98 protein-coding genes and 2 pseudogenes (1 of these 100 only partly in view) are annotated in these 115343 nt (G+C 72.8%); 59 read left to right on the top strand and 41 right to left on the bottom strand.

Annotated elements, in window-relative coordinates:
• The 3 genes from alc to BR98_RS06655 all read left to right on the top strand — a co-directional run.
• A protein-coding gene (gene alc / locus BR98_RS06665) for an allantoicase (RefSeq protein WP_083976050.1) crosses the window boundary here: on the top strand, positions 1-542 show its 3' end. The gene continues 724 nt to the left of window position 1, outside the view; the window shows 542 of its 1266 coding nt (coding positions 725-1266); its start codon lies off the left edge, out of view; the stop codon is at positions 540-542.
• Between the two features lie 93 nt (positions 543-635).
• Positions 636-2096 (top strand): catalase, encoded by a 1461-nt coding sequence (locus BR98_RS06660; protein WP_035841078.1) that lies wholly within the window; start codon positions 636-638, stop codon positions 2094-2096.
• A 233-nt stretch (positions 2097-2329) separates the two neighbouring features.
• Entirely contained in the window at positions 2330-3109 is a 780-nt protein-coding gene (locus tag BR98_RS06655; RefSeq protein WP_051969375.1) for an IclR family transcriptional regulator, read from the top strand.
• Between the two features lie 75 nt (positions 3110-3184).
• Here the strand turns inward: BR98_RS06655 and BR98_RS06650 are convergent, their stop codons facing one another.
• Both BR98_RS06650 and BR98_RS06645 read right to left on the bottom strand, forming a co-directional pair.
• Complete coding sequence (locus tag BR98_RS06650; protein ID WP_035843282.1) at positions 3185-4249, bottom strand: LuxR C-terminal-related transcriptional regulator; 1065 nt, start codon at positions 4247-4249, stop codon at positions 3185-3187.
• 10 nt (positions 4250-4259) lie between these two features.
• Positions 4260-4700: an ester cyclase gene (locus BR98_RS06645; RefSeq protein WP_035841076.1), complete on the bottom strand. Its 441-nt coding sequence runs from the start codon at positions 4698-4700 to the stop codon at positions 4260-4262.
• A 362-nt stretch (positions 4701-5062) separates the two neighbouring features.
• Here BR98_RS06645 and BR98_RS06640 point away from each other — a divergent pair, with 362 nt between their 5' ends.
• Complete coding sequence (locus tag BR98_RS06640; RefSeq protein WP_035841073.1) at positions 5063-5809, top strand: GNAT family N-acetyltransferase; 747 nt, start codon at positions 5063-5065, stop codon at positions 5807-5809.
• Between the two features lie 125 nt (positions 5810-5934).
• Here BR98_RS06640 and BR98_RS06635 read toward each other — a convergent pair whose 3' ends face one another.
• Complete coding sequence (locus BR98_RS06635) at positions 5935-6369, bottom strand: CBS domain-containing protein (protein ID WP_035841068.1); 435 nt, start codon at positions 6367-6369, stop codon at positions 5935-5937.
• A gap of 197 nt (positions 6370-6566) precedes the next feature.
• Here BR98_RS06635 and BR98_RS06630 point away from each other — a divergent pair, with 197 nt between their 5' ends.
• From BR98_RS06630 to BR98_RS06615, 4 genes are read left to right on the top strand one after another with little or no spacing between them, the layout of a single operon-like run.
• Positions 6567-7454 carry a metal-dependent hydrolase gene (locus BR98_RS06630; RefSeq protein WP_035841065.1) on the top strand — a complete coding sequence of 296 codons (888 nt, stop codon included), beginning with the start codon at positions 6567-6569 and terminating at the stop codon, positions 7452-7454.
• A gap of 19 nt (positions 7455-7473) precedes the next feature.
• Positions 7474-8661 carry a PDR/VanB family oxidoreductase gene (locus BR98_RS06625; RefSeq protein ID WP_083976048.1) on the top strand — a complete coding sequence of 396 codons (1188 nt, stop codon included), beginning with the start codon at positions 7474-7476 and terminating at the stop codon, positions 8659-8661.
• A gap of 4 nt (positions 8662-8665) precedes the next feature.
• Entirely contained in the window at positions 8666-9502 is an 837-nt protein-coding gene (locus BR98_RS06620) for a M24 family metallopeptidase (RefSeq protein ID WP_035841064.1), read from the top strand.
• On the top strand, positions 9499-11241 hold the full coding sequence (locus BR98_RS06615) for an SDR family oxidoreductase (protein ID WP_051969374.1): 1743 nt from the start codon (positions 9499-9501) through the stop codon (positions 11239-11241). The genes BR98_RS06620 and BR98_RS06615 overlap by 4 nt, the downstream gene beginning before the upstream one ends.
• Here BR98_RS06615 and BR98_RS06610 read toward each other — a convergent pair.
• From BR98_RS06610 to BR98_RS06570, 9 genes are all read right to left on the bottom strand, one after another.
• Positions 11197-12429, bottom strand: a complete 1233-nt coding sequence (locus BR98_RS06610) for a globin domain-containing protein (protein ID WP_063774713.1) — start codon at positions 12427-12429, stop codon at positions 11197-11199. The genes BR98_RS06615 and BR98_RS06610 overlap by 45 nt on opposite strands.
• A gap of 23 nt (positions 12430-12452) precedes the next feature.
• On the bottom strand, positions 12453-13073 hold the full coding sequence (locus tag BR98_RS06605) for a pyridoxamine 5'-phosphate oxidase family protein (RefSeq protein ID WP_035841062.1): 621 nt from the start codon (positions 13071-13073) through the stop codon (positions 12453-12455).
• Between the two features lie 455 nt (positions 13074-13528).
• Positions 13529-14512, bottom strand: coding sequence for a hypothetical protein (locus BR98_RS39025; protein ID WP_035841061.1), 984 nt, complete (start codon positions 14510-14512; stop codon positions 13529-13531).
• Positions 14509-15150, bottom strand: coding sequence for an RNA polymerase sigma factor (locus tag BR98_RS06595; protein ID WP_035843266.1), 642 nt, complete (start codon positions 15148-15150; stop codon positions 14509-14511). The genes BR98_RS39025 and BR98_RS06595 overlap by 4 nt, the downstream gene beginning before the upstream one ends.
• 215 nt (positions 15151-15365) lie before the next feature.
• Complete coding sequence (locus BR98_RS06590; RefSeq protein ID WP_035841059.1) at positions 15366-16565, bottom strand: XdhC family protein; 1200 nt, start codon at positions 16563-16565, stop codon at positions 15366-15368.
• An 88-nt stretch (positions 16566-16653) separates the two neighbouring features.
• Positions 16654-18153, bottom strand: a complete 1500-nt coding sequence (locus tag BR98_RS06585; RefSeq protein WP_035841058.1) for an NCS2 family permease — start codon at positions 18151-18153, stop codon at positions 16654-16656.
• A gap of 264 nt (positions 18154-18417) precedes the next feature.
• Positions 18418-20778 carry a xanthine dehydrogenase subunit D gene (gene pucD / locus BR98_RS06580; RefSeq protein ID WP_051969373.1) on the bottom strand — a complete coding sequence of 787 codons (2361 nt, stop codon included), beginning with the start codon at positions 20776-20778 and terminating at the stop codon, positions 18418-18420.
• Complete coding sequence (locus BR98_RS06575; RefSeq protein ID WP_035841056.1) at positions 20775-21266, bottom strand: (2Fe-2S)-binding protein; 492 nt, start codon at positions 21264-21266, stop codon at positions 20775-20777. Before BR98_RS06575 ends, pucD begins: the two co-directional genes overlap by 4 nt.
• A complete protein-coding gene (locus BR98_RS06570) occupies positions 21263-22153 on the bottom strand; it encodes an FAD binding domain-containing protein (RefSeq protein ID WP_035841053.1) in 891 nt (296 codons plus the stop codon). Before BR98_RS06570 ends, BR98_RS06575 begins: the two co-directional genes overlap by 4 nt.
• 460 nt (positions 22154-22613) lie before the next feature.
• Here BR98_RS06570 and BR98_RS06565 point away from each other — a divergent pair, with 460 nt between their 5' ends.
• On the top strand, positions 22614-24206 hold the full coding sequence (locus BR98_RS06565; RefSeq protein ID WP_035841051.1) for a PucR family transcriptional regulator: 1593 nt from the start codon (positions 22614-22616) through the stop codon (positions 24204-24206).
• On the opposite strand, the gene BR98_RS06560 is transcribed toward BR98_RS06565, so the two are convergent.
• Both BR98_RS06560 and BR98_RS06555 read right to left on the bottom strand, forming a co-directional pair.
• On the bottom strand, positions 24182-26428 hold the full coding sequence (locus tag BR98_RS06560; RefSeq protein WP_035841048.1) for an MMPL family transporter: 2247 nt from the start codon (positions 26426-26428) through the stop codon (positions 24182-24184). The genes BR98_RS06565 and BR98_RS06560 overlap by 25 nt on opposite strands.
• Before the next feature lie 106 nt (positions 26429-26534).
• Positions 26535-27680 carry an alpha/beta hydrolase gene (locus BR98_RS06555; protein ID WP_035841046.1) on the bottom strand — a complete coding sequence of 382 codons (1146 nt, stop codon included), beginning with the start codon at positions 27678-27680 and terminating at the stop codon, positions 26535-26537.
• A gap of 295 nt (positions 27681-27975) precedes the next feature.
• On the opposite strand from BR98_RS06555, the gene BR98_RS06550 reads away from it, so the two are divergent.
• Positions 27976-29055: an ROK family glucokinase gene (locus tag BR98_RS06550; RefSeq protein ID WP_051969616.1), complete on the top strand. Its 1080-nt coding sequence runs from the start codon at positions 27976-27978 to the stop codon at positions 29053-29055.
• On the opposite strand, the gene BR98_RS06545 is transcribed toward BR98_RS06550, so the two are convergent.
• Positions 29056-29697 carry a phosphoribosyltransferase family protein gene (locus BR98_RS06545; RefSeq protein ID WP_035841041.1) on the bottom strand — a complete coding sequence of 214 codons (642 nt, stop codon included), beginning with the start codon at positions 29695-29697 and terminating at the stop codon, positions 29056-29058.
• Between the two features lie 115 nt (positions 29698-29812).
• Between BR98_RS06545 and ctaD the strand changes: the two genes are divergently transcribed.
• Positions 29813-31480 carry an aa3-type cytochrome oxidase subunit I gene (gene ctaD / locus BR98_RS06540; RefSeq protein ID WP_035841039.1) on the top strand — a complete coding sequence of 556 codons (1668 nt, stop codon included), beginning with the start codon at positions 29813-29815 and terminating at the stop codon, positions 31478-31480.
• Positions 31477-31878: an aa3-type cytochrome oxidase subunit IV gene (gene ctaF, locus BR98_RS06535; RefSeq protein ID WP_035841036.1), complete on the top strand. Its 402-nt coding sequence runs from the start codon at positions 31477-31479 to the stop codon at positions 31876-31878. The genes ctaD and ctaF overlap by 4 nt, the downstream gene beginning before the upstream one ends.
• Here the strand turns inward: ctaF and BR98_RS06530 are convergent.
• Positions 31858-32487 (bottom strand): VOC family protein, encoded by a 630-nt coding sequence (locus BR98_RS06530; protein ID WP_035841033.1) that lies wholly within the window; start codon positions 32485-32487, stop codon positions 31858-31860. The genes ctaF and BR98_RS06530 overlap by 21 nt on opposite strands.
• 68 nt (positions 32488-32555) lie before the next feature.
• Positions 32556-34190, bottom strand: a complete 1635-nt coding sequence (gene qcrB, locus BR98_RS06525) for a cytochrome bc1 complex cytochrome b subunit (RefSeq protein WP_083976042.1) — start codon at positions 34188-34190, stop codon at positions 32556-32558.
• Between the two features lie 154 nt (positions 34191-34344).
• Here qcrB and ggt point away from each other — a divergent pair, with 154 nt between their 5' ends.
• Entirely contained in the window at positions 34345-36138 is a 1794-nt protein-coding gene (gene ggt / locus BR98_RS06520) for a gamma-glutamyltransferase (protein ID WP_035841032.1), read from the top strand.
• A gap of 108 nt (positions 36139-36246) precedes the next feature.
• Positions 36247-37044, top strand: a complete 798-nt coding sequence (locus BR98_RS06515; protein WP_035843255.1) for an exodeoxyribonuclease III — start codon at positions 36247-36249, stop codon at positions 37042-37044.
• A 3-nt stretch (positions 37045-37047) separates the two neighbouring features.
• Here BR98_RS06515 and BR98_RS06510 read toward each other — a convergent pair whose 3' ends face one another.
• Positions 37048-37722: a lysoplasmalogenase gene (locus tag BR98_RS06510; protein ID WP_051969372.1), complete on the bottom strand. Its 675-nt coding sequence runs from the start codon at positions 37720-37722 to the stop codon at positions 37048-37050.
• Positions 37723-38007: 285 nt separating this feature from the next.
• Here BR98_RS06510 and BR98_RS06505 point away from each other — a divergent pair, with 285 nt between their 5' ends.
• Entirely contained in the window at positions 38008-39528 is a 1521-nt protein-coding gene (locus tag BR98_RS06505; RefSeq protein ID WP_051969371.1) for a DUF2398 family protein, read from the top strand.
• Between the two features lie 21 nt (positions 39529-39549).
• Here BR98_RS06505 and BR98_RS06500 read toward each other — a convergent pair whose 3' ends face one another.
• The 6 genes from BR98_RS06500 to BR98_RS06475 form a co-directional block, all read right to left on the bottom strand.
• Entirely contained in the window at positions 39550-39768 is a 219-nt protein-coding gene (locus BR98_RS06500; RefSeq protein ID WP_157537442.1) for a hypothetical protein, read from the bottom strand.
• A 144-nt stretch (positions 39769-39912) separates the two neighbouring features.
• Entirely contained in the window at positions 39913-40977 is a 1065-nt protein-coding gene (locus BR98_RS06495; RefSeq protein WP_051969370.1) for a hypothetical protein, read from the bottom strand.
• A gap of 97 nt (positions 40978-41074) precedes the next feature.
• On the bottom strand, positions 41075-41977 hold the full coding sequence (locus BR98_RS06490; RefSeq protein ID WP_051969369.1) for an acyl-CoA thioesterase: 903 nt from the start codon (positions 41975-41977) through the stop codon (positions 41075-41077).
• A 52-nt stretch (positions 41978-42029) separates the two neighbouring features.
• On the bottom strand, positions 42030-43241 hold the full coding sequence (locus BR98_RS06485; protein WP_051969368.1) for an MBL fold metallo-hydrolase: 1212 nt from the start codon (positions 43239-43241) through the stop codon (positions 42030-42032).
• Positions 43242-43440: 199 nt separating this feature from the next.
• Positions 43441-43893 (bottom strand): MaoC family dehydratase, encoded by a 453-nt coding sequence (locus BR98_RS06480; protein WP_035841028.1) that lies wholly within the window; start codon positions 43891-43893, stop codon positions 43441-43443.
• A 49-nt stretch (positions 43894-43942) separates the two neighbouring features.
• Complete coding sequence (locus tag BR98_RS06475) at positions 43943-44440, bottom strand: pyridoxamine 5'-phosphate oxidase family protein (protein ID WP_063774712.1); 498 nt, start codon at positions 44438-44440, stop codon at positions 43943-43945.
• Positions 44441-44547: 107 nt separating this feature from the next.
• On the opposite strand from BR98_RS06475, the gene BR98_RS06470 reads away from it, so the two are divergent.
• The 15 genes from BR98_RS06470 (at position 44548) to BR98_RS06400 (ending at position 59239) form a co-directional block, all read left to right on the top strand.
• Positions 44548-45396, top strand: coding sequence for a hypothetical protein (locus tag BR98_RS06470; RefSeq protein WP_035841026.1), 849 nt, complete (start codon positions 44548-44550; stop codon positions 45394-45396).
• A 359-nt stretch (positions 45397-45755) separates the two neighbouring features.
• Positions 45756-46154, top strand: coding sequence for a hypothetical protein (locus BR98_RS36070; protein ID WP_051969367.1), 399 nt, complete (start codon positions 45756-45758; stop codon positions 46152-46154).
• A gap of 5 nt (positions 46155-46159) precedes the next feature.
• Positions 46160-47167, top strand: coding sequence for a hypothetical protein (locus BR98_RS06460; RefSeq protein WP_157537439.1), 1008 nt, complete (start codon positions 46160-46162; stop codon positions 47165-47167).
• A gap of 46 nt (positions 47168-47213) precedes the next feature.
• Positions 47214-47966, top strand: coding sequence for an SAF domain-containing protein (locus tag BR98_RS06455; RefSeq protein ID WP_051969366.1), 753 nt, complete (start codon positions 47214-47216; stop codon positions 47964-47966).
• A complete protein-coding gene (locus BR98_RS40115; protein ID WP_063774711.1) occupies positions 47966-49336 on the top strand; it encodes a hypothetical protein in 1371 nt (456 codons plus the stop codon). Before BR98_RS06455 ends, BR98_RS40115 begins: the two co-directional genes overlap by 1 nt.
• Before the next feature lie 4 nt (positions 49337-49340).
• Positions 49341-51176 (top strand): CpaF/VirB11 family protein, encoded by a 1836-nt coding sequence (locus BR98_RS06445; RefSeq protein WP_232247257.1) that lies wholly within the window; start codon positions 49341-49343, stop codon positions 51174-51176.
• A gap of 43 nt (positions 51177-51219) precedes the next feature.
• Entirely contained in the window at positions 51220-52158 is a 939-nt protein-coding gene (locus BR98_RS06440; protein WP_035841020.1) for a type II secretion system F family protein, read from the top strand.
• On the top strand, positions 52155-53045 hold the full coding sequence (locus BR98_RS06435; RefSeq protein WP_035841018.1) for a type II secretion system F family protein: 891 nt from the start codon (positions 52155-52157) through the stop codon (positions 53043-53045). The genes BR98_RS06440 and BR98_RS06435 overlap by 4 nt, the downstream gene beginning before the upstream one ends.
• 65 nt (positions 53046-53110) lie before the next feature.
• On the top strand, positions 53111-53392 hold the full coding sequence (locus tag BR98_RS40110; RefSeq protein WP_035841016.1) for a hypothetical protein: 282 nt from the start codon (positions 53111-53113) through the stop codon (positions 53390-53392).
• Positions 53393-53394: 2 nt separating this feature from the next.
• Positions 53395-53784: a TadE/TadG family type IV pilus assembly protein gene (locus BR98_RS40105; protein ID WP_051969365.1), complete on the top strand. Its 390-nt coding sequence runs from the start codon at positions 53395-53397 to the stop codon at positions 53782-53784.
• Positions 53781-54251 (top strand): TadE/TadG family type IV pilus assembly protein, encoded by a 471-nt coding sequence (locus BR98_RS36065; RefSeq protein ID WP_083976036.1) that lies wholly within the window; start codon positions 53781-53783, stop codon positions 54249-54251. The genes BR98_RS40105 and BR98_RS36065 overlap by 4 nt, the downstream gene beginning before the upstream one ends.
• A 26-nt stretch (positions 54252-54277) precedes the next feature.
• Positions 54278-54742, top strand: coding sequence for a hypothetical protein (locus BR98_RS06415; RefSeq protein ID WP_035841014.1), 465 nt, complete (start codon positions 54278-54280; stop codon positions 54740-54742).
• Complete coding sequence (locus BR98_RS06410; protein WP_051969363.1) at positions 54742-57894, top strand: LysM peptidoglycan-binding domain-containing protein; 3153 nt, start codon at positions 54742-54744, stop codon at positions 57892-57894. Before BR98_RS06415 ends, BR98_RS06410 begins: the two co-directional genes overlap by 1 nt.
• Complete coding sequence (locus tag BR98_RS06405) at positions 57891-58694, top strand: AfsR/SARP family transcriptional regulator (RefSeq protein WP_157537437.1); 804 nt, start codon at positions 57891-57893, stop codon at positions 58692-58694. Before BR98_RS06410 ends, BR98_RS06405 begins: the two co-directional genes overlap by 4 nt.
• Positions 58694-59239, top strand: a complete 546-nt coding sequence (locus BR98_RS06400; protein WP_051969614.1) for a GNAT family N-acetyltransferase — start codon at positions 58694-58696, stop codon at positions 59237-59239. Before BR98_RS06405 ends, BR98_RS06400 begins: the two co-directional genes overlap by 1 nt.
• Here the strand turns inward: BR98_RS06400 and BR98_RS06395 are convergent.
• Positions 59196-59993, bottom strand: coding sequence for an AfsR/SARP family transcriptional regulator (locus BR98_RS06395; RefSeq protein WP_051969362.1), 798 nt, complete (start codon positions 59991-59993; stop codon positions 59196-59198). The genes BR98_RS06400 and BR98_RS06395 overlap by 44 nt on opposite strands.
• Positions 59994-60078: 85 nt before the next feature.
• Positions 60079-61026 carry an AEC family transporter gene (locus BR98_RS06390; protein WP_035841009.1) on the bottom strand — a complete coding sequence of 316 codons (948 nt, stop codon included), beginning with the start codon at positions 61024-61026 and terminating at the stop codon, positions 60079-60081.
• Positions 61027-61220: 194 nt separating this feature from the next.
• Between BR98_RS06390 and BR98_RS06385 the strand changes: the two genes are divergently transcribed.
• Positions 61221-62768, top strand: a complete 1548-nt coding sequence (locus BR98_RS06385) for a hypothetical protein (protein ID WP_157537434.1) — start codon at positions 61221-61223, stop codon at positions 62766-62768.
• 69 nt (positions 62769-62837) lie between these two features.
• Here the strand turns inward: BR98_RS06385 and BR98_RS06380 are convergent, their stop codons facing one another.
• Together BR98_RS06380 and BR98_RS42485 are read right to left on the bottom strand one after the other, a co-directional pair.
• Positions 62838-64220, bottom strand: coding sequence for a S53 family peptidase (locus BR98_RS06380; protein ID WP_035841005.1), 1383 nt, complete (start codon positions 64218-64220; stop codon positions 62838-62840).
• A 159-nt stretch (positions 64221-64379) separates the two neighbouring features.
• Positions 64380-64772: a patatin-like phospholipase family protein gene (locus BR98_RS42485; protein ID WP_083976034.1), complete on the bottom strand. Its 393-nt coding sequence runs from the start codon at positions 64770-64772 to the stop codon at positions 64380-64382.
• 210 nt (positions 64773-64982) lie between these two features.
• Here BR98_RS42485 and BR98_RS06370 point away from each other — a divergent pair, with 210 nt between their 5' ends.
• Genes BR98_RS06370 through BR98_RS06360 form a run of 3 tightly spaced genes read left to right on the top strand, consistent with a single transcriptional unit; the run spans position 64983 to position 66968 of the window.
• Positions 64983-65300, top strand: coding sequence for a type VII secretion target (locus BR98_RS06370; RefSeq protein ID WP_035841002.1), 318 nt, complete (start codon positions 64983-64985; stop codon positions 65298-65300).
• Positions 65301-65305: 5 nt separating this feature from the next.
• On the top strand, positions 65306-66580 hold the full coding sequence (locus BR98_RS06365; protein WP_035841001.1) for an amidase domain-containing protein: 1275 nt from the start codon (positions 65306-65308) through the stop codon (positions 66578-66580).
• Positions 66581-66584: 4 nt separating this feature from the next.
• Positions 66585-66968: a hypothetical protein gene (locus BR98_RS06360; protein WP_035841000.1), complete on the top strand. Its 384-nt coding sequence runs from the start codon at positions 66585-66587 to the stop codon at positions 66966-66968.
• A 35-nt stretch (positions 66969-67003) separates the two neighbouring features.
• On the opposite strand, the gene fabG is transcribed toward BR98_RS06360, so the two are convergent.
• Genes fabG through BR98_RS06345 form a run of 3 tightly spaced genes read right to left on the bottom strand, consistent with a single transcriptional unit; the run spans position 67004 to position 70182 of the window.
• Positions 67004-67762 carry a 3-oxoacyl-ACP reductase FabG gene (fabG, locus tag BR98_RS06355; RefSeq protein WP_035840997.1) on the bottom strand — a complete coding sequence of 253 codons (759 nt, stop codon included), beginning with the start codon at positions 67760-67762 and terminating at the stop codon, positions 67004-67006.
• Between the two features lie 22 nt (positions 67763-67784).
• Complete coding sequence (locus BR98_RS06350) at positions 67785-68972, bottom strand: thiolase family protein (RefSeq protein WP_035840994.1); 1188 nt, start codon at positions 68970-68972, stop codon at positions 67785-67787.
• A gap of 16 nt (positions 68973-68988) precedes the next feature.
• Complete coding sequence (locus BR98_RS06345) at positions 68989-70182, bottom strand: acyl-CoA dehydrogenase family protein (protein WP_035840991.1); 1194 nt, start codon at positions 70180-70182, stop codon at positions 68989-68991.
• Positions 70183-70330: 148 nt separating this feature from the next.
• On the opposite strand from BR98_RS06345, the gene BR98_RS06340 reads away from it, so the two are divergent.
• On the top strand, positions 70331-71038 hold the full coding sequence (locus tag BR98_RS06340; RefSeq protein ID WP_083976032.1) for a TetR/AcrR family transcriptional regulator: 708 nt from the start codon (positions 70331-70333) through the stop codon (positions 71036-71038).
• On the opposite strand, the gene BR98_RS06335 is transcribed toward BR98_RS06340, so the two are convergent.
• Together BR98_RS06335 and BR98_RS06330 are read right to left on the bottom strand one after the other, a co-directional pair.
• A complete protein-coding gene (locus BR98_RS06335) occupies positions 70981-72201 on the bottom strand; it encodes a nitric oxide synthase oxygenase (protein WP_083976030.1) in 1221 nt (406 codons plus the stop codon). The genes BR98_RS06340 and BR98_RS06335 overlap by 58 nt on opposite strands.
• Before the next feature lie 182 nt (positions 72202-72383).
• Positions 72384-73889 (bottom strand): APC family permease, encoded by a 1506-nt coding sequence (locus BR98_RS06330; protein WP_051969360.1) that lies wholly within the window; start codon positions 73887-73889, stop codon positions 72384-72386.
• Between the two features lie 144 nt (positions 73890-74033).
• Here BR98_RS06330 and BR98_RS06325 point away from each other — a divergent pair, with 144 nt between their 5' ends.
• Positions 74034-74741, top strand: coding sequence for a TetR/AcrR family transcriptional regulator C-terminal domain-containing protein (locus BR98_RS06325; RefSeq protein WP_035843179.1), 708 nt, complete (start codon positions 74034-74036; stop codon positions 74739-74741).
• Positions 74742-74835: 94 nt separating this feature from the next.
• Here BR98_RS06325 and BR98_RS06320 read toward each other — a convergent pair whose 3' ends face one another.
• The 3 genes from BR98_RS06320 to BR98_RS06310 all read right to left on the bottom strand — a co-directional run bounded on the left by BR98_RS06320 (position 74836) and on the right by BR98_RS06310 (position 77953).
• Positions 74836-75642: a TIGR03084 family metal-binding protein gene (locus BR98_RS06320; protein ID WP_035840986.1), complete on the bottom strand. Its 807-nt coding sequence runs from the start codon at positions 75640-75642 to the stop codon at positions 74836-74838.
• A complete protein-coding gene (locus BR98_RS06315) occupies positions 75642-77174 on the bottom strand; it encodes an AMP-binding protein (protein ID WP_035840984.1) in 1533 nt (510 codons plus the stop codon). Before BR98_RS06315 ends, BR98_RS06320 begins: the two co-directional genes overlap by 1 nt.
• A gap of 92 nt (positions 77175-77266) precedes the next feature.
• The gene (locus BR98_RS06310) at positions 77267-77953 is read right to left on the bottom strand and encodes a hypothetical protein (RefSeq protein WP_035840982.1); all 687 of its coding nucleotides are present in this window, start codon (positions 77951-77953) and stop codon (positions 77267-77269) included.
• Between the two features lie 217 nt (positions 77954-78170).
• On the opposite strand from BR98_RS06310, the gene BR98_RS06305 reads away from it, so the two are divergent.
• From BR98_RS06305 to BR98_RS06280, 5 genes are all read left to right on the top strand, one after another.
• On the top strand, positions 78171-79649 hold the full coding sequence (locus BR98_RS06305; protein WP_035840981.1) for a DUF4331 domain-containing protein: 1479 nt from the start codon (positions 78171-78173) through the stop codon (positions 79647-79649).
• Positions 79646-81049 (top strand): tetratricopeptide repeat protein, encoded by a 1404-nt coding sequence (locus BR98_RS06300; protein WP_232247256.1) that lies wholly within the window; start codon positions 79646-79648, stop codon positions 81047-81049. Before BR98_RS06305 ends, BR98_RS06300 begins: the two co-directional genes overlap by 4 nt.
• A 109-nt stretch (positions 81050-81158) precedes the next feature.
• A complete protein-coding gene (locus BR98_RS06290; protein WP_083976024.1) occupies positions 81159-81992 on the top strand; it encodes an SDR family oxidoreductase in 834 nt (277 codons plus the stop codon).
• A 34-nt stretch (positions 81993-82026) separates the two neighbouring features.
• Positions 82027-83148, top strand: a complete 1122-nt coding sequence (locus BR98_RS06285; RefSeq protein WP_083976370.1) for an S-adenosylmethionine:tRNA ribosyltransferase-isomerase — start codon at positions 82027-82029, stop codon at positions 83146-83148.
• 457 nt (positions 83149-83605) lie between these two features.
• Positions 83606-84850: a ricin-type beta-trefoil lectin domain protein gene (locus tag BR98_RS06280; RefSeq protein WP_083976020.1), complete on the top strand. Its 1245-nt coding sequence runs from the start codon at positions 83606-83608 to the stop codon at positions 84848-84850.
• Between the two features lie 4 nt (positions 84851-84854).
• Here the strand turns inward: BR98_RS06280 and BR98_RS06275 are convergent, their stop codons facing one another.
• On the bottom strand, positions 84855-86054 hold the full coding sequence (locus BR98_RS06275; protein WP_035840975.1) for a serine hydrolase domain-containing protein: 1200 nt from the start codon (positions 86052-86054) through the stop codon (positions 84855-84857).
• A gap of 107 nt (positions 86055-86161) precedes the next feature.
• Here BR98_RS06275 and BR98_RS06270 point away from each other — a divergent pair, with 107 nt between their 5' ends.
• Together BR98_RS06270 and argG are read left to right on the top strand one after the other, a co-directional pair.
• Complete coding sequence (locus tag BR98_RS06270) at positions 86162-87346, top strand: methyltransferase (protein WP_035840972.1); 1185 nt, start codon at positions 86162-86164, stop codon at positions 87344-87346.
• 94 nt (positions 87347-87440) lie between these two features.
• Positions 87441-88892, top strand: a complete 1452-nt coding sequence (gene argG / locus BR98_RS06265; protein WP_035840970.1) for an argininosuccinate synthase — start codon at positions 87441-87443, stop codon at positions 88890-88892.
• Positions 88893-88954: 62 nt separating this feature from the next.
• Here argG and BR98_RS06260 read toward each other — a convergent pair whose 3' ends face one another.
• Both BR98_RS06260 and BR98_RS06255 read right to left on the bottom strand, forming a co-directional pair.
• Complete coding sequence (locus BR98_RS06260) at positions 88955-90100, bottom strand: ARPP-2 domain-containing protein (protein ID WP_035840967.1); 1146 nt, start codon at positions 90098-90100, stop codon at positions 88955-88957.
• Entirely contained in the window at positions 90097-91539 is a 1443-nt protein-coding gene (locus BR98_RS06255) for a hypothetical protein (protein WP_035840964.1), read from the bottom strand. Before BR98_RS06255 ends, BR98_RS06260 begins: the two co-directional genes overlap by 4 nt.
• A 350-nt stretch (positions 91540-91889) precedes the next feature.
• On the opposite strand from BR98_RS06255, the gene rox reads away from it, so the two are divergent.
• From rox to BR98_RS06170, 16 genes and pseudogenes are all read left to right on the top strand, one after another.
• A complete protein-coding gene (gene rox / locus BR98_RS06250; RefSeq protein WP_035840960.1) occupies positions 91890-93359 on the top strand; it encodes a rifampin monooxygenase in 1470 nt (489 codons plus the stop codon).
• Positions 93360-93615: 256 nt separating this feature from the next.
• On the top strand, positions 93616-94782 hold the full coding sequence (locus BR98_RS06245) for an alanine--tRNA ligase-related protein (RefSeq protein ID WP_035840958.1): 1167 nt from the start codon (positions 93616-93618) through the stop codon (positions 94780-94782).
• 90 nt (positions 94783-94872) lie between these two features.
• Complete coding sequence (argC, locus tag BR98_RS06240) at positions 94873-95910, top strand: N-acetyl-gamma-glutamyl-phosphate reductase (protein WP_035840956.1); 1038 nt, start codon at positions 94873-94875, stop codon at positions 95908-95910.
• Positions 95911-95927: 17 nt separating this feature from the next.
• Positions 95928-97079 carry a bifunctional glutamate N-acetyltransferase/amino-acid acetyltransferase ArgJ gene (argJ, locus tag BR98_RS06235; RefSeq protein ID WP_035843168.1) on the top strand — a complete coding sequence of 384 codons (1152 nt, stop codon included), beginning with the start codon at positions 95928-95930 and terminating at the stop codon, positions 97077-97079.
• Positions 97080-97098: 19 nt separating this feature from the next.
• A complete protein-coding gene (argB, locus tag BR98_RS06230; protein WP_035840953.1) occupies positions 97099-98031 on the top strand; it encodes an acetylglutamate kinase in 933 nt (310 codons plus the stop codon).
• Positions 98028-99263, top strand: coding sequence for an acetylornithine transaminase (locus BR98_RS06225; protein ID WP_051969359.1), 1236 nt, complete (start codon positions 98028-98030; stop codon positions 99261-99263). Before argB ends, BR98_RS06225 begins: the two co-directional genes overlap by 4 nt.
• Positions 99264-99281: 18 nt before the next feature.
• Positions 99282-99833, top strand: a complete 552-nt coding sequence (locus BR98_RS06220; RefSeq protein ID WP_035840950.1) for an arginine repressor — start codon at positions 99282-99284, stop codon at positions 99831-99833.
• A 173-nt stretch (positions 99834-100006) separates the two neighbouring features.
• On the top strand, positions 100007-100204 hold the full coding sequence (locus BR98_RS06215; protein WP_407639420.1) for a ferredoxin: 198 nt from the start codon (positions 100007-100009) through the stop codon (positions 100202-100204).
• Positions 100201-101379, top strand: a complete 1179-nt coding sequence (locus tag BR98_RS06210) for a cytochrome P450 (RefSeq protein WP_035840946.1) — start codon at positions 100201-100203, stop codon at positions 101377-101379. The genes BR98_RS06215 and BR98_RS06210 overlap by 4 nt, the downstream gene beginning before the upstream one ends.
• A gap of 100 nt (positions 101380-101479) precedes the next feature.
• A complete protein-coding gene (argH, locus tag BR98_RS06205; protein WP_035840945.1) occupies positions 101480-102910 on the top strand; it encodes an argininosuccinate lyase in 1431 nt (476 codons plus the stop codon).
• 204 nt (positions 102911-103114) lie between these two features.
• Positions 103115-103615, top strand: coding sequence for a GNAT family N-acetyltransferase (locus BR98_RS06200; RefSeq protein WP_035840943.1), 501 nt, complete (start codon positions 103115-103117; stop codon positions 103613-103615).
• Positions 103616-103852: 237 nt separating this feature from the next.
• Positions 103853-104476 (top strand): GNAT family N-acetyltransferase, encoded by a 624-nt coding sequence (locus BR98_RS06195; protein WP_035840940.1) that lies wholly within the window; start codon positions 103853-103855, stop codon positions 104474-104476.
• Positions 104477-104645: 169 nt separating this feature from the next.
• Positions 104646-105866: a precorrin-6y C5,15-methyltransferase (decarboxylating) subunit CbiE gene (gene cbiE, locus BR98_RS06190; RefSeq protein ID WP_035840938.1), complete on the top strand. Its 1221-nt coding sequence runs from the start codon at positions 104646-104648 to the stop codon at positions 105864-105866.
• 793 nt (positions 105867-106659) lie between these two features.
• Positions 106660-109868: pseudogene (gene cobT / locus BR98_RS37510) on the top strand (nicotinate-nucleotide--dimethylbenzimidazole phosphoribosyltransferase).
• Between the two features lie 98 nt (positions 109869-109966).
• Positions 109967-111220 carry a uroporphyrinogen-III C-methyltransferase gene (cobA, locus tag BR98_RS06175; RefSeq protein ID WP_051969358.1) on the top strand — a complete coding sequence of 418 codons (1254 nt, stop codon included), beginning with the start codon at positions 109967-109969 and terminating at the stop codon, positions 111218-111220.
• A gap of 9 nt (positions 111221-111229) precedes the next feature.
• Positions 111230-112036: a TrmH family RNA methyltransferase gene (locus BR98_RS06170; protein WP_035840933.1), complete on the top strand. Its 807-nt coding sequence runs from the start codon at positions 111230-111232 to the stop codon at positions 112034-112036.
• Positions 112037-112042: 6 nt separating this feature from the next.
• Here the strand turns inward: BR98_RS06170 and BR98_RS06165 are convergent, their stop codons facing one another.
• Together BR98_RS06165 and BR98_RS06160 are read right to left on the bottom strand one after the other, a co-directional pair.
• Entirely contained in the window at positions 112043-113005 is a 963-nt protein-coding gene (locus tag BR98_RS06165; protein WP_035840930.1) for a hypothetical protein, read from the bottom strand.
• A 682-nt stretch (positions 113006-113687) separates the two neighbouring features.
• A pseudogene (locus tag BR98_RS06160) lies at positions 113688-114992 on the bottom strand (serine/threonine-protein kinase); the annotation flags it as partial.
• Positions 114993-115343: the final 351 nt, after the last annotated feature.

Below are 115343 nucleotides of genomic sequence, written 5' to 3'. Positions count from 1 at the left end.
ACGACTGGGTACAGATCGCCCTGGCCGGGGGCGGGGAGGTCCTTGCCGTCGAGGTGGACACGAGCCACTTCGTCGCCAACGCTCCCGGCTGGGCCGACCTGGTGGGGTACGACGCGTCCAACGGGTCCGACCCCGCCGCCGATGCTGACGGCTGGTTCGAGATCCTGCCGCGCACCCGGCTGCAGCCGGACACCCGGCACCGGCTCCGGCTCGACGTGGGCCGCCCGGTGACCCACGTGCGGATCAACGTCTACCCGGACGGCGGGCTGGCCCGGCTGCGACTGGTCGGCAAGCTCACCGAGAGCGGCCGCGCTGCGCTGGCGCTGCGCTGGTTCAACGCGCTGCCGCCAGCCGAGGCCGGCCAGGCGCTCAGCGAGGCCGGGCTGACCGGTGCCGAGGCGATCACCCTGGCGGCGGCCCGTCCGCTGGCCACCCCCGCCGAGGTCACCGCGGCCACGGCGGCCCTGCAGCCGGCCGACGGTCCCGACGGCACCGAGACCTCGCGTCGTACCGCCGCGCTCTGGCGTCTGCTGGGCGTCTGACCTTCCCTTTGCCCTTTGCAAAGTTTGCATGCCTGCGGTTCCGGCTTTGCAATCTTTGCAAACCCGCACACTCGTACCTGAAGGACCCCTCCCATGTCCAAGATCCTGACCACTGAGTCCGGCGCCCCGATCGCCGACAACCAGAACTCGGCCTCGGCCGGCGAGTACGGCCCGCTGCTCATCCAGGACCAGCAGCTGCTGGAGAAGCTGGCCCGCTTCAACCGCGAGCGCATCCCGGAGCGCGTGGTGCACGCCCGCGGCTCCGGCGCCTACGGCTACTTCGAGGTGACCGACGAGGTCTCCCGGTACACCCGCGCCGACTTCCTCTCCGAGATCGGCAAGCGCACCGAGGTCTTCCTGCGCTTCTCCACCGTGGCCGGCAACCTGGGCTCGAGCGACGCGGTGCGCGACCCGCGCGGCTTCGCGCTGAAGTTCTACACCGCCGAGGGCAACTACGACCTGGTCGGCAACAACACCCCGGTCTTCTTCATCAAGGACCCGCTGAAGTTCCCCGACTTCATCCACTCGCAGAAGCGCGACCCGTACACCGGCATCCAGGAAGCCGACAACGTCTGGGACTTCTGGGCGCACTCGCCCGCATCGACGCACCAGATCACCTGGCTCTTCGGTGACCGCGGCATCCCGGCCTCCTACCGCCACATGAACGGCTACGGCTCGCACACCTACCAGTGGGTCAACGAGTCCGGCGAGGCCTTCTGGGTCAAGTACCACTTCAAGACCAACCAGGGCGTCCGCTCGCTGGACGGCTCGCAGGCCGCCGAGGTGGTGGGCGGCGACGCCGACAGCCACCAGCGCGACCTGCACCAGGCGATCGAGCGCGGCGTCTTCCCGTCCTGGACCCTCTACGTCCAGCTGATGCCGGTGGCCGAGGCGGCCGACTACCGCTTCAACCCGTTCGACCTCACCAAGGTGTGGCCGCACGCCGACTACCCGCTGGTCAAGGTCGGCCGCCTGGTGCTCAACAAGAACCCGGAGAACGTCTTCGGCGAGGTCGAGCAGTCAGCCTTCTCGCCGAACAACTTCGTGCCCGGCATCGGCCCGTCGCCCGACAAGATGCTCCAGGGCCGGCTGTTCGCCTACGCGGACGCCCAGCGCTACCGCCTCGGTGTGAACCACACCCAGCTGCCGGTGAACGCCCCGCGCGCCACCGAGGCCGACAACTACGGCCGTGACGGCTACAACGCGCTCAACAAGGCCGGCCGCGGCAAGAACTACGAGCCCAACTCGTACGACGGCCCCGCCCAGACCGACCGCGCGCTGGCCGCCCCCGTCGCCCTGAACGGCCACACCGGCACCTACACCACGCCGGCCCACACCAAGGACGACGACTTCTTCCAGGCCGGCGAGCTCTACCGCCTGATGTCGGACGGCGAGAAGGCGCGCCTGATCGACAACATCGCCGGCTTCCTGGCCCAGGTGACCCGCGACGACATCGTCGAGAAGAACCTGGCCCACTTCCACGCCGCCGACGAGGAGTACGGCAGCCGGCTTTCCGCCGCCGTGGCCAAGCTCCGCTCCGCCGACGAGAACTGAGCTCTCCTGACGCTCTGAGTGCTTTCTGACCCACCCTCAGATGAGCTCCTCCCCCCGGGCAGTGGGGGAGGAGCTCATCGTCATTCCCGGCGGTCCACGCTCGACTGGCATATGCCACTCGGCCAATACCCGTCAGCGGCGCGAATATCCGCCAACCTACGCGTCGCAGGACCCCTCGGCGGATACTCTGAACGGTGGTGGCGAGTTTCCGAGCGCAGCGGAAGGAGAGGCCCATGCCGGCACACGGTCGGGGTCGTCAGGTCACGCTGGACCAGGGGGAATCGGGCCCGCACGTCTCGCTGCGCCGTGCGCTGCGCCTGCTGGAGGCAGCCGATCGCCACCCGTACGGCGTGACCCTCGCGGACCTGGTCCGCGACACCTCGCTACCCGAGCCGGTGGTGCGTGAGCTGGTCGGACTGCTCTGCACCGAGGGGTACCTGCAGTTCGCCGACGGAGGCTGGATCCTCGGCGGCACCTTCGCGATGCTCGGCCAGTCCAACCGCGAGCAGCTGATCCGGATCCGGCTCGAGCACAAACTCGCCGAACTCCGCGACGAACTCGGCGCCGCCGTCTACTTCAGCCGCTACTACGACGGCGAACTGCGGGTCGAGGCGGTGGCCGCCGGCGAGCACGCGCCGGCCGTCTACGAATGGGTCGACTTCAAGGCCACCGCGCACGCCAGTGCCATCGGCAAATGCCTGCTCAGCCAGCTCGACCACGACGGTCGCCTCGACCACCTCTCCCGCCACCCGATCGCGCGCCTCACCTCCCGCACCATCACCGACGCCGAGCAGCTGATGCACCGCCTCGAACGCCAGCCCGCCACCGTCCCGGTCCTCGACCTCCAGGAGTACGCCCTCGGCACGGTCTGCGCCGCCGTCCCGGTGACCGCCGGCTCCACGGTCGGCTGCCTGGCCATGTCGCTCCCGGCCGACAACGCCCACCGCCTGCGCGCGGCAGCCGAGTTGCTGGCGGAGCGGGCAGCGCCGCTGATGCTGGCGATGGCGGTCTAGAGCCCGTCCGGCGATCGACTGCGGCGCCCGGCTCGGCGGTTGGACCGGCGCGCGGCCGGCGCCGGCGAGCCGCCTTCAGGACCCGGCCAGGTCTGCGAGCACCGCGGCGACGAGTTCGCGCCGGCTGCGGACGCCGAACTTGTCGAAGACGGCGGTCAGGTGCTCCTGCACGGTATTGGCGGAGATGTGGAGCTCCTCGACCAGCTCACGGGTCGAGCGTCCCCGGATGACCAGGGCCGCGACCCGGGTCTGCGCCTGCGTGAGCCCGTGCGCGCTGAGCAGCACGGCACCGAGCTCCGCCGGTCGGGCCGGTTCCACCACCACCCCGATCTGCGAGTCCAGCCGGGTGGTGTGCAGCGCGATCCACTGCCCGGAGCGGCCGCGGATCCGGACGGTCGACGGCACCGGGCCGGCCGCCACCGCGTGAACGGCGACCGGGAGCGGGTCGGCACCTCGCTGGTCGGCAGTTCCTTGGTCCGTGTCGGGGAACCGGTCCGTGTCGGGGAAGTCGGCGAGCCACTGCTCGGCTTCGGGGCTCATCGAGACGAGTCGCAGGTCGGCGTCGAGCAGGATCAGCCCCACGCCGCCAGGGCGGGGGCCGGCGCCCGCAGGCGGTGCGGCGGTTACCGCTCGGCGCAGTCCGGCCGCCAGATGCGGGGCGATCCGCCGTACCAGAGCGAGCTCCTCGGCGGTGAAGCCGGCGGACGAGTCCTCCCGGTGCAGGCACAGCACGCCCCAGCAGTGGTGGCCGGTGACCAGCGCGGCGCGCAGCTCGTCGCCGAGGCCGAGCGGGGCCATGATCTCCCGGTAGCGGGCACTGGCCGACCGCTCTCCCCGGGCGGCCCGGTCCAGCGAGGCGACCGGATCCGCTGCCCGGGCGAGTGCGGAGAACTTGTTGACGTCCGTCCGCCCGAACTCGTTGTCGAGGAACAGCGCGGTCGCCGGGCCCAGGGGGTCCTCGGCGGCGGCCGAGGTGAACAGCAGGGTCACCGGGTCGACGGTGGCGAAGAACGCCGCGTCGGCCGGTACCACCCGCCGCAGCCGGCCCAGCGCCTCGGTGCGCAGCGCGGCAGGATCCAGTGCGCCCCGGCACCGCTGCTCGATGTCGGCGAGCCGGCGTTCCACTGCCGCACCTGCCACGGACACGACGCTACTCCTGCTCCGGGGCGAGCCCGAGCTGGCGCAGGAAGCCCAGCTCGTCGAGCCGGCCCCAGCGTTCGACGATGCGGCCGTCCCGGACCCGGAAGATGTTGATCCCGCGCAGTGTGACGGTGCGCCCGGTGGGCGGCACCCCCAGCAGCTCGCCGCGCTGGGTACCGGTGGCGCTGAAGTGTTCCGCGACCAGGTCCTTCTCCGCGATCAGGAGATCGGGCATGGCGTGCCAGTCGGGGAAGGCGCCGCGGAACAGGGCGCCGGCCTGGCGCATCCCCTCGCGGGTGGTGTCGGCGCCGAACGGCGGATCGTGGTTGAGGAAGTCCTCGGCCAGGTAGTCGTCGACCGCCGTGAGGTCGCCCTTGGTGAACAGCGCGTCGATGAAGGCGCGCACGATCTCTCGGTTCTCTTCGATGCGGTTCTGCTCAATGGTGTCCATGGCCCCAGTCTTCGGCGCCACCCAGCCTCCTGGTACCCCAGAAAACTGGGGTCTTGCGCATTCCGGAGGCCCCGTCGTCCCTGCCCGGCACCCACGAACAATCCCGTTGCGCGCCTGCTGCCGGCCGTGGCAGGATCGGCGGCGCTATGCACCACGCATGCGCAGATGGCAAAGGAACGAAGTCCATGGTCTCGGCGTCCTTCAGCGGCCGCCGTCGGCACTGATCGGTCTGTTCTCACCGCAGAAGCGGATCCGAGCAGCGCCACGCTCTTCTCTCACGGCGGCCCCACGATGCGGTGCCTGACGCACCGTCGCCATCTCCGTTTACGGAGCAAGTCAGCTACGTGAGGCCAACATCACCCATGGACATCCAGGTCCAGAGCTTTGCCGTCGCCAACCTCCGCCGTCGTCCCCTGGTCACCGAGACCGGGCCCTTCGTCGCGGGATTCGACCCCAGCACCACCAGCCCCTACATCAACTACGCCACCCCGCTGCCCGGCGCCGAGCCGACCGGCCAGGACGTCGCAGCCCTGATCGAGGCGTTCCGCGAGCGAGGCCTCAAGCCCCGGCTCGAGTTCGCGCCGGAGGTGGCGCCCGCCGTGGCGCCCGCACTGCTCGCTGCGGGCTTCACCACCGAGGCGGTGCACGAGTACCTGGTGTGCACCCCGCAGACGCTGACGACGCCTCAGTTCACCGGTGTGGAAACTCCGTGCTCCGAGCGGGACTACAGCTCGATCGACGCCGCCCTGGCCGAGGCCTTCGCCGGCGAGTTCACCTCCTCCCCGGAAGGTGCGGCCCGGCTGCGCCGCACCCAGGAGAGCGGCGGAGCGGTCCGCTTCGTCCGGGCCCCCGACGGCAGTTGCGCGGGTGGGGCGCTGTGCTCGGCTCCCGCCGAGGGCACCTCCGAGCTGGCCGGCGTGGGCACCCGCCCGGCCTTCCGCGGCCGGGGCATCGCCGCCGCGGTCACCGCCGCACTGACGGGGACCATGTTCGCCCTGGGGGCCCGGTCGGTCTGGCTGGAGTACTCGGGCGAGGGTTCGCGCCGCGTCTACGAACGCGTGGGCTTCCGACCCCAGGGCACTCGCCTGTACATGTCGCTCGAAGGGTAACGAGAACCAGGCGCAGGCAGGCGGGCCGGGATCCCGGTGAAGGGGTCCCGGCCCGCTCGCAGGTCCGCGTTCGGACCGTGGCGCGTCAGCGTGTCAGCGTGTCAGCGCATCGGCGCGTCAGTGCGTCAGTGCTTCACGAACATGCTGTCCATGAAGTGCATGATCTGCTGGTCCGTCACGCCCTTGGCCATCTTGTGGCCCATGGCGAGGTCCTTCTCGGTGATCATGCCGACCAGCTTCTCGTTGTCGATCACCGGCATCCGGCGGATCTGGTGCTGTTCCATCTTCTTGAGCACCGCGTCCATGTCGTCGTCGGCGCGCACGCAGTGCAGGTGACCGGCCAGGTCCATGGCGGTCATCGTGGCCGGGTCCTTGCCCTCGGCGATACATCGCGTGATGATGTCGCGCTCGGTGATGATGCCCTTGAGCTTCTTGTCGGGGCCGCAGATCGGGAGGGCGCCGACGCCCTTGTCCCGCATCATCTTCGCGGCCTCCATCAGGCTCTGGCCGCCTTCCACGCACTGGGCGCCGCTGTGCATGATGTCACGTGCTGTGATCACTGCTCTCTCCTTTCGGTGCCGGAGAGTACCGGCTTGTTCACGTTAGGTGCGGCGTGCGGTGCTCGCGACTGGAGTGCCATCGGATGGAGGACTATTAGACTCGCTGTCGATAAGAACGGTCCAAACCCTTGTGGCCAGGGGTACTCGCCAGTAGTTTGAAGTGCTGCCGCCACCCCCGCAGGTCAGGAGGGTTCCCCATGCCCAGAACCGCCCCCGAGGTGCACGCCGACCTCGTGCTGGAGCCCCGCGACGTGAAGTTCGACTGGAGTCGGCTGCCGTTGCACTGGATTCCGGACGAGCCGTTCGCCACCCACACCATCAACGTCCTGCACCTGCTGCTGCCCGAGGGCGAGCGCTGGTTCGTCGAGCTGTTCAAGCAGGCGCTGCCGCTGATCCGGGACGAGCAGCTGCGCGAGGAGGTGCTCGGCTTCATCGGCCAGGAGTCGATCCACGCCGAGGCGCACCAGGAGGTGCTCGACCACCTGCTCGCCCAGGGGCTCGACCCGCGCCCGTACGTGCGTCAGATCGCCTGGCTGTTCCAGCGGGTGCTGGGCGACAAGCCCGGCCTGAGCCCGCGTCGGCGGCGGGAGAACATCATCGAGCGGGTCGCCTTCGTCGCGGCCATCGAGCACTTCACCGCCTTCCTGGGAAACTGGGCGCTCAACTCGCCCGCACTGGACCGGGCCGGGGCCGACCCGACGATGCTGGACCTGCTGCGCTGGCACGGCGCCGAGGAGGTCGAGCACCGCAGCGTCGCCTTCGACCTGCTGGTCCACCTGGACCCGGGGTACTTCCGCCGGGTGCGCGGCATGATGGTGTCCGGCCCGCTGCTGGTGCACCTGTGGGTGCGCGGGGTGCGCTTCCTGCTGGCGGCCGACCCCAGTCTGGACGGGCGGATCCAGCCGAGTTGGAAGCAGGCCTGGCAGGTCGCCCAGCGCGGCATGCTGCCCGACCCGGTCCAGTCGGTCCGCTCGGGCCTGCGCTACCTCAAGCGCGGCTACCACCCGACCCAGGAGGGGTCCAGCGCCCAGGCCCTCGGCTACCTGGCCGGCTCGCCCGCCGCCCGCGCCGCCGGCGCCCACTGAACCGCCGGAGACGCACCCGATGACACCCCCGAACCCCCGGATCGACAAGCGCGGCCAGGCCACCGAACCAGCGCCCACCGCCGCCTTCGGCCGCACCAGCCGGCACGACCTGGAGAGCCCGCCGCCGGACCTCTACGGTCGCGGCCACCAGGACCGCTTCATGCGGTTCATGACCCGCTTCAGCGATCTCTACACCCCCGTCATGGGCGGCCCGCTGCTGCGCCGCAACCCCCGCAGGCCGGAACCGCGCGGCCGCACCCCGCTGGCCCTGGTGGTCGCCGCGCACCGGCAGGTCGCCGAGGACGTGGTGGAGCTGCAGCTGGCCGACCCGGCCGGGGACCGGCTGCCCGCCTGGCAGCCCGGCGCCCACCTGCGGCTGCTGCTGCCCTCGGGCCGGGAGCGCCACTACTCGCTCTGCGGCGACCCGGCCGACCGCCACCGCTACCGGATCGCGGTGCGCCGGATCGAGGGCGGGGGCGGCGGCTCGGTGGAGATCCACGACGACCTGCACGTCGGCACCCGGCTGACGGTCCGCCGGCCGCGCAACGGCTTCGCCTTCTGCGGCGAGCCGAGCGTCCTGCTGCTGGCCGGCGGCATCGGCGTCACTCCGCTGCTGCCGATCGCCCGAGAGGCCCAACGCCGGGGACTGGACTGGCACTTGGTGTACGCCGGGCGCACCGCCGCCGCGATGCCCTTCACCAGGGAGCTGACGGCGCTGGCAGCCATGGGAGTCCCCCCGGCCGGAGGCCGGGGGAGGGTCACCCTGCTGACCGGACGGATCCCCACCGGCGCGGAGCTGCTGGCCCGGGCCACCCCCGGCACCGCCGTCTACTGCTGCGGCCCGACCCCCATGCTGGCCGCCGTCCAGGGCGCGTTCGACGCCTCGCCCGCCACCGCGCTGCACTTCGAGCGGTTCGGCGCCGCCCCGATCCTGGACGGCCGCCCGTTCTCGATCCGGCTCGGTGCCGACGGCGAGACCCTGCCGGTCCCGGCCGACCGCTCCGCCCTCGACGTGCTGCGCGAGGCCAGGCCCGACCTGCCGTACTCCTGCCACCAGGGATTCTGCGGCACCTGCAAGGTCCAGCTGCTGGCCGGCACCCCCGAGCACCGCGACCGCCGCCTCACCGCCGAGGAACGCGCGGACGGCGCCCTGCTGCCCTGCGTCTCCCGGGCGGCCGAGGGCGAAACCCTGGTCCTGGAGGTCTGAACAGATGCCCGGCTTCGACTACTCCACCCAGGACCTCGGCCGCTTCCGCGAGGTCCAACAGCTCGCCTACCACTGCGCCGAACAGGTCGCGGCCTGGATCGAACCGGGGGTGACCGAGCGACAGGCCACCGCCAAGCTGCGGCACTGCCTGGTGGCCGAGGGCGTCGACGACTTCTTCCACGTGCCGTTCGCCTGGTTCGGCGACCGCACCGCCTTCCGGCACTTCCACACCCCGCTGCAGTTCTTCGCGGGCAAGCGGGTGCTCGAGGAGGGCATGCCGTACGTGCTGGACTGCGCGCCGGTGGTGGACGGCTACACGGCCGACATCGGCTACGGCGGCAAGGTCGGCGAGAACGCCGTCTGGGACCGGCTGGCGCTGGACCTCAAGGTCTACCGGGAGCTGATCCTGCGCGAGGTCAAGGCCCGCAAGCCGCTGAACGAGGTCTACGCCGCCGTGGACGCGCAGATCGCCGCGCACGGCTACGACAACCGCCACCAGGTCTACCCGGGCCGGGTGATCGGCCATCAGGTGACCCGCAACACCAGCCGGGCCCCGGCCGGCGTCAACCTATTCGGCTTCGGACTGCGCACCCTGCAGACCCTGGGCCGAGAGCTGATCAGCGAGCGCCTGCACGGCCGCTCCCCGCTCTGGGCCGACGGCCGCTCCTCCCGGCACGCGCCGACCCCCGGCCTGTGGGCGGTCGAACCGCACATCGGCCTGCGCGAAACGGGTATCAAGTTCGAGGAACTGCTGGTGGTCACCGAGGACGATGCCTACTGGCTGGACGACGACCTGCCGCACGTGCGGCGCTGGACCACGCTTGCGGAGGCCGCCCGATGAGCACCACCGAACCACGCGACACCGCCGTGCCCCGGCGCCGCTTCGTGCACTCGGCCGGCGTCGAACTCGCCGTCTTCGAGCAGGGTGACCCCACCGCGCCGACCGTGCTGCTGGTGCACGGCTACCCCGACACCCACCGGGTCTGGGACGACGTGGCCGCCGAGCTCGCCGCCGACCACCACGTGGTCCGCTACGACGTGCGCGGGGCCGGCGAGTCCGGCGCGCCGGACAGCCGCGACGGGTACCGGCTCGAACTGCTGGCCAACGACCTGTTCGCGGTGGCCGACGCCGTCAGCCCCGACCGGCCGGTGCACGTGGTCGCACACGACTGGGGTTCGCTGCAGTCCTGGGAGGCGGTCACCGAACCCGGCGCCGAGCGCCGACTCGCCTCGTACACCACGATGTCCGGGCCCTGCCTGGACCACCTGGGCTACTGGATCCGCCACCGGCTGCGCCGCCCCCACCCCCGCCACCTGCGCCAACTCCTGGTCCAGGGCGCGCACTCCTGGTACATCACCGTCTTCCACCTGCCCGTCCTGGCGCCGGCGACCTGGAAGTTCGGCCTGGCCAGGGCCTGGCCGCGGGTGCTGCGCGACCTGGAGGCGGTCCGGCCGCGACCCGACCACCCGCAGTCGACATTGCGTCAGGACGCGGTGCGCGGGATCGAGTTGTACCGCGCCAACATGCGTCCGACGCTGCGCAACCCGCGCGAGCGGCCGACCCTGGTCCCGGTGCAGCTGATCACGCTGCGGCGCGACCACTACGTCAACCCGTTCCTCTCCGAGGGCCTGGAGCGCTGGGTGCCGGACCTGACCCGGCGCGAGCTCAACGCGACCCACTGGTCGGCGCTGCTGGAGCAGGGGCCGGCGGTGGCCGCGATGGTCCGCGAGTTCACCGCCCGGATCGAGGGCGGCGCGGAACCGAAACGGGCCACCGGCCCGTTGGTGGTGATCACCGGAGCCGGCAGCGGGATCGGCCGGGCCACCGCGCTGGCCTTCGCCGAGCAGCGGGCCACCGTGGTGGTCTGCGACCTCGACCTGCCGGCCGCCGAGCGGACCGCCGAACTGGTCACCCTGCTCGGCGGCGCGGGCCACGCCTACCAGGTGGACGTCAGTGACGGACCGGGCATGGACGCCTTCGCGCAGACCGTCGCGGCCGCCCACGGGGTGCCGGACGTGCTGGTCAACAACGCCGGGATCGGCCACTCGGGGACCTTCCTGCAGACCACCGAGAAGGAGTGGCAGCGGGTCCTGGACGTCAACCTCTGGGGCGTGATCCACGGTTGCCGCGCCTTCGGCTCGCTGATGGCCGAGCGCGGGCAGGGCGGGCACATCGTCAACCTGGCCTCGGCGGCCGCCTACCTGCCGTCCAAGGTGCTGGCCGCCTACGCCACCAGCAAGGCCGCGGTGCTGATGCTCTCCGACTGCCTGCGGGCCGAACTCGCCTCCAGCGGCATCGGGGTGAGCGCGATCTGCCCGGGCATCGTGAACACCAACATCACCCGCACCTCCACCTTCTCCGGTCTGGACGCCGCCGAACAGGCCGCCAAGCAGGCCCGGGTCTCCAAGATGTACGCCCGCCGCGGCTTCCCGCCGGAGAAGGTCGCCGCCGAGATCGTCAAGGCGGTGCGGACCGGAAAGCCGGTGGTCCCGGTCACCGTGGAGGCCAAGGCGGCCCGCCTGCTCGGCCGCCTGTCACCGGGGCTGCTGCGGCTCGCCGCCCGCTTCAACCCGGGGTGAGCCGGTCGGCGGTGTGCCGGCCGGAGTCCCGGAGGAGTCCAACAGGCCCGAGGTGATGTCCAGTTCCGCCGGCGTGGTGTTCAGGTCGTAGTGCAGCCGCTCGGCGGGGACGCCCTCGCGGTGGAAGCGCTCGACCATGCTGACCACCATGTCGTCGGGGCCGGCCACGAAGACCTCGTGCTCGTTCCAGTGGCCCTGGGCGGGCACCACCTCGGGCAGCCGCCCCTGGACGCCCTGGAAGCCGATCTCCTCGGAGACCACCGGGACCAGCAGCAGGCGCGGGAAGACGCTGGAGAGCTGGTGCAGGCTCTGCAGGTCGTAGAAGTCGCTCTCCCGCCGGACACCCACGAACAGGTGCAGGGTGAGCGGGCGGTGGCGCGCGATCATCTCCTCCACCAGCGCCTTGATCGGGGCCAGTCCGGTGCCGCCGGCCACGCAGACCACCCGGCGGGCCGGACGCTCGGGCAGCGTCATGCTGCCGCGTCCGGGGCCGAGCCGGACCACGTCGCCGACCTGGGTGTGGTGGACCAGGGTGTTGCTCACCCAGCCGGCCGGCACGGCGCGCACGTGCAGGGTCAACAGGCCGTCGCGGCGCGGCGCGTTGGCGATCGAGTAGGGGCGCCAGACCCGCGGCCAGCGGGCGGTCTCCACGGTGGTGTACTGGCCGGCCCGGTAGGGGAAGGGCGCGTCGGGGCGCAGGGTCAGCACGGCCAGGTCGGGGCGGCGCTGCTCGTGGCCGACCACCTCGGCCAGCCAGCTGGGCGGGGTCAGGTCGGCCTCGGCGTCGGCGGCCCCGCTCATCGCGGCGGCGATCTGGCCGTAGGCCTCGGTCCAGGCCCGCTCGACGGCGGGGGTCCAGGCCTCGCCCGCGAACCGGCTGAGGGTGGCGAGCAGCGCGGCGCCGACCGCGTCGTAGTGCTCGGCGCGCACCCCGTACTTGCGGTGGTCGCGGCCCAACTGCTGGAGGAAGGTGGTCAGTTCCTCCGGCCGGTCGAGCATCCGGACAGCGCCGGCCAGGGCCCGGAAGAGCCGGTCGCGCTGCATGTCCATCGCGGGCGGGAAGAGCTCGCGGACCTGTGGGTTGTTCAGGAAGAGCGTCGCGTAGAAGTGGCCGGTGAGCTTGTCCCCGTGCTGCTGGACGAGGGCGAAGCTGGACCGGATCAGGGTCAGGTTGTCAGTCTCAGTCATGGATGCCGTCAGGTGATGGTCCGTCAGCGGACTTCGCCACTGGTCTCTTTGGCGCCGAAGTAGTCGCCGCCCTTGCGTCCTGCGTCGTCGGTGCCCCAGGCCCTGGTGCGGGGCGCCGGGATGAAGCGTGGGATGTGCTTGGCGCAGTGGATGTAGGCCTCGTCGATGTCGACCAGTACCCAGTGCTCGGCCCGCCGCCCGGGGGCGGTCTCCACCGGCAGGCCCGGTACCCGGCCGCGCAGCGTGGCGTCGTCCAGCACGCGGGCCCGGCCGTTGATGTGCAGGCCGATCACCTCGCGGACGAAGTCGACGAGCAGCAGGCCGACATGGCCGTTCTCGGTGATGTTGCCCAGGCTCGCCAGTACGCCGTTGCCGCGGTACTCCGGGTAGGCCAGGGTGCGTTCGTCGATCACGTGCAGGAAGCCGGGCGGGCCGGCCCGGAAGCTGGCGTCGCACTCGCCCCGGGTGTCGCTGGTGGCCACGAAGACCGTCTCCTGGCGGGCGACGAACTCCCGCATCCTCGGGTTGAGGTGGTCCAGCACCTGTTCCCGGTAGAAGCGTTCGGCCCGCTCGGTGCTGCCGTGGGCCTGCTGCAGGAAGTGCTCGCCGGTGGAGCCAGGACGGTGGAGCAGGTGCTTGGCCATCGGGCCTCCGAATGCTCAGGGACGTCGTGGGCGGCGACTGCGGTGGCGGATAGCCCCACTGCAGCTCCATGTCAAGGGCATGACAAGATCTCCCCCGAGCTTGCACAACTGCAGTCGAACACAATGCTGTTGGGTCGGACGGTGTTCGACCACCCACCGCACCCTACACGTAGCGCGACAGGCGGTCACCTGAAGGTGGGAGGTCGGCAGGCGGGCTGCGTCAGAACGTCCCCCAGCCGGCAGCGCGGGATTCGGCAGCCAGGGCCCGGCCCGGCCGACCCCAACCGGGCCGGGCCCAGACTGTGCCGCGCCGTGGTGGACCCGGGGGAGTCCACCACGGCGGCGGGACCGGCAACCGGACTCATGCACAGTCAGGGCTACCGGAACTCCGGTCGACGGCGTGCCCGGGGAAGCCGCCATCGGCCGGAAGATCAGGGGTGCGGATCAGCGGTCGGCTACGTTCGGTGGCCGTCCGCAGGGGAGCTCTGCACCGTGGACGGGTGCGAACGCCCGTCGTTCCCACCGCCCGAGGGTGTGGGAACCGGATCCGCCTTGGTCTTGCTCGGGTCGGCGGAGGGCGTGGGGTCGGGCTTGCCGTGGCTCGGGTTGGGGTCCGGCTTGCCCTGGCCGCCGCCGTCGGTGGCCTTGGCGGAGGCGCTCGGCGTCGCCTCGTCGGACTGCTTCTTCAGGTCCGCGCAGTACGCCCGGACCCGGTCCGAGCCGCCCGCCGCGCGCGTCAGCGGCTCGAACCGGGGATCGGTGGAGCCCTGCTGCCAGAGCTTGCAGAGCGGGAGCAGCGCGTCGGCACCGGCCGAGGGGGACCCGGGGGTGCCGTCGGCCGAGGTCCCGGGCGCCGAACTCCCGGGCGCCGGGCGCACGGCGGCGGGGCTGGTGCTGTGCGGGGTCGGCTGGCCGCCGGACGGTGCGCCGCCCCCGCCGGTGGTCGAGCCCGCGCTCATGAGTGCGGAGGCCGCGGCGTTCTCGGACGGCGTGTGCTGCGGGGAGCCGCCGAGCACCTCGGGCAGGTGCCCGGTGCCGGCCGCCACCGCGACCCCGCCCAGCGCGGTCACCGCGAAGGCGGCCACCACGGCACGGGCGCCGACGAACCGGGTGCCCGCGCGCTTGCGCGGCGCGCGAGAGCGCTGCGGTGGGCAGCTGGCCATCGGGCGGCTCCGGGTCGTCGGGGAAGGAGAGGTCGGGGCGGTGTTCAACTGGGCGGTGTTCAACTGCTGGTCGGGCGTCAGGTTGAGCCGGGCAGCCTCCCGGAACGCGGTCATGGCCGCCTCCTCCCCAGCCAGCTCGGCCTCGGTCGCAGGTGCGGCCGCGGCGGCGAGCAGGTCGGCGAGGGCCCCCTGACCGCCCTGCGCATCGACGGCGTGGCCGCTGAGCAGGTGCTCGGCGGCGGCGCGGTCGATCCGACGGGATCGGTTGGTGCTCATCTCATGTCCTTCAGCGTCGAGGCCCCCGGTTGTGTCACACCTTCGGGAGAGTTTTTCTTCGCACGGGTCGATCCCGGGCGCTGCGCGGGCACCGTGGCGGGGGCGTCCAGCAGCTTGGCCAGTCTTCGCAGGCCGCGGTGGGCGGCCATCCGCACGGTGCCGGCCCGCTTGCCGAGCACCTGGGCGGCGCTCTCCGCGTCCAGTTGCAGCACCACCCGCAGCAGCACCGCCTCGGCCTGGTCCTTGGGCAGGCCGGCGATCAGCGCCAGGGCCTGCTGGGTGCCGACGGCGGCCAGCACCGCGCCCTCGGTGTCGTCCCCGGCCGGCAGGTCGGTGAGGTACTCGACCGGCAGGTCGGCGGTCGGCCGGCGCCGTCTGGCCCGCAGGTGGTCCAGCGCCCGGTGCCGCGCGATGGTCGCGGCCCAGCCGCGGAAGCCGTCCCCGTCGCCGTGGAAGGAGTGCAGGTCGCGGGTGATCTGCAGCCAGGTCTCGGAGGCGATGTCCTCGGCGTCCGAGGCGTCGCCGCCCACCAATACCCGCAGATAGCGCAGCAGCAGGGGCTGCACCGTGCGGAACACCTGTCTGAAGGCCTCTTCGTCGCCCTCCTGGGCGGCCCGTACGGCCCGGTCCAGGTCCACGGAGGACGGCGGTGGTGCGGGCGAGGAGGGCGGGCCGGCATCATCGGCGAACCCGAACTGATCTGCGTTTTGCACTGGCACATCATCCGCTATCGGGGCGGCCGGGGTGACCACCGGGGGAAAACGAAGATCCCGCCCGAGCGAGCGGCTCGGGCGGGATCACCGGTACGGGCAGGCAGAACTCGGGTGGGACCACCGCTGCGGGCAGGCAGAACTCAGGCGGACCGGAGCCGGACCTCGGTGCTGGCGGTGGCCCGCGCCAGGTCGTGGTGGATCGGCCCGGAGCCGGCCGACAGCGGCAGGCAGCCGCCGCCGCGCCGGCTGGCGACGATCTCCGCGGCCACCGCGACCGCCGTCTCCTCGGGGGTGCGGGCGCCGAGGTCAAGGCCGATCGGCGAGCGCAGCCGGGCGATCTCCGCCTCGGTCAGGCCGACCTCGCGCAGCTTGGCGTTGCGGTCCAGGTGGGTGCGGCGCGAGCCCATCGCGCCGACGAAGCCGACCGGCAGCCGCAGCGCCCGCTCCAGCAGCGGGATGTCGAACTTGGCGTCGTGGGTCAGCACGCAGAGCACGGTGCGGCCGTCGATGGCCGCATGTCCGTCAAGCGCGGTGAGCTGGGAGTCCAGGTAGCGGTGCGGCCAGTCGACCACCACCTCGTCGGCCTCCGGGAAGCGCTTGGTGGTGGCGAAGACCGGGCGGGCGTCGCAGACCGTGACCCGGTAGCCGAGGAACTTGCCGATCCGCACCACGGCGGCGGCGAAGTCGATGGCACCGAAGACGATCATGCGCGGCTTGGGGACGTAGGACTCGACGAAGAAGGTGACTGTCTCCGCCGCCGTCGGGTCGCAGGGCCGCCCGTCCAGGGCGAGCGTCACCTTGCCGGTCCTGCCGGCGTCCAGCATCGCCCGGGCCTCGGCGACGGCCGAACGCTCGAGCGCGCCGGTGGTGGTCGGGCCACCGGGGGAGAGGCTGCCGTGGTGGGTGTCGGCGGTCACCGCGACGGTGGCGCCGAGCAGTCCGGCCGGTCCCTCGATCACCCGGGCCAGCGCCACCGGAGTGCCCGAGGCGATGTAGGTGATGCCCGCGTCGAGGCCGTCATCGGCGCCGGGGACCACCGGCTGGACGAAGACATCCAGGATCCCGCCGCAGGTCAGGCCGACCGCGAAGGCGTCCTCGTCGCTGTAGCCGAAGCGCTCCAGCACCGCCTGACCGGACTCGATCGCCTGCTGGCACAGCTCGTAGACCGCGCCCTCGACACAGCCACCGGAGACGCTGCCGACGGCCTCGCCGTCCGCGTCCACGGCCAGCGCGGCGCCGGGGTCGCGCGGGGCGCTGCCCGAGACGCCCACCACGGTGGCCACCGCGAAGGAGCGCCCGGAGGCGTGCCAGGCCTGCAACTGCTCGGCGATGTCCTGCATGTCCGCTCCTATCAAGTGCGAGGGTACGGGGCTGGGCCGGTAGAGACGAATGCCCCGGTGTGCGGCGCACACCGGGGCGGGGGTGGTGCTAGTGGACGCCGAGCCATTCCTTCACGGGTGTGAGCGCGAAGTAGACCAGGAAGACGGCGCTCAGGATCCACATCAGCGGACCCGGCTCGCGCCACTTGCCCTTGCCGGCCTTGATCACCACGTAGGAGATGACACCGGCCGCGACACCGGCGGTGATGCTGTAGGTGAACGGCATCAGCACGCAGGTCAGGAAGGCCGGGATGGCGACCTCGCGGTCCGCCCAGTCGATGTGCCGGGCCTGGCTCATCATCATCGAACCGATGACCACCAGCGCGGCCGAGGCGACCTCGACCGGCACGATGCCGGCGAGCGGGGAGAAGAAGAGCATCAGGGCGAACAGACCGCCGGTGATGGTCGAGGCGAAGCCGGTCCGGGCGCCGTCACCGACACCGGTGGCCGACTCGACGAAGACCGTCTGGCCCGAGGCGCCGACCAGGCCGCCGATCGCGCCGCCGGCACCGTCGATGAAGAGCGCCTTGGACAGACCGGGCATCCGGCCCTGCTTGTCGGCCAGACCCGCCTCGGTGCCGACGCCGATGATGGTGGCCATCGCGTCGAAGAAGCCCGCCAGCACCAGGGTGAAGACCGCGACCGTGGCGCTGATCGCGCCCAGGCCCTTGCCGCCGAAGGCGCCGAACAGGTCGACGTGGCCGACCAGGCCGAAGTCGGGGGCGGAGACCGGGCTGCCCGGCCAGGTGGGCGCGGAGCTGCCCCAGCCCTTGGCGGGGATGTGGGCGACCGCGTTGACGATCACGGCGAAGACGGTGCCGGAGGCGATACCGATCAGGATCGCGCCGCGCACGTTGCGGGCCAGCAGGACGAAGATCGTCAGCAGCGTGACCGCGAAGCAGACGACCGGCCAGCCGGTCAGCTCACCGTAGGGGCCGAGCGAGACGAGGGTGGGACCACCGCTCATCACGAAGCCGGCCTTGTGCAGGCCGATCAGGGCGACGAAGAGACCGATGCCGATGGTGATCGCATGCTTGATCGGCAGTGGTATGCCGTTCATGATCTTCTCGCGCAGTCCAGAGACCACCAGCAGCACGATCAGCAGACCGTAGATCACGCAGAGGCCGAAGGCCTGTGCCCAGGTGGTGTGCGGTACCACCAGTGCGGAGACCGCACCGGAGACCGAGAGGCCGGCGGCGACCGCCAGCGGGACGTTGCCGACCACACCCATCAGGATGGTCACCACGGCCGCGGCGAGGGCCGTCGCGGTGGTCAGCTGGGCGTGGCTCAGCTTCGCGCCGGTGACATCGGCCCCGCTCAGGATGAGCGGATTGAGCAGGACGATGTAGGCCATCGCCATGAAGGTGGTCAGACCACCGCGGATCTCGTTGCCGAAGGTCGAGCCTCTGGCGGAGATCTTGAAGTACGCATCGAGGGCGTTCTTCGGGGTGGGTGCCGCGGTCGGCGTGGGGGTGCCGGCCTGGGCGGGGCCCCTCTCATCTGGTGAAAGGGCTTCAGTGGTGCCGGTCTCCGTCGGGATCCGGGTCATGTCCACTCCCAAGGTTCAAAGGGGATTGGGGTGGGCGAGTCGACCTGGCATCCGCCAAGGGGCGGTACAGGGGGACTTGTTCGACTCACGAAGTGCACTCTGTGGTGCGTGCGGTGCGTGGGGTGGTGCGCACCGCTGCAGAGCCCCGGCGTGGGAGAGGCAGCGGGATAGTGCACTGAGGGTGGTACTGAGGGTGGTGCGCCCCGGGGCGACGGGGGAAGACGTTGTGTGACCGCCGCCCCGGGGAGGTTTTCGAAGTGTTCGTCAGAGCGTTCCGGTGAGGTGCTCGGGACGGACCGGGATGCGGTTGAGCGCGATCCCGGTGGCCTGCCGGATGGCGGCCACGATCGAGGGGGTGGCGGAGACCGTGGGTGCCTCGCCGACGCCGCGCAGCCCGTACGGGGCGTTCGGGTCGGGCAGTTCCAGGACGTCCACCGGGATCGGCGGGGTGTCCAGGATGGTCGGGATGAGGTAGTCGGTGAAGGACGCGTTGCGCACCTTGCCGTCCTTGACGATGATCTCCTCCATCACCGCCAGGCCCAGCGCCTGGGTGCAGCCACCCTGGATCTGGCCGACCACCGAGAGCGGGTTGAGCGCCTTGCCGACGTCCTGGGCGGCCGTCAGCTCGACCACCTTGACCAGGCCCAGCTCGACGTCCACGTCGACCACCGCGCGGTTGGCGCAGAAGGTGTACTGGACGTGGCCGAAGCCCTGCCCGGTCTCCTTGTCGAAGGGGACGGTCGGGCGGTGGTGGTGCTCGCGGGTCAGGTCGATCGCCTCGTCACCGAGCAGGTCGACCATCGAGACCAGCACGCCGGCCGACTCGGAGACCACCTTGCCACCGACCAGGTCGATGTCGTTCTGGGTCCAGCCGTAGCGCTGGCGGCCCTTGGTGATCAGCGCCTGCTTCACGGCCTCGGCCGCGAGCTTCACCGCGCCACCGGTCATGTAGGTCTGCCGGGAGGCGGAGGTGGAGCCGGCCGAGCCGACCTCGGTGTTGGCCGGGTGAATGGTGACCTGCTCGACGCCCAGCTCGGTGCGGGCGATCTGGGCGTGCACCGTGATGCCGCCCTGGCCGACCTCGGCCATCGCGGTGTGCACCATGGCCACCGGCTCGCCGCCGATGACCTCCAGGCGCACCCGGGCGGTCGAGTAGTCGTCGAAGCCCTCGGAGAAGCCGACGTTCTTGATGCCGACCGAGTAGCCGATGCCGCGCACGATGCCCTCGCCGTGCGAGGTGTTGGACAGCGCGCCGGGCAGCGTGCGGACGTCCAGGTTGTCCAGGTCCAGCGGCGGCGGCAGCGGCATGTCCTTGACCCGCTGCAGCAGCTCGGCGACCGGGGCCGGCGAGTCGATGACCTGGCCGGTGGGCATCGAGTCGCCCTCGGCCATGGCGTTCAGCTGGCGCAGCTCCACCGGGTCCATGCCCAGCTCGGCGGCGAGCTTGTCCATCTGGGTCTCGTAGCCGAAGCAGGCCTGCACCGCGCCGAAGCCGCGCATCGCGCCGCAGGACGGGTTGTTGCTGTACAGCGCGATCGCGTGCATCCGGGCGTTCGGGATGACGTACGGGCCGTGGCCCAGCGAGGCGGCGTTGCCGACCACCGCGGGGGAGGCGGAGGCGTAGGCGCCGCCGTCCAGCACGATCCGGGCGTCGGCGTAGACCAGCTTGCCGTCGCGGGTGGCGCCGTGCTCGTAGTACATCTTGGCCGGGTGGCGGTGCACGTGGCCGAAGAAGGACTCGTCGCGGGCGTAGACGATCTTGACCGGCTTGCCGGTGCGCTGCGCCAGCAGGCAGGCGTGGATCTGCATCGACAGGTCCTCGCGGCCACCGAAGGCGCCACCGACACCGGCCAGGGTGAGGCGGACCTTCTCCTCCGGCAGGCCGAGCACCGGGGCGATCTGCTGGCGGTCCACGTGCAGCCACTGGGTGGCCACGTAGAGGTCGATGCCGCCGTCCTCGGCGGGCACCGCCATGCCGGACTCCGGGCCCAGGAAGGCCTGGTCCTGCATGCCGACCTCGTAGGTGCCCTTGACGATCACGTCCGCGAGCGCGCGGATCTCGTCGGTGACACCGCCGCCGTGCACCAGCCGCTGCTCGTGGCAGATGTTGCCGTATCCGTGCGACTTGTACTCGTGCGGCTCGTGGACGTAGCCGTAGGTCTCCGGGTCCAGGCACTGCTCCTCGGTGACGATCGGGGTGAGCACCTCGTACTCGACCTTGATCTTCTTCACCGCGCGGCGGGCCGTCTCCGGGTGGTCGGCGGCCACGATGGCGATCGCCTCGCCGTGGTAGCGGACCTTGTCCTTGGCCAGCGCCGGCTGGTCCTGGATCTCCAGGCCGTAGAACTTCGAGCCCGGGATGTCGTCGTGGGTGAGCACGGCGTAGACGCCCGGGGTCTTGACGGCCTCGGAGATGTCCACGCTGAGGATGTTGGCCCGCGGGTGCGGCGAACGCAGCGCCATGCCCCAGAGCATGTCCTCGTGCCACAGGTCCGAGGAGTACGCGAACTCGCCCTTGACCTTCAGCGTGCCGTCCGGACGCAGCGGGGAGCCGCCGATGCCGTCCTTGGACGCCTGGTTGATGTCCTGAAGGTTCTTCTGACCCTGGATCGTGCGAGCGCTCATTCGGAGTGACCCACCTTCTGGCACTTGCGGGCGGACGCCAGCCGCACCGCGTCCATGATCTTCTCGTAGCCGGTGCAGCGGCACAGGTTGCCGCTCAGCGCCTCACGGATGTCGGTGTCGCTGGGCTGCGCGTCCTGCTCCAGCAGCGCGTCGGTCTGCACCAGCAGGCCCGGGGTGCAGAAACCGCACTGCACGGCGCCGGCGTCGATGAACGCCTGCTGGACCAGACCGAGCTCGCCGCTCTCGTCGTCGGCCAGACCCTCGACGGTGCGGACCTCGCGGTCCTGCACCTGGCCGGCCGCGACCAGACAGGAACAGACCGGCACGCCGTCCAGGTAGACGGTGCAGGAGCCGCACTCGCCCTGCTCGCAGGCGTTCTTGGAGCCCGGCAGGCCCACCCGCTCGCGCAGCACATAGAGCAGGCTCTCGCCCTCCCAGACGTCGTCCGCCTCGACCGGCTTGCCGTTGGCGGTGAAAGTGACCCTCATGCCGCGCTCCTGATCTGCTTGCTGTAGTCGTTCCAGGTCCAGGTCAGCGTGCGCCGGGCCATCACCGCGAGCGTGTGGCGGCGGTAGTCGGCGGTGCCTCGGACGTCGTCGATCGGGGAGGCGGCGGCCTTCACCAGCTCGCCGAACTTCTGGATCACCTCGGTGCCCAGCAGGTCACCGGACTCCCACAGACCGCGCTCGGCGAGCACGCCCTGCAGGTACTCCTCGGCCTCCACCGCACGGCGAGGGGTGGGCGCGGCCGAGCCGATGCCGGTGCCGACCGTGCCGTTCTTGGGGTGCAGCGCGAAGCCGAAGGCGGCCACCGCGATCACCATCGCGTTGCGGGTGCCGATCTTCGAGAACTGCTGCGGGCCGTCCGCCACCGGGATGTGCACCCGGCGGATCAGCTCGTCGTTCTCCATGGAGTTGCGCTTCACGCCGACGTAGAAGTCGTCGATGGCGATCAGCCGGGTCCCACGAGCCTGCGAGGCGACCTCGACGAAGACGTCGCGGCCGGCGGCCAGCAGCGCCGGGTGGGCGTCACCGGCGGGGGAGGCTCCGCCCAGGTTGCCGCCGACGCCGCCGCGGTTGCGGATCTGCGGCGAGCCGACGGTGTGGGCCGCCAGGGCCAGGCCCGGGAGCGGGCCGGACAGCTCGTTGATGATCCGGCTGTAGGGCACCGAGGCGCCGAGCTGGACCACATCGCTGTCGACCGACCACTCGGTCAGCTCGGTGATGCGGTTCAGGTCGAGAATCGCGGAAGGCCGGTGCACGTCGAAGTTCATCTCGACCATCACGTCCGTGCCGCCAGCGATCGGCAGCGCGGTCGGGTACTCAGCCTTCGCCGCGAGCGCCTCGTCCCAGGTAGCGGGCCGCAGGAACTCCATGCGGGTGTCTCCTCAAGTCGTCGCCGATCGAACCTTTGGGCACTGTGCCCGGAATCCGCGGGGCGTCGCCCGTTTGGCGGGCGGGGCGCGGAATTCCCAAACCTCCGGTGTTCGGACTTGCCGCCGAGGCGTTGCCGGGGCGTTGGGTCCTGGTCACCGGGGTGTGTCCGGCGGCGTGTGGCCAGTGAACCGCCGTTCGACACCTCGGAGGCAGTCACCGATGGCATGAAGCCCGTACGCCGGTGTCACCCGGCATCCTGTACGTTCCTCTAAGGGAGATGAATGCCCTGCTGAGCGGTTCCTCAGCCGCCCCTTACGACCGTAATCCGGCCGTGACGGTGAAGCGATGACCCCGTGACCCGGCCCACTGCTGATACGTAACACCGAACGCCCCGAGATCGGGCACACTGTCCCCCCGAATCTTCCTGGTCACCCCCCGTTCAGACGAAGGAGTCAGCGGATGCGCGTCCGTGACCTGCTCGCCCCCGGAGCCCCGAGACTCCGGCTGCTCGCCGCTGAGGACGAGCTCGACCGCCAGGTCAGCGGTGTCATGACCACGGACCTGCACGACCCGGGCCGCTACCTGCACGGTGGCGAGCTGGTGCTCACCGGCATGCTCTGGCGCACCTCGCCGGAGGACTCCGAGCGCTTCGTGCGAACCCTGGCGGCCGGCGGGGCGGTCGCCCTGGCGGCCGGCGAGGCGGAGGTCGGGCCGGTGCCCGAGGACCTGATCGAGGCCTGCCGCCGGCACCGGATGCCGCTGCTCGCGGTGCCCGACGACATCGCCTTCTCCACCCTGACCGAGTTCATCGGCCGGCAGGTCTCGGCCGACCGGGCCGCCGACCTCGCGGCGCTGGTCGACCGGCACCGGTTGCTGGTCTCGGCCGCCGGCGGTGGCGGCCTGGACGCGGTGCTCGACCTGCTCGGCGGTGACCTGGACCTGGACTGCTGGGTGCTCACCCCGACCGGCCGGGTGGTCGCCGGTCCCACCGAGCACCTGACCGCCGAGGACCGCGACCAGCTGGTCCGCGCCCACCTGGCCGCCCAGCGCCAGCGCCGCCGCCCGCCGCACCGGGCCCGCCTGGTCTCCGGCTCCTACTCGCTGCTGCCCGCCGCCGCCCAGCCGGAGGAGGAGACGCCGCTGGCCGACTGGGTGCTCGCGGTGGCCGGGGACGTCACCGAGTGGACGACGAAGCGTCAGCAGCTGGCCGAGAACCTGGCCAGGCTGGTCGCCGCCGAGCGGATCCGCCGCGACGAGGGGCGCCGGCTGCGCCGCCGGCTGGCCGACGAGGTGCTGACGCTGCTTCAGCGCGACGCCGACCCGGCCGAGATCAGCCGCACCCTCTACGCCTCCTCGGCGATGACCGCCCAGTACGAGGGCGCGGTGCCCACGCCGCAGGAGCCGGAGGGCTCCTGGCTGGTGCTCAGCGCCGAGGGCACCGGCCTGCCGGACGGGGTGGTGCGGGCGGTGCTGGAGGAGGCGCTGACCGACACCTCGGAGCGCGCGCTGATCGCGGGCTCGGGCACCGGGGCCGTGGTGGTGCTGCCCGCGCCGGCGACGGCCGTGCCGGCGGACGCGCTGCGCGAGCTGCTCGCCCCGCTGGAGGCCGGGCTCGGCTCGGAGGGCCGGATCACCGTCGGAGTGTCTGCGCCCGCACTGGAGGCCGGCGGCCTGCGCGGCGCGCTGGAGGAGGCGCGGCACGCGCGGCGGATCGCGGCGGCCCGGGTCGGCCGGGTCTGCGTGGCCGGTCCCGAGGAGCTGGCCTCGCACGTGCTGCTGCTCGCGGCGGTGCCGGACGAGGTGCGCCGGGCCTTCCGCAGCCGGCTGCTGGACAAGGTGATCGCCTACGACATCGAGCACCAGGCGGACCTGGTCCGCACCCTGGAGGCGTTCCTGCGCTCGGACGGCTCCTGGACGCGGTGTGCGGCTCAGCTGCACGTGCACGTGAACACGCTGCGGTACCGGATCGGCCGGATCGAGGAGCTGACCGGGCGTGACCTGTCCCGGCTGGAGGACCGGGTGGACTTCTACCTGGCGCTGGAACTGGCCTGAGCGGGCTCCGCCTCGGGGGAGCCCTCGGCGTTGATGTGCGGCAGGATCCGGTCCAGCCAGCGCGGCGTCCACCAGGCGCGGGCGCCCAGCAGGGTGAGCACCGCCGGCACCAGCAGCAGCCGCACCACCGTGGCGTCGATCAGCACGCTCACCGCCAGGCCCAGCCCCAGCATCTTGACCACGATGTTGTCGCTGACGATGAAGGCGGCGAAGACGCTGACCATGATCAGCGCGGCGCAGGTGATCACCCGGGCGGTGATCTCCAGGGCGTGCGCGACGGCGGCCTTGCTGTCCCCGGTGAGCTCCCAGAACTCGTGCACCCGGGAGAGCAGGAAGACCTCATAGTCCATGCTCAGGCCGAAGACGATGGCGAACATCATCATCGGCACGTAACTCTCGATCGGCACCTTGCCGTTGACGCCCAGGGCCGGGCCGAGCCAGCCCCACTGGAAGGCGGCCACCACCACACCGTAGGAGGCGGCGATCGACAGCAGGTTGAGCACGGCCGCCTTCACCGCGACCAGCAGGCCGCGGAAGACCACCAGGATGATCAGGAAGGCCAGCCCGACCACCACCGCGATGATCAGCGGCAGGCGGCGGGCGACGATGTCCAGGAAGTCGACCTGGGCCGCGGTGACGCCGGTGACGTAGCCGCTCGCCGCGGTGCCGGCCACCGCGCCCGGCAGCACGTGGTCCTTGAGGTTGTTGACCAGGTCGGTGGTGGCCTTGTCCTGCGGCGAGTTGGTGGAGAAGACCGTGCTGATCAGCACGTCGCCGTCCGAGGTGGTCTGCACCGGCGTGAAGCTGGACAGGTGCGGGACGCCGGTGAGCGCCTTGGTCAGATTGCCGGACAGCGCGGCGCGGTCCCCGGACGGCACCGCGCTCTGGTCCACCACCACGGTCAGCGGCCCGTTGGAGCCGGGGCCGAAGGCGGCCGACATCAGGTCGAAGGCGCGCCGGTCGGTGAAGCTGGTCGGGTCCGCGCCGTCGCCGATGTGGCCGAGCTGGATCGAGAAGAGCGGGATGGCCAGGATCGCGATCACCGCCAGCCCGCCGCTCACGAACCACCACGGTCGGCGCTCCACCCGCTGGGCGTAGCGGTGCCAGCCGCCGGTGGCCTCCCCGGTGGCGTTCTGCGGCGTCTCGGCGACCGGGGTGCGCAGGTGGTACCGGTCGATCCGGCGGCCGACCAGCCCGAGCATGGCGGGCACCAGGGTGAGCGCGCCGAGCACCGCGGTGACCACGGTGACGGCGGCGGCCACGCCGAGCTTGCTGATGAAGCTGATCCCGGAGACCGACAGGCCGGTGAGCGCGATGATCACCGTGCAGCCGGAGACCAGCACCGCCCGACCGCTGGTGGTGGCCGCCTGGCCGGCGCTGAGCACCGGGTCCACCCCGTCCATCACGTTCTGCCGGTGCCGGGTGAGCAGGAACAGCGCGTAGTCGATCCCGACGCCGAGGCCGATCATGGTGGCCAGGGTCGGCGAGACGCTGGCGAAGGTGAAGGCGGCCGCCAACAGGCCCAGGCAGCTGACTCCGGCGATCACGCTGATCAGCGCGGTGACCAGCGGCATGCCGGCGGCGATCACGCTGCCGAAGCCGATCAGCAGCACCACGATCGCCACCGCGAAGCCGATCGCCTCGCTGCTGCGGTCGTCCGCCACCGGCCGGGCCAGCTCGCCCAGCGCGCCGCCGTACTCGACCTGTACGCCGGCGCCGCGCAGGTCGGCGGTGGCGCCGTCCACCTGGTGCAGGTAACCGGTGCCCAGCGAGGTGGGGTTGGAGTCGAAGCGGACGGTGATGTAGGCGGTCCGGCCGTCGGTGGAGAGCGGTCCGGTGGTCGGGCCGGGCGGCGGCTGGGCGCCGGGCGGCACCGGGTTCTGCACCGAGATCACGTGCGGCAGCCCCTGGAGGTTGCTGACCGTCTGGCCGATCTGGGTCTCGTAGGCGGTGAGCGGCTGCCCGGCGTGCAGTACCACCTGGGAGCTGGTGCCGCCGGCGGCCGGGTCGTGCGCCTTCAGCACGTTCAGACCGCGGCCGGACTGGGTGTCCGGGAGCGAGAAGTCGTCGGAGTAGGAGCCGCCGACCTGCTGGTTGGCCACCAGCACCCCGACCAGCGCGAGCAGCCAGAGGACGATCACCGCCAGCCAGTGCCGGGCACACCATTCACCGGTACGTCGCAGCAGGCCGGGCCGGGCGGGTTCGCCTCGTCGCTTGGTCATGTCCGATCGTAGGGGCGGCCGCGGCCGGTTCCCGGCGGAGCATCGCCCGGGCGGCGGGCGAGGCCACCCGGGTGGAGCAGAAACGAAACCGGTGCTGGGCCGTCGTTCAGTGCTGGGCCGGAATGATGCCGCTCAGCCACTTGAAGACGTCCGGCACCATCGGCCGCCACAGCGACGGGGTGTGCGGCCCGGTGGTCAGCACCACGCTGACCGTGGTCGGCGACTTCGCGGCGGCGGCCAGCGCCTGGCCGTCCTCGTAGCCGTCGCCCTTGTCGCCGCTCTGGTACAGCGCGACCTTCGGCGGGGTCTGCGCGTGCTGCAGGATGTACAGCGGGTTGGCGGTCTCCTTCAGCTTCGGGTCCTTGGCGGTGAGCGCCAGGCCCTCGGCGCCCGGGTTGCTGTAGCCGGAGAGGCTGACCGCCGCGCGGTAGCGGTCGGGGTGCAGCAGCGCCATCCGGTCGGCGCAGTGTGCACCCGCCGAGTACCCCGCCACGGCCCAGCGGTCGGCGGAGGGGTCGGCCCGGAAGTTGTCCAGGATCATCTGCGGCACGTCACGCGAGAGCCAGGTGTCCGCGTTCACCTTGCCGGGCACGTCCGCGCAGCCGGTGTCGACGGTGGTGCTGATCAGCTGGGTCCGCGGCGAGACCAGGATGAACGGGGTGACCTGGCCGCTCTGCATCAGCGGCTTGAGCTGCTCGGAGACCTTCAGCGAACCGAACCAGGTCTTCGAGGAGCCGGGGAAGCCCGGGAACAGCTCGACCACCGGGAACTTCTTGTCCTTGTACGCCGGGTCGTTGTACTGCGGGGGCAGCCAGACGTTGACCTCGCCGTCCACCCCGGACAGCTGGCCCTTGACGTCGGTGGTCTGCACGTCGTTCGGTACGGCCGGGTCGTCCACGGCCTTGAACTGCTGCAGCACCTTGTTGCCCGGCTTGGCGTCGTTGCCCGGCTTCGGGCTCTGACCGGTCTGGCCGGTGTCGCCGCCGCTGGTCGGCGGGGCCGGCACGGCGCGCACGTGGCTGTCGTCACCGAGCAGGTCGCCCCAGCTGCCGTAGATCAGGTTCGCGTTGTTGACCAGCACGAACACCATGGTCACGGCCGTCGCCTGGCAGAACAGCAGCATCACCAGCCGGGCCAGCGACTGCACCGGCTTCGGCCCCTTCACCCGACCCCAGAGCAGCAGGGCCACCGCGATGGAGACCGGCACCAGGATGATCGTAAGGATCAGGAACGGCTGACCTGTCAGTTGCATCTATATCTCGTATCCGGTTGCTGACCGCCCGGACCCCGCTTGCCCGGTGCGCTATCCATGTAAGGGGGACGACATGAACGCATGGTCGGTTGCCCCCGAGCCTGGGGGAAACCTGAGAGGAAGATCACGTGTGCATGAGAATCCCCGGTGTGACCGCCCCTAGTCTGTCACCTGAGCGGGTGCACCTGATGCAGCACCCCGGCCAACACTCAGGATCCCGCCAGCCAATTCCCACCGGCTTCGGCGTATCGTCGCGGTCGTGACACAGTCCAGCGGCCGCAGTGGCCAACCTGTTCTGCCCGCCCTGCTCAGCCGCGGCTCGCGCGGGGTCGACCGGTACGGTGCCGACAAGCGCCGTCGCTCGCTGCCCGCCGGGGTGCTTCGGCTGCCCACCATCGGAATCGACATCGGCGGCACCAAGGTGGTCGCCGGGGTGGTGAACGGCGAGGGGAAGATCGTCGAGCAGCTGCGCACCGAGACCCCGCACAAGAGCAAGAGCCCCAAGGTGGTCGAGGACGTCATCGTGGAGCTGGTGCTGGAGCTGGCGGACCGTCATGACGTGCACGCGGTGGGCATCGGCGCCGCCGGCTGGGTGGACTCGGACCGCTCCCGGGTGCTCTTCGCCCCGCACCTGAACTGGCGCGACGAACCGCTGCGGGACGCGCTCAGCGCCCGGCTGAAGTTCCCCGTGGTGGTGGAGAACGACGCCAACGCGGCGGCCTGGGCCGAGTGGCGGTTCGGCGCCGGTCGCGGCGAGGACCTGCTGGCGATGATCACCCTGGGCACCGGGATCGGCGGCGCGGTGGTCCGGCACGGCTACGTGGACCGCGGGCGGTACGGGCTGGCCGGGGAGTTCGGCCACATGCAGGTGGTCCCGGGCGGGCACCGCTGCCCCTGCGGCAACCGGGGCTGCTGGGAGCAGTACTCCTCCGGCAACGCGCTGGTCCGCGAGGCCCGCGAGCTGGCCGCGGCCGAGTCGCCGGTGGCCCAGCCGCTGCTGGCCAGGGCCGGCGGCGAGGTCGCCGCGATCACCGGGCCGCTGGTCACCGAGGCCGCCCAGGAGGGCGACCCGATGGCGGTGGAGCTGCTGCACGACATCGGCACCTGGCTGGGGGTGGGCCTGGCCAATCTGGCCGCCGCCCTGGACCCCGGGCGGTTCGTGGTCGGCGGCGGTGTCTCGGCGGCGGGCGAGCTGCTGCTGGCTCCGGCCAAGGAGGCGTTCCGCCGCACCCTGACCGGCCGCGGCTTCCGCCCGGAGGCGCAGATCGTGCCGGCCGCGCTCGGCAACGAGGCCGGCCTGATCGGCGCCGCCGACCTGGCCCGGGCGGTGGCCCGGCGCTTCCGCACGGTCAAGCGCAGCCGCGCCGAGCGCTGATCAGCTCCCCGGGACCGCCGGCAGCTGATCGGCCCTCAGCAGGCCGTGGATCGGGCCGAGCGCGGGCCGCCGGCCGCCCGTCAGCTGGTCGACGATCACCGCGCAGCCGGCCCATCCCGCGCCGCACTCGCGGACCAGCTCGCGCACGGCGGCCGCCTGGCTGCCGGTCTCGATCCAGTCGTCCACCAGCAGCACCCGGTCCCGCTCGCAGAGCGCGGACCGCTGCAGGCGCAGGGTGTGGCGGGGCCTTAGGTAGTCCGAGCGACTGGGCTGCGACGTAGCGAAGGGTGGGGGCTGCCGAGGGACGAGGCGGCACCCGCCCGCAGCGGAGGAGCTGCCCACAAAGCGACAATCAACGGGCTCCGCGTCCCGGCTGAGCTTCGGCCCCGGGAGCAGCCCCGCGGCCTTGCGGACCGCGACGAAGCCCACGCCGAGTTCGATGGCGGCCGCCGCGCCGAGCAGGAAGCCGCGCGACTCCACCCCGGCCACCGCCGTGACGCCGGCCGAGCGGAACGGCTCGACCAGGGCCCGCACCGTCGCGGCCAGGGCCGGTCCGTCGCGGAAGACGGACCAGACATCGGCGTGTCCGCCGTCCCAGCGAAAGTGTTCGAGAACCGCCTTCCGTGCGTTGATCACGTTCATGCAGCGAGTGTCGCGGCTGGCCTGACGGTCCATCAACCGGTTTACGTGGTTGCATGAGCACCGTCCGTGCGCGTGTCACGACGGGCGGTGCTGGTCGGTTCGGCGAGGAGGTCGGATGACGCAGGTCGCGCAGGCGGCGGCGCCGAGCGGGGCACGACTGCGCCGGGGCGCCCGGGTGCTGGGGTGGCTGACCACCACCGACCACAAGGTGATCGGCAACCTCTACCTGGCCACCTCCTTCGGCTTCTTCCTGTTCGCCGGGATCCTGGCCCTGCTGATGCGCGCCGAGCTGGCCCGCCCGGGCCTGCAGCTGTTCAGCAACGAGCAGTACAACCAGCTCTTCACCATCCACGGCACGGTGATGATGCTGCTCTTCGCCACCCCCACCTTCGCCGGCTTCGCCAACGCCGTGATGCCCCTGCAGATCGGCTCCCCGGACGTCGCGTTCCCGAGGCTGAACGCCTTCACCTACTGGGTGTTCCTGTTCGGCGGCCTGATGGTGGTCTCCGGCTTCTTCACCAGCGGCGGCGCCGCCTCCTTCGGCTGGTTCGCCTACGCGCCGCTGAACGGGCCGGTGCGCAGCCCGGGCACCGGCGGCGACCTGTGGACCATGGGCCTGGTGGTGGCCGGTATGAGCACCATCCTGGGCGCGGTCAACTTCATCACCACGGTGGTCTGCCTGCGCGCACCCGGCATGACGCTCTTCCGGATGCCGATCTTCACCTGGAACGTGCTCTTCACCTCGATCCTGGCGCTGCTCGCCTTCCCGGTGCTGACCGCCGCGCTGCTCGCGCTCGAGGCCGACCGCCGGTTCGGCACGCACGTGTTCGACCCGGCCAACGGCGGCGCGCTGCTCTGGCAGCACCTGTTCTGGTTCTTCGGGCACCCCGAGGTCTACATCGTGGCGCTGCCGTTCTTCGGCATCATCAGCGAGATCATCCCGGTCTTCAGCCGCAAGCCGATCTTCGGCTACTACGGGCTGATCGCCGCCACCATCGCGATCACCGCGCTGTCCGCGGTGGTCTGGGCGCACCACATGTTCGTCACCGGGCAGGTGCTGCTGCCGTTCTTCTCGCTGACCTCGCTGCTGATCGCGGTGCCCACCGGGGTGAAGTTCTTCAACTGGATCGGCACCATGCTCGGCGGCTCGCTCTCCTTCGAGAGCCCGATGCTCTTCGCGATCGGCTTCCTGGTCACCTTTCTCCTCGGCGGCCTGACCGGAGTACTGCTGGCGGCCCCGCCGATCGACTTCCAGGTCTCGGACAGCTTCTTCGTCGTCGCCCACCTGCACTACGTGCTGTTCGGCACGGTGGTCTTCGCCACCTTCGCCGGCTTCTACTTCTGGTGGCCCAAGATGACCGGGCGGATGCTGGACGAGCGGCTGGCCCGACTGCACTTCTGGCTGCTCCTCCCGGCCTTCCACACCACCTTCCTGGTGCAGCACTGGCTGGGCGCGGCCGGCATGCCGCGCCGCTACGCCGACTACCTGGCCTCGGACGGCTTCACCACGCTGAACACCGTCTCCACGATCGGCGCCGTGCTGCTCGGGTTGTCCACCCTGCCGTTCCTCTACAACGTCTGGTGGACCGCCGGGCACGCGCCGAAGGTCACCGAGGACGACCCCTGGGGCTACGGCCGTTCGCTGGAGTGGGCCACCTCCTGCCCGCCGCCGCGGCACAACTTCCACGCCATGCCCCGGATCCGCTCCGAGTGCCCGGCCTTCGACCTGCACCACCCGCAGTACAGCCGAGCGGTGCTCGAACCCCAGGAGGAGTCGCCGTGAAGACCGAGGCGTACCTCTTCACCGGCTGGGCCGGCTTCTTCGGCGTGATGGCCGCCGTCTACGGCGTCTTCGCCCACGAGCCGGGCGGCAAGGCCGCGCTGATCGTGGCCTTCCTGATGTCCGCGCTGGTCGCGGCCTTCTTCTGGACCCAGTACCTGCGCCGGGCCCGGCGCCCGCAGGACCGCGCCGACGCCGAGATCGCCGAGGGTGCGGGCCCGTTGGACTTCTTCGCGCCGGCCAGCGGCTACCCGCTGCTGACCGCCGTGGGCGTCACCGTGCTCGCCCTGGGCGTGGTCTTCGGGGCCTGGCTGGCGCTGATCGGCTTCGGACTGCTGGTCCCGGGCGTGGTCGGCTTCGTCTTCCAGTACGCGCGGCGCTCAGACGGTGAGAGCCGGTGAGCTGCTGGGCTCCCAGGCGTACCCGTCCGGGTCGGTGAACGCCCCGGCAGCGGCGCCGATCGCGATCCGGTGCGCTCCCGTGCCCTCGGGCGTGACGCCGGCGTCCTTGGCGAGCGCCCGGCGCCGGTACAGCCCCAGCTTGACGGGGCCCGAGTCGGCCGCGAACTCCACGTACATCCGGGCGAAGCTCTTCGCCACGGTGAGGCCGTGCTCGACGTAGAACCGCTTGCTCGCCGCCATGTCCTCGACGCCCAGCAGGAGCACCAGCTCGTCGAACTCCTTGGTGGCCGGGCCGGTGTCCTTCTTGGCGGAGGTCGCGACCTTCCAGACCGTCCCGTCCGGAGCCTGCACGGTGCCGCCGTAGCCCCAGATCGACTTCGTCGCGGGCTTGAGGGTGGTGGCGCCGGCCTCGAGGGCGGCGTTGATCAGCGCGTCGACGTTGCCCGGCCGGGAGGTGGTGAGGGAGAGGGTGAAGCCGCGGAAGCCGGTCGTCGGTGCCGCCGTGGCCCGCAGGCGGAGCCGGGTGTCCAGGCCGAAGGCGGCGGAGTAGAAGTGAGCGGCGGCCGTGGGGTCGGCCACCTCGAGGGTGATGGACTCGATGTTCGTCATGGCTCAAACGCTAGGCGCGGGCGGGTGGCCGACGCTTCTCGAATCCTGATCGGTTCTGCCGCGCTGTCCTACCGCTCCGGGTCCCGGTCCCGGTAGTACCACTCGCTCACCGCCGCCCGCACCCGCTCACCGCGGGACGCGTCCGCCGCCTCGACCGGCTCCGGGGGCTGATCCGCCGTCAGCGTGTACTTCTCCTGCGCCGTCAGCGGGTCGTGGTCCTGCTCGAAGCCGCCTTCGGGGGTCTGGTGGACGAAGCCGGTGGGGGTGCCCCCGCTGACCCGGGCGCGGTCGTGGGACTGCAGGGCCAGGCAGAGCCAGCGGGTGAGCCAGAAGGCGAGCAGGGGGGCGAGGAAGAGCGCGATCCGCAGGGTCCAGTTGAGGGCGTTGACGGAGACGTTGAACTTGTAGGCGATGACGTCCTGGCCGCCCGCGATCAGGAGCACCGCATAGCCCGTGAAGGATGCGACGCCGATGGCGGTGCGGGTGGGCCGGTTGCGCGGGCGGTCGCAGAGGTGGTGCTCGCCGCGGTCGCCGGTGATCCACTGCTCCACGAACGGGTAGGCGTAGAGCAGCATGAACAGGACCAGCGGGAAGAGCACCGCCGGGACCAGCGGGTTCCAGGCGATGGTGTGCCCCCAGGCCCGCGTCTCGACTCCCGGCATCAGGCGCAGGGCGCCCTCGAGGAAGCCCATGTACCAGTCCGGCTGCGCATCCGTGGAGTCCTGGTCGGGGCGGTAGGGGCCGTAGGTCCAGATCGGGTTGATCTGGGCGACGGCGGACAGCAGTGCCATCAGGCCGAAGACCATCGCCGCCAGGCCCCCCGTCTTCGCGACGAAGTGCGGGAAGAACGGCTGGCCCACCACGTTCCGCCCGCTGCGCCCCGGCCCGGCCCACTGGGTGTGCTTGAGGTAGAAGACCAGGATCAGATGGGCCGTCACCAGGCCCAGCAGCAGCCCGGGCAGCAGCAGCACATGGGTGGAGTACAGGCGCGGGATGATGTCCTGGCCCGGCCACTCGCCGCCGAAGGCGAAGAAGGCCAGGTAGCTGCCGACCAGCGGGATGGCCAGCATGAAGCCCTGGGCGGTGCGCAAGCCGGTGCCGGAGAGCAGGTCGTCGGGGAGCGAGTAGCCGGCGAAGCCCTCGACCAGGGCGAGCTGGAACAGCGTCAGGCCGAGCAGCCAGTTGATCTCGCGGGGGCGGCGGTAGGCGCCGGTGAAGAAGATCCGCAGCATGTGCGCCCCGATGGCGGCGACGAAGACCAGCGCCGCCCAGTGGTGCATCTGACGGATCAGCAGGCCGCCGCGGACGTCGAAGCTGATCGCCAGGGTGCTGGCGAAGGCCTCGGTCATCCGGACGCCGTGCAGGGGCGCGTAGCTGCCCTGGTAGACGACCTCGCCCATCGAGGGCTTGAAGAAGAAGGTCAGGTAGACCCCGGTGAGCAGCAGCAGGGTGAAGCTGTACAGGGCGAGCTCGCCGAGCAGGAAGGACCAGTGGTCGGGGAAGATCTTGCGCAGCAGGCCCTTGCCGGCGTCCAGGAACGGCAGTCGGCCGTCCGTCCAGACCGCGGCGCCCTCGGCCCGGCGGCCCCTGCGCTGGTGCTGGGAGCGCTCGGCCGCGTCCCGGGCCTGTCCCCGCAGCTCGCGCAGCTTCCGTACCCGCTCCTGGCGATCCCGCTCGAGCCGCTCGTTGTGCGACCGCCGCATGCGACCCGTACCTCTCGTCCGTTCCGCCCGTCGGACCAGTCTGGTCGGGCCCGCGCCGCCGTGGCGGCAGTGAACCCGGGTGCGGCGTGGGGTTCACCTCAATGGCAGCTTCGGATAGAACAGGGACCTGACGCCGACTCAGGAGGTCTGCCCGATGCGCGTTCCGACCCGTCTCGCCTTACCGCTCGCGCTCGCCCTGGCATCCGCCGCGCTGGGGACCGTCGTCCCCGCGCAGGCCGATCCACTCACTCCGAAGGTCCCCGAGGCCGTCGGCTACGGCGGGGCGGTCGCCTCGGTGGACGCCGACGCCACCGCCGCCGGCATCGAGGTGCTGCGCAAGGGCGGCAACGCCGTGGACGCCGCCGTCGCCACCGCCGCCGCGCTCGGGGTGACCGAGCCCTACTCCTCCGGGATCGGCGGGGGCGGCTACTTCGTCTACTACGACGCCCGGACCGGGCGGGTGCAGACCCTGGACGGCCGGGAGCGGGCGCCGCTCTCGGCGGACAGCTCGCTCTTCCTGGAGAACGGCCGGCCGCTGGCCTTCGCCGACGCCGTCACCAGCGGCCGTTCGGTCGGCGTGCCCGGCACCGCCGCCACCTGGCAGCAGGCCCTCGACCTGTGGGGCAGCCGGCCGCTCGGCGAGCTGCTCAAGCCCGCCGAGAAGATCGCCGACCACGGCTTCACGGTCGACCAGACCTTCCGGGACCAGACCGCCCTCAACCAGGCCCGGTTCCAGGACTTCCCGGCCTCCCGCCAGCTCTTCCTGCCCGGCGGGCAGCTGCCCGCCGTCGGCTCGGTGCTGCGCAACCCCGACCTCGCCGGCACCTACCGCGAACTCGGCCGGGACGGGGTCAAGGCCCTCTACCAGGGCGACATCGGCGCCGACATCGTGCAGACCGTGCAGCACCCGCCGGTCGACCCGGCCAGCAGCCGGGTGGTGCGCACCGGCAAGCTGGACGCCGGCGACCTGGCCGGCTACCAGGTGCACCGGCAGGCGCCCACCCACGTCGAGTACGGCGACTACGACGTGTACAGCATCGCCCCGTCCTCCTCCGGCGGGACCACCGTGGGCGAGGCGCTCAACCTGCTGCAGGAGACCGGCGACCTCTCCCGGGTGGACAGCACGCAGTACTACCACCGCTTCCTGGAGGCCTCCCGGATCGCCTTCGCCGACCGCAACCGCTGGGTCGGCGACCCCGCCTTCGAGCAGGTGCCGACCCGTCAGCTGCTCTCCGAGGACTACGCCGCCGGGCGGGCCTGCCTGATCGATCCGGCGCACGCGCTGAGCAGTCCGCTGGCGCCCGGCGACCCGTACCACCCGGCCGACTGCGCCTCCTCGGGACCGGCGGTGCAGGAGAGTTACGAGGGGCCGAACACCACCCACCTGACCGTCGCCGACAAGTGGGGCGACGTGGTCTCGTACACCCTCACCATCGAGCAGACCGGCGGCAGCGCGATCACCGTCCCCGGGCGCGGGTTCCTGCTCAACAACGAGTTGACCGACTTCTCCTTCGTGCCCAACACGCCCGGGGTCCCCGACCCCAACCTGCCCGGGCCCGGCAAGCGGCCGCGCTCCTCGATCTCGCCGACCATCGTGCTGCGCGACGGCGAGGTGGCCTTCGCGGCCGGCTCGCCCGGTGGGGCCACCATCATCACCACCGTGCTGCAGGTGCTGGTCGGGCGGATCGACCGCGGCCTGACCCTGGAGCAGGCGATCGCCGCGCCGCGCGCCAGCCAGCGCAACCGGTCCGCCACCGAGGCCGAGCCGGCCTTCCTGTCGCTGCCCGAACGGGCCAGGCTCGAGGCGCTCGGGCAGGTGTTCACGTTGAACCCCGAGATCGGCGCGGCCACCGGGGTCGAGCACCTGCCGGACGGGCGCTGGGTCGCGGCGGCCGAACCGGTGCGGCGCGGCGGCGGGTCGGCGGCGGTGGTGCGGCCAACACGATGAGTTGTCGGTGACCGGCGGTAGATTCGAGGACGGGTGACCCGAAGGGGCGCCCGTCCTCGTCTTCGAACTGTCCCTGTCGTCCGCTAGCTGAAGGCCTCCGTCGTGACCCTGCGCATCGCCACCTGGAACATCAACTCCGTGACCGCGCGGCTGCCCAAGCTGCTGGAGTGGCTGGAGAGCGCCAAGCCCGACGTGGTCTGCCTGCAGGAGCTGAAGTGCGCCACCGACGCCTTCCCCTACGAGGAGGTCCGGGCGCTGGGCTACGAGACCGAGGCGCACGGCACCGGCCGGTGGAACGGCGTGGCGATCCTCTCCAGGGTCGGCTTCGCGGACGTGGTCCGCGACCTGCCCGGCCAGCCCGGTTACCTGGCCGACGACGCGCTGCTGCCCTCGCTGGAGCCGCGCGCCATCGCGGCCACCTGCGGTCCGGTGCGGGTCTGGTCGGTCTACGTGCCGAACGGGCGCGAGGTCGACCACGCGCACTACCGCTACAAGCTGGACTGGCTGGAGACGCTGCGCCAGGACGTGCTCGCCGACGCGGCGGGGGAGCGGCCGTTCGCGGTGCTCGGCGACTACAACGTGGCGCCGACCGACGAGGACGTCTTCGACACCGCCGCCTTCGAGGGCCAGACCCATGTGACCCCGCTGGAGCGCGCGGCCCTGGCCAACCTGCGCGAGGCCGGCCTGGCCGACGTGGTGCCCCGCGCCCTCAAGTACGACCGCCCCTACACCTACTGGGACTACCGCCAGCTCGCCTTCCCGAAGAACCGCGGCATGCGGATCGACCTGGTCTACGGCAACGCCCCGTTCACCGCCGCCGTCACCGACAGCTACGTGGACCGTGAGGCCCGCAAGGGCAAGGGCACCTCGGACCACGCGCCCGTCGTCGTCGACCTGGCGCTCTGACGCTCAGTTCTCCTGCTCGGCCTTCAGCGCCGCGGTGGCCAGCAGGTACTGGGCGGTGATGTAGGTGGACATGATCCAGAACTCGTGTCCGGGCAGCTGCTTCCAGCCGGCCAGGCGGGTGGCGATCAGGGTGTCGGAGAGCAGGAAGAGGCCGCCGCCCAGGCCCCCGCGCAGGCCGAGGCCGGCGGCGGTGACGGCGGTGCCGGCCAGCAGCAGGCTGTAGCCGGCCACCGGGACCTTCAGGGTGCCCAGGCCCGGCCAGAGCCGGCTGAGCATCACCGCCCAGGCCGTCGCGTAGGCGGCCGCGGTGATGGCGATCCGCCGACGGTCGGTCAGCGCGCCCTGCTGGGCGAACATGGTGATGTAGCAGACGTGCGCGGTGGCGAAGGCACCCATACCGGCCAGGAAGGCCGGTTCCGCGTCGACCTGCAGCAGCGTGTCGCCCGCCGTGCTGGCCAGCAGGGCGGGGGCCAGCAGCCGCGGCAGCCGCTCGGCGCCGCTCACCGCGTGGGCGGCCAGCAGCGGCATCAGGGCCGGCTTGGTGGCCTGCTCCACCACATGGGTGTCCGTCAGCAGCGAGCCGAGGTGCGCGGCCGAGGTGGCGGCGAAGGCGGTCAGCAGACCCTTGGCCCGGCCGGCGAGCTTGCTGTCGGCGAAGGTGGCGAGGCTGGTCAACATGCGGTGGAGCCCTCCGGGCTGGTCAGCGGGCCGGGCCCTCGGTGAGGTGGCGGATCCGGTCCCGGACGATCAGGATCCCGCCGAAGTTGCCGTCCAGGCACGATAGGCGACGTCGGCGGGTGGCCGGAAGAGGCTGTTACCGACGCGTAGGCGGAGCTTTCGGTGCGTCGGCCCTCTAGGGTCCAAGCCTGCGTCACCGAGCGGGGATGGTGCCTTAGGCTGTCCCGTCGGGACTCAGGGCTGATCCCGGACCAGGGCGGAAGTGGCAGCACGGCGGAGGGGTGCGTGAACGGGGGCGGAGCGCTGCGTGGCACCGAGCCGGCCGTCGGCACGCTGACCCTGCGCCGGGCGGCGAGACCGGCCGAGCCGGTGGCCGCGAGCGCCACGGTGTCGGGCCGTCAGTGCGAGGCGGCGGAGCTGCTGCGGCTGGCCGAGCGGTTCGCCGGGTGCGAACCCGAGCAGGCCCACGAGCTCTTCACCGACGCCTTCGGCCTCTACGGCGCCCGGCACTTCGGCACCGCGCCCAGGCCCGGCGACGGGGACCTGGTGGCGGTCAGCTGGTGGCACGGGCCGACGGTGCGTCACTCGGTACCCCGGGCCCGGCGTGGGCGACGGCAGGCCGACGGCAGCCAGGTCGCCGCCCCCCGCCGAAGTGGCGGACGCCATCGCAAGGCCGATGCGGAGGCGGCGCTGGCGACCGAGCGGCGGGCCGCCGCGCGGATGCTGCTGGCGCACCCGCTGGTGACGGCCACCGGCCCGCACGCACAGGCCTTTGCGCTGATCCACCGTCATGCGCAGTGGTTGACGGAACGCTTCGCCGAGCTGCTGGGGTATCCGCTGATCGTCTCCGGCTCCTTCGCCCGGCTGGTGAAGACGCCGCTGGGGGCGGGCGCGCAGCGCGGCCTCGGCTCCTTCACCCCGCGGGGGTACGCGGCGCTGGCAGCGGGGCTGTCGGTGCTGCTGCTGGGGCCGCAGCGGTGGCCGGTGGGGCAGCTGGCGGCGCGGATCGCAGAGTCGATATCGCCAACTTTCGAAGCGTCGGACGCTGAGGCGATCGACCTGGCGATCGACCTGCTGACCGAGTGGCAGGTGCTCAGCAGGGCCGCCGGCGAGGAGTGGGTCGGGGTGGACCACGCGCTGGCCGCCGCGCTGGCCGCCGGCTGCCGCCCGGCGCGGCCGCAGGACCCGCCGGTGCCGCGCACCACGATCCCGGTGGCGGTGCGACGGCGGCTGGCCGAGTCGCCGGTGCTGCTGCTGGCCGACCTCACCGCGCTGGAGCGGGAGTGGCTGCTGGAGTCGCGGCAGCGGGAGATCGAGACCTTCGCGGACTTCCTGGGACTGGCCACCGAGATCCGCAGCGAGGGCTTCGCGCTGCTCGACCCGGCCGACGAGTTGACGGACCTTCGGCTGCCCGGCCCCGACACGCTGGCGCACGCGGCGCTGCTGCTGGTCGAGCGGCTGGTCGACCAACTGCGCCCGCTGCCCGCCGAGCCCGCCCCGGTCGGCGTGCCGATCGCCGAGGCGCTGATAGACGGGATCCTCGGGGACGTCGCCGACGAGTGCTGCAGTGGCGAGCACGGGGCCGACGCCGACTGGCGCCGCGCGCATCTGGCGGACCGGGCCGCGTTCCGGCGCGAGGTGCTCGACCTGCTGCACCGGATGCGGCTGATCGCGCCCGCCGCCGCCGACGGCCCGGGTGTGCCGGCCCGCACGGGCTGGACCCTGTTGGCCCCCGCCGCGCGCTATGCCGCCGAGTTGAACCTGCAGCCCGCCCCGGGGACCGGCCGCCACTCCCGCAAGGGCTGATGCCCGCCCGGGAGGGTCCGCTCAGCGCGAGGCGCTGGCGCCGATCAGGAAGGGCTGGTGCTCGAACGTCTCCACGGTGGCACCCACGCTGAGGCCGCCGAGCGCGACCGAGGCCACCACGGCGGCGCAGGCGAGCAGCCGGCGGTGGCGCTGGGGCAGCGGGAAGCGCGGTGCCTCCGGAGTGCCCGGAGTGCCGGCGGGGCCCGTCAGCGGGCGGGCCGGGAAGCGCGATTCGTCCATGATGGTCAGCATTCCAGTCGGGTGTTAAACGATGACTACACAGGGGTGAACGCCGTACCGGCGGGACGCGGCGACTTGGATCATGCATCCGCTCGGCTCTGGTTCAGCGCCACAGCGACCCCACGCGTCACACCCCGATCAGGGCTATCGCCGACGGAGTACCGCCGGCACGGCCGCGGCCAGGAGCTGCTGGGCCATCCCGTAGAAGAAGATCGGCAGCAGCACCGCCGGATGCCCGCTGAACTGGGTGCCCGCGAGCGCGGCCGCGGCGCTGGTGTTGTTCATGCCGGTGGCCAGGGTCAGCGCCGCGGCCTCGCCGGGGCCCGGGTGCGCGCGGCGGGCCGCGAACCAGGCGCACCAGCCGACCGCGAACGGCGCCGCGCAGACCGCGACGCCCGAGACCAGGGCGAGCGCCACCAGCACCGGCCGGGGCCGCAGCGCGATCTCGCCGAAGACGCCGGCCGCGTTGAGGCAGGTCAGCCCGAGCGCGTTGAGCAGTCCGAGGAGCCGGACCCAGGGCAGCGCCCGGGCCCGTGGCCGGCCGCCGCGCAGCCGCCCGGTGAGTCGGCGGGTGGCCAGCCCGGCCAGGCAGGGGGCGGCCACCCAGAGCAGCATGAACCGGCAGGTGCCGTCGGCCCGGGCCAGACCGTCCAGCACCGCCCGCGGGCCCGGGGCCTCCGGCTCCTCGGCCAGGGCCAGGCCGAGCGGCACGGTCAGCGGGCTCAGCAGCGTGGTGGCCAGCACCAGGCCGAGGCTGAGCGAGGCGTCCGCCTGCGCCTTGGCGCCCCAGGTCTGGGCGGCGCCGGCCACCGGCATGGTGGCGGTCAGCGAGAGGCCCACCACCAGCCAGAGCGCCTGGTGCTGCTCGGGCCAGCAGTCGGCGGCCCGCTCGGCGCCGAGCAGCACCACCATCCGCAGCACCAGCGCCACCCCGAGCCCGGCCAGCAGCAGACCGGGGCGCAGCAGCGCCCGGGCCAGATCGGCGGCCTGGGTCTCGAAGCCGCCGATGAACATCGCGGTGAGCAGTATCAGCATCGGCGGGGTGCAGCCGGGCACCGGGTGGCAGTGCCGCAGCACCGCGACCGGTGCGTGCAGCAGGCAGCCCGCGGCGCAGGCCAGCAGGGTGACCGGGAGCAACCGGGCCCGCAGCGCCCGGTCGGTGGCCTGGCCGCGCCACCCGTAGGAGAACGTGACCGTCTGGACGGACATGGATCGGGCGGCTTTCAGTCGGACCGAGCAGAGCGTCTGTCAGCATGGCACACGAACTGACGCTGCGTCATATCCGGTAAACGGAACGTGCTCGCATTCACTCCTGCGGGGGGCGGGTGGCCCGGACCGGCTTGCGCTCGCGCAGCAGGGTCTCCTGGACGGCGGAGGCCACCAGTACCCCGTCCCGGTCGTAGAACTCGCCGAGCGCCAGGCCGCGGCCGTCCGAGACCGACGGGCTGCGCTGGGCGAAGAGCAGCCACTGGTCGGCCCGGAACGGGCGGTGGAACCACATCGCGTGGTCCAGCGAGGCCAGCGTGATCCGCGGCGGCTCGTGCCGCTGGAACCGGTGCGGCTGCAGGTGCAGGGCGGTGGTGGAGGCCAGGGTGAGGTCGGACAGGTAGGTCAGCGCGCAGACCTGCAGCAGCGGGTCGTCGGCCGGCAGCGGCGAGGCGGAGCGCAGCCAGACGAACTGCTGCGGCACCCCCTCGCACTCCGGCGGCAGGCCCTTGGCGTCCGAGGGGATGAACCGGATGTCCAGCGAGCGGAAGCCGGCCGCCTTGCGGAAGTCCTCCGGGTCGGCCTCGGCCCAGACCGGGAACGGGTCGGGCAGCTCCTCCGGGCCCGGGACCTGCGGCATGGTGCGCCGGCGGTCGCCGGAGACCTCGGAGGACTTGAACGAGGCCGAGAGGGTGAAGATCGCCTCGCCGCGCTGAACCGCCGTCACCCGCCGGGTGGCGTAGGAGCGGCCGTCGCGGATCCGTTCCACCTGGTAGACGATCGGGCGGGCCGGGTCGCCCGGGCGCAGGAAGTAGCCGTGCAGCGAGTGCACGTGGCGCCCCGGCTCCAGGGTGCGCCCGCCGGCGGTCAGCGCCTGCGCGGCCACCTGGCCGCCGAAGGCGCGCAGCGGGGCGCCGGCATGGCACCGGCCGCGGAACAGGTTCTGTTCCAACTCCTCGATCTGGAGCAGGTCGAGGAAGGTGGCGGCCGGTGCGTCTGTCATTGGGCCATGATACGAACCGCTGTCCGGTGCACCGGTGCCGTACGAACCGGCGTCAGGCGGGGACCTCGTCCTCGCGCGACGGCACCTTCTCGGTGTTCGGCACGGCGGGGACCGGGGTGAGCCGTTCGGCGTCCTTGGGCAGCGCCGCCACCGAGCGCCACCACAGCCGGGCGGGCGGCGGGTCGGCCGGCTCGAACGGTTTGCCCGGCACCGGCACCGCCACCGTGGCACCGAGCGCCTGAGCCGCCGCCAGCGTCCGCTCCACCGGCTCCTCCCAGGGGTGCGGCGCCAGGTTGAAGGTGGCCCAGTGGATCGGCAGCAGCAGCTCGCCCTTGACGTCCAGGTGCGCCCGCACCCCCTCCTCGGGGGTCATGTGCACCTCGGGCCAGAAGTCGCTGTAGGCGCCGACCTGCACCATGGTCGCGTCGAACGGGCCCAGCTCGGCGCCGATCCGCTCGAAGCCGGGGAAGTAGCCGGTGTCGCCGCTGTGGAAGACCCGGTGCTCGGGGCCGGCCACCGCCCAGGAGGCCCAGAGGAAGTGCGTGCTGGTGCGCGGGCCGCGGCTGCAGTAGTGCCGGGCCGGGGTGGCGGTCAGGGTGAGGCCGGCGATCTCGGCCGACTCCCACCAGTCCAGCTCGGTGATCCGCTCGGCCGGCACGCCCCAGTGCTCCAGGTGTGCGCCCACCCCGAGCGGGGCGGCGAACTGCGCGCCGCTGCCGATCAGCGCCCGGATCGAGGTCATGTCCAGGTGGTCGTAGTGGTCGTGGGAGATCACCACGACGTCCACCGGGCCGAGGTCGGCCAGTCGGATCGGCATCGGGTGCAGCCGCTTGGGTCCGATCCACGGGAAGGGCGAGCAGCGCGTGCCCCAGACCGGGTCGAACAGCACCCGGCGGCCGTCCAGCTCGGCGAGCACGGTGGCGTGGCCGAGCCAGCTCAGCCGCAGGCCGGAGGCGGGGGCGGTGGCCAGCTCGGCGGAGCGCAGCTGGTGCACGGGGATCGGCTGGGCGGGCAGCCGGCGGCCCTGGCCGCCGGTCAGCTGGGCCCGGGTGATCTCCAGCGGCGAACGCTCGTAGACCAGTCGGCGGGTCGGCACCGGGTTGCGGAAGGCGCCGTCCTGGAAGTTCGGGCTGCTCAGGATCCGCCGCAGGCGCGCACCGGTGGGCTCGGCGCCGAAGGGGTCGGTCCGTACCCGCCGCCAGCCGGCAGCCGTCAGGTCGCGCAGGCGGGGGGCGAGGGACGGGCTGGGGACGGAGCCGGACACGGCACCTCCTAGGAGCGTTGGACGGCAGCGGCACCACGCCGAGCGGGCACCCGGTCACCCGGTGCCCGCTCGATACGATCAACACTTCATCGGGAGACTACCCAACGCATGCGGACCGGGCGCGGTGGATCGCTGGATCGCCCGCCGTTCGTGGCGCAGCGTCAGGTCCACAGTCCTGAAGGGTCGGCTGTCCGCCGGGTCACTCGTAGAAGCGGGTGATCGTCTCGGCGACGCAGTGCGGCTTCGGGCTGCCCTCGCTGACGATGGAGAACCGGACCACCGCCTGCCGGCCGCCGGGCACCTGGTCCACCGAGAGCAGCTCGGCGGTGGCCCGCACCGGAGTGCCGACCGGTACCGGCGCCGGGAAGCGCACCTTGTCGGAGCCGTAGTTGACGGCCATCCGGATCCCGCCCACGCTGTAGCACTCCTTGGCCAGCAGCGGGATCAGCGAGAGGGTCAGGTAGCCGTGCGCGATCGGGCCGCCGAACGGGCCGGCCTTGGCCCGCTCCGGGTCCACGTGGATCCACTGGTGGTCACCGGTGGCCTCGGCGAACAGGTTGACCTGCTGCTGGGTCACGGTGTGCCACTGGCTGGTGCCGAGTTCGGTGCCGACCGCCGCGGCCAGCTCGTCGAGGGTGGCGAAGTCCGTCATGCTGCGCTCCTTTGGATCCCAAGGGTGCCCGTCGGGGTGGAGCGTAGCCCTACCGACCGGTCACTTGACCGTGGGGTACCGGATCAGCGGTTGCCGGATCGTCAGTTACCGGGTCGGCAGTTACCGGGTCGGCCGGCGCGAGCGGACGGAGCCGACGGCCGGTCACCAGCTCGGCGGTGAGCCGGACGAACATCGGCTGCGGCTCGGGCAGCCACAGCCGCGGGCCGGAGCGCAGCAGGGCGGCCCGCGCCCGCGGCTCGCGGACCACCTCGGCCGGGCCGTGCAGCACCACGCTCCAGCCGGTCCGGTTGCGCTCGTCCAGCCGGTCCGCCTGGAAGGCGGCCACCGTCCCGTCCAGCGCCCGGGCCACCGCGTCGTCGGGCAGCAGGGCGAGCAGCAGTCGACCGTCGGCCTCGACCTGGAAGGCCACCGGCACGACCCGCAGCAGGGCGTGCGCGGTGTACACCACGCGCCCGATGGGCACGGTGCTGAGCAGCCGCAGACACTCTGCCTCGCTCAGATCCTCGATACGGTCGACCTGGTCCATACCCTGATGGTGCGCCCGCCTCGGGCGGACCAGTAGGGCCCATGGTCCCGGAGCGGGGGACCGATGGTGCAGTGGGAACGGCGAACCAGTTGATGAGGGGTGCGGGCATGGTGGGGACGACTGGTGGGGTCGAACTTGTTCTGATCGGCGCGAACGGCGGTCCCGAGCGCAGTTTCGCCGGCTCCGCGCAGGCCGCCCAGGGCGCCGAGGTGCTGGCCCAGGCACTGCCCGGGGTCCTGTTCGACAGCGGTAGCAGCGGCTGCCGGGTCACCGTGGTGCCGGCCGCTGCCGACGCCAACACCATGCTCACCGTGCTGCGCGACGCCGCCCGGCAGGAGGGACGCCGCCTGGTGGTCGGGCTGCTCGGCCAGCTGGTGGTGGACCCGCGCGGGCGCCGGCTCGCCCTGGTCACGGCCGGCAGCACCCCCGACAACGCCTATCGGCGCGGCCTGGCCTGGGACTGGGTGGTGAGCACCATGGTGCACGGCGCCCAGGAGGAGGCGCTGCTGCTGGTGGACGCGGTGGCCGGGCCGCAGGTCTGGGAGGCGATCGGCAGCGGCGACCATGGCGCGGCGGAACTGCTCGCCCACTCCCGGGTGCCGCTCTGGGGGCGGATCGGCCCGTACCAGGGCGGTCGGCGCGGCCGCTCGGCGATCCTGCCCGGCGGTGAGGGGTCGTTCAGCTGGGCGATCGGGCGGGTGCTGGAGCGCGGTGTGCCGGGCCTGCCCGCCGCCGTCGGTCCGGCCGAGCTGCAGCCGGCGGTGGCGGCCGAACTGGCCTGGGGTGAGTTGGCGTCAGGGACCGAGGCGCGGTTGCTCGTCCCCCCTGCGGGTGGCCGGTTGTTGCTGCGGAATCGGGCCGCGGTGCGCGGTGCATTGGCCGGATTGTCGGTTTCCGAAGAACTGTTGGCAGTCTTGTGGCGCGAAAGTGCCCCAACGGATCCGGCTTCCGACTAAGGTCAGGGCCAGCAACTTCACTTGGGGCAGAGGTTTTCTGCCAACTTCGGCCAGCTGTCGGGCAGTGGCGGCAAGGTGGGGCTATGGGCCGTTGCAGGGCTTTGTTACGCCTACGGGCGCTCGGGGTCGGTGCGGCGCTGCTGAGCACGCTTTTCACGGTCGCGGCTTGCGGGCAGAGCGGATCGGCGGGGCAGGCGCAACGGCTGTCGACTGCCGTGCCCGGTGGGACTGGTGGGGATTCCGGGATTTCCGGCGGCTCGGGGGATTCCACGGGCGCCAGTGGGGGTACAGCGTCGGATAGCGCTTCGGGTGGGGGGACTCCAGCGCCGACCGACGGTGCCGACGGCGCCGTCGGCCGGGTGGTGTTGCGGACCTATCAGGACTGGTGGGCGGCCCAGGTGAAGGCGTACGCGGGCGATGACCCGAGCGGGGCGCAGGTGCGGGTGTACTCCAATGGCAAGGCACTCGGCGATGTGCTGTTGAGCCTCCATTCACTGCGCGACGCCAAGTTGGTGATGACCGGGCAGCCGAGCAATTCCCCGGTGGTCCAGAATCTCGATCTGAACAGCTCGCCGCAGACCGCAGTGATCGAGGACTGTGTGGACGTCAGCGGATGGCACCAGACCGATCCCGCCAACGGATCGTTCAAGGATGCCCCGCAGCATCTGACCCGCTATCCGGCGAAGGCCGTGCTGGAGATCAACGCGGGTATCTGGAAGGTGTTCGAGTTCAACCGTGAGGCGGGCCGGACATGCTGAGCACAATGCGTCGCACCCTCGGTCAACTTCTGCTGCTGATCGGACTGGTGGCTGCGGCAACGATTCCCGCGCAGGCGGCGACGTCGAGCGGTGGAATCAATCCCTGTGTGGTGCTGGCCATTTGCGTCGAGATCGACGCGCCGGGCAGTACCGGCTCACCGGGAGGTGGCGGTGGGTCCAGTGGCGGCGGCGGTGGCGGCACCGAGGCGCAGTGCGCCTGGCACGGGGTCCAGCACCCGTGCTGGGACCCCGACCTCGGCTGGTTCGACACCACGAGCGGCTGCTACTTCACGCCGGAGGTCCCGCAGCCCGACCCCGGGTCGACGCAGTGGGAAGGCAAGTACGGCAGCGGCACCGTCTACCTGACCACCTGCTACGACGCGGCCAACAATCCCACCGCGGGCACCAGGTGGCTGTCCAAGCCACCCAACGTCACCGCAGCACCGCCGACCCCCGGCACGGTGGCCCAAATGGCGATCAAACAGCTGAGGTTCGCCCGCCCGATCGAGCACATCGACCCGAAGAACGGGCAGATGCTGGTCGGCGTGAAGGCCTGGCTCTGGTACGAGACCTCGCCGGCCACCCATGACGTCACGGTCGGGCCGCAGAGCACCACGGTCTCGCTCAACGGTGTCACGGTGACCGCCACCGCTACCCTGAACAGCGTGGTCTGGGACCTCGGTTACGCGATCGCCGGGGTGGAGCAGACGGTGACCTGCCACGGTCCGGGCGTCCCGTACGCCGCGGGGCTGGAGCAGAACCCGCCGGCCGACGCCTGCCTGGCCTCCTTCGACAAGCTCTCGCCCAGCACCGGCGCCCCGCCGAGCACCGGCCCCAAACCCACGGCCTCGCCCTCGCCCGGCGGCGGCTTCTGGCCGGTGGCCACCGAGATCTGGGACGTCACGACGGTGGACGACAACAATCCGACCGTGAAGCCCTGGCCGGACCTCCAGTACAAGGTGGCCGGCGCCCCCGTGCAGTTCCAGGTCAACGAGCTCCAAGTACTCAACTGACCTGTCCCAAGCAAGAGTCGAGCTCCTCCAGGAAGGCCGAAGTCCGATGGAGAACCGCACCTTCTCGTCGCCGACCCTCGGCACGCCCACCGCCCCGGCCGTCGCGCCCGCCAGAGGCGAGGCGCGCCCGGTGGCGCCCTCGCGCTCGCTGAGGGCCCGGCGGCGCCGGCCCGGCGTGATCGCGATGGCGGCGGCGTTGATCGCGGCCGGCGGGCTGGGTGGCGCGGTGCTCTACAACAGCACCGGCCAGCGGATCGCCGTCCTGGCGCTGGCCCGCGACATCCCGTACGGCCACACCATCACGGCCGACGACCTGGTGGTGGCGCGGATCGCCAGCGACCCGGCGCTGGCGCCGGTCAGCGCCGCCGACCTGACCCGGGCGATCGGCCTGCGGGCCACCACCGACCTGCACCGCGGCGCGCTGCTGCTGGCCAGCGACCTGACCAACGCGGTGGTGGTGCAGCCCGGGATGCAGCAGGTCGGCCTGCCCGTGCACGCCAGCCAACTGCCCGCCGCCGGGGTGGAGGTGGGCCAGCGGATCGTCATCGTGCTGATCACCGACCAGCCGGCCGGCGGACCGCCCGCCGCGCCGCAGACCATGAACGCGGTGGTGGCCCAGCTCGGCAAGGGCGGCGACAGCCAGGTGATCGACGTGGCCGTGCCACAGGGCGACGCGGCCAAGCTGGCCGGCTGGGCGGCCGGCGGCAAGTTCCAGATCATCCTGGCACCCAGGACGGGAGCTGACGCTCCGTCCGCATCGGCGAGTCCCAGCCCCTCGCGCTCCGCCGGGAGCGCCTGATGGCCGTGATCGCGGTGACCGGCGGGCCCGGGGCCCCCGGCGCCACCACCTCGGCGCTGGCCCTGCTGCTCTCCTGGCCGCTGACCCCCGGCCGCAAGGTGATGGTGGTCGAGTGCGACCCCGACGGCGGGGCGGCGCTGGCCGGCGCCCTGGAGGGCCGGGTCGAGGCGGTGTACGGGCTGCGCAACCTGGCCGTCGCCGACCGGCGCGGCCTGCTCGCACAGACCCTCTGGGACCAACTGATCGACATCTCGCCGGAGGGCGAGGGCGAGCGCCTGCTGCTGCCCGGGCTGACCGACCCGGCCCAGGCCACCGGGCTCGCCTACACCTGGGAACCGCTGGTCGAGACCCTGCACGCGCTCGAACCGCAGGGCTACGACGTGCTGTTGGACCTCGGCCGGTCCGGCGCCTTCGGCCCCGGCGCGGTGCTGGCCCGGCGGGCGGACGCGGTGGTCGCCACCGTGCGCACCACGCTGCGCGGGCTCAGCTCCGCGCGGCCCCGACTGGCCGCGCTGCGCGAGGACCTGGAGACCGCCGGCACCGGCGCCGACGCACTCGGACTGCTGCTGGTCGCCGAGGGGCCGTACCCACCCGCGGACATCACCCGGGAGTTCGGGCTGCCGGTGCTCGGGGTGCTGCCCTACGCGGCGCGCACGGCGCGGGTGCTCTCGGACGGCGGGGACAGCACGGACCGGCGGTTCCTCAGATCGGAGCTGATGCGCACCGCGCGCACCGTCGCCGACCGGATCCAGACCGTGGTGCGCCAGCGCCGGGAGCGGCTGACGCCGATCGGTGGGCCGGTCCGGGAGCAGGTGGTGGCCGCCGCGCCGCCGACCGAGTCGCTGACCCAGCAGCTGTCCCAGCCGCTGGGTGTGCCGCTGGGTGCGCCGACTGCCGCGCCGGTGGCGGACCACGGCTGGGGTGCGCCACCGGCGGGACAGCCGCCGGCCTACCCCGTCGCGGGGGCCGGCTGGGGGCAGCAGCAGGCGTACGCGCCGCCCTCGGGCGAGGTGTACGAGCCGGTGGCGGCGTACCAGGAGGCGCCGCAGTACCAGCAGCAGTATCCCGGCCAGCAGCAGTACCCGGGCTATGAGCGGCAACCGGGCTATGAGCAGCATCCCGGTTATGGACAGCCCCAGCAGCCGTACCCGGTCGACGCGGCGACCGAGCCCGCCGTCGGCCCGGTCGCCGGGCAGGCCTTCGCCTCACCGGCGGGGCAGGTGTTCGTCCCGCAGGCCGGGCCGGTGCAGGTGCGGCCCGGCCCCCAGCCGCCGCTGGCCGGGATAGCGCCGCAGCCGGCAGCGCCGGAACCGTTCCGGGCGCCCGCGGAGGGCGTCGAGACCCAGGGGGAGGTGCTCCGTGCGCGGTAGCCCGATGCGTGACCGTGCCGCCGCCGACCCGGGCGCACTGCCGTGGACGGTCGAGCCCGAGGAGGCGGAGCAGCAGAGCGCGTACCAGCAGCAGGGCGCGCCGCCGCCGGCCCAGGTGCCGCCCGGCCAGGTGCCGCCTGCCCAGGTGCCGTCCGCCGCCGGGTACGGCGCGACCGTGACGCCAGGACCGGTGCTGGCCGGACCGGTGGTGGCCGGTCCGGTGCGCCCGTCCGACCGCCCGACCGGGCAGTTCACGGGCCCGTTCACCGGGCAGTTCAACGGTCCACCGCCCGCCACTGGCCAGCCGTGGTCGGTGCAGCCGCCGACCGCGTCCACCCCGACGGCCGCCCCGGCGCCGACCGCCGTGCCCGTGCCCAGCTCCTGGGCCCAGCCCTCCCCGACTGCGCTGCCGGTGCTGCCGACCCCCGAGCCCTGGGCCGCCACCGCGCCGCCCCCGCCGGTGGTCGACCCCCAGGTGGCCCGCGAGCTCAAGCGCCAGGTGGCCTCCGAACTGCACCAGCAGATCTCCCGCCTGACGGCCACCCAGGGAATGGAGGTGGACCGCGCCACCCGCCGCCAGCGCGGTCGGGCGCTGATCGAGGAGACGGTGGCCCGCTGGTCCGACGCCTATGCGCAGACCCACGGCGTCCCCCCGACCCGGGAGCAGGACCGCGCGCTCTCCGAGGCCGTCTACGACCTGCTGTTCCGGGCCGGCCGGCTGCAGCCCTACCTGGACGACCCGGAGATCGAGAACATCCTGATCAACGGCTGCGACGACGTCTGGGTCTCCCGGGTTCACCAACCGCTGCGCAAGGTCCCGCCGGTGGCCGACACGGACGTCGAACTGGTCGAGCTGCTGCAGGACCTGGCCCGGCAGCACGGTGGTGGCGAGCGCAGTCTGAGCTCCGCCAGTCCGACCCTGGCGCTGCGCCTGGAGGGCGGCATGCGCCTGCAGGCGATGACCGAGGTGACGCCGCGCCCGTATGTCGCGATCCGTCGCCACCGGGTCGCCTCGGCGACGCTGGCCGACATGGTGGCGCTCGGCACCGTGGACGCCACCATCGCGGCCTTCCTGGCCTCGGCGATCCGGGCCCGGAAGAACGTGATGATCACCGGCACCCAGGGCGTCGGCAAGACCAGCCTGCTGCGCGCGATGGCCGCCGAGATCCCGCCGGACGAGCGGATCGGCACCCTGGAGTCGGAGTTCGAGCTCTGGCTGCACACCCTGGGCCATCTGCGCCAGGTGGTGCCGATGGAGGCGCGGGAGGGCAACGGCGAGCGGATCGACGGCAAGGTGGCCGGCGAGCTGTCGATCGGCGAACTCATCCCGGCCGCGCTGCGGATGACGCTCTCGCGGATCATCGTCGGCGAGGTCCGCTCCGGCGAGGTGGTCCCGATGCTGCGGGTGATGACCAACGGCGAGGGCGGCTCGATGTGCACGCTGCACGCGCGCGGCCCGCACATGGTGGTCGACCGGATCGCCGAACTCTGCCTGGAGTACGGCTCGCACATGACCGACACGCTCGCCTACCGGCTGACCGCCAACGCCGTCGACCTGATCGTGCACGTCGCGATGGTGGACGAGACGGCGGTCGGCGGGCGGCGGCACCGGTTCGTCTCGCACGTGCTCGAGGTGACCGGCCTCGGCGAGCAGGGCCGGCCCGCACTGAACACCGTCTTCGGCCCGCGCCCGGAGATCGGCGAACCGCGCGCCGTCCCGCACACGCCGCCGAACTGCCTGGACGACCTGCGCCGGGCCGGCTTCGACGCGGGGCTCCTGCAGTCCGCGTACGGGAGTTGGACGGCTCCGCTCTCGCTGCGGATCGGCGGGCTGCGATGACAGTCTTCCTGACGGTCCGTCAATTCCGCGTAAGGGGGCGCTGATGCTGCTCTTCGCCCTGTGCGGGCTGCTGCTCAGCGGCGGCCTGGTGGTGCTGGTGGTCGGCCTGCGCGGCAGCAGTGCCGAGGCCGCCGAGCCGAGCCCGCTGGCGACCCGGCTGCATGTCCTCTGGTACGGCGCCCCCGGCACGCCGGACCCCGGCACCGTGCGGATGCGCCGGATCCAGCTCGCGCTGAGTCTGGTCGCCGCGCCGCTGGCCTGGCTGTTCAGCCGGATACCGGTCACCGTGGTGCTGGTCCCGATGCTGGTCTTCGGCCTGCCCTGGCTCTTCGCGGCGACCCGCTCCGACACCCGGCAGATCACCCGGCTGGAGGCGCTGGCCGACTGGACCCAGCGGCTCTCCGACGTGCTGCTGCTCGGCACCGGCCTCAACCAGGCGCTGATCACCAGCCGGCGCACCGCACCGGCCGCGCTGCAGACCGAGGTCGAGGACCTGGCGGCCCGACTGCAGGCCCGCTGGCGGGTGGAGGACGCGCTGCGCCTGTTCGCCGACGCGGTGGCCGACGCCACCGCCGACAAGGTGCTCGCCGCGCTGCTGCTGCGGGCCGGTGACAGCGGCCCCGGACTGGCCCGCGCACTGGCCGACATGGCCGAGTCGGTCCGTGACGAGGTGCGCCAGCGCCGCTCGATCGAGGCCGACCGGGCCAAGCACCGGACCACCATCCGCTGGCTGGTCACCATCATCCTGGGGGTGATCGCCGTCGGCTCCTTCAACGACCGTTACACCGCGCCCTATCACACGCTGATCGGCCAGGTGGTGCTGGGCGTGCTGGCCGGGCTGTTCGTCGCGGTGATCGGCTGGATGCGTTCGATGGCCGCCAACAAGCCGCTGCCGCGGCTGCTGGAGGTCGACCGGCGCAGCCGGGTCGGGGCCATGCCCGGGCAGGCCGAGGAGGCCGCACCGCTTGAGGAGGTGCGGTGATCGTCTCGCCCTGGGCGGTGCTGGCGGGCTGCGTGGTGGCCGCCGGTCTCGCCCTGCTGATCGCGGAACTCCGCCCGGCGCCACCGGACCTGAGCCGGGCGCTGGACCGGCTGCACCGACCGCCGGTGGAGCACCAGACGGCCGCCGACCAGGCCGGCACCGGCTGGTACGACCGGCTCGGCGACCGCGCGCTGGTGCTGGCCGGTTCGAAGGTGCCGCTGCAGTCGCTGTCGCTGATCGGCCGCACCCCGGCCCGGTTCATGGCGCACAAACTGCTCTTCGCGCTGGTCGGCCTGGTGCTGCCCGGCTACCTGTCGGCGATGGCCGCGCTCACCGGGTTCGGCCCGCCGATCGCGCTGCCGGTGCTGATCAGCCTGGGACTGGCGATCGGCGGCTGGCTGCTGCCCGACGCGGTGGTGCAGAGCGAGGCCAAGGAGGCCCGGGTCGAGTACCTGCACGCGATCGCCGCCTACCTCGAACTCGTCGCGCTGGAACGGGCCGCCGACCACGGACCGGCCGAGGCGATGCGGCGGGCCGCGGCGGTCGGCCACGGCACCGTCTTCCGGCGGATCCAGGACGCCCTGGAACGCGCCGCCACCGACCGGGTGCCGCCCTGGGACGGGCTGGACGCGCTGGCCGCCGAACTCGGCCTCGGCCCGCTCCAGGACGTCGCCGACATCATGCGGATCTCCGGCACGGACGGCGCCGCCGTGTACGACACCCTGCGGGCCCGCGCCAAGGGCCTGCGCGACGAACTGCTCGCCGCGGACCTGGCCGAGGCCGGGGCCAACAGCGAACGGATGGTGGCGCCCGGCGCGGCGCTCACCCTGCTCATGACCGTCCTGATCGTGTACCCCGCGCTGTACCAGATGCTCCATGTGTTCTGACATCCCGTCCGGCCCACCGGACTTCCGTCCCCCGTGTCCCCCACGTCCACTGAGGAGTGCGAACCATGAAGGCCGTTCCCATGACGAAGCTGCGCACCTTGGCGCAACTGTTCCTGGTGCCACTGCTACTGCCGCTGCAGTTGGCGATGGCGCTGCTGCGGGTGCACGTCGGCCGGGCCAAGGCGGCCCACGCCGAGGGCGACCGCGGCGCACTGAGCATCGAGATGGCGCTGATCGTGATCGTGGTGGTCGCGATCGCCGGCGCCGTGGTCACCGTGGTGATGAGCCTCGGGCAGAAGGCCAAGGACGACATCCCGACCACGCTGCCGACCGTCAAGGTCACCTGACGGTGGGTCGCCGGGAGTTCGATGACCGCGGTGTCCTCAGCATCAGTTTCGCGATCATCTTCCCGGCGATCCTGCTCTTCGTGCTGCTCGTGGTCCAGGCCGCGCTGTTCTGGTACTCGCAGAGCGTGGCCTTGACCGCGGCGCGTGAAGGGGCCGACGCGGGACGGGTGTTGAATGGCACCGACGCCGATGCCAGGACTCGTGCCCAGGACTTCCTGGACCGCTTCGACGGTCTGCTCGGCACACCCACGGTGAGCGTCCCGCCCCGCAAGCCGACCGACACCACCATCACCGTCACCGTGCACATCCAACCGCTCCTGCTGCTGCCGGGCCTGGACTCGCTGGACGTCAAGCAGAGCGTCACCATGCCGATCGAACAGTTCGTCCGATGAGCGCGCGCCAGCGGGGTCGGGGCCGGGGTCAGCGCCGGGAGCGGGAGCGGGAGCTGGAGAGGGAGCGGGGGAGCCTGGCCGTGGAGGCCGCCATCGTGGCCCCGGTGCTGCTCGGGCTCTTCTGCCTGGTCCTGCTGGCCGGGCGGGCGGAGCTGCAGGCCGGCTCGGTGGAGGAGGCCGCCCGGGTCGCGGCGCGGGCCGGTTCGCTGGACCGCAGCGGCGACGTGCAGGGCGTGGCCGACAAGGCGGCGCGTGACTCGCTCAGCGGGGCCGGGGTGCGCTGCTCGAACCTGCGTGTCAGCGTCGGCGTCGAGCCGTTGACCGGTCCGCCGGTGCCGTTGAACGTGGTCGTGGTGAACGTCAGTTGCGAGGTACCCGTGAATGATCTGTCTCCGGTGTGGGTACCCGGCGAGTTGACGCTGAACGGGGGCTTCCGGTCGGTCATCGACCGCTACCGGTCCAGCTAGTCGAACTACACCCTGGGGAGGGGAACGTGAGGGTCTGTCGGGGTGGCCGCGATCGCGGCGTCATCTCGATCTTCGTGGCGATCAGCGCCACCATGATGCTGCTCATGCTGGGCATCACGGTGGACGCCGGCGGTCGGCTGCGCGCCATCGAGGAGGCCGACGCGCTCGCCCAGGAGGCCGCCCGGGTCGGCGGCCAGCAGATCGACGAGGCAACCCTGCTCAGCGGCGGGGGCTACCGGATCAACACCGCCGCCGCGTACGCCGCCGCCACCGACTACCTGCGCAGCGACTCCCGGTACAAGGACCTGCGGCTGGTGGCCGAGTCCGACCCGAACAACCCGCCCCAGGCACTGGCCACCAGCATCACCGTGGTGATCAACATGCAGTACCGGACCGCCACGCTCGGGCTGTTCGGCTTCTCCAACCTGTCCGTCCAGGGACACGGGACCGCCAAGCTGGCGACCGACCCCACCAGACCGGGAGGCCCCTGATGGCCGCGCCACGTGCCAAGGTCCGCGCCCGCGCGGTGAGTTCACCCGACGGACGGTCGCAGTCCGGAGCCCATCGGCCGCCCGGCGCGGCCCGCCCGCCGGGCCGCCGGCGCAGTCCGCTGCGCTCGCTGCCCGCCGCTCTCGCGGCGCTGCTGGTGCTGGCCGCGCTGCTGGTCGGGGTGCCCGCACTGCTGCTCTACGGCACCCATGCGGTGGCGGCGATGGGCGGGGTCGGGCAGCGCAGCCTGCGCGAGGTGCTGACCTCGCCCGACGACGGGCGGCTCTTCCTCTGGGCGCTGGTCGCGATCGGCTGGCTCGGCTGGGGCTGCTTCGCCTTCTCGGTGTTGCTGGAGATCCCGGCCCAGCTGCGCGGCCGGGTGGTCCGGCGGATCCCCGCCTTCGGCTGGAGTCAGCGGATGGCGGCCGGGCTGGTCGGCGCGGTGATCGCGTTGCTACCGGTGGCCGGCGGCGCCTTCGCCGCCACCGCCGGGCCCGGGCAGCTGACCGCCGCCACCGCGCCGGCCCAGCTGGCCGCGGCGCCGCAGTACGCCGCCCTGGCGGCGGCGCCGGCCGCAGCGCCCACGCTCGCGCTGCCCGCCGCCGACCCGGCACCGCAGCAACCGACCTACACCGTGCGGGACACCAGGCCGGCCGACAGCCTCTGGTCGATCGCCGAACGTCAACTCGGCTCGGGAGACCGCTGGCAGGAGATCGCCAAGCTCAACGCCGGGCGGGTGATGGACGGTTCGGGGGAGCGGTTCGACGCCGAGCGGCCGATCCAGCCCGGCTGGCAGCTGCTGATGCCGGCCGGGGCGAAGCCGGACCAGGCTCCGCAGGCGGCGCCCGCGCCGGGTGCGGGTGCGGGCGGGGCTGCGTCGGCCGGTGCGGGGGCCGGTGTGGGGGACCGGCATGCCACCGCGACGGTCAGGGAGGGGGACTCGCTCTCCGCGATCGCGCAGCGCGAGTTGGGCAGCGCGGAGGCCTGGCCGCAGCTGTTCGACGCCAACAAGGGGGTGCAGGGACCGAACGGGGAACGCCTGAGCGATCCGAACCTGCTGGAACCGGGGATGGTGCTGAACATTCCGGGAGTGGCGGCGCCCGCGCCTCCGGCCCCTGCGCCTCCCGCTCCGGCGCCCGCGCCGGTGCCCGCACCCGCACCCGCGCCTGCTCCCGCCCCGGCGCCCGTGCCGGGTGCTCCGTCCGACGGCACGCCGTCCGTCGACGCCGCGCCGCACGCGCGGCCCATCGTGCCGACCGCCAGGCCGGATGCCGGGCCCGCCGCCGCGCCGGCCGCGAAGCCGGCGGCCACGCCCGACGCACAACCCCAGGCACAACCGGCCGCGAAGCCGGGCGCCCAGGCCGACGCGAAGCCGAGTGCACAGCCCGACGCCAAGCCCGTGGTCCGGGCCGCCGCCCACGCCGCGCCCGCCCGCGAGGACTACACCGCCGCGCTCACCGCCTCCGGAGTCGGCGTGCTGCTGGCCGCCGTGCTGATCGGCGCGGTGGCCCAGCGGCGAGGCGTCCAGCAGCGGGCCCGCCGCCCCCGGCACCGGATCCCGATGCCGAAGGCGCCGGCCGCCACCTTCGAGTCCGAGTTGCGGGCACGTCAGAATGCCGGCGGGCTCGACCTGTTGAACCGATCGCTGCGCACCCTGGCGCGCAATGTCAGTCGCGGCGGCAGGCGGCTGCCCGCGCTCGCCGCCGTCCGGGTCACCGCCGGCGGCACCGTCGAACTGCACCTGGCCACCGGCGCCGTGCCGATCGCACCGTTCCGTGCCGCGCACGCCGCCAACGTCTGGTGGTGCGCCGCCGACTCCACCGAGCTGCTCTCCGAGCAGCAGGCCGCCAAGGTGCCCGCGCCCTACCCGGCCCTGGTCACCCTCGGCACGGCCACCGACGGCGCGGCCGTCCTGGCCGACCTGGAGACGGTCCGGCTGCTGCACCTGTCCGGCCACCCCGACGACGCCCGGGGGGTGCTGCGCACCATCGCCCTGGAGTTGGCGCACAGCCCGCTGGCCGACAAGCTCAACCTGCACCTGGTCGGCTTCCCCGAGGACCTGCCGGTCTCCGAGACCGTCGCCGACCGGGTGCGCCGCTACCCGACCCTGGAGGCCGCGCTCGCCGCCCTCGGCCCGCGCACCGCCCGGGCCAGGGCCACCCTGGTGGGTGTCGGCGCCTCGCACCCGCGCGACGCCCGCAGCCGGGGCCACGCCGACGAGGCCTGGGTGCCGGAGATCGTGCTCTCCGCGCAACCGCCGATCGGTGACGTACCGGCAGAACTCGGCCGGCTGCTGGACGGCCGCCCGCGCACCTGCCTGGCCGTGATCGCCCGCGCACCCGAGCGCGGCGCCGGACCGGTGGCCCGCTGGACCCTGCCGAGCACCGGCCCGGCCACCCTGCCCGGGCTGAACCTCTCGCTGCAGCTGCAGCGGCTGACCGACGAACAGTACGGACACTGGGGCGAGTTGCTCAGCACCGCCGCCTCCACCGCCCAGGAACCCGCGCCCAGCTGGACCTTCGACGGCGACGAGATCGAGCCGGCCGACCTGCCGAAGCCGGTCCCGGTGCTGGTCGGGGTCGGGGCCGCAGCCGGGGCGGGCAGTCTGCCGTTCGTCGGCGCCGCCCTGCCGGACGGCCCACCGGAGACCGGGCCGAAGCTGATCGCGCGCCTGATCGGGACGGGGAACAGCCCGTTCGCCACGGTCGACCCGGCGGCTCCGTCGGCCGGCCGGCACAGCATCAACGGGCTGGGGCTGCAGGCGAGTTCACGCGAGCCGGTGGCAGCCCTGGAGCCGGTGGCAGCCATGGAGCCGGTCACCGAACCCGAGCCGACGGCGGCCGCAGCACCGGTGGCCGGCTACGAGCCCGCGAACCCGTACAGGGCTGCGTCCGGCTCCGGGCCGGTCCAGGGCTACGAGCCCGCGCCGGAGCCCGTTGCCCCCTTTGAGCCCGCTCCCTTTGAACCCGTCCCCTTCGAACCCGTCCCGTTTGAACCCACCCCCGCCCACGAACCGCTCCCCGCCCACGACGCTGCGCCCGCCCAGGACGCCGCCCCCCTCAGGATGCCGCCCCCGCCCCCACCATTCCCGACCCCCGTGTCCCCGTCCGCCCCGAGCCCGTGCCGGCCACCCCGCCCGGCGGAGTGCCCGTGACGGCCCGGACCGACGCCGACGACCTGCTCGCGATCCTCCGCTCCCCGGAGGCGCACACGATCCGCACCACCCCCCGGGTCCGCCTGCTCGGCCCGGTCGACGTGCTCGGCGCGAGCGGCCCGGCCGACCCCGTCGCGCTGCCCGCCCTCACGGAGCTCGCCGCCTACCTGGCCCTGCACCCGGGTGCCGACCCCGCCGCCGTGGAACGTGCGCTGCACCCCGGCGACCACGCCCGCCCCGACCAGGCGCCGCCCGCCACCCTCGCCGAGCTGGCCGCCTGGGTCGGCGGCGACCCCGACGGCCGGGCCTTCCTGCGTCAGGACGCGCTCGACACCTACACCTTCGCCCCGACCGTCACCTGCGACTGGGACGAGTTCCGCAGTCTCTACCGCCGCGGCATGCGCAGCACCAGCACCACGGCCGACGCCGCCCTGGCCCACGCCCTCGCCCTGGTCCGCGGCGCCCCGTTCGCCGAGGCCCCGGCCGGCGGCTACGGCTGGGCGGAGACCGAACGGCAGGACATGCTCGCCGCCGTGGTCGACACCGCCCACGAACTCGCCGCCCGCCGCCTGCAGTACGGCGACCACCGCAGCGCCGAGGCCGCCGTCTTCCGCGGCCTCGCCGTGGCCCCGGACGTCGAGCTGCTGCACCGCGACCTGTTCTACGCCTACGCCTCCGCCGGCGCCCGCGACCAACTGCTGAAGGCCGTCAACCGGCTGGACGCCCTGAGCCGCCGCACCGGCCGCAGCCTGGACCCGGACACCGTGGCCCTGCTGCGCGACCTCCTGTCGAGCCCGTGATCCGGCTGCGCGATGTCGAGCCCGCCGACCTCGACGCCTATCTGCGGATGCGGTGCGATCCGCAGATGATGGCCGAACTCGGCGGGCCGCTGCCCCCGGAGGGGATGGCGGCCAAGGTCGCCCGCGACGTGGCCAGTGCGGCGGCGGACCGCGACTGGATCAAGATGATCGCGCTCGAGGACGACGCCACCGCCGGTACGGTCACGCTCTGGAACCACGAGCTGGACGGCCGGGCATTCAGCGAGATCGGCTGGATGGTGCTGCCCGAGTACCAGGGGCGAGGCCTGGCCAAGCAGGCGGTGGCCGCCGTGCTCGGGCTGGCCGCCGCCGACGGCCGGTGGGGCCTGGTGCACGCCTTCCCGGCGACCACCAACGGCCCCTCCAACGGGATCTGCCGTTCCCTCGGGTTCAGCCTGCTGGGCGAGCGTGAGGTGCTCTTCGCCGGCCGGTCGTTGCGCACCAGCCACTGGGTCTTCGACACCGCACCGGCCGCCCCGCCCGCTAGCGCAGTGCCAGGTGGGCCTGGGGGCGGCGGCGGGGGGTGAACTCGGGGCGGTGGGCGGTCGGGCGCAGGTCGGCGCGGAGGATCCGCTGGTGCAGCTCGCGCAGTTCGGGGCCGGGCTGGACGCCCAGCTCGGTGCCGAGCAGTCGGCGCACCCGCTGGTAGACGGCGAGCGCCTCGGCCTGCCGGCCCTCGCGGTACAGGGCGGTCATCAGCTGGGCCCAGAACCGCTCGCGTTCCGGATGGGCGGCGGTCAGCGCGTGCAGCTCGGGGACCACCGAGCGGCGGCCGAGCTGGAGCTCGGCGCTCAGCCGGGCCTCGACCGCCTGCAGGCGCTCGTCGGCGAGCCGGTCGGCGTGCTCGCTGTGCAGCGTGTCCGAGGGCACGTCGAGCAGCGCCTCGCCGCGCCAGACGTCGAGCGCCGCGTCGAGCAGTGCGGCCGCCTGCTCGTACTCGTACGCGCGCAGCGCCGCCAGGCCCTGGGCGCGCAGCTCGGTGAACCGGTGCAGGTCGAACTCGGTGGCGGCGACGTCGAGCAGGTACCCGCCGGCCCGGGTCTCGATCCGGGCGCCGATCGGGCCGAGGCTTTTTCGCAGCCGCATCATGCAGGTCTGCAGCGCGGCGGCGCTGCGCGGCGGCTGCCCGTCCCAGACGCTGTGCGCCAGCGCCTCGGGTGCGGTCACCTGCCCTCGACGCAGCAGCAGCGCGGCGAGCAGCACGCGTTGCTTGGGCGAGGGGACGCGGTACTCGCCGCACTCGTCCCGTACCAGTAGCGGACCCAGGATTCCGAACTCCATGGACACCGTTCTACGGGTGCCAGGAGTTGACCACGAGGCCCTGAGCGGCTGGTCAATCAACTCCGAACAACGGGCGGGCCCCCGCTCAGTGGGCGGTCATCGCCCAGTCGATCCCGGAGAGGGTGACCATCGAGACCAGGGTGGACCAGAGCACCGAGTCCCGGGGGAGCGCGGTGCTCACGCCGTACTGGCGGGCGTAGACGAAGACGTTCTGCGCGGTCGGCAGTGCCGAGCAGATCACCACCGCGAGCAGCTGATGCGCGGTCAGGTGCAGCAGCAGGCTGCCGACGGCGAAGGCGACCAGTGGTTGGACCATGTTCTTGGTGAGCACCGACAGCCCGAGTTCGGCGCGCAGCACGCCGCCCTCGGCGGTGGCGGACGGGCGGGCGTGCAGCGACATCCCGAGGGTGATCAGTGCGGTCGGCACCCCGGCGCCGCCGAGCAGCTCGAAGGAGTGGCCGAGCGCGGGGGGCAGGTGCCAGCCGGCGGCGGAGCAGGCGACGCCCAGCGTCGAGGCCATGATGATCGGGTTGCGCAGCGGCAGCCGGAGCATCCGGGCCAGGCGGTTGCCCGGCTCGGTGCTGGTCCCGGCGTCCAGTGCGCCGAGGATCACGGGGGTGACCAGCAGTACCTGGAAGAGCAGCACCGGCCCGACGAACGAGGCGTCCCCGAGCACCTGGACGGCGACCGGGATGCCCAGGTTCGCCGAGTTCACGTAGCCGGCCGCCATGCCGCTGATCGCCTGGTCGGCCGGTCTTCGCCCGAACAGCCAGCGTGCGCCGCCCCAGCCGAGCAGTGAGGCCACCAGGGTCCCGGCGGCGAAGGCGAGCATCGAGGAGTTGGCGAAGGTCCGCAGCGGCGCCTTGGCCAGCATGGTGAAGAGCGCTGCGGGCATCGCGACGTGGAAGACGAACTTCCCCAGCACCGCCTCCGCCTGCTCACCCAGCAGCCCGGTGCGGCTGACCAGGTAGCCGACGGCAGTGAGCACCCAGATCGGAACGAAGCTGGCGAGCAGGGGCTGCAGGGAATGCATGGCACACAGTCAATCAGGGGGCCTGGGCGGCGCGAGCGGCGCACCCCGGTCATCGGTCGGTCCGAGGTTCATGTCCGCCGGGCAGCTGCCCGGCTCGGGGGACCGGTAAGGTGGCGCGACAAGGGGGAGCGGTGGTGGGAACCGTGACCTGCGGACCGAGACGCCCTGGGTGGCGGGCGGGGTGGTGACCGGCGTTGGCGGACAGTGCATCGATCTCCGGGGGTGCGGTGCCGTCGGACGCCGGGGAGAGCATGCCGCTGCCGCCGGTGATCGAGGACGCCATCCCCGAGGAGTACCGGGCCCGGGCGGCGGCCCGCGAGGCGGCCCGGGAGGAGCGGTCGGAGGCCACCGCGCTGCTGCGGGTGGTCCCGGTCCCCGAGGCGCATGCGGCCGAGCCGATGCCCGCCCGGGTGACCGTCGGCGGTGGGCTGCGCGGGCGGATCCTGGCCGTCGAGGGTGGCTACGGCAGTCGGCGCGGTTGGGGCCGGGGCGGCTCCGCCCAAGCGCCGGTGCTCTCCACCATGCTGGGCGCGGTCGCACCGCAGACCCTGCTCGCCGCCGAGTCGGTGGACGCCGTCCATCTGCCCGCCGCGAGCGACCCGCAGACCGTCTTCACCCACCTGCGCGCCGCCGCCCGCCATCCCGGCCCGCTGCTGGTCCACCTCGGCGGTCACCTGGTGGCCGACAAGCGGGGCGGCGGGCTGCAGTTGACGCTGCGTGACAAGGAGGGGCTGGCCTGGGCCGCGGTCGCGGCCGAGCTGCGCGCGCGCCCCGCCGACCGGTACACCCTGGTGATCGCCGACCTCAGCGCCGAGTCCACCGCCTGGCCGCAACTGCCGGCGCTCGGCGACGGGTTGCCGCTCTGGGCGGTGGTCAGCCCGGACCCGGAGCAGATCGGGATCTTCACCCGGGCGCTGATCGAGTGCCTGCACGGCGGTCGGCCGGGCGCCGGGGCCGTGCTGGCGCCGGAGCAGCTGCGCGCCCAGGTGCACTCGGTGCTGCGGCCGGACGCGCTGGTCTTCGCGGGCTACGGCCAGGACCGGCCGATCTTCAAGAACACCGCCCGCCAGCAGGCGCCGAACGAGTCGGCCGGCTCGGCCGGGCCGCTGCGGCCGTCGGCCGCACCGGCGGCGCTGCCGCTGCCGCGCGCCAACCGGGGCCCGGTCTCGCTGCTGAAGCCGGGGGTGGCGCCGACGGTCCGTCCGATCCGCCCGGTGACGCTGCTCAAGGCCGTCCTCGAACAGCAGTCGCTCATCGAGCAGCAGCCGGTCCTCGAAGAGCGGCCCGCCCCTGTCGAGCCCCCTGTCACGCCCCCCGAGGACTACCGCGACGCGCTCGCCCGGATCGTGCAGACCGCCGACGCGGGCGACCACCGCGCGGCCACCGAGCTGGCCCGCACCCTGGAGCAGCAGGTGGTGGCCGCCCACGGCGCCATCGCCGCACCGGTGCTGATGGTCCGTCAGGTCCGCGCACATGTGGCCCGGCTGTCCGGTGACCCGGTCACCGCCGCCGAGCTCTACCGCGAGGTGGCGCTGGTGCTGCTGATCGCGCAGGGCCCGGACGACCCGGAGACCCAGCGGGTGGCCACCAATGCCGAGGCCTGCTGGCGCGCCATCCCGGACCGGGCGCAGGCACTGCGGACCGCGCCGGCGATGCTGGAACTGCGCGCCCAACTGCCGGGCCCGGACGGCCGCAAGCTGCGCGCCGCCGAGCGCTACGCGGAGAAGCTGGCCGCCGAGTAGGCCGAGGAAGGGCCCAAAGGCGAGTGGGGCACTCGCAGACCGCGAGTGCCCCACCCCTACGACGAGATGTCAGTGCCCGGCGAGCGCGTGCACGAACTTGTTCGCGTCGATCGTGCCGACACCCGAGGCCAGGTCGTAGCCCTTGACCGCGTTGTAGCCGGTCACCCCGTTCCAGCCGTTGTCACTGGTGGTGACGTCCACGATGCCGCTCCACTGGGAGGGCAGCAGGGACAGGCCGTACAGACGCCAGTTGAGCTGGCCGAGGCGGTAGCCGGCGGCCTGGTCGGCGAGCGCGACCACACCGGAGAAGATCGGCGAGGCCTCGCTGGTGCCACCGGTGAGGTGCCAGCCGACCCGGGTCGGGTCGTAGGACTCGTAGGTCCAGGCCGCGCCGTCCACCGCCGCGCTCATGCTGATGTCGGGGGTGCCGCGGTGGTTGCCCACCACGTTGGCCACGCCCGCCTGGTACCACGGGCGCTCGAAGACGCCGGAGACGCCACCGCCGCCGGCGCCGTAGGCGTCGTGCCAGACGGCGTCGGGCGCGGTGCGCTTGCCGTCGTTGTCCAGGGTCAGCTGGGTACCGCCGATGGAGGTGACCAGCGGGTCCGAGGACGGCCAGGAGTTGACCTTGAACGGGTACAGGTTGCTGTTGTTGTCCGAGTCGGTCACACCGTTGTCACCGGACGAGGCGAGCACCGTGACGCCGTGCGCGGCCGCCGCCTTGAAGGCGTAGCGCAGGTCGGTCAGCGACTTGAAGTCACCCTTGTCGAAGCCCGGGAAGGTGTTCTCGGTGGCCCCGAAGCTCTGCGTGATGACGTCGCCGATGCCCTTGTTGATCAGGGACTTCTCGGCGTCCATCATCTCCGGCAGGCCGGTGACGCCCTCGGTCTCCGCGACCCCGGTCTCGACCAGGACGATGTGGGCGTCCGGGGCGACGGCGTGCGCGTACTCGACGTCCAGCGTGGTCTCACCGGCCCAGCCGGTGTGGTCCGGGTTGGTCGGGTCGAAGACCGGGACGTTGCCCCACTTCACGACCTCGACATTGGTGTCCGGAATGCCCCACTGCTTGTCGAAGGTCTCCAGGTCGTGCTGGATCGTCGGCGAACCGAACGAGTCCACGATCACGATGGTCCGGCCCTTGCCGGTGATGCCCAGCTGGTACAGCGGGTTGAGGTTGTACGCGTTGCGGTACTGCAGCGGCGAGTAGCAGTGGATGCCGATCTGCGCGACACAGTCGCTGGTGCTGATCGGGGCAACCCGTGCGGTCGCGTTGATGTGGCCTTCGGAGGCCGGGTGGAGCTTGAACGCCACCTGCGGCGCGCGGCCGGCAGCGACGGTGCTCTGGGTGGTGACCATGCCGGTGGTCAGGGCGGTGGCCCCGACGGCGAGCAGGGCCAGCGCCCGGGTGCTCTTGGAGCGTCGGGGGCCCGCGGTAGCGGGGGAGGTTCCCATGGAACTCCTTTTGGATGGAGGGTCGGACCGACACAGAGTCGGCCCGGGTATCCCATCGTGTGAAGAGCCGATGGAGCTATAGTCATTTCGGACCCTTGACATGACCTGCGAACTTGCCGAACGTTCCGGCAGAATCGCCCGAATGGCCCCGATGGTTCGTCAGATTCGCATAAGGAGTAGCGGACCGCTGACGAACGACCCGTGAACTCCCGCTCCAGCCACTCCCGCCTGGTTCAGACCAGGTGCAGGATCTGCGCTGACCCGTGCGCGGCTGACCAGCTTGGCCCAGAACTCCATCAGCTCGGCGAGCGTCATCCCGACCGGCACCAGTTCAGGGTTCTGCAGGTCGGCGACCGCCTGACGGTCGTACAGCTGCTCCAGCGGCAGGCCGCTGCTCAGCTGCGCCGCCACCGTCGCGCCGGCCGAGGTGCCGATCAGCTGGTCCGCGGCCCGCCCGTCCACCCCCTGCTCGGCCAGCCCGGCCAGCGCCCCGGTCTGCCAGGCGATGCCCGCCACCCCGCCGCCGCCCAGCACCAGTGCCCTTGTCGACATGTCGCTCCCCTCGTCACAGGCCGACCGACCCGGCCCCGCGCAGGTCAGCGCCGGTGATCGTCAGTCAATTCCCGTGCGCTGCAGTCCGTCGCGCGAGTGCGGTGCCTTCCGGAGTGAACACTTGCGTCAAAGCTGTTCAGTGCTGGGCCCGTTGACCGATAATCAGGCCGGGTGCCGGGGTGGCGCCGCAGTGCGAGCTCGGGGGAGCGCATGAACGACATCCAGATCCATCCGGACGGGGTCCGCGGGTCCGCGAAGGCGGTGCAGGACACAGCCGACCAGACCGGGCCGGCCGCCGGGCACTGGCTGGACGCCAGCCTGACGGTGGCTCAGGCCGAGCCGGTCTGGCAGAGCGCCGGCGCGCTGACCCGCTGCACCAACGCCTGGCAGTCCCACCTCGACCAGATCGTCGGCCAACTGCAGGCCTGTGCCGACCAACTCAAGCAGTCCGCCGACTCGTACGACGCGGCCAACCACGAAGCGGCCAACCGCTTCGTGCAGGCGCTGACCGACCTGACCGCGAGCTGACGGCCATGGTGACCCTCGCCGATCTGGAGAAGGCCGACCCCGTCAAGTGGAAGGCGGCGGCCGACGGCTGGCTGGCGCTGGTCCAGGAGGCCACCACGGCCGCCAACGACCTGCGCAGCCAAGGAGTCCTGCCGCTCGCCGAGCACTGGCAGGACCAGGTCGGCCAGGCCGCCGGCCAGAAGCTCGCCGACCAGGCCAACGCGCTGGAGGCCGCCGCCGACATCATGCGCGGCGTCGTCATGGTGCTGGACGGGTTCGCGCACAGCCTGGAGTACGCGCGGCAGACGGTGTACAGCGCCGCGGTCCTCGCGGCCAGGTACGGACTACAGCTGGACCTGGTCCAGGGCTGCGTCGTGGTGCCCGACGACGCCCCCACCCTCGACCACCCCGACCAGGTCGCCGAGGTGAACCGGATGCTCACCGAGGCCTGGCGGCAAGCCGACCAGGCCGACACCAGGGTCGCCGCCGAACTGGACAAACTGGCCGCGGACACCGGCGTTACCGACCTCGGGCAGGCGCTGGACGTGATCCAGGGCGAAGCCTCCAACGTGGAGCTGGCCGCCTACGCCGGGGACATCCCGGACGGCAGTGACCCGAAGCTGGTGGCCGAGTGGTGGAACGGCCTGAACCCCGACGAGCAGCAGCAGTTCATGCGCTCGGAGCCGGTCGCGATCGCCAACCTGAACGGGATCCCGGACTCGGTGAAGGCCGAACTGCGCGGTACCGACGGCAAGTACGACCGGGTCGCCTTCGTCCAGTACGCGCTGGCGCACTGGAACGACGGCCACGGCGACGTCGACGGCGAGGACAACTGCACCAACTTCACCTCCAACGCGCTGCACGAGGCCGGCATGCAGTACAAGGGGTGGAACACCTTCGACAGCGACGGCTGGGGCCAGAGCATGGGCGGCGAAGGCGGCTGGGACTTCGGCCTTGGCATGATCGCCGGGTGGGAGCACACCGACAGCTGGAGCGCCGCGCAGAACCTGCACGACTTCCTGACCGGCAACGGCGGCCAGGAGGTGACGCAGGACCAGGTCAAGCCCGGCGACATCCTCTTCTTCCAGCAGGCCAACAACGGCAAGGGCGACGACATCCCGCAGGGCCAGATCCACCACACGGCCATCGTCACGGCGGTCACTCCCGACGGCGACATCCGCTACACCCAGCACTCCGACCCCCGGCTCAACGTCAGCCTGAGCGGCCGCACCGAGCACGAGCTCACCGCCGAGGGATCCCAGCAACTGCACTTCGTCCGCCCGCAACCGAACTGGTACTGAACCCGTGTCCGACTCAGCCCGCTCCACTCGCTTCGTCCGCTCCACCCGCTGGTCCTTGGCGGCCCCGGGGCTCTTCCTGCTCGCCGTGCTCCTGCAGGTCCTGCACGGCTGGGCCTTCGACCGCGCCGTGCTGGAGCCGACCCGGCACTGCCACCACCAGGGCGCCGTGCCGGTGCTCGCGTTCGCAGCCGGCTTCGCCGCGCTCGGGCTCACCGTCGGGGCGCTGGTCATCGCGGTGCGGGCGCTGAACCGCGGCGCCGGCGGCGCCGGCCGGGCCCTGCTGGTGCTGCTGCTGGTCGTCGCAGCCCTGCTGCTGGCCTACGACGCGCTCGCGCTGCTCGGCGACTTCGCCCCGGGTGCGCACGACCCCTTCCACTGCGGTGAGTGAAGGAGCCGCAGTGGAAGGGGTCGTGGGTCGATCGCTCAGCGCGCCCCGCCGTTGACGTACAGCGTCTGCCCGCTGACGTACGAGGCGTCCTCGCTCGCCAGGAACGCCACCACCGAGGCGATCTCCTCCGGTCGGCCGGCCCGGCGCAGCGGGGTGCGGGCGGCCACCTCGGCCTGGTGCTCCTCGGGCGTGGCGCCGACCCGCTCGGCGGTGGCGGCCGTCATCGCGGTGGCGATGTAGCCGGGGGCCACCGCGTTGACGTTGATGTTGAACGGGCCCAGCTCGATCGCCAGGGTCGCGGTCAGGCCCTGGATCCCGGCCTTGGCGGCCGCGTAGTTGGCCTGGCCCCGGTTGCCGAGCGCCGAGCGCGAGCTGAGCGAGACGATCTTGCCGTACTTCTGCGCCACCATGTACTGCTGCGCCACATGGCTGCAGTTGTACGCGCTGGTCAGATTGACCGTCAGCACGGCGTCCCAGTCGGCCTTGGGCATCTTGAAGAAGAGGTTGTCGCGGGTGATCCCGGCGTTGTTGACCAGGATGTGCAGGCCGCCGAGCTCCTCGTTGAGCTGCGCGAAGACGGTCGCCACCGCGTCGTAGTCGGCGACGTCGCAGCCGTACGCCCGCGCGCTGCCGCCCTTGGCGGTGATCGCGTCCACGGTGGCCTGCGCCCGCTCGGCGGTCAGGTCGAGCACCGCGACGGTGGCGCCCTCCTCGGCCAGCAACTGCGCGGTGGCCGCGCCGATGCCCTGGGCGGCGCCGGTGACCACGGCGACCTTGCCGGTGAAACGTGACATCTCTGATGCTCCCTCAGTGACTTCAGTCGTTGGTGACGAGTACGGCGGTGCCCTGGCCGACGCCCACGCACATGGTGGCGAGCCCGCGCCGGGCGCCGGTGCGGCGCATCCGGTGCAGCAGGGTGGTGAGGATCCGGGCACCGGAGCCGCCCAGCGGGTGGCCCAGCGCGATCGCCCCGCCGGTCGGGTTGACCAACTCCGGGTCGAAGCCCAACTGGTCGACGCAGGCCAGCGCCTGGGCGGCGAAGGCCTCGTTGAACTCGGCCTCCTCGACGTCGCCGACGCTCCAGCCGAGCCGGTCCAGCACCTTGCGGGTGGCCGGGACCGGGCCGATGCCCATCACGTCCGGGTGCACGCCCGCCGAGGCGCCGGCGGCGTACCGGCCGAGCGGCTGCAGGTCGAGCTCGTGCAGCACCTGCTCGCTGACCAGCAGCAGGCCGGCCGCGCCGTCGTTCATCGGGGAGGCGTTGCCGGCGGTGACCGTGCCGCCCTTGCGGAAGACCGGCTTGAGCGAAGCCAGCCGCTCCAGGCTGGTGTCCTCGCGGATCGACTCGTCCTGACCGACCGTCACCCCGTCGGGCCTGGTCACCGGCAGGATCTCGGCGTCGAAGTGGCCGTCCTTGCGGGCCGCCGCGGCGCGCTGGTGGCTGCGCAGCGCGAAGGCGTCCTGGCGTTCACGGCTCACCTGGTACCGGGCGGCCACCTCCTCGGCGGTCTCGCCCATGCTGAGCACGCCGTGCAGTTCGGCCATCCGCGGGTTGGTCAGCCGCCAGCCGAGCCGGGTGTCGAAGGTCTCGATCTTGTGCGGCAGCGCCTCGTCCGGGCGGGGCAGCACGAACGGCGCGCGGGTCATCGACTCGCAGCCGCCCGCGATCACGATCTCCGCCTCGCCGGCCGCGATGGTCCGGGCGGCCATCGTGACTGCTTCCAGGCCGGAGGCGCAGAGCCGGTTGACGGTGGCGCCGGGGACGGTCTCCGGCAGGCCGGCCAGCAGGACCGCCATCCGGGCGGCGTTGCGGTTGTCCTCGCCGGCCTGGTTGGCGGCGCCCCAGTAGACGTCGTCGATCCTGGCCGGGTCGAGGGCGGGGATGTCGGCCAGCAGCTGCCGGATCACGGCGGCTGACAGGTCGTCGGGGCGGACGGTGGAGAGCGCGCCGCGCAGCCGGCCGATGGGTGTGCGGCGGGCGGCGGCGAAGTAGACGGGACGCACTTCGTTGGGCTCCGTTCTAGAACGCGTTGATACCTGTCAGGGAACGTCCGATGAGCAGCTTGTGCACCTGGCTGGTGCCCTCGTAGAGGGTCATCACCCGGGCGTCGCGCAGCAGTTTGCCGACCGGGTACTCGTCGATGAAGCCGTACCCGCCGAAGACCTGCAGCGCGTTGTTGGCGGCGCGGACCGCGGCCTCGCTTGCGTAGAGCTTGGCGACCGAGGACTCGGTGGCGAACGGCAGGCCGCGTTCGATGTGGTCGGCGACCCGCCAGGTGAGCAGCCGGGCCGCGTCCAGGTCGACCGAGATGTCCGAGAGCAGTTCCTGCACCAGCTGGTAGGAGCCGATCGGCTTGCCGAACTGCTCGCGCTCGGTGGCGTAGCGCACGGCGGCGTCCAGCGCCGCCTGGATGATCCCGACACAGCCGGCCGCCACCGACATCCGGCCCTTGGCCAGCGCGGACATCGCCACCGAGAAGCCCTTGCCGGTCGCGCCGAGCCGGGCGCTGTCGGGGACCCGGACGCCGTCGAAGCTCAGCTCGGCGGTGGCCTGGCCGCGCAGGCCGAGCTTGCCGTGGATCTCACGGCGCTCGAAGCCGGGGGTGTCGGTGGGGACCAGGAAGGCGGTCACGCCCTTGTGGCCGCTCTTCTCGGGGTCGCTGCCCCCCGTTCGGGCGAAGACCAGCGCCACATCCGCCCAAGTGCCGTTGGTGATGAACATCTTGGAGCCGGTGAGCAGCCAGTCTCCCCCACCCTCCGGGCGGGAGGTGCCCCCAGGCCGGTCCCGGACCGCCTTGGTGGTCAGGTTGGCGGCGTCCGAGCCGGTGCCGGGCTCGGTGAGTGCGAAGCAGGCCAGCGCCTCGCCGGAGCAGAGCCGGGGCAGCCAGTGGCGCTTCTGCTCCTCGGTGCCGTAGCTGTTGATCGACTTGGCGACCAGTCCGAGCGAGACGCTGACGATGCCGCGCACCGCGGAGTCGCCGCGGCCGAGCTCCTCCAGGACCAGGCAGTACGCCAGGTGGTCGCCGCCGCTGCCGCCGTACTCCTCCGGGATGGTCAGACCGAGGAAGCCGAGCTTGCCGAGATTGCCGATGATCGCGCGGTCCACCGACTCGGCGCGGTCCCAGTCGGCGGCGAAAGGGGTGATCTCGCGGTCGGTGAACTCGGCGGCGAGTGCACGGACCGCCGCCTGCTCCTCGGACAGCTCCAGGTTCATCGTCAGAGTCCCTTAAACTAGCGGTGCAAGTTTTTTGGACTGTAGCCCGCCCGGGACCGATCTGGGAAGGGGCGCCCTGCGAGAATGACCTTCCCCAGCCTTCGGCCCGGGGACCCCCATCGCCACCCGACCGGAGGAGGCCCCGCAGATGGCCCGGCCCCGCACCCCCCTGCTCAGCCGTGAACGGATCGTCACGGCCGCGCTGGCGCTGGTGGACGCCGATGGCCTGGAGGCGCTCTCCACCCGGCGGCTGGCCACCGAGCTCTCGGTCAGCGGTCCCTCGCTCTACAACCACTTCGCCACCAAGGACGAGCTGCTGGACGCGGTGGTGGACAGCGTGATGGGCGAGGTGGACCTGAGCATGTTCGCCGCCGGGCTCGACTGGCGCACGGCGCTGCACGACTGGGCCCGCTCCTACCGCGCCGCGCTGGCCGCGCACCCCCATGTGGTGCCGGTGCTCGCCCAGGGCCCGGGCCGGCGGCCGAACGCGCTACGACTGGCCGACGCCGTCTTCGGCTGCCTGGTGGCCGCCGGCTGGCCGCGCGGGCAGGCCACCCGGATCGGCGCGCTGATGCGGTACTTCATCACCGGCTCGGCACTCGGCTCGTTCGCGGCCGGCTTCCCGGAGGACGCGGGGGTGTACGGGAGCGAGTACCCGCACCTGGGCGAGGCGCACCGGCTGGCGGAGCACCGGAGCCAGGTGGACGAGGGCGCCTTCGAACTGGGGATCGAGGCGCTGCTGGACGGCCTCGAACTGCGCTACCTACGCGGTGGCCACCAGGGCGCGCAGGGCGGCGGTCACCAGGGCGCGCGGGCCACGAAGGCCGGGCGCAGCGAGGGGTCCACCGGATCGTAGTAGCGGTGGTAGACCGGGGTCAGCCCGCCGGAGACCGGCGGCACGATCCAGCTCCAGTCGGCGGGGGTCGGCCGCCCCAGCCGCTGCTCCTGGGCGACGTGCTTGAGGAAGCGCTCCGACTCGGTGTGATGGTCCGTCATCGTCACCCCGGCCTCCTGGTAGGAGTGCAGCACCGCGCGGTTCAGCTCGATCAGCGCGCGGTCCTTCCAGAGCGTGCGGTCGCTGGAGGTGTCCAGCTGCAGCCGGGCGGCGACCTCGGCCAGCATGTCGTAGCGGTCGGTGTCGGCGAGGTTGCGGGCGCCGATCTCGGTGCCCATGTACCAGCCGTTGAACGGGGCGGTGGGGTAGCGGATGCCGCCGATCTCCAGGATCTGGTCACTGATCGCGGGGACGGCGTACCAGCGCAGGCCCAGCTCGGCGAACCAGGCGTACTCGGGGTGGCTCAGCGGCACCTCGAGGGTGCTGTCCTCCGGCAGTTCGTACCAGCGCGGGCGCTCGCCCGCCCGCTCCTGGACCAGCAGCGGCAGGACGTCGAACCGGCCCTCGCCCGGCTTCCAGCCCAGGTCCTGCGCGCGGGCGGCGAGTTGACCGCCGGCCGGGTCGCCGGTCCAGCCGCCGTCCGGATCGGGGTAGCCGGCGTAGCGGACCAGCTGGGAGTTGAGGATGCGCGGGGCCGGTCGGCCCGGCCGGTCCGGGGCGAAGACGCTGATCACCGGGCGGATCCGGCCGCCGTTGCCGGCCAGCCTGAGGTGCTCGAAGCACTGCTCGGCGATCTGGTCGGCGTTGCTCAGCTCGCGCAGGTCGCGGACCACCAGGCTGCGCCAGTAGAGCCGGCCGATGCAGCGGGCGGCGTTGCGCCAGGCGACCTTGGCGCCGAAGGCCAGTTCCTCGGGGGTGTGCCGGTAGGTGCCGGTGCGGTCGATCTCGTCGAGCACCTGCCGCACTCGCGGACCCGGGGCGGGCGCGCCCGGCAGTTCGGCGTGGAACTGCCGGACGAAGGCCGCCGCTTCGCCGGGGTCGGTGAACGCCGGGGTCGGCGGGGTCGCCGGGGTCGGCAGGTTCGGCGGGATGGACGTGGTCGAGGTGGTTGACGGGGTCGGCGGGACCCGGCGGGCCTGCTCGGGGACGACCGCCTCGGCGGGGACCGGGTGGCCATGGCCCATTGGGCAGCCAGTCGCGGGGGGTGCGGGCTTGCGGGACCGTATCCGGCTGAAGATCAAGGGGCGTCCTTTCCGTCCCCATGGATACCTGACGGCCGCCGCCGGTAGCCGAAAGTAGGTGAATCTTGCACAGGCTCCGCCCGGGACGCGCTAGGCTGTCGGGTTCCGCGAGCATTTTGTGATGGTCATGCCATCTGGTCGGTCTTCTCCTCGGCGGCAGCGGCGTCAGCCGGCACCATCAGCCGCTGCGGTCGGCGCACCAGCAGGTAGCCGAGACCCACCAGGCTGACCGTCCCCACCCCGAGCAGCGCGGCCCAGACCTGGTACCAGGGCGCCCCGGCGGGGGCCAGGATCGTCCGCGGCCAGCAGATGTTGACCACCTCCAGACCGGTCCAGAGCACCGCCAGCGCGTTCAGCGCGGTACCGGCCCGTCCGTAGTTCACCTCGCCGGCCGGGCGCCAGCTGCCGCGCAACCGCGCGATCAGCGCCGCCAGGGTCAGCAGGAAGAACGGCAGGAAGGTGGCCGCGCTGCCGAAGGTGATCAGGCTGCCCATCGCCGCGCTCTTCAGTCCGAGCGGCAGCGCCGCGCAGCTGATCAGGGTGGCCGCGACCAGTCCGCCGATCGGTGCCTGGTGCTTGTTCACCTTGCGCACCTGCGCCGAACACGGGAACACGCCGTCCCGGGCCAGCGAGTAGAGGCCGCGCGCCGCACCGCCCTGCGAGGCCATCAGACAGGCCGTGAAGCTGACCAGCACCACCACGACGAAGGGCTTGGCCGACCAGTCGCCGAAGGAGCTGGTCACCGCGGTGGTCACCGGGTCCAGGTCCTGTCCGGCCACCACGGCGGCCGGGTCCGGGTGGGCCAGTGCGACGCCCACCGCGTTGAGGATCACCACCGCGCCGACGCTGAGCAGCGCGTACCACATGGCCCGGGGCACCTGGCGGCCCGCGTTCCTGGTCTCCTCGGCGGTGGAGACGCAGGCGTCGAAGCCGATGAAGGCCCAGCCGCCGACCGCGACCACGGCCAGGAAGGACATCAGGGCGCTGCTACCGGTGGCGGCCGGCGCGCCAAGGGCGTCGGTGAGCAGGCTGAAGCCGTGCTTGCGGAAGAAGAGCAGCAGCGAGACGCCGACCAGCACCGAGGCGATCGCCTCGGCGGCGATGCCGAGCGAGACGAACCAGCGCAGCAGGTTGATCCCGTAGGCGTTGACCAGCGCGCAGCCGAGCGTGAAGGCCGCCGAGACCAGCACCAGCTGGGCGGGGGCGGGGGTGGCTCCGAAGAGTGCGAAGACCCAGGGGGAGGCGAGGTAGGCGACCGTGGTGTTCGCGAACATCACGGCGAACTGCCAGAGCCAGCCGCTCAGCCAGGCGAAGGACGGGCCGGCCAGCCGCCGGGTCCACTGGTAGGCGCCACCGGCCAGCGGCCACTGGCTGGCCAGCTCTGAGTAGACGCAGACCACCAGCGCCTGCCCGAGCAGGCAGATCGGCAGTGCCCAGATCCAGGCCCCGCCGTCGATGCTCATCCCGACCTGGGCCACGGCGTAGAGCCCGACCACCGGCGAGACCACCGCGAAGCCCATCGCGATGTTGCCGAGGATCCCGAGGCTGCGCCGCAGCTCCTGGCGGTAGCCGAGGGCGGCCAGCCGCTCGCTGTCGGATCTCTGCTCGTTCACCGGGGTCTGTTGGCTCATGGGGGTCCGCCTCTGCTGTCGGGGAGGAGTTGGAGAAAACTAACTTAGTTAGTCGAGGACGGTAGACCACCGCACGGGGTGAGGGGAAGGCATCGACACCGGCCTGTAACCTGACGCCGACCAGAGAGCGTGAAGGGGTGGGACGTGGGGCGACCGGCAAGGGCGCTGCTGAGCAGGGAGATCATCGCCCGGGCGGCGCTGGACGTGGTCGACGAGACCGGTCCGGGCGGGCTCACCATGCGGGCGCTCGCCGAGCGGCTCGGGGTGAAGGCGGCCTCGCTCTACAACCACGTCGCGAGTAAGGACGAGCTGCTCGACGCGCTCGCCGAGCTGGTCAACGCGGAGATCGACCACGGGCCGCTGCGGGCCTCGGGGGCGGCGGGCGCGGGGGCCGTGGAGGCGGCGGGGGCGACGGCGACGGCGGGGGCCGGGGTGACGGCGACGGGCGCGGCGGACTGGCGAGAGGGCGTGGCCGAGTATGCGCGCGGCTACCGCCGGGTCTTCCTGCGGCACCCGAACACCATCGCCCTGCTGGCCCGGCGCCGGGTCGAGGCCGAGCGCCAACTCCTCGGCTACGATGCGTTGTTGGCCGCACTGCGGCGGGCCGGTCTGGAGCCGGCGGACGCCGCCGAGGCCGCGGCAGCGCTGGACTACCTGGTGCTTGGCTCCGCGCTGGAGACCTTCACGGAGGGGTTCGCCCGTCCTGCTGCGGCCTACCGGCCCCAGTACCCGCACCTCGCCGACGCCCTGACCGCCTCCGCCGAGCGGGGCGGCGGCCCGGGTGGCCTGGACGAGCGCGGGTTCGAGCTGGCGCTGGGGCTGTTGCTGAAGGGGTTGGGGAGTGAGCGATGACAGCTACGCGATAACAGCTGACAGATATTGAAATCTGTCAGCTGTTATCGCTCATTGCTCATCGCTCAGCTGTCATCGCGTGACGCGCCCCGCCTCACTCCCGCCCGCTCGGCGCCCGGCCTTCCCCCGGTGGGCCGGCGAAGGCCTGGGCGATCGGCAGCCAGGCGGTGGCCACCGGGCCGGTGGCGGTCAGGGACAGGTCGGCCGGGTGGCGGCGCTGGGTGGCGAGCAGGCAGAAGTCCAGGGCCGGCCCGGTGATCCGGTCGGCCGCGTCCTCCGGGCCCCAGCTCCAGAGCTCGCCGCCCGGGCCGGTCAGCTCGACCCGGACCGGCTCGGTCGGCACCGCCAACCCGTGCGCGGAGAAGGCGAATCCGAAGGTCCGCACGCCCAGGTGCGCGATATGCCGCAGGCGCGCGGTCGGTTCGCGTTTCACGCCCAGCGCGTCGGCCACGTCCTCGCCGTGCGCCCAGGTCTCCATGATCCGCGCGGTGGCCATCGAGGCGGCCTTCATCGGTGGCCCGAACCACGGGAGTCTGGCCCCTTCCGGCACCGCGTCCAGCGCCTCGAGCACCGCGGCCCGGCCGGCCCGCCAGCGGGCCAGCAGCTCGCCGTGCGGCAGCGCCGCCCCGGCCGCCGCCGCGCCGTCCACGATCTCGTCGAACTCGGCCGCGCCCACCAGCAGTTCGTTCGCCGCCGGGTGGAATCCCTCGGGGTCGCGGGCGGACTGCAGCGTCCAGTCGTCGGTCCAGGCCAGGTGCGCGATCTGGTGCGCGACCGTCCAGCCCGGCGCGGGTGTCCGGGTTGCCCAGCCCTCGGCGTCCAACTCCGCGACCAGGGTGTCCAGTTCGTCGCTCTCGGCGCGCAGGTCGGCGAGCAGTGCCACGGTCTCCTGACGTCCCATCAGTTCACTCCCTTGCCGTGGCCGTTCCAGTACGGCTCACGCAGCCGGAACTTCTGCAGCTTCCCGGTGCTGGTGCGCGGCAGGGTGTCCCGGACCTCCACGCTGGTCGGTGCCTTGTAGCCGGCCAGCCGGGCCTTGCAGTGCGCGATCAGCTCGCCCTCGTCGGCCTGCCGCCCCGGCTTCAGCACCACCAGCGCCTTGACCGTCTCGCCCCACTTCTCGTCCGGCACCCCGATCACCGCCACCTCGGAGACCGCCGGATGGTCGTAGAGCACGTCCTCCACCTCGATCGAGCTGACGTTCTCGCCGCCGGTGATGATCACGTCCTTCTTCCGGTCCGAGATGGTCAGATAGCCGTCCTGCAGCGTGCCGCCGTCGCCGGTGTGGAACCAGCCGTCCTTGAGTGCGGCCGCCGTCTCGTCCGGCCGTTCCCAGTAGCCGTCGAGCACCGTGTTGGAGCGGACCAGCACCTCGCCCTGGTTGTCCACCCGCAGTTGGGTGCCGAGCGCCGGGGCGCCGGCCCGGACGAGTTTCTCCGCCCGTTCGGCGGGGGACAGTTGGTCCCACTCGGCGCGCGAACGGTTCACCGTCACCACCGGCGCGGTCTCGGTCAGGCCGTAGATCTGCATGAACTCCCAGCCCAACTCGCGTTCCACCCGCTGGATCACCGAGCTCGGCGGGGGAGCGCCGGCCACGATCATCCGCACCCTGTCCCGGCCCGGGATCGGCCCGTCCCAGTGCGCGGCGGCCTCCAGCACGGTGGCCACCACGGCAGGAGCGCCGCAGAGGAAGGTCACGCCGTGCCGCTCCACCCGGCGCAGGATCTCCGGCCCGTCCACCTTGCGCAGCACGATGTGCTGGGCGCCGAGCCCGGTCAGGCCGAACGGCATGCCCCAGCCGTTGGCGTGGAACATCGGCAGGGTGTGCAGGTAGACGTCGCGGTCGCTCGCACCGAAGTGCAGTGCCATCAGCGTGGCATTCAGCCAGTTGTTCCGGTGGGTGAGCCGAACGCCCTTGGGGCGGGCGGTGGTTCCGCTGGTGAAGTTGATCGTCGCGGTGTCGTTCTCGTCGACCGGGTGGCGCGCCGGCTCACGGTCGAAGTCGTACAGCTCGGCGTCGCTCGCCGCCCCCAGCACGAACCGCCGGGCGCAGGTCACCTCGGCCAGCGACTGATCCAGTTCCGGGTCGACCAGCAGCAGGCTCGCCCCGCTCTGCTCCACGATGTACGCGACCTCCGCCGCGCGCAGCCGGAAGTTGACCGGTACCAGCACCCGGCCGAAGCCGCTGACCCCGTAGTACGAGGTCAGCAGCCGGGCTGAGTTCTGCGAGACGATCGCCACCCGTTCACCGGGGCCGACGCCCAACCGGTCCAGGCCGGCGGCCTGGGCCCGGGCGAGCTCCGCCACCCGCCGGTAGCTCAGCTCGCCCCAGGACTCGGCGGGCTGCTCGGGCTCGTCGACGATGCCGATCCGGTCCCCGTACACCAGCTCGGCCCGGTCCAGGAAGTCCATGACGGACAGTGGAGTCTGCATTCCGCCACTGTGGCCCGTGGGGGGAGCGATGCGCCAGACCCTGGCAGGCAGTCCCAGGGAGCCGGCCCCTGGCAGTCAGCCCCGGCGGCCGGTCAGGCCGGGACGTAGTCGAAGCGCGGCGTCAGGGTGCCGAACATCGAGTTGGCGGCCAGACCATTGCCGAACCACTGGGTGGTCAGGTCGGCGGTCTCCTGGGTGATGTGGAACGGCACCCGGTCCAGCGTGAAGCCGGTGAAGGTCGGGCGGCCGTTGGCGATCACCTCGGCGGGTGTGGTGTAGGCGAGCAGGGTCTCCTCGCTGATGGTCCGGCCGTTCACCCGGATGCCCGCCGAGTAGCCCGGCTGCGGCGCGATCCGGATCCAGGTGGCCTGTAGCTCGACGGAGGTACCGGTGCTCGCCTGGCTCAGCGTCATCCCACCGGGGTAGTAGATCCGTCCCTTGGCGTCCAGGTGGTCACCGGCGGTCGAGCCGATCGGCATGTCGAAGCCGAAGCCGTCCGGGTCCAGCACGAACGGCGAGATCGCGCCGAGGGTGATGCCGTTGGCGATCAGCCAGTCCCGGGTGGTGTCACTCACGCGGACGTGCGCGCTGCCCCACGGCGAGATGTAGATGCCCGGGGCCTCGGGGCCCGCCGGCGCGGTGACCGCCCGGTCGAGCGGCACGGCGCCACCATCGGCGGAGGCGGAGGCGGAGGCGGAGGCGAGGGCCGGGGCGGGGGCGGCCGAGAGGGTGAGCGCACCGGCCAGGGCCAGTGCGGACAGAACACGGAACAGGCGCATCGTCAGTTCTCCAGAGCGGAAGAGGAAGTGAAGCTTCGTCAACGAAGCGAGCCCATCAATAGGGCACTTCTGCAGCGTGCTGCCAGCCCATTGGGCCGTCCGAGTGAAAGTCTGCACACGATCGTGCGGTCTGCCCGTCACCAGGTCGATCCATGATCCATTTCGGTCCTACGGTGATCCGGCGCACCCGCCCCCGGACCTGTCTGGAGAACCGCCGATGCCTCGTTCCGCTCCGTCGACCCGGGTGGCCCGCCGCCCCAGAACGCTCGCCCTGGCGGCCGCCACCGCGCTGCTCACCACCGCGGCGCTGGCCGGTCCGTACCTCGGCACCAGCCAGGCCGGCGGCCACTTCGACGCGCCCGGCCAGATCGCCGACCCGCAGGCCAACTTCACCGACATCTATGCCTTCACCAGCCCGGACAACCCGGACATGGCCACCGTCATCGCCGACCTCCAGCCGACCCAGCTGCCCGGCACCACCCCCGCGCCGGTCAACTACCCCTTCGCCACCGGCGGAGCGCGCTACGAGATCCACATCGACGGCCACGGCGACGGCCACTCCGACCTCACCTACCGCTGGACCTTCCGCACCGAGGACCGGCGGCTGTTCGGCGCCGGACCGATCGCGATCGGCCAGGTCCGCTCGCTGCGCGACTCCGGCCTGCTCTTCCGCCAGTACTACACGCTGGAGCGGATCCGGGCCGGCCAGGCGCCCGAGGTGCTGGTCAAGGACGCCCCGGCGGCGCCCACCCAGCAGAGCATCGGCCAGATGCCCGACTACGGGGCGCTGCGCGCCGAGGCGACCACCGTGCTGCCGGGCGGCGGACGTTCGATCGCCACCCAGACTGCGGAGTCCTTCCAGGCCGACGCCCGGGTGTTCGGCTACTTCATCCTCGGCAGCGCGGGACCGGTGCCCGGCTACCTGCCCGCGGCCAACCCGCTGGCGGCGGTCAACGTCAGCAGCCTGATCCTGCAGGTGCCCAAGCGCGAACTCGCCCTGAACGGCGATCCCGGGCGCAATCCGGTGGTCGGGGTCTGGGCCACCCTGTCCCGGCCGGGCGCCAATCTGGCCCGCGACCTGCGTGCCCAGGACGCCGGCTACCGTCAGGTCGGGCGGCTCGGCAACCCGCACATCATGTTCGGGCTCTGGGGCAGCTTCGGCGGCATCGCCGCGCCCGGTGGCCCCGAGGACCGCTTCCACGCGCGGCCCGCCGACCAGGACCAGTACGACCAGGACTTCCTCAACTCCGCGCTCGACCCCGCCCCGCCGCACAAGATCGAGGCGGCCGGCCAGTTCCCGGCGCCGGCCGGCCCGCGCACCGACATCCGGGCGCTCTACCTCGGGGGCATCGGCAAGAACAACGGCGCCAAGTTCGGCTTCGACCTCAACACCCAGTCGATGAACGCCGACACCGACCCGAACGCGGTCGCCTGGGCCGACGAGCTGCGGCTCAACCTGACCACGCCGGTCACCGCCAACCCCAACCGCTTCGGCGTGCTCGACGGTGATCTGCAGGGCTACCCGAACGGCCGCCGCCCCAACGACATGATCGACAACTCGCTGCTGCGGATGCTGGAGGGCGAGCCGGGCGGTCCGTCCGCCGCCGGCCTGCTGCCACCGCCGCTCTTCGACCTGCAGCCGAAGCCGGCCACGGACACCTTCCCGTACCTCAACCTGCCGCACGCGCTGCCGTGACGGTTGACCTGCCCGAAGCCGAAGCCGAAGCCGGAGCCGGAGCCGAAGCCGAAGCCGAAGCCGAAGCCGAAGCCGGGCCCGGACCCGCACAGGGGCGCCGCCTGCGGTGGCTCGCCCGGGTCGCGGGGGCCGGGGCGCTGGTGCTCGCCTGCGCGGGCGGGCTGCTCGCGCTCGGGCCCGCCGCGCCCACGGCCGGCCCCGGCCCCGGGGCCGGGCAGGCCGTCCCCGCGCCCCCGGGCGACCCGCTGGCGGCGGCCCGGGCCGCCGTCCGGGACCGTCCGCAGGACCCGTACGCCTGGGAGCAGTTGGGCCTGGCCGACCTCGACCGGGCCCGCCTCACCCTGGACGCCGCCCGGCTGGCCGACGCCGACCAGGCCTTCCAGCGCTCGCTCGTCCTCAAGCCGCAGGGCAACTACGGTGCACTGGTGGGCACCGGCATGCTCGCCAACGCCCGCCACGAGTTCGCCGCCGCCCGCACCGCCGGAGAGCGCGCCACCGCGCTGGCCCCCGACCGTCCGACCGGCTACCTGGTGCTCGCGGACGCCGAGATCCAGCTCGGCGACTACCCCGCGGCCACCGCCGCCACCCAGCGTCTGCTCGACCTGGCCCCGACCGTGCCCGGCTACACCCGCGCGGCGTACGACCTGGAGACCCACGGGCGCGCCGAGGAGGCGGAGATCGCGCTGCGACGCGCCCTGGACAGCGCCGAATCCGCCGGCGACAGCGCCTTCTGCGAGCACCGCCTCGGCGACCTCGCCTGGGACCACGGCCGGCTGGAGGAGGCCGGCGACCACTACCGACGCGCCCTGGCCCAGGCGCCCGACGACTACTACGCCCAGGCCGGCCTGGCCCGGGTCCTCGCCGCCACCGGCCGTCCGGACCAGGCAGCGGAGCACTACCGCGAGCTGGTCGCGCACGCACCCACACCGCAGTTCCTACTGGAACTGACCGAGTTGCAGCTCTCCCGCAACCAGGACGCGAGCCCCCAGCTGACCGCACTCGCCGCCGAGGTACGCCTGCTGGACGCCTCCGGCGGACCGGTCGACCCGGTCCTGATGCTCTATCAGGCCGACCACGCCGACCCGTCCGTCGCCGTCCGGCTGCTCCGCGAGGAGTGGGCCCGCCGCAAGAGCGTCCTGGTCGCCGACGCCCTCGGCTGGGCCCTGCACCGCTCCGGGCAGGACGTGGAGGCGCTGGACCTGCTCCACCTGGCCGCCGCCACCAACTGGCACACCCCCCTCTTCGCCTACCACCGGGGCACCGTCGAAGCCGCCCTGCACCGGCCCGAGGCCGTGGCCGACCTCCGCGAGGCACTCGCCCTCAACCCGCACTTCTCCCCGTTCGACGTCCCACTGACTGAGCGCTTGCTCGGCGAACTGGGCGCCGCCCCTCAGGGGTGACCGCCCGAGGACCACCGACCGAGACCTTCCGTCCTAAGCCCAATTCCCGATCCCGTCCCCGTCCCGTCGCCCGATCCGTGCCCACCCCGCGCGGGGCGAGAGTTCAGTCATGAACAGCACCGTGAACTCCACCCCGAACCCGTCCGCGCCGAACACCGCATCCCTGAACAGCGCATCCCTGAACAGCGCATCCCCGAACGCCGCATCCCCGAGCGCCGCATCCCCCAGCACCCCCGTGGCCGTGATCACCGGCGCCTCGCGCGGCCTCGGGCTCGAGCTGGCACGCGCCCTCGCCCGGGACGGCTGGCAGCTGGTGATCACCGCCCGTGACCCCGGCGCACTCGCAGCCGCCGAGGCCGAGCTGAGCCCGTACACCAAGATCGCGGCGCTCCCCGGCTCGGTCGTCGACGACGACCACCGCGCCGAACTCGCGGACGCCGCCGCCCAGCTCGGCGGCGCCACGCTGCTCGTCAACAACGCCTCCACCCTGGCCGGCTACGACCTCGCGGGCGGGCCGATGCCGAGCCTGGCCGAGTTCCCGTTGCCCGGTCTGCTGGAGACCTTCGAGGTCAACGTCCTCGCGCCGATCGCCCTCACCCAGCTGGTGCTGCCACAGCTGCGGGCGCGCGGCGGCGCGGTGATCAACCTCAGCTCGGACGCCGCCGTGGAGCCGTACGCCGGCTGGGGTGGCTACGGCGCAGCGAAGGCGGCACTCGACCACGCCTCGGCGATCCTGGCCCGGGAAGAGCCGGAGCTGCGGGTCTGGGCCGTCGACCCGGGGGACATGCGCACCCGGATGCACCAGGAGGCGTTCCCGGGCGAGGACATCTCCGACCGTCCGCTGCCGGTCACCGTGGTGCCCGCCTTCCGGGTACTGCTGCGGGACCGACCGGCCTCCGGACGCTACGCGGCCGCCGAGTTGACCGCCGACCAGGGTGTCTGACGTGTCGACAGCCACCTCGAACACCGTGAACACCATGACTACTGCGAACACCGCGAACACCGCGAACACCGCGAACACCGCGAACACCGCGAACACCGTGAGCCTCGAGTTCACCGTGCCACCCGAGCTCTCCGCCCACGCCCCCGCCGAGGCGCGCGGGCTGGCCCGGGACGGGGTGCGGCTGCTGGTCGGCCGCGGGGGAGCCGACCAGCAGCCCACCGCCGAGCACCACGCCTTCACCGAGCTGCCCGAGCTGCTGCGCGCGGGCGACCTGCTGGTGGTCAACAACTCGGCCACCCTGCCGGCCGCGCTGCCCGCGCGGCTGCCGGACGGCGAGCCGATCGCCCTGCACCTCTCCTCGGCCCACCCCGATCCTCGCGGCGCCCACCTGGTCGAGCTGCGCCGCCCGGTCGCCGGCGGTGCCACCGAGTACCTGCCGCCCACCGAGTCCCCGGCTCGTCCGGGCCTGCGCCTGACCCTCCCCGCCGGCGGCGAGGCCGTCCTCACCGAGCCCCGCACCGCCCGCCTCTGGTACGCCCGGCTCGCGCTGCCCGCGCCGCCGACCGCCTACCTGGCCCGCCACGGCAAGGCCATCCGGTACGGCTACGTGGACCGCGACTGGCCGATCTCGGCCTACCAGACGGTCTTCGCCGCCGAGCCCGGCAGCAGCGAAATGCCCAGCGCCGCCCGGCCGTTCACGGCGGCCCTGGTCAGTGCCCTGGTCGCGCGGGGGATCCTGCTGGCCCCGATCACCTTGCACACCGGCGTCGCCTCCCCGGAGTTGCACGAGGCGCCGTATCCGGAGCGGTTCACCGTCCCGGAGCCCACGGCCCGGCTGGTGGACCATGTCCGGTCCACCGGCGGGCGGGTGATCGCGGTCGGCACCACGGCGGTTCGGGCGCTGGAGTCGGCCGTCGGGCCGGACGGTCGTGCGCAGGCCGCCGAGGGCTGGACCGACCTGGTGATGACCCCCGAGCGCGGCGTCCGGCTGGTCGACGGTCTGCTCACCGGCTGGCACGAGCCGCGAGCCTCGCACCTGCTGATGCTGGAGGCGATCGCGGGGCGTCCGCTGCTCGAGCTGTGCTACCGCGAGGCGTTGACGCACCGTTACCTCTGGCACGAGTTCGGGGACGTCAACCTGCTGCTTCCCGAGTGATCCTTCGGCTTCTGTAGTGACGGGGGCTTGACGCGCTCTCCTCAGCGCCCATAACTTCACGTCTCAGAAAAAGGTCCAGACCAGTCCAGGGTTGCCCGCCGGGCGACCCTGGACGGGCGCATGGCCGTCTTCATCTTCTGAACGCAAGAGGCTCGCCCCCAAGCTGTTCCCCCACGAAGCTGGAGGAGTTCACTGTGTTTCGCCCCCTGCTCGGCCTCACCGCAGCGGCCGGACTGCTGCTCGCCGCCGTCCCTCAAGCCGGCGCCGCCCCTGCCGCCCCCGCCGCCCCTGCCGCCCCCGCCGCCCCTGCCGCCCCCGCCGCCCCTGCCGCCCCCGCAGCGCCCGCCGCCCTCGCCGCCCCCAGGCGCAGGCCGCCGCCGCGAACGCCAACCCCGGCCCCGGTTTCCCCGCCCACTACGCCGCCCCGTACCTGGAGACCTGGAACTCGGCCTCGGCGATGGCCACCATCCGCTCCGCCACCGGCCTGAAGTACTACACGCTCGCCTTCGTGATCAGCGACGGCAGCTGCAACGCCACCTTCAACGGCAACACCTCCATCGCCGACGCCGGCTGGCAGAGCGCCATCAACAGCCTGCGGGCGGCCGGCGGCGACGTCATCGCCTCCTTCGGCGGCGCGGCCGGCACCGAGCTGGGCCAGGCCTGCACCAGCGTCTCCGCGCTCGAAGCCCAGTACCAGCGGGTGGTGGACACGCTCAACCTGACCCGGATCGACCTCGACATCGAGGGCGCCGCGCTCAACGACACCACCGCCAACGACCGCCGCAACCAGGCCCTGGCCGCGCTCCAGCAGCAGTACGCCGCCGCCGGCCGCACCCTCGCCGTGGACTACACGCTGCCCGTCAACCCGACCGGCCTGGAGTCCAACTCGCTGAGCCTGCTCAACAACGCCAAGAGCCGCGGTCTCAACGTCAACCTGGTCAACATCATGACCATGGACTACGGCGCCACCCTGGACATGGGCAAGGCCGCCACCGACGCGGCCACCGCCTTGCTCGGCCAGCTCGGCCAGATCTGGACCGGCAAGAGCTCCGCCCAGCTCTGGGCGATGGAGGGCAACACCCCGATGATCGGGGTGAACGACAGCACCAACGAGGTGTTCAGCACCGCCAACGCGAGCACCCTGGAATCCTTCGCCGCCGCCAACGGCATCCAGGAGCTGGCCTTCTGGGCGCTCGGCCGCGACCAGGCGTGCGCCAGTACCGGCACCCTCTCCGACACCTGCAGCGGCACCCCGCAGAGCCAGTACCAGTTCACCCGCACCTTCAACGCCCTCACCGGCGGCACCCAGCCGCCCAGCTCGACGGGCGCGATCACCGGCTACGGCGGCAAGTGCGTGGACGTGGCCGGCGCCAACTCCGCCAACGGCACCGCCGTCCAGCTCTACGACTGCAACGGCACCAACGCCCAGCAGTGGACGGTGCCGGGCGACGGCACCCTGCGGGCTCTCGGCAAGTGCCTGGACGTGACCGCGGCCGGCACCGCCAACGGCACCCAGACCCAGCTCTACGACTGCAACGGCACCGGCGCCCAGCAGTGGACCGCCACCGCCTCGCACCAGCTGGTCAACCCGCAGTCCGGCCGCTGCCTGGACGCCACCGGACCGAGCTCCGCCAACGGCACCCGGCTGCAGATCTGGGACTGCGGCGGCGGCGCCAACCAGTCCTGGACGCTGCCGAGCTGACGGATCACTGATCCAGCGCCTGGTAGGCCGAGGTCCAGAAGTCCTGGTGCACCAGCGGCAGCACCGGCGAGCTGAACAGGCGCTGGGTCAGCAGCACCCCGATCACCCCGCCGGCCGGGTCCACGCCCCAGGAGGTGCCCAGGCCCCCGTTCCAGCCGTACTGGCCCACCGGGTGGCCCAGCCCGGTCCGCCGGGTGACCACCGCGACGCCGAAGCCCCAGCCGTTGGTGTCGAAGAACCCGGGATCCAGGCTGGACCTGGCCTTCTGGTCCGCCGTCAGCTGATCACTGCTCAGCAGCTCGACGGCGGCCCGGGAGATGATCCTCTCGCCCGCGAAGCGCCCACCGCCCAGCAGCATCCGGCTGAACGCCAGGAAGTCGTCCACCGTGGAGACCAGCCCGGCGGCGCCGGCCGGGAAGGCCGGGGGAGTGGCCCACTGACCGCCGGCGGCCTCGTCGAAGACGGCGAGTTCGCCGGTGGCGGGGTCGTTCCAGTAGGCCGTGGCGAATCGGTCCAGCTGGTCGGCCGGCACCGAGAAGGCGGTGTCCTTCATGCCCAGCGGCTCGAAGACCCGCTCCCGCAGGAACACCTCGAAGGGCCGGCCGCAGGCCCGGGCGATCAGCACCCCGAGCAGGTCGCTGCCCGTGTTGTAGACCCAGCGCTCACCCGGCTGGTACATCAGCGGGAGGGTGGAGAACCGACGCAGCCACTCCTCGGGCTCCGGCACCACGGACGGCTGCGGCAGGCCCTGGCCGAGGTCGAGCGCGTCCATCGCCCGCTGGATGGGGTAGCTGCCGGGCGGCACCATCAGGATGCCGGTGCCCATCCGGAAGGTCAGCAGATCGCGCACGGTGATCGGGCGCTCGGCCGGCACGGTGTCGTCCAGCGGCCCGTCCACCGCGCGCAGCACCCGGCGGTTCGCCAGCTCGGGCAGCAGCTCGTCCACCGGGTCGTCCAGCCGCAGCCGGCACTCCTCCAGCAGGATCATGGTGGCGACGGCGGTGACCGGTTTGGTCATCGACGCGATCCGGAACAGCGTGTCCCGCCCGACCGGCCCGCCGCCCACCGAACGCTTGCCGATCGCCTCGACGTGCACCTCGTCGCCCACCGCGACCAGCCCGACCAGGCCGGGCACCCCGCCGCGCTCGACATGGCCGGCCAGGGCGTCGTGCAGACGGTCCAGTCGTGCCTTGTGGAATCCCATGATGCGCTCCCTGCGGAGTGGATGACGGCTCCTCGGTTCTCCACCACGGATCCTCGCAGCCGGGTCCGACAATTCCCGGTAGGCGGACCGGCTAGCCTGGGCGCACGATGAACTGTTTCACCACGTCATGGGGCGAATTCCGGCTCACCCGCTTCCCCGAGGACCCGCGCGAGCAGCTGCGCGCCTGGGACGCCGCCGACGAGTACCTGCTGCGCCACCTGCACGGCGACACCGACGCGCCGGCCGTCCCGTTGACCGGCACCGTGGTGGTGCTCGGCGACCGCTGGGGTGCACTCGCGACGGCGCTCTCGTCAGCCCGACCCGACGGGCTCGGCCAGGCTGCCCGGCTGGTCCAGATCACCGACTCCTACCTCGGCCGGCAGGCCACCCGCGCCAACCTGGTCCGCAACGGCGTCCCCGAGACCGCCGTCCACCTGCTCACCAGCACCGAAGCGCCGCCGGAGCGGATCGACGTGCTGCTGGTCCGGGTCCCGAAGAGCCTCGCCCTGCTGGAGGACCAGCTGCACCGGCTGGCCCCCGCCCTGCACCAGGACAGCGTGGTGATCGGCACCGGCATGGTCACCGAGATCCACAACTCCACCCTGCGGCTCTTCGAGCAGCTGGTCGGCCCCACCCGCACCTCGCTCGCCGCCAAGAAGGCCCGGCTGATCTTCAGCACGCCCGACCCGGTCCTCGCCCGCCCCGCCAACCCGTGGCCGCTGCGCTACCCGCTGCCCGAGGGCATCGGCCCGGTCTCCGGACGGACCGTCACCAACCTGGCCGGCGTCTTCTGCGCCGACCGCCTGGACATCGGCACCCGCTTCCTGCTCCAGCACCTGCCCGCCCGCCAGGGCCCGGAGCGGGTGGTGGACCTGGGCTGCGGCAACGGCGTGGTCGGCACCGCCGCCGCACTCGCCAACCCGCAGGCCGAGCTGCTCTTCATCGACGAGTCCTTCCAGGCCGTCGCCTCCGCCGAGGCCACCTTCCGCGCCAACACCGCCCCCGAGGCCCGCGCCGAGTTCCTGGCCGGCGACGCCCTGGCCGCCGTCCCCACCGACTCCGTCGACCTGGTCCTCAACAACCCGCCCTTCCACTCCCACCAGGCCACCACCGACGCCAGCGCCTGGCGGATGTTCACCGGAGCCCGCCGCGCCCTGCGCCCCGGGGGCGAACTCTGGGTCGTCGGCAACCGCCACCTCGGCTACCACGTCAAACTCCGCCGCCTCTTCGGCAACTGCCAAACAGTGACCGGCAACCCGAAGTTCGTGATCCTGCGGGCGGTCAAGCGCTGAGCGGCGGGGCTACGGCGCCCCCCGGACGCTCCGCTCCCGGAAGCCGGCCGCTGGGAGCGTTGCATGAAAATGCGGATTAATGCATACTCTTCCCATGTCTAAGGTTCTTACCTCCCTGCCCACGGGCGAGCGCGTCGGCATCGCCTTCTCGGGCGGCCTCGACACCTCCGTCGCGGTCGCGTGGATGCGCGACAAGGGTGCCGTTCCGTGCACCTACACCGCCGACATCGGCCAGTACGACGAGCCCGACATCGCCTCGGTGCCGGGCCGCGCGCTGGCCTACGGCGCCGAGCTCGCGCGGCTGGTCGACTGCCGCGCGGCACTGGTCGAGGAGGGCCTGGCCGCGCTCACCTGCGGAGCGTTCCACATCCGCTCGGGCGGGCGGGCCTACTTCAACACCACGCCGCTCGGCCGTGCCGTCACCGGCACCCTGCTGGTGCGGGCCATGCTCGAGGACGGCGTGCAGATCTGGGGCGACGGCTCGACCTTCAAGGGCAACGACATCGAGCGGTTCTACCGCTACGGCCTGCTGGCCAACCCGCACCTGCGGATCTACAAGCCGTGGCTCGACGCGGACTTCGTCACCGAGCTCGGTGGCCGCAAGGAGATGTCGGAGTGGCTGCTCGCCCACGACCTCCCCTACCGCGACAGCACCGAGAAGGCGTACTCCACCGACGCCAACATCTGGGGCGCCACCCACGAGGCCAAGACCCTGGAGCACCTGGACACCGGTGTCGAGACCGTCGACCCGATCATGGGCGTGCGGTTCTGGGACCCGACGGTGGAGATCGCCACCGAGGACGTGACGGTCGGCTTCGAGCAGGGCCGCCCGGTGACCATCAACGGCAAGCGGTTCGACTCGCCGGTCGACCTGGTGATGGAGGCCAACGCGATCGGCGGCCGGCACGGCCTCGGCATGTCCGACCAGATCGAGAACCGGATCATCGAGGCCAAGAGCCGCGGCATCTACGAGGCCCCGGGCATGGCGCTGCTGCACGCCGTGTACGAGCGCCTGGTCAACGCGATCCACAACGAGGACACCCTCGCGCAGTACCACAACGAGGGCCGGCGGCTCGGCCGCCTGATGTACGAGGGCCGCTGGCTGGACCCGCAGGCGCTGATGATCCGCGAGTCGCTGCAGCGCTGGGTGGGCTCGGCGGTCACCGGCGAGGTCACCCTGCGGCTGCGGCGCGGCGAGGACTACTCGGTGCTCAACACCACCGGCCCGGCGTTCAGCTACCACCCCGACAAGCTCTCCATGGAGCGCACCGAGGACGCCGCGTTCGGCCCGGTGGACCGGATCGGCCAGCTCACCATGCGCAACCTCGACATCGCCGACTCCCGCGCCAAGCTGGAGCAGTACGCCGACCTCGGCATCGTCGCCACCAGCCAGGGGACGCAGATCGGCGCGGCCCAGGCCGCCGCGACCGGCCTGATCGGCGCCATGCCGCAGGGCGGCGCCGGCGCCATCGCCTCCAGCGGCCGGAGCGAGGGCGAGGGCGCGAAGGCGCTCGACCGCGCCGCGATGGAGTCCGGCACCGACTGACCCGTCCGGAAGCGAAGCAGCGGTGCCCCCGGTCCGTGCGTCGGACCGGGGGCACCGCCGGATCAGCCGCGGGCCCGCTTGCGGTACCCGTCCAGGACGTCCTGGCGCAGCAGCGAACCGAACCCGGCCGCCTCCAGCCGCATCCCCAACTGCGGCTCGGTGATCCCGAGTTCCGCAGCCGTGCGGCCGAGGTGCCAGTCCTGTTCGGCCAGCTTGTCGAGCAGGTGGCCGCGGCGCACCTGGCTCTCGGAGAGACGGAAGGTCTTGAGGTAGGCGACCCGGCCGGCCTGGTCGGTGATCGTCTCCCCGATGTGGTTCTCCTGCTTGGGCCGGAAGGACGGCAGCAGACGGTCGAGGGTGAAGCGGCCCATCCGGTAGACCCGCTGCGAGCGGTACTCGGCGTCCAGCAGGCCGCCCGCCATCGTGCCGTCGTGGAACCGCGCCCAGGCCTGCTCCGCCCGCTCGGCCGCCGCCCGCAGCTCGGTCAGCGAGTTGACGCCCGCACTCGGCAGCTGCGCCCGGAAGTCCGGCACCGCCGGCATCAGCGTCCCGTAGTGGTGGATCAGTTCGCCGTAGAGGTCCTGCACCAGGGTCGGGTGCAGCGCGCGGTAGTCGCCCGGGTGCGGCACCGCGAAGGCGGCGGCGAGCGCGTCGCCGACGTGCACGACCATCCCGCACTGGTCCGGATGGATCTCGAACACCCGCAGCGCGTCCGCCAGCCCCTGGACCTCGGCGCCACTGTAGGCCTCCTCCGCCCGCGGCGAGAGCCCCTGCCGCACCGCGCGCTGGGACCACTCCTGCCACCTGATCGTCGGGCCGCCGAAGTGCAGCGCGAGGTAGCCCTCCAGGGCGAGGTGCAGCGGCAGGAAGCGCAGCCGGTGCTTGGCCGTGCGGCGGGCCAGCCGGTGGTGCACCCGCAGCGGCATGCTCGCCGGCCGCGCCCGCTCCTCGTCGGAGGACAGCACCTGGGTGCCGTACGCCGCCGCCGGGCTGCCGTCGCCGGTCCAGTCGGCGACGAAGCCGTGCGGGATGTACGAGAGGTAGGTCTGGCGCCGGCCGAGGTCGACCAGGCCGGTCTCCTCGCCGTAGAGCTCGTGATGCAGCCGCAGGTCGGCGATCGGCTCCTCGCGCACCAGCGGGACCAGTCGGACGCCGCCCCAGACCTGGGCCGGGCGGGTGGTCAGGCCGGTCAGGTCGAGCGTGGTCATCCTCGGTCCTCTCGCAGGCCGTGCTCTCCCAAGAACTGTGCCGCCCGGGCGTCCAGATAGGCCGTCAGTTCGGCCGCGCCGGTCCGGCCCTCGGCGAACTGGGCGAGTTCGACCAGCGCGGGAAGGTCCTCGGCGTCGCGCAGACCGGCGGTCGGGACGGTCGGGGCCAGCCGGCGCACGTCGATGGCGTCCGCGTCGTAGACCGGATTGAGGTGCACGATGCTGGTCCGGCGCTCCGGGTCGAGCCGGGTGCGCCAGACCCGCAGCACCTCGGCGGCCAGCCCCGGCGGCGCGTTGTCCCAGCCGTCGGAGACGATCAGCAGCCGCTGCGGCGCGGTCTCCAACGCGTCCAGGATCCGCCGGCCGAGCGGGGTCGGCCCGTACGGGTGGGTGAGCAGCGCGTCGCTGCGCCCGGAGGTCCAGAACGCGGTGTACTCGCCCGCCAGCGCCTCCAGCAGATGGTGCGCGGCCAGCGCGGCGGCCAGCGGGCGGCGGCGCTTCTGGCCGGAGCCGGCGGTGGAGAAGCTGTCGTCCAGCACGGCGGCCACCTTGCCCCAACCGCCCCGGTGGGGGCCCGCCGCGCGTCGGGCGGCCGAGCGCAGCGCGTCGGTCAGCTCGGCGCGCCGGTCGACCCGGTCGGCGAGCGGCAGCGCGAGGACGTACGAGGCGAGCCGGGTGAGCGGCATCCGGGCGAGGTCGGCCCGCACCGCGTCCGCCCGGTGGCCGACGGCCGACTGCTGGAGGCGCAACTGCTCCTGACGCGTCATCCGGGGCGCGATCCGCTCCAGGAAGGCGCCGCGCGGCACGCCGTGCCGGGCGGCGAAGCCCTCGGCCACCGTGTAGGGGAGTTCGTACAGGGCGGCCTGCTCGTAGTGGGCGCGCCGCCAGTTCTCCAGGATCGGGGTGGCGAACCGCTGCTGGGCCCGCGGTCCGAACAGGAACGGTCCCAACTCATCGCCCGCAGGCGTCAGATGGGCGTGCCGCAGGGCCTGCTTGAGGCCGCCGCGGTACTTGACGGCGTCGAACGCCGGGTCCGGGCGGGTGGCGATCCAGTCGCGCATGATGGCGCGGGTGCGGCGGTTGTTGACCTTGGCCCGGCGCAGCGCGCGGAACAGCCGGTACACCCGCTGCGGGGAAAGCAGCGTCAGCCGACGGGCGATCAGCCGGCCCTCGGTGGACCGCTGTGCGGGGGTGGCCTCGCCGGCGGTCTCCAGCAGGCGCTGGATGATCAGCGCCGCGTTGTGGTCGTTGATGTCCAGCGCTAGCGCGGCCGCGTACACCTCGCGGTAGTTGCCGATCACGTACTCGTGCAGGAACCCGAGGGAGAGCTGCTGCTGGTCGGCGTCGCTGTGGAACTCGCGCTGTCCGGTGGCCGTGACCGCCGCGTTGACGAAGATCAGCACGTCCTCGGCGGCTATCAGGTCCGCAAACGATTCCATCGAGACCCCCTCCCCGGAGCATGGATGCCGGCCGGGGAATGGGGGCGCGAGCTGCGAATCATTGCTTTAGAGGCAGGTTCCGGAAGTCGCACCGGAGTCCCGCGGCCGGCAGGGAGACCGTAGCATCGCGGGCCGCCCCGGCTCGGATCATTTGTCCGTCCACCGGTTCCGTCGACCGCGGACGGCACAGGGGGACCACACATGGCGAAGGCAAGGAGGTCGTCCACTCCTTGCCACTCTCAAGATATAGCGCACGGGGGGCCTTGCGGCAAGGCCCGGGTGGTGTCACAGAATGGTCGACCAAGGCCAGGACCTGCGGAAATGGCGGATTCGTCGAGCGGGGAGTTGTGATGATCGACGTGATCGTGGTCGGTGGCGGACCGACCGGTTTGATGTTGGCCGGGGAGTTGCGGCTGCACGGCGTGCACGTGGTCGTGCTGGAGAAGTTGACCGAGCCGACCAAGGAGTCCCGCGGACGCGGCCTGCACACCCGTAGCGTCGAACTGATGGACCAACGCGGCCTGTTGGACCGCTTCCTGGCGGTCAGTGAGAAGTTCCAGGTCGGCGGCTTCTTCGGCGGCATCCACAAGGCGTGGCCGGACCGGGTGGACACGGCGCACCCGTACGGCCTCTCCGTCCTGCAGCCGGTCACCGAGCGGCTGCTCAACGAGCACGCCCTCGAACTCGGCGCCGAGATCCGGCGCGGCTGCGAGGTGGTCGGGTTGAGCCAGTCCGATGACGGGGACGGTGCCGGGGCCGGGGCTGACGACGGGCCCGGGGTGACCGTCGAGCTGGCGGACGGCACGCGGCTGCGCTCGCGCTACCTCGTCGGGTGTGACGGTGGCCGCAGTGTGGTGCGCAAGGCGCTCGGTGTCGGTTTCCCCGGCGAGCCCGCCAAGGTCGAGACGCTGCTGGGCGACATGGAGATGACCGAGGATCCGGCGACGGTCGCCGCCGTCGTCGAGGAGGTCCGCAGGACCCAACTGCGGTTCGGGACCATCCCCAACGGGGACGGGACGTACCGCGTCGGCGTGCCCGCCGACGGCGTGGCCGAGGACCGTGCGACCGAGCCGACCCTCGAGGAGTTCAAACAGCAGTTGCGGGCGGTCGCGGGCACCGACTTCGGCGTGCACTCACCGCGCTGGCTCTCCCGCTTCGGCGACGCCACCCGGCAGGCCGAGCGCTACCGGGTCGGCCGGGTGCTGCTGGCCGGCGACGCGGCGCACATCCACCCGCCGACCGGCGGGCAGGGGCTCAACCTCGGCGTGCAGGACGCGTTCAACCTCGGCTGGAAGCTCGCCGCCGCGGTCAACGGCTGGGCGCCGGACGGTCTGCTGGACAGCTACCACGCCGAACGGCACCCGGTGGGCGCCCGCGTGCTGGACAACACCCGCGCGCAGATGACGCTGCTGGGGACCGATCCGGGTGCGACCGCGCTGCGCGAACTGCTCTCGAAGCTGATGGACTTCGAGGAGGTGAACCGGTACGTGACCGAGATGATCACCGCGGTCGACGTCCGCTACGACTGCGGCGAGGGCCACGAACTGCTCGGCCGGCGACTGCGGGACCTCCAGCTGAAGCAGGGGCGCCTCTACGAACTGATGCACAGCGGCCGCGGCCTCCTGCTCGACCAGACCGGCCACCTCTCGATGGCGGGCTGGGCCGACCGGGTCGACCACGTCATCGACGTCGTCGACACCGGCGAGGAACTGGACGCCCCCGCCGTGCTGCTGCGCCCGGACGGCCACGTGGCGTGGGTCGGCGAGGACCAGCAGGACCTGCTCCGCGTGCTGCCCAGGTGGTTCGGAGCTGCCCGCTGACTGAGCCTGGTGGCAAATCGGGTGACCGCGGGCTCCGGGGGCGTTAACCTTGGTGGCATGAACGTCACAGGCCGAAGCACCACCGCGACCGCGCGAGCGACCAGCTCGCCGGTTGCCGCCGCCTGACGTACCCCCACTTCCCACCGGCGACCGGAAACGGTCTGCCGGTGGTTCCTTGGCGTTCCCGCCCCGGTTCCGACGATCGTGTGGACCGTTCTCCGGTGCCTCCCCGCTGCGCATGCGAAGGAGCCACCCCGTGAACACCGATCAGATCGTCCGCACGTTCCTCGAGTACTTCGAGGAGCGCGGCCACCGCCGGATCACCGGCTCGACCCTGCTGCCGCCGCCCGGCGACCCGGTGCTCTTCACCACCTCGGGCATGCACCCGCTCACCCCGTACCTGGAGGGGCGCCCACACCCCCTGGGCAGGCGGCTGGTCAATGTGCAGCGCTGTCTGCGCACCACGGACCTCGAGGAGGTCGGCGACAACACCCATCTGACCGTCTTCGAGATGCTCGGTACCTGGTCGCTCGGCGACTACGAGGGCCCGTTGAGCCTCGACTGGGGCTACGGACTGCTCACCGAGGGGTTCGGTGTCGATCCGGGGCTGCTCCACGTCACGGTCTTCGGCGGCGATGACCAGACCGGTCCCGACACGGCTTCGTTGGAGTTGTGGCAGGAGCGCGGGGTGCCGGTGGAGCTCACCGTCGAGGACAACTGGTGGTCCAACGGACCGACCGGCCCCTGCGGCCCCGACTCGGAGATCTTCCTGTGGACCGGCGACACCCCGCCGGAGTCCACGCCGACCGGCGACGAGCGCTGGGTGGAGGTGTGGAACCACGTGATGATGCGCCATCGACGGCTGGTCGACGGCTCTCTCGTGCCGCTTCCGCAACGCAACGTCGACACCGGCCTCGGCCTGGAACGGCTGGCCTGCCTGCTGCAGGGCCGGCGGTCGGTGTTCGAGTGCGACGTCTTCGACCCCTGGCGCCGGATCGTGCCGGCCCTGTGGCACCTGGACAACCCGTCACTGCGGCTGGTCTGCGACCACCTGCGCTCGGCCGTCGTGGTGATCGGCGACGGGGTGCGCCCGGCCAACACCGGCCGCGGCTACGTGCTGCGCCGGCTGGTCCGCCGGGTGCTCACCGTGCTGCGGCGCGACGACCCGTCACGCGGCCTCGAAGACCTGCCGAGCGAGCTGATCCAGCACACCCTGGACCACTTCCGTCAGGACGGGGATCCCGACCTCGTGCGCAAGGTGCTGCTCGAGGAGGAGCGCCGATTCGGTCGGCTGCTGGAGCGGGGCCGGCAGGTACTGGCCCGTCCCCGATTCCGGGGCCCGCTGACCGAGGAGGACTTCCACTACCTCCACGACACCCACGGCCTGCCGCGCGATCTCGTGCTGGGCCTCCGATCGCGGTGACGGCGCGGGCCGGCACACCGCTCCTTGCATGAATGTTCCGGAGTGCGTATATTCATGCCACATCACAGGGGCCCCGGAGAGGATGCTGTCATGGCCTTGCGAGTCGCCGTTGCCGGAGCCAGCGGGTATGCGGGTGGCGAGGTGCTGCGTCTGCTGCTCGGGCATCCGGAGGTGGAGATCGGGGCGCTGACCGGTGGGTCGAACGCCGGGACCAGGCTGGGGGAGTTGCAGCCGCACCTGTTGCCGTTGGCGGACCGGGTGTTGGAGCCGACCACGGCCGAGGTGCTGGCGGGGCACGACATCGTGTTCCTGGGGCTGCCGCACGGGCAGTCGGCGGCGGTGGCGGAGGCGCTCGGCGAGGACGTGCTGGTGATCGACTGCGGCGCGGACTTCCGGCTCAAGGAGCCGGCCGACTGGGAGCGGTTCTACGGCTCCGCGCACGCCGGGACCTGGCCGTACGGGCTGCCCGAGCTGCCCGGCCACCGGGCCGCGCTCAAGGGGACCAAGCGGATCGCCGTCCCGGGCTGCTACCCGACGGCGGTCTCGCTCGCGCTCTTCCCGGCCTACGCGGCCGGGCTCGCCGAGCCCGAGGCGGTGATCGTGGCGGCCAGCGGTACCTCGGGGGCCGGCAAGGCGATCAAGACGCACCTGCTGGGCAGTGAGGTGATGGGCTCGGTCAGCCCGTACGGGGTCGGCGGGGTGCACCGGCACACGCCGGAGATGTCGCAGAACCTGAGCCAGGTCGCGGGTGAGCCGGTGAACATCTCCTTCACCCCGACCCTGGTCCCGATGTCCCGCGGCATCCTGGCCACCTGCACCGCCAAGGCCAGGCCGGGGGTGACCGGCGCGTCGCTGCGCGCCGCCTACGAACGGGCGTACGCCGACGAGCCGTTCGTCCACCTGCTGCCCGAACTCCCGGCGCTGCAGTGGCCGCAGACCAAGTCGGTGTTCGGCGCCAACACCGCGCTGGTGCAGGTCGTGCTGGACGAGCACGCCGGGCGGATCATCGCGATCAGCGCGATCGACAACCTGGTCAAGGGCACCGCCGGCGGTGCGGTGCAGAGCATGAACATCGCCCTCGGCCTGCCCGAGGAGCTGGGCCTTCCCGTGAACGGAGTCGCACCGTGACGAACCATCAGAACAGCATCGGGGTCACCGCCGCCAAGGGCTTTCGCGCAGCCGGCGTGACGGCCGGCATCAAGGCCTCCGGCACCCCGGACCTCGCCCTGGTGGTCAACGACGGCCCGGCCTTCGCCGCGGCCGGGGTCTTCACCTCCAACCGGGTCAAGGCCGCTCCGGTGCTCTGGTCCCAGCAGGTGCTCAAGGGCGGTCAGTTGGCCGCCGTGATCCTCAACTCCGGTGGCGCCAACGCCTGTACCGGCCCGGAGGGGTTCCAGGACACCCACACCACCGCCGAGCGGGTCGGCGCCGAACTCGGCGTCAGCGCGGGCGAGGTGGCGGTCTGCTCGACCGGTCTGATCGGCGAGCGGCTGCCGATGGACATCCTGCTGCCGGGCGTGGGCCTGGCGGTCAAGGAGCTCGGCGAGAGCGGCGGCGAGGCGGCCGCGATCGCCATCAAGACCACCGACACCGTGCACAAGACGGCCCAGGTGAGCCGCGACGGCTGGACGGTCGGCGGGATGGCCAAGGGCGCGGGCATGCTGGCCCCGGGCCTGGCCACCATGCTGGTGGTGCTCACCACCGACGCGGCCGTCGGCGCCGCCGAACTGGACGACGCGCTGCGCGCCGCCACCCGCACCACCTTCGACCGGGTCGACTCCGACGGCTGCATGTCCACCAACGACACGGTGCTGCTGCTGGCCTCCGGCGCCGCCCAGGTCACCCCGGACGCGGAGGAGTTCGCCGCCGCCGTCGAGCAGGTCTGCGCCGACCTGGCCCGTCAGCTGATCGGCGACGCCGAGGGTGCGAGCAAGGACATCCGGATCGACGTCACCGACGCCGCCACCGAGGACGAGGCCGTCACGGTCGCCCGCACCATCGCCCGCAACAACCTGCTCAAGTGCGCCATCCACGGCCAGGACCCCAACTGGGGCCGGGTGCTGGCCGCGATCGGCACCACCGACGCCGCCTTCGACCCGGACCGGCTGGACGTGGCGATCAACGGCGTCTGGGTCTGCCGCAACGGCGCCACCGGCGAGGACCGCACGCTGGTGAATATGGCCGAACGTCAGGTGGTGATTACCGCCCGGCTGAACTCCGGCCAGGCGGCGGCCACAGTGTGGACGAATGACCTCACGGCCGACTACGTCCACGAGAACAGCGCCTACTCCACCTGAGCCCCCGGGGGACCCGAGCATGCAGATCGCACCCAAGGGCGAACAGGCCCGCAACAACACCGCGCTGCCCAAGGCGCTGACCCTGATCGAGGCGCTGCCCTGGCTGGAGCGGTTCCACGGCAAGACCGTGGTGATCAAGTTCGGCGGCAACGCCATGGTCGACGAGTCGCTGAAGGCGGCCTTCGCCCAGGACGTGGTCTTCCTGCGCTACGCCGGGCTGCACCCGGTCGTGGTGCACGGCGGCGGCCCGCAGATCAGTGCCCAGCTGGCCAAGCTGGGCCTGGAGTCCTCGTTCACCAACGGCCTGCGGGTCACCACCCCCGAGACCATGGACGTGGTCCGGATGGTGCTGGCCGGCCAGGTCCAGCGCGAACTGGTCGGGCTGCTCAACGAGCACGGCCCGTTCGCGGTCGGCATGACCGGCGAGGACGCGCACACCATGACCGCGGTCAAGCGGTACGCCGTGGTGGACGGCGAGCAGGTGGACATCGGCCTGGTCGGCGACATCGTCAACATCGAGGCCGGCGCGGTGAAGGCGCTGATCGCGGACGGCCGGATCCCGGTGATCTCCAGCATCGCCCGCGGCACCGACGGCCACGTCTACAACATCAACGCCGACACCGCCGCCTCCGCGCTGGCCTCGGCGCTGGGCGCCGAGATGCTGGTGGTGCTGACCGACGTCGAGGGCCTGTACAAGGACTGGCCCAACTCCGACGACGTGATCAGCCAGCTGAGCGCGAGCGAGCTGGAGGCCATACTGCCCGGCCTGGCCAGCGGGATGCTGCCGAAGATGGAGGGCTGCCTGCGCGCCGTCCGCTCCGGCGTCGGCACCGCCCGGGTGCTCGACGGGCGGGTGCAGCACAGCCTGCTGCTGGAGATCTTCACCGACGAGGGGATCGGCACCATGGTCGTCGCGGACGACGAGCCGACCGTACTGGGGGGACTGGCATGACCCGCAACACCGAGCTGACCGAGCGCTACCAGCAGGCGTTCACCAACAACTACGGCACGCCCCGGCTGCCGCTCACCGAGGGCTCGGGCGCCGTGCTGCGCGACGCCGACGGCACCGAGTACCTCGACCTGGTCGGCGGCATCGCGGTGAACGCGCTGGGCACCGCGCACCCGGCCGTCGTCGCGGCGGTCACCGAGCAGATCGGCAAGCTCGGCCACGTCTCCAACCTGTTCACCGCCGAGCCGACCATCCGGCTGGCCGAGCGCTTGCTCAGCCTGGACTCCCGTCCGGGCCGGGTCTTCTTCTGCAACTCCGGCGCCGAGGCCAACGAGGCCGCGTTCAAGATCAGTCGGCTCACCGGCCGCACCCACCTGGTCGCGCTGGACGGCGCCTTCCACGGCCGGACCATGGGCTCCCTCGCGCTGACCGGCCAGCCCGGCAAGCGGGACCCGTTCCTGCCGCTGCCCGGCGAGGTCACCCATGTGCCGTTCGGAGACATCGAGGCGTTGCGCGCGGCGGTGACCACCGAGACCGCGGCGGTGGTGCTGGAGCCGATCCAGGGCGAGAACGGCGCGATCCCGCTGCCCGCCGGATACCTGCGGGCGGCCCGCGAGATCACCCGGGCCACCGGCACCCTGCTGGTCCTGGACGAGATCCAGACCGGCATCGGCCGCACCGGCCACTGGTTCGCCCACCAGGCCGAACCGGGCGTCGAGCCGGACGTGATCACGCTGGCCAAGGGCCTCGGCGGCGGCCTGCCGATCGGCGCGGTGATCGCCTACGGCGCGGCCGCCGAGCTGCTCCAGCCGGGCCACCACGGCACCACCTTCGGCGGCAACCCGGTGGTCGCGGCCGCGGCCCTGGCGGTGCTGGACACCATCGAGTCCGAGGACCTGCTCTCCCACGTCCGCAAGCTCGGCGACCGGTTGGCGCACGGCATCGAGGCGATCGGCGACCCGCTGGTCTCGCACGTGCGCGGCGCCGGCCTGCTGCTGGGCATCGTGCTCACCGAGCCGCTCGCCGCCCAGGTGCAGGCGGCTGCCCAGCGGGCCGGCTTCCTGGTGAACGCGGCGGTGCCGGACGCGGTGCGACTGGTCCCGCCGCTGGTGCTGACCGAGCAGCAGGCGGACGCCTTCCTGGCCGCCCTCCCCGGCATCCTCAGCGAGGTCCGGGCCGAGGCCGGGCAGTCCGGCGGCCGGCAGGACGCCCCGGCCGCGCAGCCTCGCGGCTAGTCCGGAAGAATCATCATCATGACCGTTCCCCCACCCGACCAGCCCGCCGGCGGTCCGACCCCGCAGGTCCCGCAGACCCGCACCGCTCGGCACCGACGGATCGTGGACCTGTTGACCCGTCAACCCGTCCGCTCGCAGAGCCAGTTGGCCAAGCTGCTGGCGGACGACGGACTGGTGGTCACCCAGGCCACGCTCTCCCGCGACCTGGACGAGCTGGGGGCGGTCAAGATCCGCAATCGGGACGGCGCACTGATCTACGCCGTCCCGGCCGAGGGCGGCGACCGCACGCCGCGGGCGCCGATGGGGGAGTCGGCCAGCGAGGGCCGGATGGCCCGACTCGCGGGTGAACTCATGGTTTCGGCCACCGCCTCCGGCAACCTGGTGGTGCTGCGCACCCCGCCCGGCGCCGCGCAGTTCCTGGCCTCGGCGATCGACACCGCCGAGGTGTACGAGATCATCGGGACCATCGCGGGCGACGACACGGTGCTGCTGATCAGCCGTGACCCGGCGGGCGGGCAGGCGCTGGCGGACCACCTGATGCAGCTGGCCCAGTCCCGCACCGAGCGGTAGCGCCCCGCCGCGGACCAGGGTGCGGATCCGGCCATTCTGGCGTGACCGCCGGTCGACACATCGTGTGCATCACAACCCCGGGTTAGGTTGGCCTTCCGGAATGTTGGTTGCCCCGGGCAACAGGCTCGGGGCCACCGGCCCGCCTGCGCGCCCAGGAGGTTACCGCCGTGCACGTGACTGTCGATCAGGATCGTTGCTGCAGCTCCGGCCAGTGTGTGCTGACCGCTCCCACCGTCTTCGACCAGAGCGAGGAGGACGGCCTGGTCGTCCTGCTCCAGGACCGCCCCGACGCCTCGCTCGCCCCGCAACTGCGCACCGCCGCCGCGCTCTGCCCGGGCGGCGCCATCAGCCTGGCGGAGGTGGCCCGATGACCACCGTCGACCAGCTGGGCCTGCCCGGACCGCGCGCCGCCGGCTGCCCCTTCGACCCGCCGCTCGCCTACCAGCGTCCCAGTGCCCGGCTCAGCCTCTGGGACGGCTCCCCGTGCTGGCTGCTGACCGGCTATCAGCAGGTCCGCGCGGTGCTGACGGACCGTCGGTTCAGCGCCGACGCCCGCCACCCCACCTTCCCGTTCCTGGCGCCCGGCCGCCGCGAGGCGGTCGGCGAGAAGCCCAGCTTCCTGCGGCTGGACGACCCCGAGCACGCCCGGCTGCGCAAGATGATGACCACCGACTTCCTGATCAAGCGGGTCGACGCGATGCGCCCGGCGATCCAGCGGATCGTCGACGACACCCTGGACGCCATGATCGCGGACGGCTCCCCGGCCGACCTGGTCAGCGCCTACGCCTTCCCGGTCCCCTCGCTGGTGATCTGCGACCTGCTCGGCGTGCCCTACGCCGACCACGCCTTCTTCCAGGAACAGGGCCGCCGCCTGCTCGACACCGCCCAGCCCGCCGAGGTCTTCCAGGACGCGATCGACCGGCTGACCGGCTACCTCACCGAGATCGCCGCGGCCAAGGACGGCGAACCGGACGGCATCATCGCCAAGTTGGTCGCCCGCGGTGACCTGACCGCCGACGAGGTGGCCGCCAACGGCCTGCTGCTGCTGCTCGCCGGCCACGAGACCACCGCCAACATGACCTCGCTCTCCACCCTCGCCCTGCTGCGCCACCCCGCCCAGGCGGACCGGCTGCGCGCCGACCCGTCGCTGATCAACGGCGCGGTGGAGGAGCTGCTGCGGTACCTGACCATCGTGCACGCCGGCGTGCCCCGGGTGGCCCTGGAGGACGTCGACCTCGGCGACGGTGTGGTGGTCGGGGCCGGCGAGGGAGTGCTCTGCATGCTCTCCACCGCCAACCGCGACCAGGACCTGTTCGGCGCGGGCGACGAACTCGACATCGAACGCGACGCCCGCCGCCACCTGGCCTTCGGCTTCGGCGTCCACCAGTGCCTGGGTCAGCCGCTGGCCCGCGCCGAACTGCAGATCGCCCTCGCCACCCTGCTGCGCCGCCTGCCGACGCTGCACCTGGCGGTCCCCTTCGAGGAGCTCTCCTACCGCACCGAGGCCCTGATCTACGGGCTGCGCGAGCTGCCGGTGGCCTGGTAGAAGTCCTGCTGGTCGGGCGGCGGATCCCGGATCGGCTTTGAGTTTCATACGGAGTCATGCATACTTATGCCGATCCCGATGGAACCAAGGAGCGTCCCCGATGCCGACCGACCAGCATTCCGATGTCCGCCTCTGGGGCGCTCGCTTCGCCGCCGGCCCGTCCGAGGCGCTGGCCAGGCTCTCCGCCTCGGTCCACTTCGACTGGCGGCTCGCGCCCTACGACATCGCCGGCTCCAAGGCGCACGCCCGCGTCCTCAACAAGGCGGGCCTGCTGACCGAGGAGGAGCTCGCCGCGATGCTGGCCGGACTGGAGCAGCTGCTCGCTGACGTCCAGTCAGGGGCCTTCACCGGCACGGTCGCCGACGAGGACGTGCACACCGCGCTGGAGCGCGGCCTGCTGGAGCGGCTCGGCGCCGACCTCGGCGGCAAGCTGCGGGCCGGGCGGTCGCGCAACGACCAGATCGCCACGCTCTTCCGGATGTACCTGCGCGACCACGCGAAAATCATCGGCGAACTGCTGCTGGACCTCCAGGACGCGCTGGTCGGCCTCGCCGAGGCGCACCCCGACACCGCGATGCCCGGCCGCACCCACCTGCAGCACGCCCAGCCGGTGCTCTTCGCCCACCACGTCCTCGCGCACGTGCAGGCCCTCGGCCGGGACGCCGAGCGGCTGCGCCAGTGGGACACCCGCACCGCCGTCTCGCCGTACGGCTCCGGCGCGCTGGCCGGCTCCTCGCTGGGCCTGGACCCGGAGGCGGTGGCCGCCGAACTCGGCTTCGAGCGCGGCTCGGTCGGCAACTCGATCGACGGCACGGCGGCCCGCGACTTCGTCGCCGAGTTCGCCTTCGTCACCGCGATGATCGGCATCAACCTCTCCCGGATCGCGGAGGAGGTGATCATCTGGAACACCAAGGAGTTCGGCTTCATCACGCTGCACGACGCCTTCTCCACCGGCTCCTCGATCATGCCGCAGAAGAAGAACCCGGACATCGCCGAGCTGGCCCGCGGCAAGTCCGGCCGGCTGATCGGCAACCTGACCGGCCTGCTGGCCACCCTGAAGGCCCTCCCGCTCGCGTACAACCGCGACCTGCAGGAGGACAAGGAGCCGGTCTTCGACTCCTGCGACACGCTGGAGGTGCTGCTGCCGGCCTTCACCGGCATGATGGCCACCCTCACCGTGCACCGCGAGCGGCTCGAGGAGCTGGCCCCGGCCGGTTTCTCGCTGGCCACCGACATCGCCGAGTGGCTGGTCAAGCGCGGGGTGCCGTTCCGGGTCGCGCACGAGGTGGCCGGCGCCTGCGTCAAGGTCTGCGAGGGCCAGGGCATCGAGCTGTGGGACCTGACGGACCAGCAGTTCGCCGAGATCTCCGCCCATCTGACCCCCAAGGTGCGCGAGGTGCTCAGCGTGCACGGCGCGATCGGCGCCCGCAGCGGCCGCGGCGGCACCGCGCCCAGCGCGGTCGCCGACCAGCTCGCCGAGGTCAAGGCCGACCTGGCCGTCCAGCGCGACTGGGTCACGCCATCGGCGTGATTTACGCCACCTGACGGCCTCCCGCAGGTTGAGAACAGCTGAAGCCTGGGTAGAGCGCTGGCGAACGTATCCGGCGTTTCGGCTGGTACGGTCGTGCGCTACTCCCGGTCAGGGCCGATCCCCGGCCGGGACGACCCCCGGCAGGCCACCCGGCGCGAACCCTCACTCCGCGCGTCGGGCATTGACGATGGGAGGCCCCTGCACATGGGCATGAGCGTGATCATCTCCGTGGCGACCGAGCAGGACACCGAACAGATCCTCAAACTCCAGTACCTCGGCTTCCAGAGCGAGGCCGAACTCTACGGCGACTGGTCGATCGAGCCATTGACCCAGACCCTGGAGAGCCTGCGCACGGAGCTGGCGGACCGACACGTGCTGGTGGCCCGCCTGGGCGACGAGGTGGTCGGCTCGGTGCGCGGCTGGGTGGACGAGGACGGCGTCGGCCGGATAAGCCGTCTGGTGGTGCACCCCCGGATGCAGCGCCACGGCCTCGGCGGCCGGCTGCTGCGCGCCGCCGAGGAGCGCCTGCTGGCCGAGCAGCCGGTGCGCACCTTCCGGCTCTTCACCGGCCACCGCAGCCTCGGCAACCTGCGCCTCTACGCCCGCCAGGGCTACCGGCAGACCGAGGCCCGGCCGAGCGGCCAGGGGCTGGGCTTCGTCGCCCTGGAGAAGCCGGCCGAGGTGCCGCTGGCCACCGCGGTCTGAACCAATCCCATCGAGACGGCCCCACCTTCGGGTGGGGCCGTCCGCGTTGCAGCCCTTCACCTTCCAGGGCTCGGTCATCCCCGCGTTCTGATCCACCCGCGGTGAACCCGGCGTCCCGTCGCGAACCGCGGCGGGACGCCGGCGCGTCCCAGGGAGCTGACGCTCCGTCGACCCGGCGGCAGCGGCTCCGGCGCACGGGGCGTACCGTGGGTCCACGACCCGGCGAGGAGAGACGGTATGCCAGCGAGCTTCCCCGAGACCGCGATCAGCACCGAACGGCTGCTGCTGCGCCCTCTGGAGGAGGGCGACGCGTCCGAGCTGGTCACGATGATGGCCGACGAGCTGGTGCTCAGCTGGACCGACGTCCCGCAGCCGTACACGCGGGCGCACGCCCTGCACTGGGTGCTCAGCGAGGTCCCGGAGACGCGCGCCCAGGGACAGGGCATCGCCTTCGCCGTCACCGAGAACCTCACCCAACGGCTGGTCGGCATCGTCGAACTGCGCAACACCGACTGGCGGCTGCTCAGCACCGAGGCCGCCTATGTCACCGCGCCCTGGGCCCGCGGCGAGGGCTATGCCGTCGAGTCGCTGCTCGGGGTGGCGCAGTGGCTCTTCGAGGACCGCGGCTTCCACCGCCTCGAACTGCGCACCGCCGCCGGCAACACGGCCGCCCAGCAGGTGGCCCAGAAGATCGGCTGCATCAGCGAGGGAGTGCTGCGCAGCGCCTGGATAGTGCGCACCGGGGAGGTCGGCTCGGCGGGGGAGGAGAGCCGCAGCGACTTGATCCTGTGGAGCCTGCTGCCCGAGGACCTGGAACCGGCCGCCGACCAGCTGGCGGACCGTTTCGTGCTGCACGACTGACCGTTCGGGGTGCTGCACGACTGACCGCGCGGGCCCCGCCACCTCGCGTCAAGATCGCCTTTACCGCTGCGGAGCGCCGTCCAACGGGTAACCTCTGCTCCTGGGCGGTTGGCCGGAAACAGACAGCGGGGGCGGAGCACCTCCCAGGAACCGAGGGAGAACAGCGGCGATGGCTGACCGGATCACGGTCATCGGGTGGGACGGCACGCCGCTGACCGAGGCGGCCGCCGCGGCGCTCGCGGCGGCCACTCTGGTGGCGGGGGCGCCGTACCAACTCAACGCGCTGCCGGTACCGGCCGCTGCCGAACGGATCGCGCTCGGCAGCGTCGAACTGGCGGCCCGTCGGATCGCCGAGCACCGGGGCGCGGTGGTGGTGGTCGCCGAGGGCGACCCCGGCTTCTTCGGCGTGGTGCGCACCCTGCGCCGCCCCGAGTACGGCCTCGAGCTGGAGGTGCTGCCGGCGGTCTCCTCGGTCGCCGCCGCCTTCGCCCGGGCCGGCATGCCCTGGGAGGACGCCCAGGTGGTCAGCACGCACGGCGGCCGACTGCGCAAGGCTGCCAACATCTGCCGGGCCTACTCCAAGGTCGCGGTGCTCACCAGCCCCGACGCCGGGCCCAGCGAGCTGGCCCTGATGCTCCGTGGGGTGCACCGCACCTTCGTGGTCTGCGAGGCGCTCGGCACCGAGGAGGAGGACGTCACCGTGCTCACCTCCGACCGGGTGCCCGACCACGACTGGCGCGACCCCAGCGTGGTGCTGGTGATCGGCGGCGCCGCGCAGAACCCGGCGGTGGACGAGCCGTCCGGCTGGCTGGCCGGGCGCCCGGTCGGCTACCCGCCCGCCGAGCGCGCCTGGGCGCTGCCCGACGAGGCCTATGACGGGGAGCAGGAGAGCACCCTCTCCCCGCAGACCCGCGCGGTGGTGCTGGCCCGGCTCGGCCCCGGCCCGGGCGACCTGGTGTGGTGCGTGGGGGCGGGCACCGGCGCACTCGCGGTGGAGACGGCGCGTTTCGGCGCGGCCGTGGTAGCGGTGGAGGCGGACGCGGCGACCTGCGCGCGGATCGCGGTCAACGCGCGCCGGTACGGCGTGGAACTGGAGACGGCCGCCGGTAGTGCGCCCGAGGTGCTCGGCGGACTGCCGGAGCCGGACGCGGTGGTGGTGGAGCGCGGCGGCGCCGAGGTGGTGGCCGCGGTGCTGACCCGCCGGCCGTCCCGGCTGGTCGCGCAGGCCCGTACGCTGGCCGAGGCCGAGGCGATCCGCGCGGTGGTCGCGGCCGCCGGCTACCAGGTCGGCGGCGCGGTGCTGCAGTCCGCCCCGCTCACCGTGGAACCCGGGCTGGCCATCGGTCCGGGGGAGAGCAGCGTTCTGCTCTGGGCCGAAGCCGGCAGCTGACGGAGCCCCGTCCTCCGCAGGTCTGACACATCGACAAATGAGGACGATTCGGGCAGCCCGGCCCTGGGCGGACTTCCCAGGCCGGTAGTCTGACGATCCGACCGCTGCCCCGTCCTGTGGGGTCGCGGCCGCGCCGACGTGGTGCAACCCACACGCGGATCGGTGCTGGGGCATTCGACTGACGCTCGCCCGACCGGGAGAATGGCCCGGGGCCCGGGCCGGTCGTGCCGGATGCCCCGGGCTGTCGTTAGTTCAGGTGACGGTGCACGACGGCCGGACGCCCCCGTACGGGTGTCCGGAGGTCGCCACACCGTCCACCGTGACCAGCCGGACGGCCCACGGTCGCCGGGCGGGTCGGGCGGCGGCCGACAGGTTGGACGTGGGGTGGGCCGGCACGCGGCTTGGACCCGGAGCGGGCGGTGCGCCTCGGTCGGCGACCGGGTCGCCAAGGGCGCGGAAGCGGCCTGGAAGGAGTGTTGAGATGACCGACGGCGGTCAGGTCCCCAGTGAGGGACTGCCGGAGCACCTGCTCCCCGAGACCGGAACCGATCCGGCGCAGGGAGGTGGCGGGTGGGGCACCGACCTCGTCGGCCAGGCCGTACCGGTGGGCGCCCCCCACCCGGCCTACACCTTCATCGACCAGCCGGACCGGCCGGACCAGCTCGACGACGAGGACGACGTACTGCTGATGCCCGGTCCGCAGGGCTCCTGGAGCGACGCCTCGGCGGCACCGGTGGTGCCGCTCGGCGAGGCGCTCACGCCGCCGGCCGGCTTCGCCGCGCCGGCGTACGCACTGCCCGAGGCCGCCGTACCCGTCGTTCCCGCGCCTGCCGTTCCGGCTCACGGCGTTCCGGCGTCCGGTGTTCCGGTCGCGGTACCGCCGGTCGCGGTCCCCGCGCCCGCTCTCGTCGCTCCGGTGATCCCGATCGCCGAGCCGGTCCAGTCCGTCCAGGCGGCTCAGCCGGTTCCGTCGGCGCAGCCCGTCGCCGTCGAGCCGGCCCAGCCGGTCGGGCTGATCGCGGAGCAGGACGGGCTGGGGACGCCGGTGGAGCCGTCCTGGCCGCCGGTGGACCCGCCGGGCCTGACGGCCGAGGCGCCGCCGGCTGCTGCCGCCCCGCTCGCGCCGGTCCCGGTGCCGGCGCCCGAGGCGCCCACCCCGGCGCCCGCCCGCCGTCCGCTGCACGCCGGGCCGCCGATCCCGGACCCCTCGCTGATGACCGGTCAGGTCCCGGTCCGCTCGCTGGCCGACCGTGGCCCCTCCGACCCGGGCAGCACGCCGCCGCACGGGGTGCCGATCCCGGCACCCGCCGCGGCCCCCGTCACGGTGGCCGCCCCGGCGGCGGTCGCGGTTCCGGTCGAGGCGCTCGCGCCCGAGCCGGTCGCGGTGGCCGTCGCGGCCCAGGCGAGTGCCCCGGAGGCAGTCGCCACCCCCGTCCAGGCCCCGGTCGCCGTCGCGCTGGTCGCGGAGCCGGTGGATGCCACCCTGGTGCTCCCGGCCCAGGCCGGCCCGGTCGAGCCGGTTACCGCGCCCGAGCCGGTCGCACCCGAGCCGCCGGCGGCCCCCGCGCCTTCGGCGGAGCAGCCGGCTGCCGCCCCCACCGAGCCGCAGCCCGTCGCCGAGACTCCGGTTGACGTGCCGTCGGCTCCCGCAGCCCCGGCCGAGCCGGTCGCGCAGGCCGTGGCGGCCACGCCCGCCGCAGCGCCTGCCGCTGAGCCGGTTGCGGAGGCCGCGCCCGCCGTGGCGCCCACCGCCCCCGTCGAGCCGGTGGCCGCCGAGCAGGCCCCGGCCGGGCCCGAGCAGCCCGCCGGCGAGGCCCAGCCGCAGCCCGTCATCCCCGCCCAGAGCGCGCCGGCCGCGCCCCAGGCCGGCCACCCCCGTCGGATCGCCGCCTTCCTGGCCGCGCCCGCCCCGCTCGGCCTGCCCGTCGTGGAGCCGGCCGTCGTCGAACCGGCCGCCACTGAGCAGGCCAGCAGGGAGCAGACCACTGTGGAGCAGGCAGCCCCCGCGATAGCGCCCAGCCCGGAGCCCACCGCTGACGCCCCGTCGGCCGAGCCCGCAACCGCCCAGCCTGCCGAAGCCCAGGTCGTCCAGGCCCAGCCCACCCAGGCCCAGCCCACCCAGGCTCCGGCCGCCGAGGCCCAGCCCATCGAGGCCGAGCCGCAGCCCACCCCCGAGCCCGCCGTCGCCGAGGCCCCGCGCCGGCCCCGCGCCCGTGGCCCGGCAGCCGCCGAGCCCGAAGCCCCCGCCGGCCGGCCGCCCCCGCCTACGACGACGCCATGCGCGAGGCCGTCCACCAGGTGATGCGCGAGCGCCGCGACATCCGCAACGGCTTCCGCCCGGACCCCGTCCCGCACGAGGTGCTGCTCCGGGTCCTGGAGGCGGCCCACACCGCCCCCAGCGTCGGCTACTCGCAGCCCTGGGACTTCGTGGTGATCCGCTCCACCGAGACCCGGCGCAAGATGCACGAGCTGGCGGCCCGTCAGCGCGAGGCCTTCGCCGACTCGCTGCCCAAGGGCCGGGCCAAGCAGTTCAAGGAAATCAAGATCGAGGCCATCCTCGACACCCCGGTGAACATCGTGGTCACCGCCGACCGCACCCGCGGCGGCCGGCACACCCTGGGCCGGCACACCCAGCCCCAGATGGCCCCGTACTCGGCCGCGCTCGCAGTCGAGAACCTCTGGCTGGCGGCCCGCGCCGAGGGCCTGGGCGTCGGCTGGGTCAGCTTCTTCGACGAGGAGGAGATGGTCCGCGAGCTCGGCCTGCCCGAGCACCTCGACGTGGTCGCCTACCTCTGCGTCGGCTACGTCGACTCCTTCCCCGAGGAGCCCGAGCTGCAGCAGCAGGGCTGGGCGAAGAAGCGCCCGCTCTCCTGGGTGGTGCACGAGGAGCAGTACGGCAACCGCGCGCTGCCCGGCGAGGAGCCGCACAGCGTGCTCTCCGAGACGCTGCGCACGATCCGCCCGCTGGACGCCAAGGCGCTCGGCGAGGCCTGGGACCGGCAGAAGCGGATGACCAAGCCGGCCGGCTCGCTCGGCATGCTGGAGATCATCTCGGCGCAGCTCAGCGGCCTGTCCCGGAAGTGCCCGCCGCCGATCCCCGAGCCCGCGTGTGTCGCGATCTTCGCGGGTGACCACGGCGTGCACGCCCAGGGCGTCACCCCCTGGCCGCAGGAGGTCACCGCGCAGATGGTGGCCAACTTCCTGGCCGGCGGCGCGGTGGTCAACTCCTTCGCCGCCCAGGTCGGCGCCGAGGTCTGCGTGGTCGACGTGGGCGTCAAGGCCGAGCTGCCGGAGGCGATCCAGCAGGGCCGCACCACCGGCCTGCTGCCGCGCAAGGTCAAGGCGGGCACCGACGACATGACCCAGGGCCCGGCGATGAGCCGGGAGGAGGCGCTCAAGGCGCTGGAGGTCGGCATCGAGACCGCCCGCGACCTGGTCGCGGCCGGCAACAAGATCCTGATCACCGGCGACATGGGCATCGCCAACACCACCGCCTCGGCCGCGCTGATCTCGGTCTTCACCGGCGCCGACCCGACCGAGGTGACCGGGCGCGGCACCGGCATCGACGACGCGACGCACGCCCGCAAGGTCGAGGTGATCCGCCGCGCGCTGGAACTGCACCAGCTGGACCCGGCTGACCCGATCGGCGTACTGGCCGCCGTCGGCGGCCTGGAGCACGCCGCGATCGCCGGATTCCTGCTCGGTGCGGCCTCGCTGCGCACGCCGGTGATCCTGGACGGCGTGATCGCCGGCTCCTCGGCCCTGGTCGCCAAGGCGATCGCGCCCGAGGTGCTCGCCGCCTGCATCGCCGGCCACCGGTCCGCCGAGCCCGGCCACCAGGCCGCGCTCGCCAAGATCGGCCTGCGTCCGCTGATCGACCTCGACCTGCGGCTCGGCGAGGGGACCGGCGCCCTGCTGGCGCTCCCGCTGGTGCAGAGTGCGGCCCGTGCGATGCACGATGTAGCCACCTTCGACTCCGCCGGAGTCACCGAGAAGGGCTGACCGACGTTCCACCCCTTGCACCGGCCCGAGGGCGCGCCGGTGCAAGGGCCTTGCCGTACCCGTAGAACCCTCCCGCCCAGCCCCAGGAGCTCACCCAGATGAACGCGCCGAACCCCCACCCGAGCACCGAGGGCCTGACCCCGTACCCCGTGGGCCTGCTGCTTGCCGGTCGCCGCGTGGTCGTGGTCGGCGGCGGCCAGGTGGCCCAGCGCCGACTGCCCGCGCTGATAGCCACGGGCGCCGAGATCCAGCTCATCTCCCCGGCCACCACGCCCGCCGTCCAGGCGATGGCCGACGCCGGCGAGATCAGCTGGCAGCAGCGCGGCTACGCCGACGGCGACCTCGCCGAGGCCTGGTACGCGCTGGTCACCACCGACGACCAGGCGGTCAACGAGGCGGTCAGCGCCGAGGCCGAGCACCGCCGGATCTTCTGCTCGCGCAGTGACGACGCGTCCGCCGCCACCGCCTGGACCCCCGCCAGCGGCCACGACGACGCCGGCACCACCGTCGCCGTGCTCACCGGCGACCCCCGCCATTCGGCCGCGCTGCGCAACACCATCGTCGAGGGCCTGCGGGACGGCAGCCTGAGCGCCCGGCAGTACCGTCACCGGGCGGCCGGCGTCGCGCTGGTCGGTGGTGGCCCCGGCGACCCCGACCTGATCACCGTGCGCGGCCGCCGGCTGCTCGCCGACGCGGACGTGGTGGTGGCCGACCGGCTGGCCCCGCGTGAGCTGCTCGCCGAGCTGGCGCCGCACGTCGAGGTGATCGACGCCTCCAAGATCCCCTACGGGCGGTTCATGGCCCAGGAGGCGATCAACAACGCACTGATCGAGCACGCCAAGGCCGGCAAGTTCGTGGTCCGGCTCAAGGGCGGCGACCCGTACGTCTACGGGCGCGGCGGCGAGGAGCTGCTGGCCTGCGCCGAGGCCGGCATCCCGGTCACCGTGGTGCCCGGCATCTCCAGCTCGATCAGCGTGCCGGCCGCCGTCGGGATCCCGGTCACCCACCGCGGGATGACCCACGAGTTCACCGTCATCTCCGGTCACGTCGGCCCGGACGACGAGCGTTCGCTGGTCAACTGGGCGGCCGTCGCGCAGATGACCGGCACCCTGGTGCTGCTGATGGCGGTCGACAAGATCGGCGCGATCGCCGCCAAGCTGATCGCCTGCGGTCGCTCGGCCGACACGCCCGTCGCCGTGGTCCAGGAGGGCACCACCGCCGGCCAGCGCCGGATCGACGCCACGCTCGGCACGGTGGCCGCCACCGTCGCCGCCGAGGGGGTGCGCCCGCCGGCCGTCATCGTGGTCGGCGAGGTCGTGCACGTCCTGGACCCCGCCACCCGCACCAGCTGAAAGCCCCCGATGTCCCAGCCCAGCACCGTCACCGATGCCACCGACCCCCGGCTCGCCGACTACACCGGCCTGACCGACGTCGAACTGCGCCGCCGCCGTGAACCCGCCGAGGGCCTCTTCATCGCCGAGGGCGAGAAGGTGATCCGGCGGGCCCTGGCGGCCGGCTACGGGATGCGGTCGATGCTGCTCACGCCCAAGTGGCTGGAGGCGATGGCGGACGTCATCGCCGAGGTGGACGCCCCGGTGCACGTGGTCGAGCCGGCCCTCGCCGAGCAGGTGACCGGCTACCACGTGCACCGCGGCGCGCTCGCCTCGATGGGCCGCAAGCCGCTGCCCGCGGCCGCCGAGGTGCTGGCCGGCGCCCGCCGGGTCGCGGTGCTCGAAGGCCTGGTCGACCACACCAACCTCGGCGCGATCTTCCGCAGCGCGGCCGCCCTCGGGATGGACGCCGTGCTGCTCTCCCCGGACTGCGCCGACCCGCTGTACCGGCGGGCCGTCAAGACCTCGATGGGCGCGGTCTTCTCCGTCCCGTACGCCCGGCTCGACCCGTGGCCCGGCTCGCTGTCGGTGCTGCGCGAGGCCGGTTTCGAGCTGCTCGCCCTCACCCCGGCGGAGGGCTCGGTGACCCTCACCGAGGCCGCCCCGCACCGCCTGCCGAAGGCCGCCCTGATGCTCGGCGCCGAGGGCGACGGCCTCACCGCCCGGGCGCTGGCCGCCGCCGACCGCCGGGTCCGGATCCCGATGGCCCACGGCATCGACTCGCTCAACGTCGGCGCGGCCGCGGCCGTCGCCTTCTACGCCGTCAACACTGGTTGACGGCGGCTACTGCCAGCTGTGGCCGCGCCCGCGCTCCCAGTCCTCCCAGGCCTGGACCCAGAGCTCGCGCAGGTCCTGCGACGGGGTGTCCGTCGGGTGCTGCTGGGCGGCCCAGTACCGCTCCCAGAGCTCCTGCGCCGCCTCGCTGTCCACCGGCTGGCCCAGGCCGACGTGCCGCAGCAGCTCCTCCACGGCGGCCGCCCGCGGCCCGTCCGGCTCGCTGAACCAGGGGACCTGGGCGCGCAGCTGGGTGATCTGGTTGACCATCGAGGAGACCAGGTACTCGGCCCGCTCCGGACCGCAGCCCAGCACCCGGTCCAGCTCCGCGACCGCCCGCCGGCCCAGCGCTCCGTACGCCGGACCGGCATCCGGCGCGTCCGGCAGGAAGGTCTCCACGAAGGCCCGCAGCGCCGCGATCCCGGAGGCCGGGGCCAGTACCGGCGCGGGCAGCGCACGCGGCTCGGCCGCCAGCCGCTGGACCAGGCGGCTGCGCTCGCCCACGTACGGCCGCAGGTCGAGCACCCGGCCCAGCTCCACGTCCTGCGGCTCCACCCCGCGCCCGATCACGGTGACCGTCTGCCCGTCCGCGACCATCCGCAGCGCCCAGCTCTCGCCCACCCGGCACAGCTCGCCCTGCGGCAGCGAGGCGCGGACCGGCTCGGCGAGCCGGGCGGCCTTCAGCCGGTGCTCGCGGCGCAGCTCGCCCAGCAGGTCGGCGGGCTCGACCTCGGCGCTTCCGGGCGGCCCGGTGGTGACGCCGAGGAACGGGGCCTGTTCGTCACTCCAGTCCCCGTAGGCCAGCTGGACCGAGGTGGTCTCGCCGTTCTCCGTCTCCCAGCGCGCCAGATAGGCCGGGACCACCACCGGTCTGCGCAGCCCGTGCACCGGATAGGGCGGACTGGCCGCGAACTCGCCCAGCTGGTGCTGGTGTTCGGAGAATCGATCGGGATCGGGCGGTATCCGCTTCATGCCGCAGAGTCTGCCATCCATCACGGACAGTCAGAAGGGTGCCTCGGAACCGCCGGGCGAACCGGCCGCCGGGGGCCGAGCTGACGGACCGTCAGCCCGTGCCGGTCCCGGTGCCGCCCGAGATGCCCGCACCCGGCCAGGACTCCTCGAAGGTCCCGTCCGCCCGGACGGCATACCGGGTGGTGCCGGTGGCGCCGGTCTGGGTGACCCGCTCCTCGCGGGTCAGCGCGCCCTCGTCCAGCCGCCAGGCGGCGGTGGACTGCGGGTCCGCGGCGGAGCTGCGCGCGGTGGCCAGGGTGGGGGAGTCGGGGGCGAAGGTGAACAGCTCGACCAGGTCCACCGGCACCGAGCCCTCGGTGCGGCGCAGCACCACCACGGCGGCGGGCGCGCCCCGGTAGCGGGCCGGCAGCACGGCGGTCAGCGCGACCTGCGGGGTGCCGGCGGACCGGCCGTCGTGCAACTGCACGTCCGGGCCGCCGGACGGGTCCGGGTAGCTGCGGTTGGGCCAGTCCACCGCCGGGACCGGGCCGGTGGCCGGGCCGAAACCGAGGTTGCCGGCGGGCGAGGCGGCGCTGCCGGTGCCGCCGCCGGTCCGCGCGGCCGGCGCCTGCGGGGCCGACGGCTGCGCCCCGTCCGCCGAGAGCCCGATCGCGGGGCCGCCGTTGACCGCGTCCACCCCGGCCGAGGCGGACGGTCCGGCCGCCGGCACCACCGGCCTGGGCAGGCCCTGCGCATGCCGGTCCTCGCAGCCCTGAGCGGCCGCGATGGCCAGCGCCACCCCGATGGTGACGGTGATGAAGACCACCAGCCGCTGGCGCAGCAACCGGCGCCGGGCGTCGATCGCGCGCCCGGGCGGCCGTCCGGGCGGCGGGGTGTGCTGACGCTCGCGGGTGGCGGGCCGCGCGGTGGGCACGGTCGCGTTGGAGTCGGCCTGGACGGCCGGGCGCACCGGCGCCGCCGACCGGGCCGGCGCTGCCGGGTGCGGCTGCGAGCGGGCGAACCGCGGCTGGCCCAGGGCCCGCGCCGCATCCGACTCGCGCGCCACCCGCTCGGCCCGCGCCGCCTCCCGGGCCGCCGCCTCCCGCGGGCTCAGCGGCTGCTCGCGCGGCCGCGGCGGTGGTGGCGTCGGCGCCGCGGCCGCACCCCGCAGCCGCCCGGCCGCGCCCGCCGCCCTGGCCGCCAGCTCGCTCAGCCGCTCGTGCAGGTGCGAGGCGCCCGGCCGGTCCAGCGGCTCCTTCGCCAGGCAGGCACCGATCAGCGGGGCCAGCGGCGCCGGCACCTCGGACAGGTCCGGCTCCTCGTGCACCACCCGGTAGAGCATCACCTCGGAGGAGGCGCCGGAGCCGAACGGGGTGTCACCGGTCAGCGCGTAGGCCAGCGTGGCCCCGAACGCGAAGACGTCGGTGGCCGGGGTCACCGCCACGCCGCGCACCTGCTCCGGAGCCAGGAAGCCGGGGGAGCCGACCGCCGTCCCGACATGGGTCAGCGTGCTCGCCCCGCGCGACCAGGCGATGCCGAAGTCGATGATCCGCGGGCCCTTGGGGGAGAGCAGGATGTTGGAGGGCTTCAGGTCGCGGTGCACCACGCCGGCCTCGTGGACCTTCACCAGCCCGTCCGCCAGCGCCGCCCCGATCAGGGCCACCTCCGGCCAGGCCAGCGGGCCCTCGTCGCCGACCCGCTTGTACAGCGAGGGCCCGGGGACGTAGGCGGTGGCCAGCCAGGGGCGGTCGGCCTCGATGTCCGAGCCGACCACCCGGGCGGTGGCGCCGGCCCGGATCCTCGAGGCGGCGGCGACCTCCCGGGCGAAGCGGGTGCGGAACTCGGCGTCCTCGGCCAGCTCGGCGCGGATCAGCTTGAGCGCGACCCGCTGGCCCTTGCGGTCCGAGCCCAGGTAGACCACGCCCATACCGCCGGCACCGAGTCGCCGGTGCAACCGGTACGGTCCGACGATGCGGGGGTCCTCACGCCTCAGCCGCATCATCGCCATGTCTGTCCCGTCGGCCCGTGAGGTGGGCAAACCATGAGGTGGGCCCCGGTGGCTGGGGCATCGTCAGTTCCTGTGGGGCACAGCTTACGGAACGTCGGCTGCGGTGTGCTGATACGCAACACGCGAACCGCCGGTGGGATTGTCCGATCTGAGCGGGACCCCGAGGTCACAGCCCTCTCGGGGTCCGTCTCAGGGTTCTCTCGGGGGTCGTTCCCCCGCGCCATCCCCCTTCGGTAGTACGCCCCCGGGCGCGGCCTCATCCTCCCGGACACCCGCAGAACGAGACCCGGGCATGACGTCACCGGCCTTGCCGCCGCCTAACGTTGAGATCAGCGGTGGACGGCGCACTCG

It is taken from the genome of Kitasatospora azatica KCTC 9699, assembly GCF_000744785.1.
GTDB lineage: Bacteria > Actinomycetota > Actinomycetes > Streptomycetales > Streptomycetaceae > Kitasatospora > Kitasatospora azatica.
Note: the sequence above shows the minus strand (reverse complement) of the source record. Positions and strands in the feature narration are given on the sequence as shown.

What these genes read in the sequence shown, in the direction of transcription:
- BR98_RS06490 (WP_051969369.1), bottom strand. Translation starts at nt 41,977, where the DNA reads ATGACAGACGCACCGGCCGCCACCTTCCTCGACCTGCTCCAGATCGAG.
- BR98_RS06220 (WP_035840950.1), top strand. Translation starts at nt 99,282, where the DNA reads ATGACCGTTCCCCCACCCGACCAGCCCGCCGGCGGTCCGACCCCGCAG.
- argB (WP_035840953.1), top strand. Translation starts at nt 97,099, where the DNA reads ATGCAGATCGCACCCAAGGGCGAACAGGCCCGCAACAACACCGCGCTG.
- BR98_RS06620 (WP_035841064.1), top strand. Translation starts at nt 8,666, where the DNA reads ATGCCCGGCTTCGACTACTCCACCCAGGACCTCGGCCGCTTCCGCGAG.
- BR98_RS06165 (WP_035840930.1), bottom strand. Translation starts at nt 113,005, where the DNA reads ATGAAGCGGATACCGCCCGATCCCGATCGATTCTCCGAACACCAGCAC.
- cbiE (WP_035840938.1), top strand. Translation starts at nt 104,646, where the DNA reads ATGGCTGACCGGATCACGGTCATCGGGTGGGACGGCACGCCGCTGACC.
- BR98_RS06310 (WP_035840982.1), bottom strand. Translation starts at nt 77,953, where the DNA reads ATGCGCCTGTTCCGTGTTCTGTCCGCACTGGCCCTGGCCGGTGCGCTC.
- BR98_RS06395 (WP_051969362.1), bottom strand. Translation starts at nt 59,993, where the DNA reads ATGGAGTTCGGAATCCTGGGTCCGCTACTGGTACGGGACGAGTGCGGC.
- BR98_RS06495 (WP_051969370.1), bottom strand. Translation starts at nt 40,977, where the DNA reads ATGTCCGTCCAGACGGTCACGTTCTCCTACGGGTGGCGCGGCCAGGCC.
- BR98_RS06255 (WP_035840964.1), bottom strand. Translation starts at nt 91,539, where the DNA reads ATGGAATCGTTTGCGGACCTGATAGCCGCCGAGGACGTGCTGATCTTC.
- fabG (WP_035840997.1), bottom strand. Translation starts at nt 67,762, where the DNA reads ATGTCACGTTTCACCGGCAAGGTCGCCGTGGTCACCGGCGCCGCCCAG.
- BR98_RS06335 (WP_083976030.1), bottom strand. Translation starts at nt 72,201, where the DNA reads ATGGGCCATGGCCACCCGGTCCCCGCCGAGGCGGTCGTCCCCGAGCAG.
- BR98_RS06445 (WP_232247257.1), top strand. Translation starts at nt 49,341, where the DNA reads ATGCGTGACCGTGCCGCCGCCGACCCGGGCGCACTGCCGTGGACGGTC.
- BR98_RS06460 (WP_157537439.1), top strand. Translation starts at nt 46,160, where the DNA reads ATGCGTCGCACCCTCGGTCAACTTCTGCTGCTGATCGGACTGGTGGCT.
- BR98_RS06270 (WP_035840972.1), top strand. Translation starts at nt 86,162, where the DNA reads ATGAACTGTTTCACCACGTCATGGGGCGAATTCCGGCTCACCCGCTTC.
- BR98_RS06605 (WP_035841062.1), bottom strand. Translation starts at nt 13,073, where the DNA reads ATGGCCAAGCACCTGCTCCACCGTCCTGGCTCCACCGGCGAGCACTTC.
- BR98_RS06590 (WP_035841059.1), bottom strand. Translation starts at nt 16,565, where the DNA reads ATGCAGGACATCGCCGAGCAGTTGCAGGCCTGGCACGCCTCCGGGCGC.
- BR98_RS06330 (WP_051969360.1), bottom strand. Translation starts at nt 73,889, where the DNA reads ATGAGCCAACAGACCCCGGTGAACGAGCAGAGATCCGACAGCGAGCGG.
- BR98_RS06200 (WP_035840943.1), top strand. Translation starts at nt 103,115, where the DNA reads ATGGGCATGAGCGTGATCATCTCCGTGGCGACCGAGCAGGACACCGAA.
- BR98_RS06320 (WP_035840986.1), bottom strand. Translation starts at nt 75,642, where the DNA reads ATGGGACGTCAGGAGACCGTGGCACTGCTCGCCGACCTGCGCGCCGAG.
- BR98_RS06545 (WP_035841041.1), bottom strand. Translation starts at nt 29,697, where the DNA reads ATGAACGTGATCAACGCACGGAAGGCGGTTCTCGAACACTTTCGCTGG.
- BR98_RS06365 (WP_035841001.1), top strand. Translation starts at nt 65,306, where the DNA reads ATGGTGACCCTCGCCGATCTGGAGAAGGCCGACCCCGTCAAGTGGAAG.
- ggt (WP_035841032.1), top strand. Translation starts at nt 34,345, where the DNA reads ATGCGCGTTCCGACCCGTCTCGCCTTACCGCTCGCGCTCGCCCTGGCA.
- BR98_RS06470 (WP_035841026.1), top strand. Translation starts at nt 44,548, where the DNA reads ATGGTGGGGACGACTGGTGGGGTCGAACTTGTTCTGATCGGCGCGAAC.
- BR98_RS06170 (WP_035840933.1), top strand. Translation starts at nt 111,230, where the DNA reads ATGTCCCAGCCCAGCACCGTCACCGATGCCACCGACCCCCGGCTCGCC.
- argH (WP_035840945.1), top strand. Translation starts at nt 101,480, where the DNA reads ATGCCGACCGACCAGCATTCCGATGTCCGCCTCTGGGGCGCTCGCTTC.
- BR98_RS06630 (WP_035841065.1), top strand. Translation starts at nt 6,567, where the DNA reads ATGCCCAGAACCGCCCCCGAGGTGCACGCCGACCTCGTGCTGGAGCCC.
- BR98_RS06575 (WP_035841056.1), bottom strand. Translation starts at nt 21,266, where the DNA reads ATGAGGGTCACTTTCACCGCCAACGGCAAGCCGGTCGAGGCGGACGAC.
- BR98_RS06510 (WP_051969372.1), bottom strand. Translation starts at nt 37,722, where the DNA reads ATGTTGACCAGCCTCGCCACCTTCGCCGACAGCAAGCTCGCCGGCCGG.
- BR98_RS06440 (WP_035841020.1), top strand. Translation starts at nt 51,220, where the DNA reads ATGCTGCTCTTCGCCCTGTGCGGGCTGCTGCTCAGCGGCGGCCTGGTG.
- BR98_RS06475 (WP_063774712.1), bottom strand. Translation starts at nt 44,440, where the DNA reads ATGGACCAGGTCGACCGTATCGAGGATCTGAGCGAGGCAGAGTGTCTG.
- argG (WP_035840970.1), top strand. Translation starts at nt 87,441, where the DNA reads ATGTCTAAGGTTCTTACCTCCCTGCCCACGGGCGAGCGCGTCGGCATC.
- BR98_RS06305 (WP_035840981.1), top strand. Translation starts at nt 78,171, where the DNA reads ATGCCTCGTTCCGCTCCGTCGACCCGGGTGGCCCGCCGCCCCAGAACG.
- BR98_RS06275 (WP_035840975.1), bottom strand. Translation starts at nt 86,054, where the DNA reads ATGGGATTCCACAAGGCACGACTGGACCGTCTGCACGACGCCCTGGCC.
- BR98_RS40115 (WP_063774711.1), top strand. Translation starts at nt 47,966, where the DNA reads ATGGCCGTGATCGCGGTGACCGGCGGGCCCGGGGCCCCCGGCGCCACC.
- BR98_RS06195 (WP_035840940.1), top strand. Translation starts at nt 103,853, where the DNA reads ATGCCAGCGAGCTTCCCCGAGACCGCGATCAGCACCGAACGGCTGCTG.
- BR98_RS06640 (WP_035841073.1), top strand. Translation starts at nt 5,063, where the DNA reads ATGGACATCCAGGTCCAGAGCTTTGCCGTCGCCAACCTCCGCCGTCGT.
- BR98_RS36065 (WP_083976036.1), top strand. Translation starts at nt 53,781, where the DNA reads ATGAGCGCGCGCCAGCGGGGTCGGGGCCGGGGTCAGCGCCGGGAGCGG.
- BR98_RS40110 (WP_035841016.1), top strand. Translation starts at nt 53,111, where the DNA reads ATGAAGGCCGTTCCCATGACGAAGCTGCGCACCTTGGCGCAACTGTTC.
- BR98_RS06570 (WP_035841053.1), bottom strand. Translation starts at nt 22,153, where the DNA reads ATGGAGTTCCTGCGGCCCGCTACCTGGGACGAGGCGCTCGCGGCGAAG.
- BR98_RS06615 (WP_051969374.1), top strand. Translation starts at nt 9,499, where the DNA reads ATGAGCACCACCGAACCACGCGACACCGCCGTGCCCCGGCGCCGCTTC.
- BR98_RS06645 (WP_035841076.1), bottom strand. Translation starts at nt 4,700, where the DNA reads ATGGACACCATTGAGCAGAACCGCATCGAAGAGAACCGAGAGATCGTG.
- BR98_RS06410 (WP_051969363.1), top strand. Translation starts at nt 54,742, where the DNA reads ATGGCCGCGCCACGTGCCAAGGTCCGCGCCCGCGCGGTGAGTTCACCC.
- qcrB (WP_083976042.1), bottom strand. Translation starts at nt 34,190, where the DNA reads ATGCGGCGGTCGCACAACGAGCGGCTCGAGCGGGATCGCCAGGAGCGG.
- cobA (WP_051969358.1), top strand. Translation starts at nt 109,967, where the DNA reads ATGAACGCGCCGAACCCCCACCCGAGCACCGAGGGCCTGACCCCGTAC.
- BR98_RS42485 (WP_083976034.1), bottom strand. Translation starts at nt 64,772, where the DNA reads ATGTCGACAAGGGCACTGGTGCTGGGCGGCGGCGGGGTGGCGGGCATC.
- pucD (WP_051969373.1), bottom strand. Translation starts at nt 20,778, where the DNA reads ATGAGCGCTCGCACGATCCAGGGTCAGAAGAACCTTCAGGACATCAAC.
- BR98_RS06610 (WP_063774713.1), bottom strand. Translation starts at nt 12,429, where the DNA reads ATGACTGAGACTGACAACCTGACCCTGATCCGGTCCAGCTTCGCCCTC.
- BR98_RS06530 (WP_035841033.1), bottom strand. Translation starts at nt 32,487, where the DNA reads ATGACGAACATCGAGTCCATCACCCTCGAGGTGGCCGACCCCACGGCC.
- BR98_RS06480 (WP_035841028.1), bottom strand. Translation starts at nt 43,893, where the DNA reads ATGACGGACTTCGCCACCCTCGACGAGCTGGCCGCGGCGGTCGGCACC.
- BR98_RS06370 (WP_035841002.1), top strand. Translation starts at nt 64,983, where the DNA reads ATGAACGACATCCAGATCCATCCGGACGGGGTCCGCGGGTCCGCGAAG.
- BR98_RS06380 (WP_035841005.1), bottom strand. Translation starts at nt 64,220, where the DNA reads ATGGGAACCTCCCCCGCTACCGCGGGCCCCCGACGCTCCAAGAGCACC.
- BR98_RS06555 (WP_035841046.1), bottom strand. Translation starts at nt 27,680, where the DNA reads ATGCAACTGACAGGTCAGCCGTTCCTGATCCTTACGATCATCCTGGTG.
- BR98_RS06315 (WP_035840984.1), bottom strand. Translation starts at nt 77,174, where the DNA reads ATGCAGACTCCACTGTCCGTCATGGACTTCCTGGACCGGGCCGAGCTG.
- BR98_RS06585 (WP_035841058.1), bottom strand. Translation starts at nt 18,153, where the DNA reads ATGACCCGGATCCCGACGGAGACCGGCACCACTGAAGCCCTTTCACCA.
- BR98_RS06500 (WP_157537442.1), bottom strand. Translation starts at nt 39,768, where the DNA reads ATGGACGAATCGCGCTTCCCGGCCCGCCCGCTGACGGGCCCCGCCGGC.
- rox (WP_035840960.1), top strand. Translation starts at nt 91,890, where the DNA reads ATGATCGACGTGATCGTGGTCGGTGGCGGACCGACCGGTTTGATGTTG.
- BR98_RS39025 (WP_035841061.1), bottom strand. Translation starts at nt 14,512, where the DNA reads ATGAGCACCAACCGATCCCGTCGGATCGACCGCGCCGCCGCCGAGCAC.
- BR98_RS06390 (WP_035841009.1), bottom strand. Translation starts at nt 61,026, where the DNA reads ATGCATTCCCTGCAGCCCCTGCTCGCCAGCTTCGTTCCGATCTGGGTG.
- BR98_RS06455 (WP_051969366.1), top strand. Translation starts at nt 47,214, where the DNA reads ATGGAGAACCGCACCTTCTCGTCGCCGACCCTCGGCACGCCCACCGCC.
- BR98_RS06340 (WP_083976032.1), top strand. Translation starts at nt 70,331, where the DNA reads ATGGCCCGGCCCCGCACCCCCCTGCTCAGCCGTGAACGGATCGTCACG.
- BR98_RS06625 (WP_083976048.1), top strand. Translation starts at nt 7,474, where the DNA reads ATGACACCCCCGAACCCCCGGATCGACAAGCGCGGCCAGGCCACCGAA.
- ctaD (WP_035841039.1), top strand. Translation starts at nt 29,813, where the DNA reads ATGACGCAGGTCGCGCAGGCGGCGGCGCCGAGCGGGGCACGACTGCGC.
- BR98_RS06345 (WP_035840991.1), bottom strand. Translation starts at nt 70,182, where the DNA reads ATGAACCTGGAGCTGTCCGAGGAGCAGGCGGCGGTCCGTGCACTCGCC.
- BR98_RS06210 (WP_035840946.1), top strand. Translation starts at nt 100,201, where the DNA reads ATGACCACCGTCGACCAGCTGGGCCTGCCCGGACCGCGCGCCGCCGGC.
- BR98_RS06655 (WP_051969375.1), top strand. Translation starts at nt 2,330, where the DNA reads ATGCCGGCACACGGTCGGGGTCGTCAGGTCACGCTGGACCAGGGGGAA.
- BR98_RS06260 (WP_035840967.1), bottom strand. Translation starts at nt 90,100, where the DNA reads ATGACCACGCTCGACCTGACCGGCCTGACCACCCGCCCGGCCCAGGTC.
- BR98_RS06285 (WP_083976370.1), top strand. Translation starts at nt 82,027, where the DNA reads ATGACTACTGCGAACACCGCGAACACCGCGAACACCGCGAACACCGCG.
- BR98_RS06560 (WP_035841048.1), bottom strand. Translation starts at nt 26,428, where the DNA reads ATGACCAAGCGACGAGGCGAACCCGCCCGGCCCGGCCTGCTGCGACGT.
- argC (WP_035840956.1), top strand. Translation starts at nt 94,873, where the DNA reads ATGGCCTTGCGAGTCGCCGTTGCCGGAGCCAGCGGGTATGCGGGTGGC.
- BR98_RS06280 (WP_083976020.1), top strand. Translation starts at nt 83,606, where the DNA reads ATGGCCACCATCCGCTCCGCCACCGGCCTGAAGTACTACACGCTCGCC.
- BR98_RS06290 (WP_083976024.1), top strand. Translation starts at nt 81,159, where the DNA reads ATGAACAGCACCGTGAACTCCACCCCGAACCCGTCCGCGCCGAACACC.
- BR98_RS06565 (WP_035841051.1), top strand. Translation starts at nt 22,614, where the DNA reads ATGCGCGTCCGTGACCTGCTCGCCCCCGGAGCCCCGAGACTCCGGCTG.
- BR98_RS06225 (WP_051969359.1), top strand. Translation starts at nt 98,028, where the DNA reads ATGACCCGCAACACCGAGCTGACCGAGCGCTACCAGCAGGCGTTCACC.
- BR98_RS06660 (WP_035841078.1), top strand. Translation starts at nt 636, where the DNA reads ATGTCCAAGATCCTGACCACTGAGTCCGGCGCCCCGATCGCCGACAAC.